At 58.0% G+C, this 88,494-nt stretch carries 89 protein-coding genes and 2 tRNA genes (1 of these 91 cut by a window edge); 31 read left to right on the top strand and 60 right to left on the bottom strand.

Annotated elements, in window-relative coordinates; translation table 11 throughout:
• Window positions 1-2,794, top strand: partial view of an amino acid adenylation domain-containing protein gene (locus QZQ97_RS13260; RefSeq protein ID WP_311993776.1) — the 3' portion only. The gene continues 299 nt to the left of window position 1, outside the view; the window shows 2,794 of its 3,093 coding nt (coding positions 300-3,093); its start codon lies off the left edge, out of view; the stop codon is at window positions 2,792-2,794.
• 44 nt (window positions 2,795-2,838) lie between these two features.
• Here QZQ97_RS13260 and QZQ97_RS13265 read toward each other — a convergent pair whose 3' ends face one another.
• The gene (locus tag QZQ97_RS13265; protein ID WP_311993777.1) at window positions 2,839-4,185 is read right to left on the bottom strand and encodes a condensation domain-containing protein; all 1,347 of its coding nucleotides are present in this window, start codon (window positions 4,183-4,185) and stop codon (window positions 2,839-2,841) included.
• A 341-nt stretch (window positions 4,186-4,526) separates the two neighbouring features.
• Here QZQ97_RS13265 and QZQ97_RS13270 point away from each other — a divergent pair, with 341 nt between their 5' ends.
• From QZQ97_RS13270 to QZQ97_RS13280, 3 genes are all read left to right on the top strand, one after another.
• A complete protein-coding gene (locus tag QZQ97_RS13270) occupies window positions 4,527-6,125 on the top strand; it encodes an ABC transporter substrate-binding protein (RefSeq protein ID WP_311993778.1) in 1,599 nt (532 codons plus the stop codon).
• A gap of 116 nt (window positions 6,126-6,241) precedes the next feature.
• Window positions 6,242-6,766 (top strand): cytochrome b561, encoded by a 525-nt coding sequence (gene cybB / locus QZQ97_RS13275; protein ID WP_311993933.1) that lies wholly within the window; start codon window positions 6,242-6,244, stop codon window positions 6,764-6,766.
• Window positions 6,767-7,140: 374 nt separating this feature from the next.
• A complete protein-coding gene (locus QZQ97_RS13280) occupies window positions 7,141-7,680 on the top strand; it encodes a hypothetical protein (protein ID WP_311993779.1) in 540 nt (179 codons plus the stop codon).
• A gap of 121 nt (window positions 7,681-7,801) precedes the next feature.
• Here the strand turns inward: QZQ97_RS13280 and QZQ97_RS24550 are convergent, their stop codons facing one another.
• Window positions 7,802-7,936: a helix-turn-helix domain-containing protein gene (locus QZQ97_RS24550; RefSeq protein WP_442995191.1), complete on the bottom strand. Its 135-nt coding sequence runs from the start codon at window positions 7,934-7,936 to the stop codon at window positions 7,802-7,804.
• A gap of 27 nt (window positions 7,937-7,963) precedes the next feature.
• On the opposite strand from QZQ97_RS24550, the gene QZQ97_RS13285 reads away from it, so the two are divergent.
• Window positions 7,964-8,212 carry a helix-turn-helix domain-containing protein gene (locus QZQ97_RS13285; RefSeq protein ID WP_311993780.1) on the top strand — a complete coding sequence of 83 codons (249 nt, stop codon included), beginning with the start codon at window positions 7,964-7,966 and terminating at the stop codon, window positions 8,210-8,212.
• Between the two features lie 537 nt (window positions 8,213-8,749).
• Here QZQ97_RS13285 and proA read toward each other — a convergent pair.
• The 5 genes from proA to gpt form a co-directional block, all read right to left on the bottom strand.
• A complete protein-coding gene (gene proA / locus QZQ97_RS13290) occupies window positions 8,750-10,003 on the bottom strand; it encodes a glutamate-5-semialdehyde dehydrogenase (RefSeq protein WP_311993781.1) in 1,254 nt (417 codons plus the stop codon).
• Between the two features lie 9 nt (window positions 10,004-10,012).
• On the bottom strand, window positions 10,013-11,116 hold the full coding sequence (proB, locus tag QZQ97_RS13295) for a glutamate 5-kinase (protein WP_311993934.1): 1,104 nt from the start codon (window positions 11,114-11,116) through the stop codon (window positions 10,013-10,015).
• Window positions 11,117-11,356: 240 nt separating this feature from the next.
• Window positions 11,357-11,758 (bottom strand): sigma factor-binding protein Crl, encoded by a 402-nt coding sequence (gene crl, locus QZQ97_RS13300; RefSeq protein ID WP_311993782.1) that lies wholly within the window; start codon window positions 11,756-11,758, stop codon window positions 11,357-11,359.
• A 60-nt stretch (window positions 11,759-11,818) separates the two neighbouring features.
• Entirely contained in the window at window positions 11,819-13,066 is a 1,248-nt protein-coding gene (gene frsA, locus QZQ97_RS13305; RefSeq protein WP_311993783.1) for an esterase FrsA, read from the bottom strand.
• A 141-nt stretch (window positions 13,067-13,207) separates the two neighbouring features.
• Window positions 13,208-13,666: a xanthine phosphoribosyltransferase gene (gpt, locus tag QZQ97_RS13310; RefSeq protein ID WP_004949082.1), complete on the bottom strand. Its 459-nt coding sequence runs from the start codon at window positions 13,664-13,666 to the stop codon at window positions 13,208-13,210.
• Between the two features lie 324 nt (window positions 13,667-13,990).
• Here gpt and pepD point away from each other — a divergent pair, with 324 nt between their 5' ends.
• Entirely contained in the window at window positions 13,991-15,451 is a 1,461-nt protein-coding gene (gene pepD, locus QZQ97_RS13315; protein ID WP_311993784.1) for a beta-Ala-His dipeptidase, read from the top strand.
• A gap of 68 nt (window positions 15,452-15,519) precedes the next feature.
• On the opposite strand, the gene dinB is transcribed toward pepD, so the two are convergent.
• Window positions 15,520-16,581: a DNA polymerase IV gene (dinB, locus tag QZQ97_RS13320; RefSeq protein ID WP_311993785.1), complete on the bottom strand. Its 1,062-nt coding sequence runs from the start codon at window positions 16,579-16,581 to the stop codon at window positions 15,520-15,522.
• Between the two features lie 240 nt (window positions 16,582-16,821).
• On the opposite strand from dinB, the gene QZQ97_RS13325 reads away from it, so the two are divergent.
• Window positions 16,822-17,718 (top strand): glycerophosphodiester phosphodiesterase family protein, encoded by an 897-nt coding sequence (locus QZQ97_RS13325; protein WP_311993786.1) that lies wholly within the window; start codon window positions 16,822-16,824, stop codon window positions 17,716-17,718.
• Window positions 17,719-17,746: 28 nt separating this feature from the next.
• Here QZQ97_RS13325 and nqrM read toward each other — a convergent pair whose 3' ends face one another.
• Genes nqrM through QZQ97_RS13365 form a run of 8 tightly spaced genes read right to left on the bottom strand, consistent with a single transcriptional unit; the run spans window position 17,747 to window position 24,856 of the window.
• Window positions 17,747-17,974: a (Na+)-NQR maturation NqrM gene (gene nqrM, locus QZQ97_RS13330; protein ID WP_311993787.1), complete on the bottom strand. Its 228-nt coding sequence runs from the start codon at window positions 17,972-17,974 to the stop codon at window positions 17,747-17,749.
• Window positions 17,975-17,981: 7 nt separating this feature from the next.
• The gene (locus QZQ97_RS13335) at window positions 17,982-19,013 is read right to left on the bottom strand and encodes an FAD:protein FMN transferase (RefSeq protein WP_311993788.1); all 1,032 of its coding nucleotides are present in this window, start codon (window positions 19,011-19,013) and stop codon (window positions 17,982-17,984) included.
• Window positions 19,014-20,237, bottom strand: a complete 1,224-nt coding sequence (gene nqrF / locus QZQ97_RS13340) for an NADH:ubiquinone reductase (Na(+)-transporting) subunit F (protein WP_311993789.1) — start codon at window positions 20,235-20,237, stop codon at window positions 19,014-19,016.
• Window positions 20,238-20,252: 15 nt separating this feature from the next.
• On the bottom strand, window positions 20,253-20,849 hold the full coding sequence (gene nqrE, locus QZQ97_RS13345; RefSeq protein ID WP_004949072.1) for an NADH:ubiquinone reductase (Na(+)-transporting) subunit E: 597 nt from the start codon (window positions 20,847-20,849) through the stop codon (window positions 20,253-20,255).
• A gap of 6 nt (window positions 20,850-20,855) precedes the next feature.
• Window positions 20,856-21,485, bottom strand: coding sequence for an NADH:ubiquinone reductase (Na(+)-transporting) subunit D (locus QZQ97_RS13350; protein ID WP_004949071.1), 630 nt, complete (start codon window positions 21,483-21,485; stop codon window positions 20,856-20,858).
• Entirely contained in the window at window positions 21,478-22,272 is a 795-nt protein-coding gene (locus tag QZQ97_RS13355) for a Na(+)-translocating NADH-quinone reductase subunit C (RefSeq protein WP_311993790.1), read from the bottom strand. The genes QZQ97_RS13350 and QZQ97_RS13355 overlap by 8 nt, the downstream gene beginning before the upstream one ends.
• A complete protein-coding gene (locus tag QZQ97_RS13360) occupies window positions 22,262-23,503 on the bottom strand; it encodes an NADH:ubiquinone reductase (Na(+)-transporting) subunit B (protein ID WP_311993791.1) in 1,242 nt (413 codons plus the stop codon). Before QZQ97_RS13360 ends, QZQ97_RS13355 begins: the two co-directional genes overlap by 11 nt.
• A gap of 3 nt (window positions 23,504-23,506) precedes the next feature.
• Entirely contained in the window at window positions 23,507-24,856 is a 1,350-nt protein-coding gene (locus QZQ97_RS13365) for a Na(+)-translocating NADH-quinone reductase subunit A (RefSeq protein ID WP_311993792.1), read from the bottom strand.
• Between the two features lie 594 nt (window positions 24,857-25,450).
• Here QZQ97_RS13365 and dpaA point away from each other — a divergent pair.
• Entirely contained in the window at window positions 25,451-26,218 is a 768-nt protein-coding gene (gene dpaA / locus QZQ97_RS13370) for a peptidoglycan meso-diaminopimelic acid protein amidase (RefSeq protein ID WP_311993793.1), read from the top strand.
• On the opposite strand, the gene QZQ97_RS13375 is transcribed toward dpaA, so the two are convergent.
• Complete coding sequence (locus QZQ97_RS13375) at window positions 26,153-26,956, bottom strand: class II glutamine amidotransferase (protein WP_311993794.1); 804 nt, start codon at window positions 26,954-26,956, stop codon at window positions 26,153-26,155. The two genes, dpaA and QZQ97_RS13375, sit on opposite strands and share 66 nt — an antisense overlap.
• Window positions 26,957-27,054: 98 nt before the next feature.
• Complete coding sequence (lpcA, locus tag QZQ97_RS13380) at window positions 27,055-27,636, bottom strand: D-sedoheptulose 7-phosphate isomerase (protein ID WP_004949058.1); 582 nt, start codon at window positions 27,634-27,636, stop codon at window positions 27,055-27,057.
• A 245-nt stretch (window positions 27,637-27,881) separates the two neighbouring features.
• On the opposite strand from lpcA, the gene fadE reads away from it, so the two are divergent.
• From fadE to QZQ97_RS13395, 3 genes are all read left to right on the top strand, one after another.
• Window positions 27,882-30,338, top strand: a complete 2,457-nt coding sequence (fadE, locus tag QZQ97_RS13385; protein WP_311993795.1) for an acyl-CoA dehydrogenase FadE — start codon at window positions 27,882-27,884, stop codon at window positions 30,336-30,338.
• Between the two features lie 289 nt (window positions 30,339-30,627).
• The gene (locus QZQ97_RS13390; RefSeq protein ID WP_311993796.1) at window positions 30,628-30,780 is read left to right on the top strand and encodes a Hok/Gef family protein; all 153 of its coding nucleotides are present in this window, start codon (window positions 30,628-30,630) and stop codon (window positions 30,778-30,780) included.
• 322 nt (window positions 30,781-31,102) lie between these two features.
• Complete coding sequence (locus tag QZQ97_RS13395; RefSeq protein ID WP_126527542.1) at window positions 31,103-31,255, top strand: Hok/Gef family protein; 153 nt, start codon at window positions 31,103-31,105, stop codon at window positions 31,253-31,255.
• 91 nt (window positions 31,256-31,346) lie between these two features.
• Here the strand turns inward: QZQ97_RS13395 and mtnK are convergent, their stop codons facing one another.
• Window positions 31,347-32,546 carry an S-methyl-5-thioribose kinase gene (mtnK, locus tag QZQ97_RS13400; protein ID WP_311993797.1) on the bottom strand — a complete coding sequence of 400 codons (1,200 nt, stop codon included), beginning with the start codon at window positions 32,544-32,546 and terminating at the stop codon, window positions 31,347-31,349.
• A gap of 144 nt (window positions 32,547-32,690) precedes the next feature.
• Here mtnK and mtnA point away from each other — a divergent pair, with 144 nt between their 5' ends.
• The gene (gene mtnA / locus QZQ97_RS13405; protein ID WP_311993798.1) at window positions 32,691-33,719 is read left to right on the top strand and encodes an S-methyl-5-thioribose-1-phosphate isomerase; all 1,029 of its coding nucleotides are present in this window, start codon (window positions 32,691-32,693) and stop codon (window positions 33,717-33,719) included.
• 32 nt (window positions 33,720-33,751) lie between these two features.
• Here mtnA and QZQ97_RS13410 read toward each other — a convergent pair whose 3' ends face one another.
• The 3 genes from QZQ97_RS13410 to QZQ97_RS13420 are packed head-to-tail and all read right to left on the bottom strand — an operon-like array spanning window position 33,752 to window position 35,591.
• Entirely contained in the window at window positions 33,752-34,294 is a 543-nt protein-coding gene (locus QZQ97_RS13410; protein ID WP_311993799.1) for a 1,2-dihydroxy-3-keto-5-methylthiopentene dioxygenase, read from the bottom strand.
• Window positions 34,291-34,980 (bottom strand): acireductone synthase, encoded by a 690-nt coding sequence (gene mtnC, locus QZQ97_RS13415; protein ID WP_311993800.1) that lies wholly within the window; start codon window positions 34,978-34,980, stop codon window positions 34,291-34,293. Before mtnC ends, QZQ97_RS13410 begins: the two co-directional genes overlap by 4 nt.
• Window positions 34,977-35,591: a methylthioribulose 1-phosphate dehydratase gene (locus QZQ97_RS13420; RefSeq protein ID WP_311993801.1), complete on the bottom strand. Its 615-nt coding sequence runs from the start codon at window positions 35,589-35,591 to the stop codon at window positions 34,977-34,979. Before QZQ97_RS13420 ends, mtnC begins: the two co-directional genes overlap by 4 nt.
• 162 nt (window positions 35,592-35,753) lie before the next feature.
• Between QZQ97_RS13420 and QZQ97_RS13425 the strand changes: the two genes are divergently transcribed.
• Together QZQ97_RS13425 and QZQ97_RS13430 are read left to right on the top strand one after the other, a co-directional pair.
• Window positions 35,754-36,914, top strand: a complete 1,161-nt coding sequence (locus QZQ97_RS13425; RefSeq protein WP_311993802.1) for a pyridoxal phosphate-dependent aminotransferase — start codon at window positions 35,754-35,756, stop codon at window positions 36,912-36,914.
• Complete coding sequence (locus QZQ97_RS13430; protein WP_311993803.1) at window positions 36,902-37,675, top strand: amidohydrolase; 774 nt, start codon at window positions 36,902-36,904, stop codon at window positions 37,673-37,675. The genes QZQ97_RS13425 and QZQ97_RS13430 overlap by 13 nt, the downstream gene beginning before the upstream one ends.
• Window positions 37,676-37,709: 34 nt before the next feature.
• Here QZQ97_RS13430 and QZQ97_RS13435 read toward each other — a convergent pair whose 3' ends face one another.
• The 10 genes from QZQ97_RS13435 to QZQ97_RS13480 all read right to left on the bottom strand — a co-directional run bounded on the left by QZQ97_RS13435 (window position 37,710) and on the right by QZQ97_RS13480 (window position 46,417).
• Window positions 37,710-39,062 carry a nucleobase:cation symporter-2 family protein gene (locus QZQ97_RS13435; RefSeq protein WP_311993804.1) on the bottom strand — a complete coding sequence of 451 codons (1,353 nt, stop codon included), beginning with the start codon at window positions 39,060-39,062 and terminating at the stop codon, window positions 37,710-37,712.
• A 74-nt stretch (window positions 39,063-39,136) separates the two neighbouring features.
• Complete coding sequence (gene uraH / locus QZQ97_RS13440; RefSeq protein WP_311993805.1) at window positions 39,137-39,472, bottom strand: hydroxyisourate hydrolase; 336 nt, start codon at window positions 39,470-39,472, stop codon at window positions 39,137-39,139.
• Window positions 39,465-39,965, bottom strand: coding sequence for a 2-oxo-4-hydroxy-4-carboxy-5-ureidoimidazoline decarboxylase (gene uraD / locus QZQ97_RS13445; RefSeq protein WP_311993806.1), 501 nt, complete (start codon window positions 39,963-39,965; stop codon window positions 39,465-39,467). Before uraD ends, uraH begins: the two co-directional genes overlap by 8 nt.
• On the bottom strand, window positions 39,965-41,221 hold the full coding sequence (gene hpxK / locus QZQ97_RS13450) for an allantoate amidohydrolase (protein ID WP_311993807.1): 1,257 nt from the start codon (window positions 41,219-41,221) through the stop codon (window positions 39,965-39,967). Before hpxK ends, uraD begins: the two co-directional genes overlap by 1 nt.
• On the bottom strand, window positions 41,221-42,462 hold the full coding sequence (locus QZQ97_RS13455) for a pyridoxal-phosphate-dependent aminotransferase family protein (RefSeq protein WP_311993808.1): 1,242 nt from the start codon (window positions 42,460-42,462) through the stop codon (window positions 41,221-41,223). The genes hpxK and QZQ97_RS13455 overlap by 1 nt, the downstream gene beginning before the upstream one ends.
• 46 nt (window positions 42,463-42,508) lie before the next feature.
• Window positions 42,509-43,252, bottom strand: coding sequence for an amino acid ABC transporter ATP-binding protein (locus tag QZQ97_RS13460; protein WP_311993809.1), 744 nt, complete (start codon window positions 43,250-43,252; stop codon window positions 42,509-42,511).
• Window positions 43,233-43,889: an amino acid ABC transporter permease gene (locus tag QZQ97_RS13465; protein ID WP_311993810.1), complete on the bottom strand. Its 657-nt coding sequence runs from the start codon at window positions 43,887-43,889 to the stop codon at window positions 43,233-43,235. The genes QZQ97_RS13460 and QZQ97_RS13465 overlap by 20 nt, the downstream gene beginning before the upstream one ends.
• Window positions 43,889-44,554: an amino acid ABC transporter permease gene (locus QZQ97_RS13470; protein WP_004949021.1), complete on the bottom strand. Its 666-nt coding sequence runs from the start codon at window positions 44,552-44,554 to the stop codon at window positions 43,889-43,891. Before QZQ97_RS13470 ends, QZQ97_RS13465 begins: the two co-directional genes overlap by 1 nt.
• Before the next feature lie 12 nt (window positions 44,555-44,566).
• Window positions 44,567-45,358: a transporter substrate-binding domain-containing protein gene (locus tag QZQ97_RS13475; protein WP_006322391.1), complete on the bottom strand. Its 792-nt coding sequence runs from the start codon at window positions 45,356-45,358 to the stop codon at window positions 44,567-44,569.
• Window positions 45,359-45,577: 219 nt separating this feature from the next.
• Window positions 45,578-46,417 (bottom strand): MurR/RpiR family transcriptional regulator, encoded by an 840-nt coding sequence (locus QZQ97_RS13480; protein WP_311993811.1) that lies wholly within the window; start codon window positions 46,415-46,417, stop codon window positions 45,578-45,580.
• Window positions 46,418-46,561: 144 nt separating this feature from the next.
• Here QZQ97_RS13480 and QZQ97_RS13485 point away from each other — a divergent pair, with 144 nt between their 5' ends.
• The 6 genes from QZQ97_RS13485 (at window position 46,562) to QZQ97_RS13510 (ending at window position 50,794) form a co-directional block, all read left to right on the top strand.
• Entirely contained in the window at window positions 46,562-48,148 is a 1,587-nt protein-coding gene (locus QZQ97_RS13485; protein WP_311993812.1) for a gamma-glutamyltransferase family protein, read from the top strand.
• A gap of 25 nt (window positions 48,149-48,173) precedes the next feature.
• The gene (gene hpxX / locus QZQ97_RS13490) at window positions 48,174-48,365 is read left to right on the top strand and encodes an oxalurate catabolism protein HpxX (RefSeq protein WP_311993813.1); all 192 of its coding nucleotides are present in this window, start codon (window positions 48,174-48,176) and stop codon (window positions 48,363-48,365) included.
• A complete protein-coding gene (locus QZQ97_RS13495) occupies window positions 48,362-49,762 on the top strand; it encodes an AtzE family amidohydrolase (protein ID WP_311993814.1) in 1,401 nt (466 codons plus the stop codon). The genes hpxX and QZQ97_RS13495 overlap by 4 nt, the downstream gene beginning before the upstream one ends.
• A 3-nt stretch (window positions 49,763-49,765) precedes the next feature.
• Window positions 49,766-50,152 (top strand): oxalurate catabolism protein HpxZ, encoded by a 387-nt coding sequence (hpxZ, locus tag QZQ97_RS13500; RefSeq protein ID WP_006322396.1) that lies wholly within the window; start codon window positions 49,766-49,768, stop codon window positions 50,150-50,152.
• Between the two features lie 85 nt (window positions 50,153-50,237).
• On the top strand, window positions 50,238-50,516 hold the full coding sequence (locus tag QZQ97_RS13505) for a CopG family ribbon-helix-helix protein (protein ID WP_311993815.1): 279 nt from the start codon (window positions 50,238-50,240) through the stop codon (window positions 50,514-50,516).
• Window positions 50,504-50,794, top strand: coding sequence for a type II toxin-antitoxin system RelE/ParE family toxin (locus QZQ97_RS13510; RefSeq protein WP_311993816.1), 291 nt, complete (start codon window positions 50,504-50,506; stop codon window positions 50,792-50,794). Before QZQ97_RS13505 ends, QZQ97_RS13510 begins: the two co-directional genes overlap by 13 nt.
• Before the next feature lie 9 nt (window positions 50,795-50,803).
• Here QZQ97_RS13510 and QZQ97_RS13515 read toward each other — a convergent pair whose 3' ends face one another.
• Together QZQ97_RS13515 and QZQ97_RS13520 are read right to left on the bottom strand one after the other, a co-directional pair.
• On the bottom strand, window positions 50,804-51,688 hold the full coding sequence (locus QZQ97_RS13515; RefSeq protein ID WP_311993817.1) for a siderophore-interacting protein: 885 nt from the start codon (window positions 51,686-51,688) through the stop codon (window positions 50,804-50,806).
• A gap of 5 nt (window positions 51,689-51,693) precedes the next feature.
• Entirely contained in the window at window positions 51,694-52,917 is a 1,224-nt protein-coding gene (locus QZQ97_RS13520) for an MFS transporter (protein WP_311993818.1), read from the bottom strand.
• A gap of 137 nt (window positions 52,918-53,054) precedes the next feature.
• Between QZQ97_RS13520 and QZQ97_RS13525 the strand changes: the two genes are divergently transcribed.
• From QZQ97_RS13525 to QZQ97_RS13545, 5 genes are read left to right on the top strand one after another with little or no spacing between them, the layout of a single operon-like run.
• The gene (locus QZQ97_RS13525) at window positions 53,055-54,800 is read left to right on the top strand and encodes an IucA/IucC family protein (protein WP_311993819.1); all 1,746 of its coding nucleotides are present in this window, start codon (window positions 53,055-53,057) and stop codon (window positions 54,798-54,800) included.
• Window positions 54,797-55,747 (top strand): GNAT family N-acetyltransferase, encoded by a 951-nt coding sequence (locus QZQ97_RS13530; RefSeq protein ID WP_311993820.1) that lies wholly within the window; start codon window positions 54,797-54,799, stop codon window positions 55,745-55,747. The genes QZQ97_RS13525 and QZQ97_RS13530 overlap by 4 nt, the downstream gene beginning before the upstream one ends.
• Window positions 55,744-57,492, top strand: a complete 1,749-nt coding sequence (gene iucC, locus QZQ97_RS13535; protein ID WP_311993821.1) for an aerobactin synthase IucC — start codon at window positions 55,744-55,746, stop codon at window positions 57,490-57,492. Before QZQ97_RS13530 ends, iucC begins: the two co-directional genes overlap by 4 nt.
• Window positions 57,489-58,817 carry a lysine N(6)-hydroxylase/L-ornithine N(5)-oxygenase family protein gene (locus tag QZQ97_RS13540; protein WP_311993822.1) on the top strand — a complete coding sequence of 443 codons (1,329 nt, stop codon included), beginning with the start codon at window positions 57,489-57,491 and terminating at the stop codon, window positions 58,815-58,817. The genes iucC and QZQ97_RS13540 overlap by 4 nt, the downstream gene beginning before the upstream one ends.
• A 36-nt stretch (window positions 58,818-58,853) precedes the next feature.
• Window positions 58,854-61,049 carry a TonB-dependent siderophore receptor gene (locus QZQ97_RS13545; RefSeq protein WP_311993823.1) on the top strand — a complete coding sequence of 732 codons (2,196 nt, stop codon included), beginning with the start codon at window positions 58,854-58,856 and terminating at the stop codon, window positions 61,047-61,049.
• 55 nt (window positions 61,050-61,104) lie between these two features.
• Here the strand turns inward: QZQ97_RS13545 and puuE are convergent, their stop codons facing one another.
• The 3 genes from puuE to QZQ97_RS13560 are packed head-to-tail and all read right to left on the bottom strand — an operon-like array spanning window position 61,105 to window position 63,552.
• Window positions 61,105-62,043 carry an allantoinase PuuE gene (puuE, locus tag QZQ97_RS13550; protein WP_311993824.1) on the bottom strand — a complete coding sequence of 313 codons (939 nt, stop codon included), beginning with the start codon at window positions 62,041-62,043 and terminating at the stop codon, window positions 61,105-61,107.
• A 19-nt stretch (window positions 62,044-62,062) separates the two neighbouring features.
• Window positions 62,063-62,806: an allantoin racemase gene (gene hpxA, locus QZQ97_RS13555; RefSeq protein WP_311993825.1), complete on the bottom strand. Its 744-nt coding sequence runs from the start codon at window positions 62,804-62,806 to the stop codon at window positions 62,063-62,065.
• Window positions 62,803-63,552, bottom strand: a complete 750-nt coding sequence (locus QZQ97_RS13560) for a GntR family transcriptional regulator (RefSeq protein WP_311993826.1) — start codon at window positions 63,550-63,552, stop codon at window positions 62,803-62,805. The genes hpxA and QZQ97_RS13560 overlap by 4 nt, the downstream gene beginning before the upstream one ends.
• 166 nt (window positions 63,553-63,718) lie before the next feature.
• On the opposite strand from QZQ97_RS13560, the gene QZQ97_RS13565 reads away from it, so the two are divergent.
• Window positions 63,719-65,179, top strand: a complete 1,461-nt coding sequence (locus tag QZQ97_RS13565; protein WP_311993827.1) for an NCS1 family nucleobase:cation symporter-1 — start codon at window positions 63,719-63,721, stop codon at window positions 65,177-65,179.
• Between the two features lie 46 nt (window positions 65,180-65,225).
• On the opposite strand, the gene QZQ97_RS13570 is transcribed toward QZQ97_RS13565, so the two are convergent.
• Window positions 65,226-65,302: transfer RNA gene (locus QZQ97_RS13570), tRNA-Asp, on the bottom strand.
• A 145-nt stretch (window positions 65,303-65,447) separates the two neighbouring features.
• A complete protein-coding gene (gene dnaQ / locus QZQ97_RS13575; RefSeq protein WP_006322410.1) occupies window positions 65,448-66,188 on the bottom strand; it encodes a DNA polymerase III subunit epsilon in 741 nt (246 codons plus the stop codon).
• A 72-nt stretch (window positions 66,189-66,260) separates the two neighbouring features.
• Here dnaQ and rnhA point away from each other — a divergent pair, with 72 nt between their 5' ends.
• A complete protein-coding gene (rnhA, locus tag QZQ97_RS13580; protein ID WP_013811596.1) occupies window positions 66,261-66,728 on the top strand; it encodes a ribonuclease HI in 468 nt (155 codons plus the stop codon).
• Here rnhA and QZQ97_RS13585 read toward each other — a convergent pair.
• Window positions 66,725-67,444 (bottom strand): class I SAM-dependent methyltransferase, encoded by a 720-nt coding sequence (locus QZQ97_RS13585; protein ID WP_006323760.1) that lies wholly within the window; start codon window positions 67,442-67,444, stop codon window positions 66,725-66,727. The two genes, rnhA and QZQ97_RS13585, sit on opposite strands and share 4 nt — an antisense overlap.
• A 44-nt stretch (window positions 67,445-67,488) precedes the next feature.
• On the opposite strand from QZQ97_RS13585, the gene gloB reads away from it, so the two are divergent.
• Window positions 67,489-68,244, top strand: coding sequence for a hydroxyacylglutathione hydrolase (gloB, locus tag QZQ97_RS13590; RefSeq protein WP_311993828.1), 756 nt, complete (start codon window positions 67,489-67,491; stop codon window positions 68,242-68,244).
• Between the two features lie 71 nt (window positions 68,245-68,315).
• The gene (gene mltD / locus QZQ97_RS13595; protein ID WP_311993935.1) at window positions 68,316-69,701 is read left to right on the top strand and encodes a murein transglycosylase D; all 1,386 of its coding nucleotides are present in this window, start codon (window positions 68,316-68,318) and stop codon (window positions 69,699-69,701) included.
• Between the two features lie 63 nt (window positions 69,702-69,764).
• Here the strand turns inward: mltD and QZQ97_RS13600 are convergent, their stop codons facing one another.
• Window positions 69,765-70,559 carry an endonuclease/exonuclease/phosphatase family protein gene (locus QZQ97_RS13600; protein ID WP_013811593.1) on the bottom strand — a complete coding sequence of 265 codons (795 nt, stop codon included), beginning with the start codon at window positions 70,557-70,559 and terminating at the stop codon, window positions 69,765-69,767.
• Between the two features lie 249 nt (window positions 70,560-70,808).
• Window positions 70,809-71,984 carry an MFS transporter gene (locus QZQ97_RS13605; protein WP_311993829.1) on the bottom strand — a complete coding sequence of 392 codons (1,176 nt, stop codon included), beginning with the start codon at window positions 71,982-71,984 and terminating at the stop codon, window positions 70,809-70,811.
• 107 nt (window positions 71,985-72,091) lie between these two features.
• Here QZQ97_RS13605 and yafC point away from each other — a divergent pair, with 107 nt between their 5' ends.
• Window positions 72,092-72,979 (top strand): DNA-binding transcriptional regulator YafC, encoded by an 888-nt coding sequence (yafC, locus tag QZQ97_RS13610; RefSeq protein ID WP_311993830.1) that lies wholly within the window; start codon window positions 72,092-72,094, stop codon window positions 72,977-72,979.
• 44 nt (window positions 72,980-73,023) lie between these two features.
• Here the strand turns inward: yafC and dkgB are convergent, their stop codons facing one another.
• The 17 genes from dkgB to QZQ97_RS13695 all read right to left on the bottom strand — a co-directional run bounded on the left by dkgB (window position 73,024) and on the right by QZQ97_RS13695 (window position 87,501).
• The gene (gene dkgB / locus QZQ97_RS13615; RefSeq protein ID WP_311993831.1) at window positions 73,024-73,827 is read right to left on the bottom strand and encodes a 2,5-didehydrogluconate reductase DkgB; all 804 of its coding nucleotides are present in this window, start codon (window positions 73,825-73,827) and stop codon (window positions 73,024-73,026) included.
• Window positions 73,828-73,968: 141 nt separating this feature from the next.
• Window positions 73,969-75,198: a beta-ketoacyl-ACP synthase gene (locus QZQ97_RS13620; RefSeq protein WP_311993832.1), complete on the bottom strand. Its 1,230-nt coding sequence runs from the start codon at window positions 75,196-75,198 to the stop codon at window positions 73,969-73,971.
• Window positions 75,195-75,926 carry a 3-ketoacyl-ACP reductase FabG2 gene (locus tag QZQ97_RS13625; RefSeq protein ID WP_311993833.1) on the bottom strand — a complete coding sequence of 244 codons (732 nt, stop codon included), beginning with the start codon at window positions 75,924-75,926 and terminating at the stop codon, window positions 75,195-75,197. Before QZQ97_RS13625 ends, QZQ97_RS13620 begins: the two co-directional genes overlap by 4 nt.
• Window positions 75,923-76,396, bottom strand: a complete 474-nt coding sequence (locus QZQ97_RS13630) for a hotdog family protein (RefSeq protein ID WP_311993834.1) — start codon at window positions 76,394-76,396, stop codon at window positions 75,923-75,925. The genes QZQ97_RS13625 and QZQ97_RS13630 overlap by 4 nt, the downstream gene beginning before the upstream one ends.
• Window positions 76,393-77,562 (bottom strand): beta-ketoacyl-[acyl-carrier-protein] synthase family protein, encoded by a 1,170-nt coding sequence (locus tag QZQ97_RS13635; RefSeq protein ID WP_311993835.1) that lies wholly within the window; start codon window positions 77,560-77,562, stop codon window positions 76,393-76,395. The genes QZQ97_RS13630 and QZQ97_RS13635 overlap by 4 nt, the downstream gene beginning before the upstream one ends.
• On the bottom strand, window positions 77,562-78,134 hold the full coding sequence (locus QZQ97_RS13640) for a DUF3261 domain-containing protein (RefSeq protein WP_311993836.1): 573 nt from the start codon (window positions 78,132-78,134) through the stop codon (window positions 77,562-77,564). The genes QZQ97_RS13635 and QZQ97_RS13640 overlap by 1 nt, the downstream gene beginning before the upstream one ends.
• On the bottom strand, window positions 78,134-80,455 hold the full coding sequence (locus QZQ97_RS13645) for an MMPL family transporter (protein WP_311993837.1): 2,322 nt from the start codon (window positions 80,453-80,455) through the stop codon (window positions 78,134-78,136). Before QZQ97_RS13645 ends, QZQ97_RS13640 begins: the two co-directional genes overlap by 1 nt.
• Complete coding sequence (locus QZQ97_RS13650; protein WP_311993838.1) at window positions 80,430-81,035, bottom strand: LolA family protein; 606 nt, start codon at window positions 81,033-81,035, stop codon at window positions 80,430-80,432. Before QZQ97_RS13650 ends, QZQ97_RS13645 begins: the two co-directional genes overlap by 26 nt.
• Complete coding sequence (locus QZQ97_RS13655; RefSeq protein ID WP_311993839.1) at window positions 81,032-81,460, bottom strand: acyl-CoA thioesterase; 429 nt, start codon at window positions 81,458-81,460, stop codon at window positions 81,032-81,034. The genes QZQ97_RS13650 and QZQ97_RS13655 overlap by 4 nt, the downstream gene beginning before the upstream one ends.
• Window positions 81,457-83,169 (bottom strand): glycosyltransferase family 2 protein, encoded by a 1,713-nt coding sequence (locus tag QZQ97_RS13660; RefSeq protein ID WP_311993840.1) that lies wholly within the window; start codon window positions 83,167-83,169, stop codon window positions 81,457-81,459. Before QZQ97_RS13660 ends, QZQ97_RS13655 begins: the two co-directional genes overlap by 4 nt.
• Window positions 83,160-83,504, bottom strand: coding sequence for an ApeI family dehydratase (locus tag QZQ97_RS13665; protein WP_311993841.1), 345 nt, complete (start codon window positions 83,502-83,504; stop codon window positions 83,160-83,162). Before QZQ97_RS13665 ends, QZQ97_RS13660 begins: the two co-directional genes overlap by 10 nt.
• On the bottom strand, window positions 83,501-84,874 hold the full coding sequence (locus QZQ97_RS13670) for an AMP-binding protein (protein WP_311993842.1): 1,374 nt from the start codon (window positions 84,872-84,874) through the stop codon (window positions 83,501-83,503). The genes QZQ97_RS13665 and QZQ97_RS13670 overlap by 4 nt, the downstream gene beginning before the upstream one ends.
• Window positions 84,841-85,425 (bottom strand): hypothetical protein, encoded by a 585-nt coding sequence (locus QZQ97_RS13675; protein WP_311993843.1) that lies wholly within the window; start codon window positions 85,423-85,425, stop codon window positions 84,841-84,843. Before QZQ97_RS13675 ends, QZQ97_RS13670 begins: the two co-directional genes overlap by 34 nt.
• A 15-nt stretch (window positions 85,426-85,440) precedes the next feature.
• Window positions 85,441-85,692, bottom strand: a complete 252-nt coding sequence (locus QZQ97_RS13680) for an acyl carrier protein (RefSeq protein ID WP_006322431.1) — start codon at window positions 85,690-85,692, stop codon at window positions 85,441-85,443.
• A gap of 9 nt (window positions 85,693-85,701) precedes the next feature.
• Complete coding sequence (locus tag QZQ97_RS13685) at window positions 85,702-85,962, bottom strand: phosphopantetheine-binding protein (RefSeq protein ID WP_006322432.1); 261 nt, start codon at window positions 85,960-85,962, stop codon at window positions 85,702-85,704.
• 4 nt (window positions 85,963-85,966) lie between these two features.
• The gene (locus QZQ97_RS13690; RefSeq protein WP_442995181.1) at window positions 85,967-86,785 is read right to left on the bottom strand and encodes a lysophospholipid acyltransferase family protein; all 819 of its coding nucleotides are present in this window, start codon (window positions 86,783-86,785) and stop codon (window positions 85,967-85,969) included.
• A complete protein-coding gene (locus tag QZQ97_RS13695; protein ID WP_311993845.1) occupies window positions 86,785-87,501 on the bottom strand; it encodes a beta-ketoacyl synthase chain length factor in 717 nt (238 codons plus the stop codon). The genes QZQ97_RS13690 and QZQ97_RS13695 overlap by 1 nt, the downstream gene beginning before the upstream one ends.
• Before the next feature lie 286 nt (window positions 87,502-87,787).
• Here QZQ97_RS13695 and QZQ97_RS13700 point away from each other — a divergent pair, with 286 nt between their 5' ends.
• Window positions 87,788-88,177: a hypothetical protein gene (locus QZQ97_RS13700; protein WP_311993846.1), complete on the top strand. Its 390-nt coding sequence runs from the start codon at window positions 87,788-87,790 to the stop codon at window positions 88,175-88,177.
• A 193-nt stretch (window positions 88,178-88,370) separates the two neighbouring features.
• Here the strand turns inward: QZQ97_RS13700 and QZQ97_RS13705 are convergent.
• Window positions 88,371-88,447 (bottom strand) — tRNA-Asp (locus QZQ97_RS13705).
• Between the last annotated feature and the right edge of the window lie 47 nt (window positions 88,448-88,494).

Here is an 88,494-nt window from a genome sequence, read left to right on the forward strand (position 1 = left end):
ACAGTATTCGCACCAGCGCCACGATCCCACGCAGCCGCTGTGGCGCATTGCCGCCATTCAGTTGCCGGAGATGCAGGACACTACCGGGCGCTACGACACCCTGATTTTCACCAGCTTCGACGCGCTGATCCTCGATGGTCAGGGGATTGCTACCCTGATCGCACGCTTGTTCGATGACGCTCCATTGCCGCCGATCGCACCACCCAACCCACCGGCTGCCGCATCGGCAGAACAGCGCCAGGCCGACGCCGCCTATTGGCAGACCAAACTTCAAGACGTCACTACGCCGTCGGCATTGCCGTGGCGCACCCCGCTGGCCAACATCAAAAGCTCTCGCTACCGGCGCGCCAGCCTGACCCTGCCGCGCGAAATGCTAAAAACCTTCTCACGCCTGGGATCTGCCCATTCGCTGCTGCGCAACAGCGCCCTTTCGGCGGTGATCCTCGATACGCTGGCGCAGTGGACCACCGACGGTGAGCTGTGCGTGGGCGTGCCGGTGGCGTTTCCTGCGGCGGGCGGTTCGCTCGGTAACGCCTCTACCTTTGTGGCCGTGCGTTATTCGCGCGAGGGCGGTACCTTTGTCAGCCGCGCGCAGGCATTGCAGAACGACATACTGGGCGCTCTCGACCACCTGGCGTTTTCCGGCGTCGATCTGGCGCGGCAGTTGCTGAACCGCAGCCAGGGCGCCCCGGCGCTGCCGGTCATTCTCACCAACTGCCTGAGCTGGGAGACGCTGCCGGCCGGCGAACCGGTACGCTACCACGACGGCCTGACCCAAACGCCGCAGGTCGCGATCGACATCCGTCTGACGCAGGACGCCGGCAAAAATCTGCAACTGTGCGTCGATTACGCCGAACAGGCGCTGGACGGCGAACAGGTGCAAGCAATGCTGGACGCCCTGCAACGCCGAGTGGAGCAAATGTGCCAGGACGGCGATCTGGAGATCGCCCCGGCGCGCTTTATCGATTATCGGCACTACCGCCATAACCACGGCGAAGCGGCATTCACCGCTTATCCCTATCTGGCGCAGCTGGCCGAACGGCTGTTCACCGATCCACAGCCGCGACCGGCGCTGATCTGCGATGAGCAGACCCTGTCTTATCCTGAATTGGGTCGCCAGGTCGGGGCCGTGATGGCCAATCTGCAACGGCGCAATCTGGGGCGCGGCAGCGTGCTGGCGCTGTATCTGGCGCGCAGCCCGGAACATGTGACTGTCTCCCTGGCCTGTGCTCTGCTGGGCATTATCTGGGTGCCGATCGACATCAACTCACCACCGGAACGCACCGCCTATCTGCTGAGCAACTGCCGGCCGGATCTGGTGGTGCATCAGGGCGAGCTGAATACCCCGCACGGGGTGACGCCGACAGAGTTGCTCGATCCGGCCGCGGGCACGCCTGAACTGCCGGGCAACCAGACGCTGACGGAACGCAGCGCAAGCACCGAGGCAAGCTATTATCTGTATACCTCCGGCACCACCGGCAAACCCAAATGCGTGGTGCTCAACAACCGCGCCACCGCCAACGTGGTTGGTCAGACTCTGCAACGCTGGGCGGTCACCGCCGATGATGTGTTTATCTCCGTGACGCCGCCGCACCACGATATGTCGATGTTTGACCTGTTCGGCTCGCTCAGCGCCGGTGCGACGCTGGTTCTGCCCGCGCCGCATCAGGAAAAAGACGCCATCAGTTGGAACCAGTTGGTGGAGCGTCACCGCGTCAGCCTGTGGTGCTCCGTGCCTGCGATCCTGGAAATGCTGCTCACCTGTAAAACGGCCGACAGCCTGCGTTCACTGCGGCTGGTGGCTCAGGGCGGCGATTACATCAAACCGGCGACGGTGCAGACGTTGCGTAGCCTGCGCCCGGACATCTGCCTGTTCTCACTCGGCGGCCCGACAGAAACCACCATCTGGAGCATCTGGCACCCGATCGCACCGCTGGACACCGGCACCGTGCCCTACGGCCAGCCATTGCCGGGCAACCAATACTTTATTTGCCATGACGACGGCACGCACTGCCCGGCCGGCGTGGTGGGCCGCATTCATACGGCGGGGGTGAATCTGGCGTTAGGCTATCTGGAAGACGGCGAAGTGAAGCAACATGACTTCGTCCCGTTGAATGGCCCCGACGGGCAACCGCTACGGGCCTTCCGCACCGGCGATCAGGGCTACTATCGCCCGGACGGCAATATCCTGTTCGCCAGCCGGGTGAACGGTTATGTGAAAATCCGCGGCGTGCGCGTTTCTCTGCCGGAGATCGAAGACGTGCTGCGCGGGCATGAGGAGATTCTGGACATTGTGGTCGTGGATTATCCGAGCGGGGAAAATGCCGAATCGACGCTGGGCGCGATGTACCTCACCCACAACGGCAAGCCGCTGTCGCTGGCGGATATTCGCGCCTTTTCGACCGGCTATCTGCCTTGTACTCATATCCCGACGCGCTTTATCCACGCCGAAGCGCTGCCGCTTTCCGGCAATGGCAAAACCGACCGTCACACTATCCGCAACGCGCTCGGGGCCGGGCGGGCAGCTCCCGGGTTGAATGCCTGTGCGGCACCTTTGCCGAGCGCGCCGCCGGCACAGAGCGGCAAAATTCTGACCATCTATCTGCAGGCCATCGGCACAGCGCCGCGTCCTGAGTGGGGGGAGGAAACCGCCTTTATTACCATGGGGCTAAAACTGCCGCACATCCGCCAGGTGGCTGCACAGCTTAATGACGCCTTTGGCACCCAACTGCCGCCAACGGTGCTGATCCCCTGCAAAAATGCACGGGAGGTCGCCGCGCTGCTGGCGCGCTAAGCGCCATTCCCCTCTGGGCAGGGTCATTACCCTGCCCGCTTTTTTCAGGCGGGCACCGCCACCAGATCACCGATCGCCATTTCCAACGCCTCTTCCCGTAAAGCGCACTGCAAAAAGCCCTGCAGGGCACTGCCGTAGTTGGCCGCCCCGGCGGTGGGGAACTGCTGCACAAAAACATCGATATCCAAATGCAGATCGCCGGCGTCAGTGCCGCCGCGGAAGATCAGATTAATCCCGTCGCCGGCACCGCCTGCCAGCACCCGGCGCGTACTGGTGCAGCCGCTGAAACCGGCCGGATCAAACGGCTGAACGTTGATAAACGGGGAAATAAACAAACGAGAGACGGGCGTCACGCCGCGATCGGCGGCAATCTTCCGCAGGCGATAACCGGCGTGGCTGCGCAGTTCACGCAGCGTCTGCGTCATGCCGGACAAGTAATGCTCCAGCGTCTCATCCGCACGCAGTGAAACCAGAAACGGCAGCGTATTGACCGCCAAAGCCGGCGTATTGGTCGCTTTGCTGCTGCGACGGTTCATCGCCGGCATCCACAGGGTGCGCGTATCCCCTTTTTCATGCGGTAAAGGCGGCAACGTAAAAAACAGCCAGGCGGCGGACAGAGCCAGTAGCAGATCGGGCCAGCCGATACCGCTGCGTTCGGACAGCAGACGCAGCCGCCGTGAAATATCTTCCGGCAGCGGGGTGCTGGTGCTCAGGCATTTCACCCCATATTCCCGGCCGCCTTTACGCACCGTCGGCAGCACCTGCGACGGCGGTAAATAACGCTGCCAGAACCGGCGATCCTTGTCGCAGCGTTCGGAAGCCCCGTAGGCCAACTCATGCTGCTGGAAGGCACTGAACGCGCCCAATGCCTGTCCCGCCGAGCCCTTGCCGAGAAAGTGCGCGTACAGCGTAGCGCAACGATGCTCGACCAGCGCCATGCCATAACCATCGATAATGATATGGTGAGCACGCAGGTACCAGATATAGCGCGTCGGCCCCAGAGCGAGCAGCCACACGGCCGCCATCGGTTGGCTGTGCAGATCCATCGGCTGCGCGGCATCGGCCTGCATCAACCGCATCGCGGCCTGATAAGGGTCTGGATGTTCCTGCAAATCAATACGCTTCAGGCAAGGAACCCGTTCGGGATCGTAGCGCTGCATTGGCCACCGATCGCCTCTGCGGGTGCCAAACCGCAGCGCAAACGCCTGCGTTTCTGCGACAGTGAGGGTTATCGCCCGACACAGCGCCGCCTCGTCCACCGCTCCGCGCAATTCGGTGACGTGAGCGACGGTGGAAAAGGGCTGCCCGGGGTGCAAGCTAAACTCCTCCCAGAAGTCTAACTGCGCCGGCGACAGCGGCAGCCATTCAGTAGCCAAAAGGGTTTCCGACATGTTACCTACCTTTGATATGCGACATGGAGACCAGGAAAATTGCGGCCGCAACGCGCTGAAAGTGTTTCAACATGGTTACAAATGAAAATGATAATAACACTTATTATCATTTTCATAAATATAGGACAACAGGTTAATGCGTGTCGGATAAGGGGACTGTCGAGGTAAAAAACGTTCGCCGGCGGCGGTGGAAATGTTGGCGATCAAGGCAGCGATCGGAAAGGAATCCGCCACAGCCAGTTCCCAGATCCGCAAAGCCTCATTATAGTTAAACCGGGGGGCTGCCTGAATGCCACAGCGGCGGCAGTGTCCTCCATCAACCTGAGGGAGCTATCACTTTCATGCTTTTAAAACAAACAACTGCAGGTCTGTTATTGGCGGGAACCAGCCTGTTGGCGGCGGGCAGCGCGCTGGCGGCTTCCGATACGCTGGTCTATTGCACGGTCGCCTCGCCGGAGTCTTTCAATCCGCAGCTCGCCAGCTCCGGGCCGACGTTTATCGCCACCTCGCAGGTGCTGTATAACCGCCTGCTGACGCTGCGCGAAAGCGATAAAACCCCTGCCCCCTCGCTGGCCACCGAGTGGACCATCAGCCCGGATGGCAAAACCTACACCTTTACGCTGCGCAAGGGCGTGAAATTCAACAGCAACAAATACTTCACGCCGACGCGCGACTTCAACGCCGAGGACGTGGTGTTCACCGTGATGCGCCAAAAAGACGCCAATCATCCGTACCACAAGGTGTCCGGCGGTAACTACGAGTACTTTACCGACACCGGGCTGGATAAGCTGATCACCCACGTCGAAGCGGTGGATAACGACCACGTGCGCTTTACGTTGAGCCAGCCCAACGCCGCGTTTTTGGCCGACTGGACGATGGATTTCGCCTCGATTCTTTCCGCAGAATACGCCGATGCCATGCTGAAGAAAGGCACGCCGGAGTACGTGGATAACTGGCCTATCGGCACCGGCCCGTTCGCGCTGCAGCAGTACAAGCAGGACTCGCTGATCCGTTACGTGGCCAACCCGCACTATTGGCAAGGCGAGGTAGCCAGCAAACACCTGATCTTCTCCATCACGCCGGATGCGCAGACCCGGGTGGCCAAGCTGAAAACCAATGAGTGCCAGATCATTCCCGCCCCGCTGCCGGAGCAGTTCGACGCCATCAAGAGCGACAAAAACCTGCAACTGCATAACATCAACGGCCTGAACGTCGGCTACCTGGCATTCAACACCCAGAAGAAACCTTTTGATAATGTGCTGGTTCGCCAGGCGCTGAGCTATGCGGTGGACAAGAAGGCGATTGTCGCGGCGGTGTTCAAAGACAGCGGTACAACGGCCAATTCGGTGCTGCCACCGGCGATGCTGGGATACAATCCGAAACTGCAAGACTATGCCTACGATCCGCAGAAGGCCCGTGATCTGCTGAAACAGGCCGGGCTGGAAAAAGGCTTTGAAACCGACATCTGGTCGATGCCGGTGGCGCGGCCATACAACCCTAATTCGCGGCGCATTGCCGAGATGATCCAGAGCGACTGGGCGAAAGTGGGCGTGAAGGCCAAAATCGTCACCTGGGAATGGGGCCAGTACCTGGCCGGGCTGCGCAAAGGGGAACAACAGAGCGCGCTGTATGGCTGGATGTCGGATAACGGCGACCCGGACAACTTCGCCACGTTGCTCGGCTGCGCCGGCGTACAAACCGGTGCCAACATAGCCCGCTGGTGCGACAAGGGTTATGATAAGTTGATCCAGCAGGCGATTCAGGTGAGCGCCCCGGCAGAACGCGCCAAGCTTTATCAGCAGGCGCAGGTGATTTTTGCCGAACAGGCCCCGCTGCTGCCGCTGGCTAACGGCAAGGTGTTCTACGCTACCCGCAGTAACGTCAGCGGCTATGTGGTTGACGTGAACGGCAGTGATTTCGCCAAGGCGAAAGTGAATTAAAACGAAGCGCCGGGATAAATTCAAACCCGGCGCTTTCTTCTCCTGTAACATTTCGTTACCCTCAACGCCTATCGGATCTCTCGTTAACAAGGCAAACCCCAGTGCAGAAAACATTTATGCCGATGCAGATCCGTCTGCACTGGCTGGTCGCTATCCTGTTGGTCATCACCTGCACCACGATTGAGCTGAGAGGCTTTGCCGAACCGGGCACGCCGCTGTGGTACCTGCTGGTGGTCACCCACTTCAGCTGTGGGGTGACGGTTTTCGTCTTGATGATCGTCCGCCTGATCCTGCGCTGGCGTCACGCCTCCCCCGCCATCAGCCCGATGCCGCCAAAATGGCAAACCGGCGCGGCACATCTGGTGCATACCCTGATTTACCTGCTGTTGCTGACGCTGCCGGTTCTGGGCGTTTATTCCCGCTATCTGGGCGGCAAGGAGTGGTTTTTATTCGGCCTGCCGATGCCGTTTGCCGAGATTGCCGACCGGCCGCAGGCGCGAACGATTATCGGCTGGCACAAGACGCTGGCCGCTTTCGGTTATTGGCTGATTGGCCTGCACGCCGCTGCGGCGCTGATCCATCATTATGCCTTTAAGGACAATACCTTGGTGAGAATGCTGCCGCTGTTTAAAAAGCGTTAACCCAGGGGCAACAAGATAATAATAAGCATGTATATATAAGCCAATGGAAATAATCCATTGGCTTATTAATTTCACTATAACTTCGATAAAATAAAAATTCCCTCCAGCGAGTTGTATCTATCCCGGATATTGACTAAGGTTATCCATACAGATCATATACCCTAAATTTAATAACGATAATCACACGCCAGTTTATTTAAAATTTATGTCTTCATCTTAAAAACGCCAGTTATTTTTCTGGGCGGCGATGTCATGCCATGTGTTTACACAAGGCGATGTAGCGCTGCCCATAATTTCATTAATTAAATTTCATCGACTACACATACGGGGAAGTCAATATGGCTTTCCCACTCATAAAAGTCTGGAGAAAAGTAATGAAAATAATGACTGGCGTTATTCTACCCACGGTTGCGGCCCTCGTTTTTTCCGGTATGGCGCAAGCGGCAGACAGTGCAAAACCCATGACCGGCAAAGCACAGGTGACGTTGGAACATGTGCACGCCGTGCAAGAAAATGGCAGCCCCGCGCCCCAGCACGATGCCGCCTGTATGAAACAACTCTCGACACCTGAATCCAGGTATGTCGGGATGACAGTGACCAGCGAATACACCATCGACACCGCTTCGTTAATGATGTCCGCAAAATCCATGCTGCCCTCCCCAAATACCCTGCAGCCGCTAGAACTTACGGTTGATTTGTCCCCGTTAGGCATTGCGGGTGTTTATGCGTTTGGCGCCTTCAAACCGAGTTCTTTGCCGCAGGATTATGTTTATTTCACTATCGACAAAGACTATAAGAACCCGGTCAGTACCTTTATGATCATCAATAAAGATGAGAAATATAACTGCGTAATTTCCAGCTCGAACAAGGCAATGAGCAAAGAACAGCGCAGCCACCTAGTTGTTAAGCAATAACCGCGACTATTCATTAGATAATAATGGGGGCTGCGGATAGTTAACTGCCCTGCCCCCATATTTGTATCTGCAGTTTTCATCCGCATTAAATAGTGCCGAATTCTGATGCAGAATGACCGCCCTACTCATCCTTATATACAGGCTCAGAGTATCTTGAAGGCCATATCTCTGTAGGGGGAAGATTCAAAGCTTCGGCTATCAGCTTGTTATCTGATGCGCTTACTACCCTATTTTGGGATAATGGCAGATATTCGATTTTGGGATATCACTCGCGGAAAACGCCATGACTTCAGTTTATTCAACCGAGTATCAATTAGTTATAAAAACACTTCGGGATGCTCGCATAGAAAAAGGCATAACTCAGACCAAACTGGCCGAGGCGCTGGGCCGCCCGCAGTCGTTTATCGCCAAGGTTGAGAACGGCGAGCGCAAGCTGGATGTGGTGGAGTTTGCTGTGATGGCACGGCTGCTTGGGGTGGATGCTGGGGCGGTTTTGGAAAAAATTGGTGGAAGAGTTGGGAAATTGGTGTAGGAGAACAGTTCAAATATTGGATGTTTCGTTTGTGTGGGATACTTACAGTAACGATCTCAAACACAGCAAAGAGGGCTGCTAGTGGATGATCTGCACGGATATGTCCAACAAACTGAGCTCGCGTCCCTCTGTCAATTCCCGCTTGTTTGAGTCTTGTAGAAGAGGTGTGGCGGAATGAATGGAAAGTTTTCTTGCTGCTCTTTTCATAACCTAGCTGCACTTTTCAGCCACGAGTGGTTAAACCATACCGAAGCCTTGTCGTCATATCCTTTTACTGCATGGTAAGGAAGTTCGGGGAACAAACGATCATGTGCAACCTTCCTGAATGCGTCACAATAGCAAATGAAACCAAGCTGAATTAACTTAGAATGCAACGGTATTTTCCGCCACGAATTAACAGTTTTTAGCGAGTTAAGCGCCGCTACGCCTTTTGGGTATTGGCATCTACCGGAAGCGAAAATCCCTTTTCCACACCCAGACGCAAAAAGGGCGCAGTTCAATGAACTGCGCCCTTAAATTTAAAACGCGAAAACTGACTCAGCTGCGCACCAAATCGTCGCCGTAGCCGATCCACTTATAGGTGGTCAGTGCGTCCAGCCCCATCGGGCCGCGTGCATGCAGCTTCTGGGTGCTGACCGCCACTTCTGCACCCAGGCCGAACTGGCCGCCGTCGGTGAAACGGGTGCTGGCGTTAACGTACACCGCCGAGGAATCCACCGCGCGCACGAAGTGCTCGGCGCTGCTCAGCGAACGGGTGAGGATCGCATCGGAGTGGTTGGTGCCGTGGGCGCGGATATGGTCGATGGCTTGATCGATATCGTCCACCACCAGCACGTTAAGATCCAACGACAGCCATTCGTCGTCGTAATCCCCTTCCGCCACGTCCACCACCGTCGCCGGGCCGTTTTGCAGCAGCGGCATGGCGTTCTGCGCCGCGTGCAGCGTCACGCCCGCCGCCGCCATCTTGGCGCTCAGCGCCGGCAGGAACTGTTCGGCAATGTTGCGGTTCACCAGCAGCGTCTCGAGCGAATTACAGGCGCTTGGGCGCTGGATTTTGGCGCTCTCGATGACCGTCAGCGCCTTGTCGAAATCAACGCTGTCGTCAACGTAAGTATGGCAAACACCAATGCCGCCGGTGATCACCGGAATGGTCGACTGTTCGCGGCACAGTTTGTGCAAACCGGCGCCGCCGCGTGGGATCAACATGTCTACGTAGCGATCCAGGCGCAACAGCTCATTCACCAGCGCGCGATCGGGACTGGCAATCGCCTGCACCGCCGCAGCCGGCAGGCCGCATTGTTCCAGCGCCTGCTGGATCACCTTCACCGTCGCCAGGTTGGTGTTGTGGGTTTCTTTACCGCCACGCAGGATCACCGCGTTGCCGGTCTTCAGGCACAGGCTGGCGACGTCGATGGTGACGTTCGGCCGTGCTTCATAAATCACACCGATCACGCCAAGCGGCACGCGGCGGCGTTCCAGCTTCAGCCCGCTGTCCAGCAGGCTGCCGTCCAAGACGTGGCCGACCGGATCGTTCAGGCGGCACACCTGGCGCACATCGTTGGCGATGGCCGCCAGCCGCGCCGGGGTCAACAGCAAACGATCGAGCAACGCTTCGGTCATCCCGGTTGTGCGCGCCTGCGCCATGTCTTGTTCGTTGGCCTGCAAAATCACTTCGCTGTTGGCTTCCAGCATGTCGGCCATCACCGACAACACCTGGTTTTTCTTCGCCGTGCTCAGCACCGCCAGTTGCCAGGAGGCCTGTTTGGCGGCCTTCCCCATTTGCTCTAGCATGCTCACTCCTTAGCTCACAATCATGTCGTCGCGGTGCACTGCCACCGGGCCGTATTCGTAACCGAGAATTTCGCTGATTTCCTGCGAGTGGTGGCCGGCAATCATGCGCATCGCGTCGCTGTTATAGCGGCTGACACCGTGCGCCAAATCGCGCCCCGCCAGGTTGCGGATGCGGATCACTTCGCCACGGGAGAAATCGCCCTTCACTTCGCGAACGCCCTTCGGCAGCAACGAACTGCCGCGTGCCATAATGGCCTCGACCGCGCCGTCGTCCACGGTGATTTCACCGGCCGGCGGAGCACCGAAGATCCAGCGTTTGCGGTTTTCCAGCGGGGTTTCCAGCGCGTGGAAACGGGTGCCTACCGGTTTGCCTTCAATCACGTCGCCCACCACGCCCGGCTTGCTGCCTGCAGCGATGATCACGTCGATACCGGCGCGGCAGGCCACGTCGGCCGCCTGCAATTTGGTGCCCATGCCGCCGGTGCCCAGCCCGGAAACGCTGTCGCCGGCGATGGCGCGCAGCGCGTCGTCAACGCCATGCACTTCACGGATCAGCTCCGCCTGCGGGTTGTTGCGCGGATCTGCGGTATACAGGCCTTGTTGATCGGTCAGCAGCAGCAGTTTGTCTGCCCCGGCCAGGATCGCCGCCAGTGCCGACAGGTTGTCGTTGTCGCCCACCTTGATTTCTGCGGTCGCAACCGCGTCATTCTCATTGATTACCGGCACGATACGGTTGTCCAGCAGCGCAGTCATGGTGTCACGCGCGTTGAGGAAGCGTTCGCGGTCTTCCAGATCGGCGCGCGTCAGCAACATCTGCCCGACGTGGATGCCGTAAATGGAGAACAGCTGCTCCCACAGTTGGATCAACCGGCTCTGGCCGACCGCCGCAAGCAGCTGCTTGGAGGCGATGGTGGCGGGGAGTTCGGGGTAGCCCAAATGTTCGCGCCCGGCGGCAATCGCGCCGGAGGTAACGATAACGATGCGGTGACCCGCTGCATGCTGTTGTGCGCACTGGCGTACCAGTTCGACAATATGGGCACGGTTAAGACGCAGCGATCCGCCGGTCAACACGCTGGTGCCCAATTTCACAACCAATGTCTGGCTGCCGTTCATAGTGTTTCTGCCGTGTAATATACCCGTCATCTTTCAAGCTGCAGCGTTGTTGGCTGCCCGCACTCACCCCAGCCACTTACCTCAGTAAGCTCTTGGGGATTCCTGCGCTTGCCGCCTAGCCGCAACTCGAAAGCTATAGGGTATGATGAGAATAAGAGTGCAAAGGACTTTGTAACAGGAGAGACGCGTTATGCCAACAGGCACAACGCGAAATCAGCACAATACTGTGGTCAAACGGGGTCAGGCGGAGAGTTTAATCAGTTTTTCTTTGAAATCATCGGCCGGTTCAAGCGCCAGCTCCATCGTCGCCAGCAACTCGCCCAAGCGGCGATGGAAATCACGCAGGGTGGTTTCCAGCTTGGTTTTTACTTCAGTATCTTTAATCTTTTCCGGCTTCCAGTTCCCGTCCTTATCAAACAGACCGAACTGATAGGCATAAGTGAAACGCGCCTCTTCAGCGTGCAGCTCGATCCACCATCCCCAAAACTCACGCTTCTCTGGGGCAGGTTTGACATTGACGCAAACGGCTAAACAATCAAAGAAAAAACGGTCGTTCTCGCACTGCCCTTCACGCAGGTACGGCCCCAAGCTGGCGAAACGTTTCATTAGTCGGCTTTTAGGGTGACCACTAGGTAACGTCATTCTTTAACCTCCTCAATGTAGACCACTCTTTTTAACAAATTGTTAAAATTTAGCAACAAATTAACGCATTTTATCTTTCATCCAGTGGGCCATTTGCAGCAAGGCCTTGTGGAAACTGCTATACACCGGCGCACGTGGAATAGCAATCAACTTGCCGTCCATCGAGGACGAAGCGATCAGTTGCGCCTCCTCTTTCGGGCTGAGCGGATCCTGATCCCAGTAGCCCGCCAGCATCGGCGTCGGGCAGCGGCGGCCCAGCAAACCCTGGGTTTTCAGCGAATAGCTGTTCAGTTCCACCCTCAACACGTTATCCGAGGCGTTGGCCATCCCCATCCGGCTGGCGAGCACGTCCATATACATGTCCGGCACGTGCCGCTGGCGGCCGGCGTCGCATAACAGGCTGTGGACCACCGGCCCCAGGCAGGCTACGCCACGCAGCCTCTGCGGCGCCAGGTAAGCCAGGCGCACCGCCACATTGGCACCGAAGCGGAAGCCAAATGCGGTCACGCGCTGATGGTCGATCCACGGCACCGAAGAGAGTTGGGCCAGCACTTGCTGATGCAGGAAGCTGGAATCCTGCGTCAACTTCCACTTATAAGAAGAACCGATGGAAGGCATATCGATGGTCAGCATGGCGATGCCGTGCGGTGCCAGGTACTCGCGGAACAGGCGGTGATAATCGGTCTGCAGGGTATCCAGGCTGCCGCACATCAACACCGTCGGGAACGGCGCCTCGCCTTTCTCCGGCAGGTGCAGGAAGCCGTTAATGCTGCTTCCCCCCTCAATGCGAAACTCCAGCACCTTGAGCTGATAAGGCAGCAGCAGCGCGGCCTCTTCGTAGGCGCGGGTGGCCAGCGTCTCGGCCTGCTCGGCCAGTTCGTCGCCTTTCAGGTGCGGGTAGCCGGCGATGCTGTAAAAGTTGACGGCGTTGAGCCAGTATTGGCCGCCGATCAGCGGATCTTGCTGTTCCAATGCCCGTTGCTGCCAGAGCATACCCTGATGCACCCACTCGTAGATCCAGTTGCCGTTGCGGTAACCGATCACAGTATCGAGCAGCTTTTCGTTGGTATGTTCCACATCGGCGACCGCTATGCGCGCCAGCACTTCGTTGATTTCGATCGGATCAACGCCGCGCCAGGCCCACAGCAGCGGGTTAAGCATGCGGTACCAGTTGCTGACGGTGTTGCCTTCCAGCGTGGAGTGCAAATCGGCACCGGTTTTGTTGCGCGCACGCAGCACCAACGTCGAGGTCTCAGGGTGTTTAAATGAGGGTTTGAACAGGATTTCAGAAAGGTTGGCTTGTGCCATGGTAACAACAGCCTCCGTAAATCTGGCCGTAGGCCGCAAACAGCCTACTTAACTGGAGGTAGTGTACCTAACTCTGGGGCGATAAACCAAAATAACGAAAACGCCCGGCATAACCGGGCGTTTTACTGGAGCGAACTGGGATTAGCGGCCGCCGATCGGTGGCACGAAGGTCACCGCCATGTCCCACGGCTGCTCAATCCAGGTGTCCTGCGGGATATCGACCACATAGTCGTCCACCAGCGGGCGCCCTGCCGGCTTGGCGAAAATAGTGACGAAATGCGCTTTCGGGTACATGTCGCGGATCGCTTTTGCGGTGCCGCCGGTATCCACCAGATCGTCAACCACGATAAAGCCTTCGCCGTCGCCTTCGGCGCGCTTGAGTACCTTCATTTCGCGTTGGTTGTCATGGTCATAGCTGGAAATGCAGACGGTATCCACGTGGCGGATGCCCAATTCGCGCGCCAGTAAGGCTGCCGGCACCAGGCCGCCGCGGCTTACGGCAATAATGCCCGTCCATTGGTCAGCAGGCAGCAGGCGGTGAGCCAGTTTGCGCGCTTGCATTTGCAGCATGTCCCAGGTAACAACGTATTTTTCGCTCATAGAATGGTGTCCCAGCCAGCAATGGTGTGGCTTACTCGTGATCAGGGGAAAAAAGGTTGCGCGAGATTATAGAGACTGGTTGAGCCGAATACCAGTTGTACTGTGGAAATCATAAGTATTTCGTCTGGTGATTGATCCTGCATAAATAAGCCACCGCACGGCAAATACGTGCGTTATCTCCCTTAAACAGTGCAATAGGGTACGCGCGCCCCCCTGAATAAAGTGATATTCTCTGGAGATCGTGCCAAAAACGCACCGATGCCAACCAACCCTAACCGAGCGGCATTCACGCCATGCTGAGAATGCTGTCACAGGAGACCTATAGTGTCTGAATTGTCTCAACTTTCGCCACAGCCGCTGTGGGATATTTTTGCCAAAATCTGCTCTATTCCGCATCCTTCTTATCATGAAGAAGCGCTGGCACAGCACATCCTCGAGTGGGCTAAAGAGAAAAACCTGCACGCCGAACGCGATCAGGTAGGCAATATCCTGCTGCGCAAGCCGGCCACCAAAGGTATGGAAAACCGCAAGCCGGTTGCCCTGCAGGCGCACCTGGACATGGTGCCGCAAAAAAATAATGACACCGTGCACGACTTCGCCAAGGATCCGATTCAGCCGTATATCGACGGCGAATGGATCAAGGCGCGCGGCACCACGCTGGGCGCCGACAACGGCATCGGCATGGCTTCTGCGTTGGCGGTGCTGGCTGACGACAGCGTCGAACACGGCCCACTGGAAGTGCTGCTGACCATGACCGAAGAAGCCGGCATGGACGGCGCATTCGGTCTACAGCCTAACTGGCTGCAGGCGGATATCCTGATCAACACCGACTCCGAAGAAGAAGGTGAGATCTACATGGGTTGCGCCGGTGGTATTGATTTCATCACTACTCTGCCGTTGCAGCGCGAAGCGGTACCGGCCGGCTATCAGACACTGAAGCTGACCCTCAAGGGCCTGAAAGGCGGCCACTCCGGCGCCGAGATCCACGTGGGCCTGGGCAATGCCAACAAGCTGCTGGCGCGCTTCCTGTTCGCCCATGCCGCAGATCTGAACCTGCGCGTACTGGATCTGAACGGCGGCACCCTGCGCAACGCCATCCCGCGTGAAGCCTCTGCGGTGGTTGCCGTGCCTGCGGCGAAAGCCGATGCGCTGAAAGCGCTGAGCCAGCAATACCTGGCGACCCTGCAGAACGAGCTGTCCGCCAAAGAGAAGAACATCACCGTGCTGCTGGAGCCGGTGACCAGCGCTTCTCTGGCGTTGACCGCCGACAGCCAGCAGCGTTTCCTGGCCCTGCTGAACGGCACGCCAAACGGCGTGATCCGCATGAGCGACGCGGTGAAAGGCGTGGTGGAAACCTCATTGAACGTTGGCGTGGTCACCACCAGCGAGAACGAAGCGGAAATCATCTGTCTGATCCGCTCGCTGATCGACAGCGGCAAAGATTACGTGGTCGAGATGCTGACCGCGCTGGGCCAGTTGGCCGGCGCCAAGGTGGCGCCGAAGGGCGGCTACCCGGGCTGGCAGCCGGACGCAGCCTCACCGGTGATGCAGCTGGTGCGCGAGATTTACCAGGATCTGTTCAACAAGACGCCGAACATCATGGTGATCCACGCCGGTCTGGAATGCGGCCTGTTCAAAAAGCCGTACCCGAACATGGATATGGTGTCGATTGGGCCAACCATCACCGGCCCGCACTCGCCGGATGAGCAGGTACATATCGAAAGCGTCGGCCTGTACTGGAAACTGCTGACCGCGCTGTTGAAAGCGATCCCCGAGCGCGCGTAACCGTATTGCGGGCTCAGTATGCTGAGCCCCTGCAGCAAGGGCGCAACAGGCTACTTATTGCGCCCTTGTTATTCCCACGGCAGCAGCAGTTGCCGCTCAAGCTGCGGATCCAGCAGCGTTACGTGCAAACCGACCAACCGCACGCCACGGCCTTCTCGCCGTTCACGCCATGCCTGGCGCGCCACGTTGAGCAAATCTTCTTTATTCAGCACCGGCCAGACGTGTTCCTGAGTGGTTTGCTGAAAATCCTGAAACTTCAGCTTCACGCCCTGCCGCGCAATATGCAGATCCGGTTTCACCTTGCGCAGCCGCATTTCCAGCTCGGGATAGAGCTTGTCGACGATCAGCGCCTCACAGTCTTCCCAATCATGAATATCTTCCGCCAGCGTGCGTTCCACCCCCACCGATTTACGCAGCCTTTCCGACGAGACTTCGCGCTGATCTATGCCCTGGCAGCGCTCCCACAGCACCCGGCCAAATTTGCCGAAGCGCTTGAGCAGCAGCGCCAGATCGTACTGCTGCACGTCGGCGCAGGTGATCAGCCCCACTTCTTCCAACCGTTTGGCGGTCACTTTGCCCACGCCGGGAATTTTACTCAGGGGCAGTTGCCGCAAAAAAGCCGGCACCTGCGCCGGCGTGATGACGTATTGTCCGTTCGGTTTGTTCAGCTCTGAGGCAATTTTGGCGAGGAACTTGATCGGCGCGATACCCGCAGAGGCGGTAAGACGGAGCTCTTCGGCAATCGCCTGGCGGATTTCCTGAGCGATCAGCGTCGCCGAGCCGTTGCACTGGGTGCAGTCGGTCACATCCAGATAGGCTTCGTCCAACGACAGCGGTTCAATCAGCGGGGTGTAGCGGGCAAAGATTTCGCGAATGTGCAGCGAGGCCTCCTTGTACGCCGCCATGCGGCCTGGCAACAACTTGAGGTGCGGGCACAGTTTAAAGGCCATCGCCGTCGACATTGCGCTGTGCACGCCATAGCGGCGTGCGGGGTAGTTGGCGGTGCTGATCACCCCGCGCCGGTCGGCACTGCCGCCAATCGCCAACGGGATATCGCGCAGGCTGGGATCGTCGCGCATTTCTACCGCCGCGAAGAAGCAGTCCATATCGACATGAATGATTTTACGCATCGCGCCTCCAATAACACTGTATAAGTATACAGCCAATAATCGAAAGCTCAAGACTCGGTGGGCATGGAGAAAGCGACGTTTCCGCCAGATATTTCCGCGTTGTTAAAAAAGCTTAATTTTTCAATAGTATGATTTCCGCTGACTCAGGCTCTCTCATCCTTATACCCTGTGGATTTCATGTGGCAGCGCCCAAGGCTGTCGCTTGCAAGACGGCGGGTATATCATACTAAGGTATCTCGCATGATCAGGTTTTCCCATTTGCTGTTGGCCTCCACGCTGTCGCTGGTTTCGTTGGCGGCGGGTGCCACTGTCGGCCATGCTCCCGCCATTATCGCCCACCGTGGCGGCACTGCAGACGCGCCGGAAAATACCCGTGTCGCCATTGAAACCGCACTGAAAAATGGCGCCGACGCCATTTGGATCACGCTGCAGCAATCCAAAGACGGCGCGATCGTGCTGTACCGCCCTTCCGATCTCAAAGCATTGACCAACGAGCAGGGGCCGGTCTCCGCCCATACTGCCGATCAACTGGCCAAAGTGGATGCCGGCTGGTCATTCTCAAAAGGTGAAACGCATCCGTTTCGCGGCAAAGGCATCGGGATCCCGCGCCTGGATGAGATCCTGGAGGCTTTCCCCCAGGTGACCTTCTATCTGGATATCAAATCGCCCGACGCCGATCCAACGCAATTTGGCAAAGCGCTGCTGGCGACGCTGGAGAAGGCCGACAGCCTGAACCGCACCCGGGTGTATTCTACCGATGCCAAATACCTGCAAGCGCTGCCACCGCAGGTCAAACACTTTGAAAGCCGCGACGAAACCCGCACCCTGCTGGCCAATATCACCATGGCGCACCTGTGCGAATTGAAAGCGGATAATCAGCAACCGCGCTGGTACGGACTGGAGCTGAAACGTGAAGTGGACGTGGTGGAGAAATACACTTTGGGCGAAGGGCGTTCGAAAGCGTTTCTGATCTGGGATAAAGAGTCGATCGACTGTTTCCGTTCGCAAGGCCCGGCGCACATCATTTTGTTTGGCGTCAATTCACCAGCGGAATACCAGCAGGCTCTGGCGCTGGGGGCCGACGGGGTGATGGTCAACTCACCGGCCGAAGCGAAAAACTTCCGCAAGGCCAAATGACAAAACCCGGCGCTAGCCGGGTTTTCAATTACAGAATGCGGTGTTTTTCCAACTGCCGCCGCCGCAGCGCCTCTTTGGCTTCGCGCTTCTTGCGTGCATCACAAGGCTCCGGGCAGTCGCAGACCTTTTCCATCCCCAACGAAGTGATGCCGCCGCAGCTGCCCTGCAGACTCTTGCGTTTGAACACATAGCCCAGCGACATGCCGCCGATAATCAGCAGAAACAGCACGAAGGTGGCGATAAATACCGTCAACATGGCGGCCTCATGAACTCTTTTTCAGGTAGGGTTTAAACGCCTCAGAGTAACGCTCTTCAAAGCCGGTGGCGGTTTTCACAATCATGAAAACCGGGATCCCCATCAGATTGGCCAACGCCATACCGCGTTCCGGCCCCAGCACGTTCAGCCCGGTCGACAGGCCGTCGGCGGCCATGCAGGTCGGACTCAGTACGGTGATCGAAACCAGATGATGATGGATCGGCCGGCCGGTAATCGGATCTATGGTGTGCGAGTAGCGCACGCCGTCTTGCTCAAAGTAGTTACGGTAATCCCCTGAGGTGGCGATTGACATCTCCCCCGGTTGGATCACCAACTGCGCTTTTTGCTCCACGCCGGCCGTCGGCCGCTCAATGGCGATACGCCAGGGTTTCTGCTCGCCGTTGTGGCCGCGGGTGCGCACCTCACCGCCGATATCCACCATGTAGTTTTTCACCTGCTGCGATTGCAGGTACTGGGCAATCACATCCACGCCATAGCCTTTGGCAATCGACGAGAGATCGACATACAGTTCCGGAATGTGTTTCACCAGCGCGTTGCCCTGTACCGACAGTTTGTCGATACCGGTCCAGGCGCGGCGCTGTTCCAGTGCGGCAGCGCTCGGCACCTTGTCCGGTCGCCCTTCCGGGCCGAAACCCCACAGATTGACCAGCGGCCCGACGGTGACGTCCAGCGCGCCGTCGGTCACGCGGTTGATGCGCAGCGCCTCCAGCACCACTTCGGTCGTCGCGGCCGATACCGGGAAGGGTTTGCCCACCTCGCGGCTGGCGTTGAAGCGGCTCAGCTCCGAACCCGGCCGGTAGGTGGACATTTGATCGTTCACCAACTCCAGGCGTTTGTCGATCTCCGCCTGTATTTTGGCCGCCGACGGCGTGTCGTCACCGGTGACATAACGGATCGAATAAGACGTCCCCATGGTTTTACCATCGAGATTCACCTGCTCCGGCCCGCAACCGGTCAATAACAGCATGGCGCCCAGCGCCACCGCCGTCATCCAGCCCTTCATTGCCCCAATGCGCATTTAGCCACCAAAGTCATCCAGCATGATATTTTCATCTTCGACCCCCAGATCTTTCAGCATCTTGATCACCGCAGCGTTCATCATCGGCGGGCCGCACATATAAAACTCGCAGTCTTCCGGCGCCGGGTGGTGCTTCAGGTAGTTCTCCAGCAGAACATTATGGATAAAGCCGGTGTAGCCGGTCCAGTTATCCTCGGGCTGGGGATCGGACAGCGCCACGTGCCAGGTGAAGTTTTCATTCTCCGCCTGCAACCGATTGAAATCATCTTCATAGAACATTTCACGCAGCGAACGCGCGCCGTACCAGAAGGTGATTTTGCGCGTCGAGTTCAGGCGATTGAGCTGATCGAAGATATGCGAGCGCATTGGCGCCATGCCGGCACCACCGCCGATAAAGATCATTTCGGCGTCGGTGTCTTTGGCGAAGAACTCGCCGAACGGCCCGGAGATGGTCACCTTGTCGCCGGCCTTCAGCGACCAGATATAGGAGGACATAATGCCAGGCGGCACGTCCGGCGCACGCGGCGGCGGCGTGGCGATACGCACGTTGAGCATGATGATGCCCTTTTCATCCGGGTAGTTCGCCATTGAGTAAGCGCGCACCGTGGTGTCATTCACCGCCGAGCGATAGCGGAACAGGTTGAACTTGTCCCAATCGCCGCGGTACTCCTCCGGCACGTCAAAATCGGCATAGCTGATGTCATGGAGCGGCGCCTCGATCTGGATAAACCCGCCGGCGCGGAACGGCACATCTTCGCCATCGGGGATTTTCAGCTTCAGCTCTTTGATAAAGGTGGCTTTGTTATCATTGGAGATAACCTCGCACTCCCACTTTTTCACGCCAAAGATCTCTTCCGGCAGCTCGATTTTCAGGTTCTGCTTCACGTTTACCTGGCAAGCCAGGCGGCAACCCTCTTTCGCTTCGCGTTTGTTGATGTGCGAAAGTTCGGTCGGCAGGATATCGCCGCCGCCCTCTTTAATCACCACGCGGCACTGCCCGCAGGAGCCGCCACCGCCGCAGGCCGAGGACACGAAGATCCCCTGGCTGGAGAGCATGTTCAACAGCTTGTCGCCCGCCGGGGCGTTAAAACTCTTGCCTTGATCGCCGTTAACTTCCACCGCAATGTCACCGGTGTTCACCAGCTTTGATTTGGCGAACAGGATCAGCAGTACCAGCACCATAACGATGCCGGTAAACATCGCGACGCCTAAAATAATTTCCATAGATTCTTCCCGCCTTTACAACTGAACACCGGAGAAGGACATAAAGCCCAACGCCATCAGCCCGGTGGTGATAAAGGTAATGCCCAGACCGCGCAGCCCTGCGGGGACGTTGGCATACTTGAGTTTTTCGCGGATCCCCGCCATCGCGACAATCGCCAGCATCCAGCCGGTACCGGAGCCGAAGCCATACACCACCGACTCTGCGAAGTTGTAGTCACGTTGCACCATGAAGGACACGCCGCCGAAAATGGCGCAGTTTACGGTGATCAACGGCAGGAAAATGCCGAGCGCGTTGTACAACGACGGGAAGAAGCGATCGAGGATCATCTCCAGAATCTGCACCAGCGCCGCGATCACGCCGATAAAGGTAATGAAGTTGAGGAAGCTCAGATCGACGCCTTCCATCAACGCGCCATCGCGCAGCACCAGGTTGTAGACCAGGTTGTTCGCCGGCACCGAGATGCCGAGCACGATGGTCACGGCGATGCCCAGACCAAAGGCGGTCGACACCTTCTTCGACACCGCCAGGAAGGTACACATCCCCAGGAAGAACGCCAACGCCATGTTCTCGACGAACACCGCGCGCACAAACAGGCTGATATAATGTTCCATCGGCCGTTACTCCTTTTCGATCTGTGCGGGCTTGAGGGTGCGCAGCACCCAAATCAGCAGGCCGATGATAAAGAACGCGCTCGGCGCCAGCAGGAACAGGCCGTTCGGCTGATACCAGCCGCCGTTCTGCACCGTATCCAGCACCGGAATGCCAAACAGCTTGCCCGAACCAATCAGCTCGCGCAGGAAACCGACCAGCACCAGGATCACCCCATAACCCAGCCCGTTGCCGATACCGTCCATAAAGCTTTCAATCGGCGGCGACTTCATGGCGTAGGCTTCAGCGCGCCCCATCACGATACAGTTGGTGATGATCAGGCCGACAAACACCGACAACTGCTTGGAAATCTCGAACGCATAAGCGCGCAGCAGTTGATCGACCACAATCACCAGCGAGGCGATAATCGCCATCTGCACGATGATGCGCACGCTGTTCGGAATATGGTGACGGATCAGGGAAATAAAGAAGCTGGAGAACGCCGTGACCAGGGTCACCGCGATGGTCATCACCACCGCCGTTTCCAGCTTGGTGGTCACCGCCAGCGCGGAACACACCCCGAGCACCTGCAAGGCTATCGGGTTGTTATCAAACAGCGGCCCGAGCAGGACCCGCTTAATCTCTTTGGAATCAGCCATTTTTCAGCGCTCCTTCACGGACTTTTTGCAGGAATGGGCCAAAACCTTGCTCGCCCAACCAGAAATCAAAAGTGTGCTGCACGCCGTTGGAGGTCAGCGTGGCACCGGACAAACCATCCACCCCGTGCTCATCCCCCTGACGCGCCCCGCCTTTCACCACGCGGATCGCCGGCTTGCCGTCGTTATCAAACAGCTTTTTGCCGATCCACTGCTGACGCCAACCGGCATTCTCAACTTCACCGCCCAGGCCCGGGGTTTCTCCCTGATCGTAATAGGTGATGCCTTTCACCGTGTTGCCGTCGCTCCCCAGCGCCACAAAGGCGTACATCATCGACCACAGACCGGTGCCGTAGACCGGCAGCACGATTTGGTTCACCGCCCCACCGTTATCGCGCACCAGATAGATCTCCGCCCGGTTGCTGCGGCGTTTGATACCGGCCGGATCTTCGTCCGCCGACAAGGCTACGCTTTTGGCATCGTCACGCAGCGCAGCGGCCAGATCGAACGCCGCGGCATTGCCCGCCACGAACTCGCCGCTGTTCAAATCCAGCAGGCGCGGTTCGATGCGCTGGGTGAACAGCGCCTTGACCTGCTCGCCTTCCATCTTCGGCTGCAACAGGCCGGCCACGTCGAGAATATTGCGCTGCTTGTCGAGCAGCTTTTGCTCTTGCTGTTTGGACTTCAGGCCGACGGCGGAACCCGCCACCACCACCGAACACACCAGACACAGCAGCAGCACCACCAGCAGCGTTTTACCGATAGTGTCGTTTTTAGATTCATTCGCCACGGGCTTTTCTCCGCTTGATGTTGGCCTGCACCACCAGATAATCGAACAGCGGCGCGAACAGGTTGGCGAACAGGATCGCCAGCATCATGCCTTCCGGGTAGGCCGGGTTGACCACCCGGATCAAGACGCACATCACGCCAATCAGGATGCCGTACCACCACTTTCCCTTATTGGTAAAGGCGGCGGAAACCGGGTCGGTGGCCATAAAAATCATGCCGAAGGCAAAGCCGCCCAACACCAGATGCCAGTACCACGGCATGGCGAACAGTGGGTTGGTGGCGGAGCCGATGCTGTTGAACAAGAAGGCGGTGGCCATCATGCCGAGCATCACGCCGGCGACAATGCGCCAGGAAGCTACGCGGCCAAACAGGATAATCGCACCGCCGATCAGGATCATCAGCGTGGAGACCTCACCCACCGAGCCGGGGATGTTGCCGAGGAAGGCGTCCATCCAACTGATCGACTGACCGGTGGCTACGTTGCTCAGGCTGTGCGCCCCGCCCACGCTCCACTGCGCCAGGGGCGTCGCACCGGAGAAGCCGTCGGCAGCGGTCCACACCAGGTCACCGGAGATCTGCGCCGGATAGGCGAAAAACAGGAAAGCGCGCCCCGCCAGCGCCGGGTTGAGGAAATTGCGCCCGGTGCCGCCGAAAATCTCTTTCGCCACCACCACGCCGAAGCTGATGCCGAGCGCCGCCTGCCACAGCGGCAGCGTTGGCGGCACAATCAGCGCAAACAAAATAGAGGTGACGAAGAAACCTTCGTTAATCTCATGCTTGCGGATGACCGCGAACAACACTTCCCAGAAACCGCCGACGATAAACACCACGGCATAGATCGGCACAAAGTAGCTGGCGCCCAGCACCATTTTGCTGATCCAGCCGGCATCCGCCGCCAGCGATGCCCCCAGCCATTGCGCCAATCGGTAATGCCAGTCGCCCGCCAGCACCTGCTGCAGTTGATCGCCGCTGTACAGATGGTGCAGCGCCGGAATGGCCTGCTGGCCGACGTTGTACATACCCCAGAACATCGCCGGGAACACCGCCAGCCACACCAGGATCATCATGCGTTTCAGATCGATGGCGTCGCGCACGTGCGAAGCGCCGCGCGTCACCAAACCGGGGGTGTAAAACACCGTGGTGGTCGCTTCGAACAGCGGATACCACTTTTCCAGCTTGCCGCCCGGCGTGAAGTGATGCTCTATCTTGTCAAAAAAGTTCTTCAGGCCCATCGGTTATCCTTCCTGCTCAATCTTGGTCAGCACGTCGCGCAGTACCGGCGCATATTCATACTTGCCCGGACAAACGAAAGTGCACAGCGCCAGATCTTCCTCGTCCAGTTCCAGACAACCCAGCGCCTGTGCGCTGTCGGTATCGCCCGCCAGCAGATCGCGCAGCAGCAGAGTCGGCAAAATGTCCAGCGGCATCACCCGTTCGTAGTTGCCGATCGGAACCATTGCGCGCTCGCCGCCGTGGGTGGTGGTCGAGAAGGCGAACAGTTTGTTTTTCAGGAAGTGGCCCAGCGTGGTGCGGGTAATGGAGAATTTGTCCGGTGAAGGCGCGATCCAACCGAACAGCTGCTTATCACGCCCTTCCTGCAGCACGCAAACCTGCGAGTGAAAACGGCCGAGATACGCATTCGGGCCGGCGACATGGGTGCCGCTCAGCACCGAACCGGAAATCACCCGGTTCTCACCGCTTTTAAGGCGGCCGGCGGTCAGTTGCTCAATGCTGGCGCCCAACCGGGTGCGCAGCAGCACCGGCTGCTCCACCTGCGGCCCGGCCAGCGCCACCACCCGACGGGTGTCGAGATGGCCGGTGGTGAACAGTGTGCCGATGGCGATGACGTCCTGATAGCCGATATGCCAGACGGTTTTTTTCAAACTGACCGGTTCGAGAAAGTGAATGTGGGTGCCCACCAGCCCGGCAGGATGCGGGCCGGCGAATTCGTTGTAGGTTACCTGCGCACCTGGCTGTTTGCCCAGATTCGCGCCTGCGGCGTGGCAAACGTGCAGCTTGCCGTCGGTCAGGCGTGCCAGCACCGCCAGCCCGGCGTTAAAGGCCTCCCGTTGCTCGGCTATGATCACCTGCGGATCGGCGGCCAACGGCTGGCTGTCCATGGCGGTCACGAAAATGGCGCGCGGAGTGGTGCCGGGACGCGGCGTTTTACTGAAGGGACGGGTGCGCAGCGCGGTCCACAGGCCGCTGGCGAGCAGCTCGCCTTCAACCTGCTCTCGCGGCAGCGCCGGCAATTCGGCTACCGGATAATGAGCGAACTCAAGTTGCTCATCTCCGCCGTTTTCTATCGCAATAACCACGGACTGCAACACGCGGCGCTCACCGCGGTTGATTGCCGCGATGCGACCGCTGGCGGGAGCCGTGAAGAAAACTCCGGGGTTCTTTTTATCTTCGAACAGCGCCTGGCCTTTCTTAACGGCATCGCCTTCCTGCACTAACATGGAAGGGCGCATGCCGACGTATTCTTCCCCAAGCAGGGCAACATGCTGAACTGGTGGGCCGTCCTGAATCGCCTGAACCGGAGCTCCGGCAATGGGCAGATCTAACCCTTTTCTGATTTTAATCATAGGATTTATACGATGTTGACTAGGTTTACACGTCTTACCGGCCCCAGAGGCTGGTGCTGACGGTGCCTGGATGATGAGACTGCATCAGCAGCCTCCGGGTTAAGCGCAACGGCATCACGCTCAACATGAATTCTTTCGCGCTGACAAAAAGGGGTTACGCACATTCCCTTGATTAACTCCCGCCTGCCTTGTTTTGCGCGACAAACCGTCTTGCACCACAAAAACGCTGTTAATACTTTGTTGCCACAGAGCTCATTTTATCGCCATGGATATAAGATCAAGGTCTGCTTCTGCATCGGCAACAACAGGTTAACCGGAGCCGGAATATTAACATTTTTCACCACTTTGTTCTGCTTTGAGCAGTGACCTGAGTCAAGCAAATGCAATTAAATACCTGCTGTTTTACACCACCGATCGTTAAAATCTGCCTGTCGATTCACTTTTATCGAAGTTTGTAGTTTTTTTATACACATCGCATATTGCTAAAAAAAAACACACTGGTAATCTGGCGGTGTTTTAAAGCAGTAAAACAATAATCAGTGGCATGTTGGCCGAGTACATTGAGCCAGCAGATAAATATAAGCAGGAATAATAATGAGCAAAATCGCGCTGTTGTTTGCGATGCTTTTTTCTATGCCGATGATCACGGCCTGCAGCGCCAGCGAACAGGTTCCCGAGGCACCGGTAGTTAAACAGCAATTGGTAGGTTCACCGGTCTATATTCAGATCTTCAAAGAAGAACGCACGCTGGAATTGTATGCCAAAATGGGTAACGAATTCCGTCTGGTGAACTCCTTTCGCATCTGTAATTTTTCCGGTGGACTCGGCCCGAAACGCCGTGAAGGTGACTTTAAAAGCCCGGAAGGTTTTTATAGCGTCGACTCACGCCATCTGAAACCCGACAGCAAATATTATCGCGCAATAAATATCGGTTTCCCGAACGATTACGACAAGTCGCAGGGTTATTCCGGCGCTTATCTGATGATCCACGGTGAATGTAAATCGATTGGTTGTTACGCGATGACCAACACCTATATGGATGAGATTTACCGTTACGTGGAGGCCGCATTCGCTTATGGCCAGAGCCGGATCGATATCAGCATCTATCCGTTCCGCATGACCGATCAGAACCTGAAGCGCCACCGCTCCTCCAGCGATATCGCCTTCTGGAACCAGCTGAAACCAGGCTATGACTACTTCGTCAAGAATCACCAGCCGCCGATGGTCAGCGTCGCCAATGGCCAGTACGTGCTGGGCCAGCCGGTAATGAGCAGCAGCCAGATGACGCAGTACGCGTCAACGGCTCCCGCTGCCAGCACCAACCCCTTCGCTCAAACCAAGCCGCTCACCGAAGTGAAATAATGCGAACTCGCCTGGCGCAATCTTGTGCCAGGTTTCATTCGCCGTCAGCGGCTGGGTAGCAATCACCGTGACCACATCGTTCGGTGTGGTCTGCTGCTGAAAATCAATTTCCACATCCTGATCGAGCAACGTGGCTTTGCCAAACGGCGCGCGGCGGGTGATCCAGTATAAATTGGTGGAGCAGTAGGCCATGACAAAACGCCCGTCCGACAGCAACATATTGAATACCCCTTTCTTGCGCAGTTGATCCGCCAGCAGTGCGATATAGCGGAATACCGGCTGCCAACGGCTCGGGGTACGCGGATATTTCAGGGAAAGTTGGTGCAGTAGCCAGCAGAAAGCATATTCGCTGTCAGTCTGGCCCACCGGGCGGAAGGTGCCGGTTTCCAACTGACGATAGCCTTTCAACTGACCATTGTGCGCATAGGTCCAGTTACGACCCCACAGCTCGCGGGTAAACGGGTGGGTATTTTCCAGCGCCACTTCGCCGCGATTGGCCTGGCGGATGTGCGATACCACCGCGCAGGATTTGATCGGGTATTCCTGCACCAGACGGGCGATCGGCGAATCGAAACTCGGTTGGGGATCCTTAAACGTACGACAGCCGTTCCCTTCATAGAAGGTAATGCCCCACCCATCTTTATGTGGCCCGGTACGGCCACCGCGCTGAACCAGCCCGGTAAAGCTAAAGCAGATATCGGTCGGTACGTTTGCGCTCATCCCGAGCAGTTCACACATCGCTTGCCACTCCTTACCCACACTGGCACTGTTCTATGCGGGCGCCGCATGCGGCGCCCTTGCAAAATGTCTAGGGGGCTGCATGCCCCCTGAAGCCATCAAGCCTTAACCATCTCTTTTTCAATCAGCTGAATCAAGATGTGAATCGCTTTGATATGGATCTCCTGAATGCGGTCGGCGTAACCGAAGTGCGGTACGCGGATTTCCACATCGGCGGAGCCGGCCATTTTACCGCCGTCTTTGCCGGTCAGAGTGATCACTTTCATCCCTTTGGCGCGCGCCGCTTCGATAGCTTTAATGATGTTGCCCGAATTGCCCGAAGTGGAAATGCCCAGCAACACGTCGCCTTCGCGGCCTACCGCTTCCACGTAACGTGAGAACACGTATTCGTAACCGAAATCGTTGCTGACGCAAGACAGGTGGCTGACATCGGAAATGGCAATCGCCGGGTAGCCCGGGCGGTTTTCGCGGTAGCGACCGGTCAGTTCTTCGGCAAAGTGCATGGCGTCACAGTGGGAGCCGCCGTTGCCACAGGAAATCACTTTCCCGCCAGCTTTAAAGGAATCGGCCAACAGCACTGCCGCGCGTTGAATGGCGTCGATATTGGCATCGTCATTGATAAATTTCGCCAGGGTATCGGCCGCTTCGTTCAGTTCACTGCGAATAAGGTCGTGGTACATGAGGAACCTCTTGTTATCGTCAATCTTCCGCTCCGCAGTGTACCGGATCGGGGAAAAACCGAGAAGCATTGTGAATCAAACAGCGCGCCGGTTGAGGTGCGTGTGAGGTTTTTGACTATTGATGCGCTCAGTTTGTGACTTAAGTTGTAATTAAACTGTAAATGCATTGATAAAAATATGGGGTTGTACTAAAACCTATTACATACATACAACAGGTCAGACCTCTTACTACTTCGGAGCTTCTTATGATGGTTCTTAGTATTGTTGTTTTACTCGCACTCATTGGTGTGGTGTTTTATCACCGAGTGAACCTCACCCTCAGTAGCCTTATTCTGCTGGCATATACCGCCGCCATGGGCGTTATCGGCCTGTGGAGCTTCTGGATGCTGCTGCCGCTGGCGATCGTCCTGCTGCCGCTGAATGTGACCTCCCTGCGCCGTTCGATGTTGTCCGCTCCGGCGCTGCGCGCGTTCCGCAAAGTCATGCCGCCGATGTCCACAACCGAGAAGGAAGCGATCGAAGCCGGTACCACCTGGTGGGAAGGCGATCTGTTCCGCGGCCAACCGGACTGGAACAAGCTGCATAACTACCCGAAACCACAGCTGACTGCCGAAGAACAAGCGTTTATCGACGGTCCGGTGGAAGAAGCCTGTCGCATGGCGAACGATTTCCAAATCACCCATGAACTGGCCGACTTGCCGCCGGAACTGTGGGCATACCTGAAAGAACACCGCTTCTTTGCGATGATCATCAAGAAAGAATACGGCGGCCTGGACTTCTCTCCTTATGCTCAGGCGCGCGTGCTGCAAAAACTGTCCGGCGTTTCCGGTATTCTGGCGATCACCGTTGGTGTACCGAACTCTCTCGGCCCAGGTGAACTGCTGCAGCACTACGGTACTGACGAACAGAAAAACCACTACCTGCCGGGCCTGGCGCGCGGCGACGAGATCCCTTGTTTCGCCCTGACCAGCCCGGAAGCGGGTTCAGACGCCGGCGCTATTCCGGATGTCGGCACCGTCTGCATGGGCGAGTGGCAAGGCGAACAGGTATTGGGCATGCGCCTGACCTGGAACAAACGCTATATCACGCTGGCGCCGGTCGCAACCGTGCTGGGCCTGGCGTTCAAACTGCATGACCCGAACCGCCTGCTGAGCGATAACGAATCACCGGGCATCACCTGTGCGCTGATCCCGACCACCACCCCTGGCGTTGAAATCGGCAACCGCCACTTCCCGCTGAACGTGCCGTTCCAGAATGGCCCAACTCGCGGCAGCGACGTGTTCGTTCCTATCGATTACATCATCGGCGGGCCAAAAATGGCCGGCCAGGGCTGGCGCATGCTGGTTGAGTGCCTGTCGGTAGGCCGCGGCATCACGCTGCCTTCCAACTCCACCGGCAGCGTGAAATCTATGGCGCTGGCCATTGGCGCTTACGCCCATATCCGCCGTCAGTTCAAGATCTCTATCGGCAAGATGGAAGGTATCGAAGAACCGTTGGCGCGTATCGCCGGTAACACCTATGTGATGGATGCGGCGGCAACGCTGATCACCAGCGGCCTGATGCTGGGCGAGAAGCCGGCGGTGCTGTCAGCTATCGTGAAATACCACTGTACCCACAGAGGCCAACAGGCAATCATTGATGCAATGGATATCGCCGGCGGCAAAGGCATTATGTTGGGCAAATCCAACTTCCTGGCCCGAGCCTACCAGGGCGCACCGATCGCCATCACGGTAGAAGGCGCCAATATCCTGACCCGCACCATGATGATCTTCGGCCAGGGCGCCATTCGCTGCCATCCCTACGTACTGGATGAAATGGCGGCGGCGCAGAGCAATGACCTGAACGCCTTCGACAAATCGCTGTTCGGCCATCTGGGCCACGTGGGCAGCAGCAAGGTACGCAGCTTCTGGCTGGGCCTGACCAATGGCCGCACCAGCAGCACGCCAACCAAAGATGCGACACGCCGTTACTACCAACAGTTGAACCGCCTGAGCGCGAACCTGGCACTGCTGTCGGACGTTTCCATGGGCGTGCTGGGCGGCAGCCTGAAACGCCGCGAGCGTATCTCTGCCCGCCTGGGGGATATCCTCAGCCAGATGTACCTGGCTTCCGCGACGCTGAAACGTTTTGAAGATGAAGGCCGTCAGAAAGAAGATTTGCCGCTGGTGCATTGGGGCGTGCAGGACAGTCTGCATCAGGCAGAACAGGCGTTGGACGATCTGCTGCGCAACTTCCCGAACCGCTTTATCGCCGGCGCGATGCGTTTCGTGATCTTCCCGTTCGGCCGCGTGCATACCGCACCTTCCGATCGTCTGGACCATCAGTTGGCCAAGATTATCCAGCAGCCGTCCGCAACCCGCAGCCGTTTGGGCCGCGGCCAGTACCTGACGCCAAGCGAGCATAACCCGGTTGGCCTGCTGGAAGCCGCGCTGGCTGACGTCATTGCCGCCGAGCCGATTCACCTGCGCCTGTGCAAGGAAAGCGGCAAAAACCTGCCGTTTACCCGTTTGGATCGCCTGGCGCAGCGTGCGCTGGAAGAGGGCAAGATCAGCGCCGATGAAGCGAAGATCCTGGTGAAAGCCGAAGAGAGCCGTCTGCGTTCCATCAACGTAGATGACTTCGAACCGGATGCGCTGGCGGCCAACAAGCCGGAAAAGCCGGTAGCGCCGTCTAAGCGTCAGCAACACACCGAAGCGGCATAACAGCGTTACACCTACCTACCCAGGGGCGATGATTATCGCCCCTTTTTCTTTTTGTGCCGCAGCAATATGCGCGGCGGCTCGCAGCCTTGCCAGAACGGCTAATTCAACGTCGGGAATAATCGGATAGACTGCGTAGCGGGTGCTCTGGATCTTTCTTTCCGGGGCATAAGCAACGGATAGAAAGAGAAAGGCCCCGAGTCGATATTATCAACCCGAGGCCACTCTGAATGTCTAAGCAACATCAGGTTAGCCTCTTACCCGCCGGAAGGCAAGGATAAGGAGGTCAGAAATGCAGCAAGAACGGGTCGTTCTGAGGCTGATGATTATCTGCATGACGCTGATTGCGTTCATGTGGATCACTCGCGGTTCGCTATGTGAACTGCGCATCAAACTGGGAGACACGGAGGTTGCGGCCATTTTGGCTTACGAATCCGAAGAGTAAGGCAACCCAACGGCGGGGTTCGCCCCGCCCGTTGGTTGTTAGACAGAGATCCATGAGCACCCTCTTCCTTCCCCAGCCCGCATTCAATCAAATATGCAAAATGCGCGGCGGCTCGCAGCCTTGCCAGAACGGCTAATTCAACGTCGGGAATAATCGGATAGACTGCGTAGCGGGTGCTCTGGATCTTTCTTTCCGGGGCATAAGCAACGGATAGAAAGAGAAAGGCCCCGAGTCGATATAATCAACCCGAGGCCACTCTGAATGTCTAGCAACATCAGGTTAGCCTCTTACCCGCCGGAAGGCAAGGATAAGGAGGTCAGAAATGCAGCAAGAACGGGTCGTTCTGAGGCTGATGATTATCTGCATGACGCTGATTGCGTTCATGTGGATCACTCGCGGTTCGCTATGTGAACTGCGCATCAAACTGGGAGACACGGAGGTTGCAGCCATTTTGGCTTACGAATCCGAAGGGTAAGGCAACCCAACGGCGGGGTTCGCCCCGCCCGTTGGTTGTTAGACAGAGATCCATGAGCACCCTCTTACTACCGGCAGCGCCCGAACAACGCCTAGCCGTTCTGGCGGATACGCGCCAACAGGGCGTCGATATGCTCAATCTGCGCCGCGTTGACGATCAGCGCACGGCCCAGGTTCAGGGCGCTGCGCTGGCATTCGGCGCGCATTTCGGCATCGCTGATGCTGTCCAGATCGGCGACGTGCGCCAGGCCGATAGTGCGGCGGATCAGCTCGCTGCCGCAGTAACCTATGGCATCAGTCCACACCTGCTGCAAGAACTGTTCGGCATAGCCCGGCACCGCCAGCGCTATCTCGCGGGTCTGTTGGTGGCACAGCGCCAGGAAGCGATCGGCAAAAATCAGCCAGAGTTCACGCACATCCTGCAAGCGCTGCTCCCGCCCGGCGGCGGCATCGCGCGGCCCCAACAGGCCCGGCAAACCGCAGTAATTCAGCAACAGGTTACCCAACGCGCTGCCGACGTCAAAACCAATCGGGCCATAGAAACCAAACTCGGCATCTATCGCCTTCAGCTTGCCTTCAGCAACAAAAATCGAGCCGCTGTGAATATCGCCGTGCAGCAACGCTTCCGCCTTGCTGAGGAAACGGTGCTTCAGCCCGGCCACCGCCAGCCTCAACGCGGTATCGTCACGCAGCGCTCGCACCTGCGGCAGCAACGCCTCGTCGAACTGGTTGCGTTCGTGATCGATATAGGGGTCGGTAAAGAACAGATCTTCGGTGATCTGGCACAGCTCAGGGTTGGTGAAGCGGCTGACCTCGGCCTTTTTTTCTTGCGCCGTCTGGTAAAAATCGGAGGTATGAAACAGGGTTTGCGCCAGATATTCCGCCAGTTGCCCGGCAGCCAACGGATAATAGTGGCCTTTGATCAGTTCGTTGCGCCAGATATGGTGATCGGAAAGATCCTCTTGCACCATCACCGCCAATTCAGGATCGTGATGCAGTACCTTCACCGTATGCCGTGGGCAAACGCCGCCGTGGATCAACAGGGTTTCCGCTTCAATGCGCGCCCGATCCAGGGTCAGCGGCCAGGATTCGCCCACGCAGCGTACGTACGGCAACGCCTGTTTGACGATCACCCGGCTTACGCCGTCGCGATCGCGGATTTTGAACACCAGGTTCAGGTTGCCGTCACCAATCTCGTCAGCGCTCACCAGCGCCTGCGGATCGGCCAACTGCCCGTATTGACGAGCATATTCAACGGCATCGGCAGCAGTAAAGGTACGATAAAGCGACATTCCCAACCCCTCTGATTTTTCTCACTGACGCAGCGATGTTATTTTTTTAGACGTAAAAGCATTTGGACGTCTATACATCCGTATGGCATGTTGGCAGAATACCTTTTCAGATGCAATAACAACGCAACAAGGATTTAACTGCCGATGCAATCGCTTAACACCACCAGTTTGACCCTGAGTGACAACCGACTTTGGATCCTCGACCAGCAGGCTTTGCCGCAGGAAAAACAGTGGCGCCAGTGCGACAGCGTGGAGGAGTTGGTCGATCACATCCTCACCTTGCGGGTACGGGGCGCGCCCCTGATCGGCCTGTCCGCCAGCCTGTTGCTGGCGCTGCTGGCGGAACGCGGTCTGTCGCGTGAAGAACTGGCGCAAGCCTTGGCCACCTTACGCGCCTCACGCCCGACGGCGGTTAATCTGATGAATAATCTGGACCGCATGAAGCAGGCTCTGGCGCAACCGCAGTGGGTGCCTGCAATGGTAGAAGAAGCGTTGCGACTGGTGGAAGAAGACCGTAAGTTGTGCGATCGGATCGCCGATCATGGCGCGGAGCTGGTGCAGCCCGGCAGCCGCCTGCTGACGCATTGCAATACCGGTGGCCTGGCGACCGCCGGTATTGGCACGGCTATCGGCGTGCTTTTGCGCGCCCATCAGCAAGGGAAAGTACAACAGGTGTGGGTCGATGAAACCCGTCCGTTGCTGCAGGGCGGTCGCCTTACCGCCTGGGAACTGGGTGAGCTCGGCATCCCCTACCGGTTGATTTGCGATTCGATGGCCGCCAGCCTGATGGCGCAGGGGCAGGTAGATGCCGTGTGGGTTGGCGCAGACCGCATCGCCGCCAACGGCGACGTCGCCAACAAGATTGGTACCTACAGCCTGGCGGTGCTGGCGCACTATCACCGTATTCCGTTCTACGTGGCCGCCCCGCACACCACCCACGATCCGCATTGCCCGAACGGCGCGGCCATCCCGATTGAGCAACGGGCCGCAACCGAAGTGACCGGCGTTTCCGGCAGTTTCGGATCATGCCAGTGGGCGCCTGCCGATGCCGCGGTTTATAACCCGGCGTTTGACGTAACGCCTGCGGCGCTGATTAGCGGTTGGGTGTTCGACAGCGGCGTGATTACGCCGCAGCAGGTCAACGACGGGATATTCCTGCGGGCGCTGGGGTAATCAATAATGGGGCGCGAAAGCCCCGTTAAATGTTAATCCAGGCGCGGATAGGCATCGGCGATCCTGTCGCCGGTGAAATGCGCAACCCAACCTTCCGGATTATCAAAAACGCGGATCGCGGTAAAGTTGGGTGCCGAGCCCATATCGAACCAGTGGCGGGTATCGGCCGGTACCGAGATCAGATCGTTCTTCTCGCACAGGATCTGGAAGATCTTGCCATCCAGATGCAGGCAGAACAGTCCCGCCCCAGCTACAAAGAAACGGACCTCATCTTCGCCGTGCGTATGTTCGGAAAGAAATTTGCTGCGCAAGGCTTCGCGCTGCTCATTGTCCGGACGCATGCTGATCACGTCCCAGCTTTGATACCCCTTCTCCGCCACCAGCCGATCAATCTCGTGCTGATAGGCGGCAATCACCGCCGCCGGCTCCGGATTTTCACCCAGTTCACGATCCGCCTGCCAGCGCTCGAAGCGCACGCCAATTTGCGCCAGTTGCCGTTGAATAGCCTCGGCATCCTGGCTCTGCCATAACGGTTGCTGCGGCTCTTTATCGCTGAAAATGGTCAATCCACTCATGAGGCAAACTCCCCTAAATCGATCTGATCAAAACGGTTAACCTGCGGGTGCCGGCTCTGCGCATCGGCGTCGTCGCGGATCAACTGGCAAGTACGCCAGCCTGCGGCGCGTGCGGCGTCCAACTCTTGATGAATGTCGGAAAGGAACAACAGTTCGTCGGGCGCAATACCAATTTCAGCGGCGATATTTCGGTACGAAGCGGTTTCACGCTTGGCGCCGACATGAGTATCGAAATAGCCGCTGAACAGCGGCTGCAAATCCCCCGCGTCACTGTAGCCGAACAGCAGCTTTTGCGCCTCTACCGAGCCGGAAGAGTAGACATACAGTTTCAGCCCTTGCTGCCGCCAGACGGCCAGTTGCCCGGCCACTTCCGGATACAGATGGCCGCGAAAATCGCCGTTCTGGTAGCCACTGCGCCAAATGATGCCCTGCAGCGCCTTCAGTGCGGTGGATTTGCGATCTTCATCCATAAAATGGTACAGCGCGGCAATCAGCTGCTCAATGTCCGCCTGCGGCTGGTCAATCTCCTGCCGCAGCGCGGCCAGCGGTGTGGCCACTTCGGCATCGGCAGCGTGCTGACGGAGAAACTCCGCCAGCCGTTCACGCGCATAGGGAAAAAGCACCTGGTGCACGAAGCGAATATCGCTGGTGGTGCCTTCAATATCGGTGACGATGGCGCGGATCATTTAGCCTCCAGTAAACGGCGTTGCAGTTCGCACTGGAACAGGAATTCCAGCCCTTCAAGATGACGACGGGCTTCCGCTACCTGGCGGCCCCAGCAATACAGACCGTGTCCACGAACCAGAAAACCGTACTGCAGTGGCGTCACTTCGGCATAAGCCGCCACGCGCGCCGCAAGCCGTGGAATATCCTGATCGTTATCGAAAACAGGAATAATCACGCTGTCCAGATGGCTGCTCTGGCCACCGAGCGATTTTTGCATTTCATAGCCCTGCAACACCAGCCCATCGCTGCGTTCAACGCGCGACAGTACGGTCGCATTCACCGAATGGGTGTGCAGCACCGCACCAATCTGCGGGTACAGCCGGTAAATCAGGGTATGCAGGCCGGTTTCCGCCGAAGGCGTGCGGCCGCTCGGCACATGATTGGTCGCCGTTTCCACCAGCAGGAAGTCCGCTTCGGTCAGGCTGCCCTTATCCTTGCCGGACTCGGTGACCAGGCAACGTCGCTCGTCGAGACGCAACGACATATTGCCGCCGGTCGCCGGGCACCAGCCCTTTTCGCCAATCCAGTGGCAAGCAGCCAATAGCGCTGTAAGTTGCGGATTTTCCGTCATTATCGTTTCCCGGTTTCTAAGGTTATCGGCATAGGGAGCTTAGGATGATTTGCTTATATAGTTAGATCTTTTCTTCATTTAGCCATCTAAGCGTCTTGATTGCCAAATACTAACATCGTGTTATATTGACGGCAACCTAAGCGCCAGGAGTATTAGCCTGCTATGAGCACATCAGCATTGATTCCCGACAGTAAATTGCCCGCTCTGGGCACCACCATTTTCACGCAGATGAGTGCGCTGGCGGCGCAGTATCAGGCGATCAACCTGTCGCAGGGCTTCCCCGATTTCGATGGCCCGGATTATCTGAAGGAGCGCCTGGCCTGGCACGTCAACCAGGGCGCCAACCAATATGCCCCCATGACCGGTGTTGCGCCATTGCGCGAAGCCATCGCCGAGAAAACCGCCGGGCTGTACGGTTGGCTGCCGGATGCCGCCAGCGAAGTCACTGTGACGGCAGGCGCCACAGAAGCGCTGTTCGCTGCCATCAGCGCGTTGGTCCGCCCCGGCGATGAAGTTGTCTGCTTCGATCCCAGTTACGACAGCTATGCGCCGGCGGTCACGCTGTCCGGCGGGACATTGAAGCGCATTGCGCTACAGCCGCCGACATTCAGCGTGGACTGGCAGCAGTTTGCCGAAGTGCTTTCGCCGCGCACCCGGCTGGTGATCCTCAATACGCCGCACAACCCGTCCGCCACCGCCTGGCAGGCGGAAGATATGCAACAACTGTGGCGCGCGATTAGCGATCACGAAATCTATGTGCTGAGCGACGAAGTGTATGAACATATTTGCTTCGCCAAGGGCGGCCATGCCAGCGTGCTGGCCCATCCGCAGCTGCGGCAACGAGCCATCGCGGTGTCCTCTTTCGGCAAAACCTTCCACATGACCGGTTGGAAAGTGGGTTACTGCGTGGCCCCCGCCGCACTGAGCGCTGAAGTACGTAAAGTGCATCAATACCTGACTTTCTCGGTCAATACCCCGGCACAGCTGGCGCTGGCGGATATGCTGCGCAGCGAACCGGAGCATTGGCAACAGTTGTCGGAGTTTTACCGCGCCAAGCGCGATCGCTTTGTGCAGGCATTGTCAAACAGCCGACTGGAAATTCTACCCTGTGAAGGTACATACTTCTTGCTGGCAGATTACAGCGCGGTCTCCGATTTGGACGACGTCGCTTTCTGTCATTGGTTAACCGAGCACGTGGGCGTGGCGGCAATTCCGCTGTCGGTCTTCTGTGCCGATCCTTTCCCTCATAAATTGATCCGGCTGTGCTTCGCTAAACAGGACGCCACGCTGGATGCGGCTGCGGAGCGGTTATGTCGACTTTAAAAATTACCCTGTTGCAGCAACCGCTGGTCTGGCGCGACGGTGAAGCCAACCTGCGCCATTTCGATGAACTGCTGGCACCGCTGACCGGCCGTGATCTGATCGTGCTGCCGGAAATGTTCACCACCGGCTTCGCCATGGACGCCGGAGAAAGCGCGCTGCCGGAGCAACAGGTAATCACCTGGCTGCACGGCTGGGCAAGCAAAAGCAACGCCCTGGTCGGTGGCAGCGTGGCGCTGAAAACTGCCGAGGGCGCGGTCAACCGTTTCCTGTTGGTCGAACCGAACGGCCGGGTGCATGCTTACGATAAGCGCCATCTGTTCCGCATGGCCGGCGAGCACCTGCATTACCGCGCCGGTAAAAAACGCGAGATTTTCGAATGGCGCGGCTGGCGCATTTTGCCGCAGATCTGTTACGACCTGCGCTTCCCGGTGTGGTCCCGCTATCAGCAGGATTACGATCTGGCGCTGTACGTCGCCAACTGGCCGGCGCCGCGCAGCAAACACTGGCAAACGCTGCTGGCCGCGCGCGCCATTGAGAATCAGGTCTACGTGGCCGGCTGCAACCGCGTCGGCGAAGACGGCAACGGGCTGAACTACAGCGGCGACAGCCTGATCCTCAGCCCGCAAGGTGAAACGCTGGCGCAGGCGGAACCAGGTGCCGCCGCACGGCTGGACGCCGAATTGTCGCTGGAAAACCTGCAGATCTACCGCAGCGCTTTCCCGGCCTGGCGCGATGCCGACAGCTTCCTTCGGCACGATTGATCCTACCGGGCGCAGCCCGCTGCGCCCGCATTTCTCAGGAAAGCTCCTCCCCCGCCCTATTTTTCTCCGCCGCCTCGATCGGGTTGAACAACAGATTCAGCAGCAACGCCACCAGACACGAAGCGCTGATGCCTGAATGCAACAAGGTGCGCACCCAATTCGGTAACTGATCGTAAAAAGTCGGCATCACAATCGGGATCATGCCAAAGGCAATCGCCGTCGCTACCACCACCAGATTCATGTTGTCCTTATACTCCACCTTCGCCAGAGTGCGAATGCCGCTGGCAGCCACCGAACCGAACAGCACCACGCCGGCGCCGCCCAATACCGGCGGCGGAATGCAGGCCACCAGCCGCCCGAGAACCGGCAACACGCCCAGCAGCACCAGAATGGCGCCCCCGGCACTGACCACAAAACGGCTTTTCACGCCGCTGATCGCCACCAGGCCGATATTTTGGGCAAACGAGCTTTGCGGGAATGAGTTAAATACCGGCGACAGCGCACTGGAGAGCATATCGGCGCGCAACCCCTTGGCGATACGACGCGAATTGACCGGCGAACCCACAATCTCCCCCACCGCCATCAGCCCGGCGGTGGTTTCCGTCAACAGCACCAGCACAATCAACAGCATGGAAAGGATCGCGCTCAGCTCGAAGGTGGGCCAGCCGTAGGCGAAAGGTTCGGGAAAGGCCAGCCACGGCCCGTTGCCCACGGCGGCAAAGCTCACTTTCCCCGCCAGCGCCGCCGCTACGCAGCCTACGGCCATCGCCAGCAGCACCGACAACCGCTTCAACGTCCGGGAACCGATCTTATTGAGCAACAAAATGACCGCCAGCGTGAAAGCGGCCAGGCCAATATTCCCGGTCGCCCCCCAATCCGCCGCACTGGCGTTGCCGCCCATCGCCCAGCGCACCGCCACCGGCATCAACGACAGGCCGATCACCGTCACCACGGTACCGGTCACCACCGGCGGGAAGAAGCGGATAATTTGCGCGAAAAACGGCGCGATCAACAGCCCTGCCAGCGAGGCGGCGATCACCGCACCGAATACCGCAGGCAACCCGCCGTCCCCGGTCACGATGGTAACCATGGTCGCCACCCCGGCGAAGGAAACGCCCTGCACCAGTGGCAGGCGTGAACCCAGACCAGGCAAGCCGAGGGTTTGCAGCAACGTCGCCAGCCCGCTGACAAACAGCGCCGCCGTCACCAACATGCCAATCTGCGGCGCGCCTAAACCCGCAGCCGAACCGATGATCAAGGGTGGCGCGATAATTCCCCCGTACATGGTCAAAATATGTTGCAGGCCGAAGGCAAAGGTTTTTCCCAGCGGCAGTTTTTCATCTTCCGGGCAGCACGAAGCCGCACCCTTATCCTGAGACAGAGCCATATTTCCCCCGTTTGCTGGGTGATTGAATCCGGGAGCACGGTACGCCACGCCCCAGGGTACGTCAGTGGATCAGATCAACTGCCGCGGTAGGTCGAATACGAATAGGGGCTGATTAACAGCGGTAAATGGTAATGCTGTGTCGCATCCCCGACGACAAAATCGATAATCGCCGTGGCGTACAGCGTGTCGCGCCGGCCGGCGGCAAAATAGCCGCCGAGATCGGCATACAAGCGGTAATGTCCGGCGGCCAGGCCATCCGGCGTCAGATTACGCGCGCGACCGTCGGCATCGGTATGGCTTTCGGCCTGCATCCGCCAGTGCCCGTCGTGCTCTCGTTCCAGCCACACCCGCACGTCAGCCGCAGGTTTGCCGAGTGAGGTGTCCAGAATATGGGTGCTGATATTACTCATCGCTCAGTAACTCCTTAAAACGCAGCATCACGATTTCACGCAGCTGTTCGGCGGTTTCCCGCTGTTCCTGCTCCGCATTGTTGCTCAACCGACGCTCCAGCTCACGCAATATGGCCTGACCGTCGCGACCGGCGGCGCGTATCAAGAACACCTGACCAAATTGCGCTTCATAACGCCGATTGCCTGCCAGCAGCGCCTCGGCCAGTGCTACATCCTGCGCGTCGACCGCCGCCTGCTCACGCCGGGAAAATTGCGCCTCGCGGCTTGGCCCGCCGGCACGCTCGCCGATGCGTGGGTGCTGCGCCAGCGCCCGATTGACGTCCTCCGCCTGCCAGCGCTGTGACGCCTGCCGGGCAAACGCCAGTGCGGCATCAATGCCGGCGAACGGCCGGGCAGCAATTACCGCACCGATCCAGGACGGAATATCCACGCAGGGGCACAGCAACCGCTCGGCCTCCGGCGGCGACAGCCGGTTAAACGCTTGCAAATCCATCAGGCTTCCTCCCAACTGGCCACCGTCTGACAGTAGGCCTGAATCGCCAACGCCACGTCGGCGTAAGTGACGGCCTCAGCCGGATGGTGGCTGATACCGCGATCGCAGCGTACAAACAGCATACCCACCGGCCAACAGGCCGCCACGGCTATCGCATCGTGCCCGGCGCCGCTCGGTAGCGCCATACTGCGGCCTTGTACCTGCACCACGCCGTCCTGCCAACGCCGTTGCAAATTTGCATCACAGGCTGTTGCATTTATGCGGTAAAACTCTTCGCTGGCAAAACTCAACCCCCGGCGTGCACAGATCGCCTCAGCCTGTTCCAGCAATTGCGCCAACAGCTCGGCCAGAGGGCCATCCTCCGGGCCGCGCACGTCGAGCGACAGTTTTACCTCGCCGGGGATGACGTTGACCGCTCCCGGCAGGCTTTCGATTCGGCCAACGGTGGCCACCAGATGCGGATCGCAAGCCGAGGTGATCGTCTCGACTGCCACCATCCATTCTGCCGCCGCCGCCAGCGCGTCCTTGCGTTGCCCCATCGGCACGGTGCCTGCATGACCCGCCTCGCCGGTAAAGGTGCAGTTGAGCCGGCGAGCGCCGTTGATTGCCGTCACAACCCCCAGCGCCAAATCGGCTGCTTCCAGGCAAGGCCCCTGCTCGATATGCAGCTCCAGATAGCCGCAGATATCACGTTGCGCACGCTTAGCCTCACCCACCGCCGCCGGATCCAGCCCAAACTCGCGCAGCGCCTGCGCCATGCTGATCCCCTCGGCGTCGGTCCGTACCAACCACTCGGCAGGCCACTGGCCGGTGATACCCCGGCTACCCAATAAGGCAACGCCAAAGCGGGTGCCCTCTTCATCGGCGAAGCCAATGACTTCCACCGCCACCGGCAAACGCCGCTGCTGCCGATGCAGGTGCGCCACCACTTCCAGTGCGGTCAGCACGCCGAGCATGCCGTCATAGCGGCCGGCATTGCGCACCGTATCCAGATGCGAACCGAGCAGCAACGCCGGGGCACCCGGCGTTTGGCCTTCGTAACGGCCGCAGATATTGCCGACGCTGTCCTGATGCACAGTCATGCCAAGGGTACGCATCCAGTCGCCCACCAGTTGGTTGGCGCGCCGATGTTCCGGCGACAGATAGACCCGCGTCAGCTGGCCCGGCGTGGCGCTGATCGCCGCCAACGCATCGCAGCGCGCCATCACTCTTTCAGCGGCCTGTGCCGCTTCCTCGGCGGTTAGCAGCGCCGTCATCAGCAGGCCCCGGCTTCGTAGGTATTCCAGGCCGCCTGCAACGCTTCGCCCTGTTGGCTGGCGAAGCCCAGCCGGTTCAGCACCGCCTCCAGCGCGGTCAGCGTCTGCAACACACAGTCTTTGCGGGCGTTATAACCCATGGTGCCGATACGCCATATCTTGCCCTGCAGCGGGCCGAACGAGGTGCCGATTTCGATGGCGAAATCATTCAGCATCATCTGACGCACCTGCTCGCCGTGAACCTGTTGCGGGATCACCACACCCAGCACGTTGTTCATGCGGTTATCGAGATCGCCGAACACCTCCAGCCCCATCCCCTGAATGCCGGCCAGCATCGCCGCGCCGTTCAGTTTGTGGCGGGCGATGGTATTTTCCAGCCCTTCTTCCAGGATCACCCGGGCGCACTCGCGTGCGGCGAACAGCATGCTGGTGGCTTCGGTATGGTGGTTCAGCCGCTCCGGGCCCCAGTAATCCATGATCATGCCGAGATCGAAATAGTTGGAGTAGATCATCTCGTCGTCGCCGTCGGCATGGTCAGCCGTGCGAATGCCCTGCTCCACACATTTACGGCGGCGGACGATCTCTTCAAACTGCGGGCTGAGGGTGACGGGCGAACTGCCGGACGGGCCGCCCAGGCATTTCTGCAGACCGGCGGATACCGCGTCCAGCCCCCAGGCGTCGGTTTCCAGCGGGTTGCCGGCGAAGGAGGCGGTGGCGTCGGTGTAGAACAGCACGCCGTGGCGGCGGCAGATGTCACCCAATGCTTCCAGCGGCTGCAACATGGTGGTGGACGTATCGCCCTGCACCGTCAACAGCAGGCGCGGGCGCACCTTCTTGATCGCGTCTTCAATCTGATCGGCGCTGAACACCTCGCCCCAGGGCACCTCGATGGTGTGTACCTCGGCACGGCAGCGGCGGGCAATCTCGCACAGCAGATGACCGAAACGGCCAAACACCGGCACCAGCACCTTGTCGCCGGGGCGAATCGAGGAGATCAGCATGGCTTCAATCCCGGATCGCGAGGTGCCGTCCACCAGCATGGTCCAGCGGTTTTCGGTGCGGAACAACGCGCGGTACAGTTCCATCACCTGGTTCATATAGCCGGTCATCGCCGGATCGTACTGCCCAATCAACTGGCTAGACATGGCGCGCAGCACGCGCGGATCGGCGTTGATCGGCCCCGGCCCCATCAACAGGCGAGCCGGTGGATTAATTTGATCGAACTGGGTGATATCTAACATGTTCATTCCTTACCAGCTTAATAAGTTATTATTCCCCTCGCCTCGGTCAGGCCTCTGTCAGCCCGCGAACCGAAGCGATAAACTGTTTTAATTCATTCGTTTGCGGATTAGCGAACAGCGTGCGGCTGTCGCCCTGCTCCCAAACCTTGCCCTGGTGCATAAACACCACCCGGTCGCCGACCTCGCGGGCAAAATTCATTTCATGGGTCACCAGAATCAGCGTCATGCCCTCTTTGGCCAGTTGCTCCAGCACCTTAAGCACCTCGCCCACCAGCTCAGGATCCAGCGCCGAGGTAATTTCGTCGCATAGCAGCACCTTCGGGTTCATCGCCAGCGCCCGGGCAATCGCCACGCGCTGCTGCTGGCCGCCGGAAAGGTTAGCCGGTGAATAGTGCATTCGCTCGCCCAGCCCGACCTTATTCAGCATCTCTTCCGCCAGTTCGCGGCATTCGGCGGGGCTTTTTTTCAGCACCCGACGCGGCGCCAGCATCACGTTCTCCAGCGCGGTCATGTGCGGGAACAAATTAAAGTTCTGAAATACCATGCCGATGGAGCGGCTGATTTCACGCGCCTGCGAATCGCGGTCGGTAATGGTCATCCCGCCCAATTTGATGCTGCCTTCCTGATACCCTTCCAGCCCGTTGATACAACGCAACAGCGTGCTCTTGCCGGAACCGCTGCGGCCGATAATCGAAATCACCTGGCCCATGTCGATATCCAGATCCACGCCCTTCAGCACATGGTTCTGGCCGTAATATTTCTGAACCTGATTAATTGTGATGAGCGGCATGGAATTTCTTCTCCAGATAATGGCTGTAACGCGACAGCGGATAACACATCAGGAAATAGCCCAGCGCGACCAGGCCAAACACTTTAAACGGCTGATAAGTGACGTTGTTCAGCATGGTGCCGGCCTTGGTCAGCTCGATAAAACCGATGATCGACGCCAGCGCGGTGCCCTTGATCACCTGCACCGAGAACCCGACGGTGGGCGCGATGGCGATACGCACCGCCTGCGGCACAATCACCCGCATCAGGGTCTGGCCAAAACCAAGCCCCAGGCAACGCGACGCTTCCCACTGCCCTTTCGGCAGGGCGGCGATACTGCCGGACCAGATATCCACCAGAAACGCGCTGGTAAACAGTGTCAGCGCCAGCGCGGCTGCGGTCCAGGGGCTGACGTCGATGCCGAACAGCGCCAGGCCGAAGAACGCCAGGAACAGCTGCATCAGCAGCGGCGTGCCCTGAAACAGTTCGGAATAGAAGCGGACAAAACGCATCGCCCACTTGCGCTTGCTCAGGCGCAGCAATAACAGCGGCAGCGTCACCAGAGTGCCGCCGAAGAACGCCGTCAGCGACAGCAGCAACGTCCAGCGCGCCGCCAGCAGCAGATTGCGTACAATGTCCCAGTCGGTAAAAGTCAGCATCAGCCCTGGCTCCCCAAAAAGCGCCGTCCGGCGGCCAGCAACAGCTGGCGCATCAATACCGATAACAGCAGATAAAACAGCGTCGTCACCAGATACACCTCAAAACTGAGGAAAGTGCGCGACTGGATCAGGTTGGCGGCGAAGGTCAACTCTTCGAAAGACACCTGCGACACCACCGATGACCCCAACATGACGATAATGCACTGGCTGACCAGCGCCGGATAAATCCGCTGCAACGACGGCGGCAGCACAATGCGCAGAAACGTCTGGCTGCGGCTGAACCCCAGCACTCGCCCGGCCTCCCACTGGCCTTTCGGTGTCACCTGAATGCCGGCGCGAATGATTTCGGTGCTGTAGGCGCCCAGATTGATCACCATCGCCAACAGCGCCGCCTGCCCGGCGGTCAGTTTCCAGCCCAGGCTCGGCAGACCGAACACAATGAAGAACAGCTGCACCACAAACGGCGTATTGCGCACTACCTCGACGTAAATGCCCCAAATATGGCTAAGCAGGTTAGCCTTGCCGCTGCGGATCGCCGCGCCGCAAATCCCCAACGCGACGCCCATCAGGGTAGCCAACGCCGTCAACTCGATGGTGGTCAGCAGACCGGCCAGCAGTTCGGGCATATAGGGCCACAGAGCGGGAAAATTCAGCTGATAGGTCATCAGGCGCTCCCGTTATGCACCAAGGTTGGCAGGCAGCGGCGCTTTCAGCCATTTTTCCGACAGACCGTTCAGGGTGTTGTCCTTCAACGCCTGTTCAATCAGCTCATCCACTTTCGCTTTCAACGCCGGTTCCCCCAGGCGCAGGCCAACGAAGCACGGCGAGTCTTTCAGCATAAACTTGGCGACCGGCGCCTTGGTCGGGTTCTGCCGAGCGATCGCGCTCACCACCAGATTGCCGGTGGCGATGTATTGCACCTGGCCGGACAGATAGGCCGACAGCGTGGTGTTGTTATCTTCATAGCGCTTGATCTGCGCGCCCTTCGGCGCGGTATCGCTCAGTACCATGTCTTCGACCGCACCGCGCGTCACGCCGACGGTTTTGCCGTCCAGCTGCGCGGCATCGCCCAGTGCCGCCTCTTTCGGCCCGAAGACCCCGAGGAAGAACGGCGCATAGGCGCGACTAAACGCAATGGTCTTCTCGCGCTCCGGGTTTTTGCCCAGGCTGGAGATCACCAGATCCACCTTGTTGGTTTGCAGATAAGGCACGCGGTTGGCGCTGGTGACCGGCACCAACTGCAACTTAAGTTTCATCTTGTCGGCCAGATAATGCGCCATGTCGATGTCATAACCCTGCGGCTGCAGATCGGTGCCCACCGAGCCAAACGGCGGGAAGTCCTGCGGTACCGCCACCCGCAGCACGCCGCGCTGCTGGATTTCCTGTAATTGATCCGCCATCGCCGAGGCGGCCTGCGCCATCAGCAAAACCGCACCCAATGTCGCTATCCCGATTTTCTTGAAGTTCATAGATTATCCCCGATGGTGAAGTGATGAAACAAAAGATTCTTTGATTATCACTTTGCAACTAATGTGCCAATCGGTCGTGCGGGGAACGTTCTGCTTTATTGCCCGTGAGTTAAGGCATCAGGAGGGGATTTCCGCTGCCGCGGCAGCGGCGGAGGAAAGGCATAAAGTGGGGAAAAAAGCGCACCATCAAAGTGCGAAAGCACCAAAATAGCGCTGAGATCAGCGCTGTTCCAGCTCGTCCAAATCGTTATACAGGTCGGCGATTTGATGAATGCGCTGCCGCCCTTGCGCCAGCGTCTCATGCAGCAAAGCGTTACTGAGCAGGTTAGCCAGGCTCATGGCGGCAGAGTAGCTGTCAAAAGCGGAAACGCTGTCGAGCGGCGCCGCCAGATGCCAGTTCGCCAGCGGGATCAGCGCCTGCGCCTGCGGTTCGCACACCAGCAGCGTCGGCACCTGCTGAACCTGCAATTGCGTCAACACTGCCCGCAACTGGCGCGGTCGACGGCGAAACGCCACCACTACCGCCACATCCTGCGTACTCAGATCGACCAGTTCTTCGGCCAGCGTCTGCCCAGGCTGTGGCATCAGCAATACATTTTCACGCACCTGCATCAGCTGCTGGCGCAAATGCATCGCCACCGGATAGCTGTTGCGAAACCCCATCAGCACCACCCGCCGCGCCTGGACCAGCGCGGCGATCACCGCGTTGAACTGGTTTGCATCAATATGGTTCACCCAGTGCGTGAGATTGGCCATTTCCTGCTTGTAGTGGCGGGCCAGCAGGGTGTTGCCCTGCACCGCATCGCGGTTATCGGTCAACGGCATGCCACTCTGGCGCAGGGTGCGCAGTTCGTCGCGCATTGTGCGGTAGCTTTGGTAGCCCAGCCGCTTGAACAAACGGCTGACGGTGGCCTTGGAAACGCCGCTCAGGCGTGCCAATTCGGCGCTGTTGTAGCTGATCAGATCATCGAAGTGATCGAAGATAAAATCGGCCACCCGCTGTTCCTGCGGCGTCAACTGCGGGTATTCACTGCGCAGGCGTTCATCAATCTGCTTCATCGCCACTCCGGCTGTAACGTTCGTTTCAGCGGAACATAGCACGGCCAATCCACCCGCTGGCAAGCAATTATTGTCCCAGAGGAAAATATGGAACGCCTCTTGCTTGTATTGAATCAGATGCTGACCTCAAAAAAGGGCCAAGAAATGATTAACAGCAACACCGCGCCATTGGGTATGGCGGTCACGCCGCATCACCTCGCCAGCGAAAGTGCGCTGGCGGTCCTGCGCGAAGGCGGCAACGCCATCGAGGCGATGGTCGCAGCGGCTGCCACTATCGCGGTGGTTTACCCGCACATGAACGGCCTGGGCGGCGACGGTTTCTGGCTGATTGTTCCGCCGCAGGGCGATCCGGTCGCGATTGACGCCAGCGGTGCCGCCGGTTCCCTGGCCACGCTGGATTTCTACGCCGGTGAAAGCCACATTCCGCACCGTGGGCCGAAAGCGGCGCTGACCGTAGCCGGCACCGTCGGCGGCTGGCAGGCCGCGCTGGATTACTCCGCCGAATTGGGCGGAACACAGTTACCACGACCACGCCTGTTGGCCGACGCCATTCGCTATGCGGCGGACGGCATTCCGGTCACCGCCTCGCAGGAAGCCGCCACCCGCAGCAAGTATCATGAACTGGCGGAGCTGGAACATTTTGCCCGCACTTACCTGCCGCACGGGGAGATCCCTCATGCCGGCCAACGTTTCTGCCAGCCGCAACTGGCGGATACCCTGATCGCGTTGGCCGAAGACGGGTTGGACAGCTTCTATCGCGGCCCGCTGGCGCACAGCATGGCGGCGGATATGGCCAGACTGGGCATGCCGCTCACCGCGCAGGATCTGGCGGATTACCGGCCGCGCCGCCGCACGCCGCTGCGGCTGGAGCATCAGAAAGGTGAAGTCTTCAACCTGACCCCGCCCACTCAGGGCCTGGTATCGCTGGCTATCCTCGGGCTGACCGATCGGCTGCCGCTCGCCGGCCAAAGCGAAGGCGCCGTAGTGCACGGTATTGTGGAGGCCACCAAGCTGGCTTTCGGCCTGCGCGATCAATTCATCACCGATCCCCGCCATATGACGCAGGATCCGCAGGCGCTGCTGGAAGCCGAGCATTTGAATGCGTTGGCCAAACGCATCGATCCCCACCAGGCCGCCGCCTGGGGGAAAGGCAAAGGCCCGGGCGACACCGTTTGGATGGGGGTGATGGACAGCAGCGGTCTGGCGGTGTCCTTTATTCAGAGCATTTATCACGAATTCGGCAGCGGCGTCGTTCTGCCGCACAGCGGCGTGCTGTGGCAAAACCGCGGCGCGTCATTCAGCCTGGATGCCGCCCACCTGCTGGCGCTGGCGCCAGGCAAACAGCCGTTCCACACCCTTAACCCGGCCGCCGCACGCCTGTATGACGGGCGTACCCTGGTCTATGGATCAATGGGCGGTGACGGCCAGCCGCAAACCCAGGCAGCGGTATTTGTCCGCCATGTAGTGCAAGGGCTGCCGCTGCAACAGGCCATCAGCGCACCGCGCTGGCTGCTCGGCCGCACCTGGGGCGAAAGCTCGGACTCTCTGAAGCTGGAGGGCCGTTTCAGCGCAGAAACCGTGGAATATCTGCGCCGGCGCGGCCATGAGGTGGAGTTGCTGCCCGATTTCAGCGAGGCGGTCGGCCATGCCGGCGCCATCGTTCGTCATACCAACGGCATGCTGGAAGGCGCTTTTGACCCGCGCAGCAACGGCAGCGCCGCCGGCTTTTAGTCACCATGTTAAACGGGGAATATCTATGAACAACCTGCCTGCCACCGACTGGGCGGCCTATATCAGCCAGATGGAGACGATATTGGCCCTGGAAATGGATGACGCGCGCCGTCAGGAACTGCTGACTCAGTTCAACCGCATCGCCGCGATGGCGGAACCGCTGATGGCCTTCCCGCTCGATCAACGCCTGGAGATTGCCGGGGTGTATCGCGCATGAATCCGTTAAGCGCACTATCGATCGCCGAAATCCGCGCCGCCCTTAAACAGGGGGCGATTTCCGCACGTGAGATAGCCCAGCAAACGCTGGAGAATATCGACACGCTCAACCCTTCACTGAACGCCTATACCCACATCACCCGCGAGCGGATGCTGAGTGAAGCCGATCATCTCGATCGCGCCCGTGCCAAGGGGCAAGCGTTGCCGAGCCTGGCGGCCATCCCCTACGCGGTGAAAAACCTGTTCGACGTCACCGGCGAAACCACCCTGGCCGGTGCCAGTCTGTTCAGCGACCGCGCGCCCGCCAAACAAGACGCCTGGGCAGTGGGCAAGCTGGCAGAGCAAGGCGCGCTGCTCTCCGGCATGCTGAACATGGATGCCTACGCCTACGGCTTTACCACCGAAAATAGCCACTACGGCGCAACCCGCAATCCGCACGACACCACGCGTATTGCCGGCGGATCGTCCGGCGGCTCGGCGGCCGCGGTCGCCGCCGGGCTGGTGACCTTCTCGCTCGGCAGCGACACCAACGGCTCGATCCGCGTGCCCTCGTCGCTGTGCGGCATTTACGGGCTGAAACCGACCTTCGGCCGCCTGTCGCGCAGCGGCAGCCAACCCTTTGTCGCCAGCCTGGATCATGTGGGGCCTTTCGCCCGCCGGGTGCGGGATCTGGCGGCAGTGTACGACGTGATGCAGGGCACCGATATCGAAGACCGCTTTCAGGCGGAAAAACCGATTACGCAAACCGAATCGCTGCTGCCACGCGGCCAGCAGGGATTGCGTTGCGCGGTGCTCGCAGGCTATTTCCAACAGTGGTGCAATGACGAGGCTAAAGCCGCCGTGCAACAGGTCGCGATGGCGCTGGAGGCCTGTGCCGAAGTTGAGCTGCCGCAGGTTGAACTGGCGCGTTCGGCGGCGTTTATTATCAGCGCCGCCGAGGGGGGCAACCACTATCTGCCGCAGTTGCGCAGCCAGCCGGAACGCTTTGAGCCGCTGTCGCGTGAGCGACTGTTGGCAGGCGCCATGCTGCCTGCGGCCTGGTATGTGCAGGCACAGCGCTTCCGCGCCCATTTCCAACAGCAAGTGCTGCCGCTGTTTGAACACTGGGATATTCTCATCGCCCCGGCAACGCCGTGCAGCGCCACCAGCCTTGGCCAGGAAACGATGCGCATCAACGGCGCCGATCTGCCGATCCGCGCCAGCATGGGCATGTTGACGCAGCCGATTTCGTTCCTCGGCCTGCCGGTGGTGACGGTGCCGCTGAAAACCGCCTCGGGGTTGCCCATCGGCCTGCAACTTATCGCCCCGCCGTGGCGTGAAGATCTGGCATTGCGTGCCGCCTATGCGCTCGAGCAACGCGGCGTGGCGAACTGTTCCTTACCGGCAAAACAGGATTAACGGATGAAAAGTGAATATATCGACCGGCCGGCGGTGCTGGCGGAGGTGAACGCCGCGTTTTATCGCTATGAACAGGCGCTGATCGGCAATGACATTGACGTGTTGGATGAGTTGTTCTGGCACGACGGGCGTACCGTTCGCTACGGCGCGACGGAAAACCTGTACGGCATCGATCAGATCCGCGATTTCCGCCGGCAACGGCCGTCGCAAGGGTTGGATCGCCTCCTGGAGAACACCGTCATTACCACCTACGGTGATGATATGGCGGTTGCCAGCACTGAGTTTCGCCGCCCGGGCAGCGAACGCGTCGGCCGCCAGATGCAAACCTGGGCCAAGCTGGCCTGCGGCTGGCGCATCGTGGCCGCGCATGTGAGTTTGATGGCGGAATAAGTCACTATGCGCAAAAATTGGACAGCCTGGTGCCATGAGCCGTATAGTAGTTAAAGGTATTACCTTTAACTCACTGAGGCTACTTATGGCTACTGCTACGTCGATAAAAATTGATGATGAGCTTAAGCAACGGGTGCAACACATTGCCGCTACCCACCAGCGCAGCGCACACTGGATAATGCGTGAAGCTATTCGTGAATATGTCGAGCGTGAAGAAAAACGCGAGGCTGTTCGCAACGATGCATTGCAGGCATGGGAAACCTATCAGGCCAATGGTAAACATTTGACTCAGGACGAGGCCGACGGCTGGCTCTCCGATCTGGAAAAAGGTGATGATACGGAGATACCCGGGTGCCACAACTGATATGGACACCAGCGGCGCTGCTGGATGTACAGCGGCTTTATCGATTTCTGGCTGAGAAGGATCTCAATTCGGCAAAGCGCGCTGTCGCCACTATTCGTAACAGCATCAAAATAATAGCGCACCAACCCAATATTGGCCGCCCCGCTAAAGATATGGCACCTGAATTCAGGGAGTGGCCTGTCGATTTCGGCAATAGCGGTTATCTTGTTCGGTATCGGTTTAACGGTGTAACCGCCGTTATTTTGGCTATTCGCCACCAAAGTGAAACCGGGTATTGATGCCGCGACTCAACACCAGTAAGCCATAAAGTTAACGGTGGAGCGGTCCAGATCTCGCTCGCCGATCAGGTAACGACGCAGCGCCTTCACCGCAGAAGACTCCGCCGCCACCCAGGCATAGAAACCCTCCGCGCCCTCTGCGCGCTCCCAGAGCAGTTCGCCGCCCAGGCTGTTTTCCGTCAACGACTGCGCTTGCACGCGCGCCGATTCAGGAATGGTCACCCGCTGACGCACCGACTCCACCAACAGCGTGCCGTGCATCTGCTGGTGCCCGACGTCACGCGGCAACCAATACACCTCGGCGAACGGGAAACGGTCCATATTCAGGCAATCGCTCGCCAGAGGCACCTCAAAGAACGCCTGCACCTGCGGAGGGTTGGCCTGCTGTGCCAGTTGTTCCAGAATGCCCATCGCCGCCGGCACCGCCGTTTCATCGGCAATCAACAACGCCTGCCGCAGATGCGCCGGCGGCGCCCACTCGTAACCACCGCTGTCGCCGTCAAAATCCGCATTGGGGGCTACCGCCTGCAGGGCATCCCCCGGCTTGGCATGCGTCGCCCAGGCGGAGGCCGGGCCATTCACGCCATGCAGCACAAACTCGACGTCCATCTGATTGTGTTCAGTGCGCAGTGCCCGCAGCGTGTAGGTTCGCATTATCGGGCGCTGCTCTTTCGGGATCGCCATATAGCGACGATACCAGTCGTCGCTGTTTTCCAGCCTTGGGATCTGGCCATCATCGGCCGGAAACAGCAGTTTGATGCGCTGATCCGGCGCCTCCAGTTTCATGCGGTGGACATCCGGGCCTTCGAAAACGCAGCGCAGCAAGGAAGGCGATACGTTTTCTTTTACTTTCAGTGTGATATCAAAAATTCGGTAACTTGATGCGCCGGACATATCTGTTACTCTCCCGCAGAATGTAGCTGGATACGCTGCCGGCACCATAGCCAGCCGCTGAGACCGCCCAGCAGGACGGCCATCATCAGAGCCGCTGCAATCAGCTGTGACTCGCCATAAAACCTTGCCACCACCGGCACCATCAACGCGCTCAGACCGTAACCCAGCGTATGGCTGGTGGCGATAGCCCCGGCGCCTTTGCCGGTGGATAATTTATCGTTCAGCATCAACTGATAGCCTGGCGTCGCCATTGCCGCCCCGAAGGAAGCCAGCGCGCAGCCGAGATAGAACAGCGCCAGCGGTTGGGTGCACATCAAACCGAATCCCGCCACCATCAATACCGCCGCAATCAACAGCAATTGCGGTGCGCTGAATCGCTGCGGACGCACTACCAGGAACTGCGCCAACAGCGTACAAGCCGCCGCTACGCTGAGCAACACGGCTACATGGTGACTGACGGTGGTGGCAGAGTGGTTGAACAAAGGGGTCAGATGCGGCGCCAGGCCGAGCTGCATCAGACTGACCGATGCCGCCAGCAACAGCGCGCAAAGCAGATAAGGCACCATAGTGAGACGCAGGCGATTTTGTTGCTGCGCCACCGGCGGTAACGGCGGATCGTTCTGCTGGCGGCACACCACCAGTAAAGCGATGAATGGCGCGATGGCCATCAGCCACAGCGGTGCCATCGGATGAAGAGACAATGCCAGCGCGGCGCACAGCGGGCCCAGCAACCGCCCGCAGCTCAGCCCGGAGCTGATGGTCGCCAGCGCCGACATGCGCTGTTCGTAGCCGGCGCGTTGCAATGCCCAGGTTTGGCTGGCGGGCACCATGCCGGATACCGTCAGCCCATAGATAACGCGCGCCACGATCAGGCCGCCCAACCCCACCATCGGTGAAAGCCAGCCGGCCGCCAGCCCCCAAACGGCCAACGCCAGTAAAGCAAAGCTGAACAAATAACCGGCAAGCGCCATCGTCACGACAAACTTGCAGCCGCGAATTTCAGACTGTCGCCCCCACCAGGGGGAGCCGACCAGAAACAGCATTGAGCCGAGCGTCAATAACCCGGCCCAAACGGAAAGCGACAAGTGGGTCATGCTGACCAACACCGGTAACGCCACCAGCAGGCCATTTTGCCCGATGCCCAACAGACCGGCACACAGCGCCAATGGCCAGTTTGAAGGAGACGTATTCCCAGCTGCGGGTGATTTAGCGGAAGGTGAAATACTCATCAAAAGTAAGGTTACCGTTAATGAAATTATATGGTTATGAAAAAATCATTGAAAAATTGTATCATAGGACGATTGATAACAATAAATATTATTGATATAAGAATCATTCTCAATTGATTCTTAGCGAAAATCGGATCATGACTCTCCAGTTTGAAACCGCGGCGACCGACGTGGCTGCCCAATGTTTTCTCAACGCACTGATGCGTGAAACCCGGGACTGGCAAATCGTTCCAGCCGCCAGCCACCAACAGTATCCGCAGCTCAATATTCCGCTTTCATCTACCCAGGCTATTCGTATTGCCTTACGCCATACCTCGCCCACGCAACATCATCAGTATCTTTTCCCAGCTCATCTGCATCGGCAGGACGATGGGGCTGGCGTGGCGCTGAGCATGGAGCAACTGGTCACCCTGCTGCTGGAGAAACCGGCGATAAAAGGTGAGCTGTCCGATGAAGTCGTGGCGCGTTTTCGCCAGCGCGTGCTGGAAAGTCATGATAATACCCGCCAGGCCATCGATGTCCGGCTGGACTGGCCTTCACTGCGCGACAAACCGCTGAACTTTGCCCAGGCGGAGCAGGGTCTGCTGGTCGGCCACGCCTTCCACCCGGCGCCGAAATCCCATGAACCCTTCAACGAGCAGCAAGCGCGTCGCTATCTGCCGGACTTTGCCGCCAGCTTCCCGCTGCGCTGGTTTGCCGTCGATAAGCGCTACCTGTGCGGCGACAGCCTGAACCTGACGCTGCAACAACGCCTGCAACGTTTTGCCGCCGAAAGCGCGCCGCAGCTGTTGGCGCACTTTACCGATGACGTCTGGCTGCTGCCGATGCATCCGTGGCAGGCCGATCATCTGCTGACGCAGACATGGTGCCAGGATCTGGCGGCGCAGGGATTGCTGAGCGACCTGGGCGAAGCCGGCGAGCGCTGGCTGCCAACCAGCTCCTCGCGCTCGCTGTACAGCGCCAGTAACCGCGACATGATCAAATTCTCCCTCAGCGTGCGCCTGACCAATTCGGTACGCACCCTGTCGGTTAAAGAAGTAAAACGCGGTATCCGCCTGGCCCGGCTGGCGCAAACGCCGCGCTGGCAAGAACTGCAGGCGCGTTATCCGACCTTCCGCGTGATGCAGGAAGACGGCTGGGCCGGCCTGCGCTCGGCGGACGGCGCCGTTCAGGAAGAAAGCCTGATGGCACTGCGCGATAACCTGTTGTTCGAGCAACCGCATAGCCAAACCAACGTGTTGGTGACGCTGACGCAGGCGGCACCGGATGGCGGTGACAGCCTGCTGGCCGCCGCAGTACGCCGTCTGGCCGCCCGCCTGAATCTGCCGCTGCAACAAGCCGCCCATGCCTGGTTGGACGCTTACTGCCAACAGGTGTTGCTGCCGCTGTTCAGCACGGAAGCCGATTACGGGCTGGTGCTGCTTGCCCACCAGCAAAACATTCTGGTGGAGATGCAGCAGGATCTGCCGATCGGCATGCTGTACCGCGACTGCCAAGGCAGTGGCTTTACCCGCGATGCCACGCCGTGGCTGGAAGAGATTGGCGAAGCCGACGCGGAAAACCGCTTCAGCGAACAGCAGTTGCTGCGCTATTTCCCTTACTACCTGCTGGTGAACTCCAGTCTGGCGGTAACCGCCGCGCTGGCTGCCGCCGGTTTCGACACGGAAGAAAGCCTGATGGCTCGGGTACGCGACGCGCTGAGCGGCCTGCGCGACACGGCCAAAAATACCCTGTGCCTGGACTACGTGCTCGACAGCAGCCACTGGAACTGCAAAGGCAACTTCTTCTGTTACCTGCACGACCACAACGAAAACACCATCGTCGATCCGGCGGTGATTTACTTTGATTTCGTCAATCCGCTGCGCCAGGGAGCCGCCCAATGATGCCGCACGCCAAACTGATGCATGCCGGCAGCGGCTTTCGCTGTGAACGGTTGGAAAAGGAGCTGCAACTCGGGCTGGGCCTGGACGGCAGCGCGGTGCTGCACTATCCCGGTTCACTGCCGCAAGGTTGGCTGGTGCAGGCGTTGGACCAGTTGCTGATAGCCGCACCGCAGTTGAGCGGTATCACGCTGCCCTATGCACAATGGCGCGAAGAGCCGCAGGCTCAGGCGCTGTTCGCACTGGCAAGCGGCGACTATCTGGCTCGCGAGACATTTTATCAGTTACCGCTGTGGCTGGGCGCAGAACGCAACCGCGTCTCCGCCCAGATGCAGTATGACGCCGAACGCAGCCTGTGGTACCCGCAACGCCCGATGCGGCCCACTGGCGAGGTCTATCGCCGTTATGATCCGCAGCTTAAGCAGACCCTGAGTTTCCGGCTGCCGGAAGTAGAACGCGATGCCGGGCAATTCACCCGTTGGATGAATTCGCCGCGCGTCGATGCCTTCTGGGAAATGAGCGGCCCGCTCGAGACACAGGCTGCCTACCTGCAACGCCAGCTGGATTCCAGTTACTGCTATCCATTGCTGGGGTGTTTCGACGATCGCCCGTTCGGTTATTTCGAAGTCTATTGGGCGCCTGAAGACCGCATTGGCCGCCACTACCGCTGGCAGCCGTTCGATCGCGGGCTGCACATGCTGGTCGGCGAAGAAGATCGCCGTGGCGCGCAATATATCCGCAGTTGGTTGCGCGGCCTGACTCATTACCTGTATCTGGATGAACCACGCACCACGCGGGTGGTTGCCGAGCCGCGCGCCGACAACCAGCGCCTGTTCCGCCACCTGCCGGCTGCCGGTTACCACACCGTGAAAGAGTTCGATTTTCCGCACAAGCGTTCGCGTCTGATCATGAATCAGCGCGATGAATTCTTCCGGGGGATTTGCTTATGATCACCGCTGATTACGCCAACTGGCAACGGGTTAACCGCCAGATGATCGCCAAGATCCTGGCCGAGCTGGAATACGAACGCACGCTATGCGCCGAACAACATGACGGCCAATGGCGCATCGCACTGGGCGACGCCAATTATACTTTCAGCGCCGAGCGCGGCATCTGGGGCTGGTTACACATCGACGCCGCAAGCCTGGCCTGCGATCGCCAGCCGTTGGCGGCCGACCAAACGCTGCGCCAGCTGGCGCAGGTGCTGAAGATGGACGACGCGCAGATCGCCGAACATCTGGAAGATCTGTACGCCACGCTGCGCGGTGATATGCAATTGCTGTCGGCCCGTCACGGCATGAGCGCGCAGGATCTGATTGCGCTCGACGCCGACGCGCTGCAATGCCTGCTGGCCGGTCATCCCAAGTTTATCTTCAACAAAGGCCGTCGCGGCTGGGGTCTGACCGCGCTGCAGCAATATGCGCCCGAATATCAAGGCCGCTTCCGGCTGCACTGGGTCGCGGCCAAACGGGGCAGCTTTGTCTGGTGTGCCGACGATAACTACCCGCTGGAAAACCTGCTCAACAGCGCCATGACAGGCGATGAACGCCAGCGCTTTGATCGCCGCTGGCGTGAACTGAAGCTGAACGATGACTGGATCCCGGTGCCGTTGCACCCGTGGCAGTGGCAGCAAAAGATCGCGTTGCACTTCCTGCCGCAACTAGCCGAAGGGGAACTGGTCGAGCTGGGCGAGTTTGGCGACAGCTATCTGGCGCAGCAATCATTGCGCACCCTGACCAACGTCAGCCGCCGTTCAGCGTTCGACATCAAACTGCCGCTGACCATTTACAACACCTCGTGTTACCGCGGCATTCCGGGCAAGTACATCAGCGCCGGGCCGGCCGCCTCCCGCTGGCTGCAACAGGTGTTTGCCGAAGACAGCACGCTGCGCGCCAGCGGTGCCGAGATCCTCGGCGAACCTGCCGCAGGCTATATGACGCACCAAACCTACGCGGCTCTGGCCAAAGCGCCCTATCGCTACCAGGAAATGCTGGGAGTGATTTGGCGCGAAAACCCTTCGTGCTATCTGCAGGACGGCGAGCAGGCCATTTTGATGGCGACGCTGATGGAAACAGATAACCACGGCCAGCCGCTGATCGGCGCCTACATCGCTCGCTCCGGCCTGAGCGCCGAGGCCTGGCTGCAACAGATGTTTAGCCGGGTGGTACTGCCGATGTACCACCTGATGTGCCGTTACGGCGTAGCCCTGATCGCCCACGGCCAAAATATCACGCTGGTAATGAAGGACCATGTGCCGCAACGGGTGCTGTTGAAAGACTTCCAGGGCGATATGCGCCTGGTGGATAAGGACTTCCCGGAAGCGGCCTCGCTGCCGAAGGTGGTGAAGGACGTTACCGTGCGCCTGTCCGCCGACTATCTGATCCATGATTTGCAAACCGGGCATTTCGTCACCGTGCTGCGTTTTATCTCGCCGCTGATGCAGGCCTGCGGGGTCAGTGAATCTCGTTTCTATCAACTGCTGGCGCAAGTGCTGGAGCGCTACATGGCGCAGCACCCGGACATGGCAGAACGCTTCGCCCTCTTTGATTTATTCAAACCACAAATTATTCGCGTGGTGCTCAACCCGGTGAAACTCACCTATTCGGAGCAGGATGGCGGCAGCCGCATGTTGCCAAACTATCTGCAAGATCTGGATAACCCTCTTTATTTGGTCACCAAGGAGTTTGCCCAATGAATCAGCCTCTGGATTTCATCGGCATCGGCATCGGCCCCTTCAACCTCAGCATCGCCGCGCTCGGCAGTGAAGTTGCCGGCTTTAACGGCAAATTCCTGGAGCGCAAACCGCACTTTTCCTGGCACCCCGGCATGATGGTGCCGGATTGCCATATGCAGACCAGCTTCCTGAAAGATTTGGTCAGCGCGGTGTCGCCCACCAATCCGTACAGCTTTCTTAACTATCTGGTGAAAAGGAAGAAATTCTACCGTTTCCTGACCACCGAGCTGCGTACGGTGTCGCGCGAAGAGTTCGCCGATTACCTCGACTGGGCCGCCAACGGGCTGAGTTCGCTCGAGTTTAGCCAGGATATTCAGAGCGTGGATTTTGACGACCGGCAGCGCCAGTTTGTCGTCACCACCCAGCGCGCCACCTACCGGGCGCGCCATGTCTGCCTGGGCATCGGCAAGCGCATCAAACTGCCGGACTGCGTTACCGAGCAAAACGACCGCTGCTTCCACGCCAGCGAGATGACCCTGCGCAACCCGGATTTGACCGGCAAACGCGTCACTGTCGTCGGCGGCGGCCAGAGCGGTGCCGATCTGTTCCTGAACATCTTCCGTGCCGAGTGGGGCCAACCGGCGCAGTTGAACTGGATCTCGCGCCGCAATAACTACAATGCGCTGGATGAAGCGGCGTTCGCCAACGAGTACTTCACACCGGACTACGTCGACAGCTTCTACGGCCTGAACGACAGCGCCAAGCAACGCATGCTGACCGAGCAGAAAATGACCTCCGACGGCATTACCAGCGACTCGCTGCTGGCCATCTACCGCGCGATGTATCACCAGTTTGAAGTGCTGCGCGAAAAACCCTGGGCGCACCTGCTGCCAAGCCGTTCTCTGGCCGCGATCCACGCTCAGGGTAACGGCTATCGGTTGGTGACCCATCACCACCTCGATCAGGGCAAAGAAACGTTCGATGCCGATGTGGTGATCTTCGCTACCGGTTATCAGCAGGATCGCCCGGCGTTCCTCGCTCCGCTGGCGGACCGCCTGCTGACCACGGCCGATGACCAATACCGCGTTGCCCCCGATTTCACCCTCGAGTGGCAAGGCCCGCAGGAAAACTGCCTGTTTGCCGTCAACGCCGGCATGCACAGCCACGGCATCGCCGAACCCCAGCTCAGCCTGATGGCCTGGCGGTCGGCACGTATTCTCAACCGGGCTTTAGGACGCGACCAGTTCGATTTAACGTCCACCCCGGCTGTGATCCAATGGCGCAGCCAGCAACCGGCCACCCCGGCCCACGCTGAACACGTCATGCTCAATTACACCGAGTTTTAACTACGCACCAACATGGGAACACTGGAAAAAATAACGATGAAACGCAGACACCTTTGGGTATTGAACCCTTGCATGCTGGCGATGCTTGCGCCGGCTGCCTGGGCAGAAGAACAAAAAAGCGAAGATCAAATGGTGGTATCCGCCAGCCGCTCGCATCGCAGCGTGGCGGAGATGGCGCAAACCACCTGGGTGATTGAAAGCCAGGAAATTGAGCAACAGGTTCAGGGCGGCAAGGAAATCAAAGATATCCTGGCGCAACTGATCCCAGGCATGGATGTCAGCAGCCAGGGCCGTACCAACTACGGCATGAACATGCGCGGCCGTTCGATGATGGTGATGATCGACGGCGTGCGTTTGAATTCTTCGCGCAGCGACAGCCGCCAGTTGGATTCCATCGATCCGTTCAACATCGAACACATTGAGGTGATTTCCGGCGCCACCTCGCTGTATGGCGGCGGCAGCACCGGTGGCCTGATCAATATCGTCACCAAGAAAGGGCAAAAAGAGAAACAGGTTGAGCTGCAGGTGGGCGGAAAAACCGGTTTCGGCGGCCATAACGATCACGACGAGAATGTGTCGGCGGCGGTCAGCGGCGGCAACGACAACGCTTCGGGCCGCCTGTCGGTCTCCTATCAGCGTTACGGCGGTTGGTACGACGGCAAGGGCAATGAGGTGTTGATTGATAACACCCAGACCGGGCTGCAATATTCCGATCGCATCGACGTGATGGGTACCGGCACCATTAACATTGACGATCACCAGCAGTTGCAGGTGACGACGCAGTATTTCAACAGTGAGTCAGACGGGAAGCACGGTCTGTATCTGGGGAAAGATTTCTCGGCCGTGACCGGTGCAGGCCAGGCCTCCAACGGCAGCAATCTGAACTCGGATCGCATCCCGGGCACCGAACGCCACCTGATTAACCTGCAGTATTCCAACACCGATTTCTGGGGCCAGGATTTGGTGGCTCAGGTCTATTATCGCGACGAGTCGTTGACCTTCTACCCATTCCCGACGCTGGCCGGCGGCAAGGTCACCAGCATCGGTGCTTCACAGCAAAAAACCGATTTTTACGGCGGCAAACTGACGCTGAACAGCAAACCGATTGACGCTCTGACGCTGACTTACGGCGTCGACGCCGAGCATGAAAGCTTCAACGCCAACCAGCAGTTCTTCAATCTGGCCAAGGCGCAGCAGTCCGGCGGTATGACGCTGGAAAATGCCTATAACGTCGGCCGCTATCCTGGCTATACCACCACCAACCTGGCGCCATTCCTGCAGGCCAGCTACGACATCGACCCGATGTTTACCCTCAGCGGCGGCGTACGTTATCAATACACCGAGAACAAGGTGGACGACTTTGTCGGCTATGCGCAGCAACAAGGGATCGCCAACGGTCTGGCGAACTCCGCCGATGCGGTGCCGGGCGGCAAAACCGACTACAACAACGTTTTGTTCAACGCCGGTTTACTGGCACACCTGACCGAACGTCAGCAGGCGTGGTTCAACTTCTCGCAAGGCTTTGAGATCCCGGATCTGGCGAAGTACTACGGTTCGGGCACCTATAAGCTGGTCGACGGGCATTATCAGTTGCAGAAAAGCGTCAACGTTAATGACTCCAAACTGGAAGGCATCAAGGTTAACTCTTACGAGTTGGGCTGGCGCTATACCGGCGATAACTTGCGTACTCAGGTCGCTGCCTACTACTCGCTGTCGGATAAGACCATCTCGATCAACAAAACCGACATGACCATCAACCTGGATTCGGATAAACGCCGGATTTACGGGGTGGAAGGTGCGGTGGATTACTTCTTCGATAACAGCGAATGGAGCACCGGCACCACCTTTAACGTGATCAAATCGGAAACCAAAACCGACGGCAAGTGGGAGAAGCTGACCGTCGACACCGCCAGCCCGTCGAAAGCCACCGCCTACGTCAATTGGGCGCCGGGCGACTGGAATCTTCGCATGCAGTCGCAGCAAACCTTCGACGTATCGGATGCCGACGGGAATAAAATCAACGGTTACAACACCCTCGATTTCCTCGGCAGCTACGCTTTGCCGGTGGGGAAAGTCAGTTTCAGCGTGGAAAACCTGCTGGACAAGAATTACACCACCGTCTGGGGCCAGCGCGCGCCGATCCTTTACAGCCCAACCTACGGCTCACCAGAGCTGTACAGCTATAAAGGCCGTGGCCGTACCTTTGGTCTGAACTACTCCGTGCTGTTCTGATCCTGATGAGGGCGCCTCTACGGCGCCCACATCAATCGACCCGTGCCGGCACGGGTTATTTTTTGAAAGGGTGCTGCGCCACCCAATGTTCGGCGATATCCTGCCGTCGGCATACCCAGACCCGATCATGCTGCTCGACATGATCCAGGAACCGCTGCAATGCGCGGAACTTGCCCGGGCGCCCCAGTAAGCGGCAGTGCATACCTATCGACAGCATCTTCGGCGACGCTTCCCCTTCGGCATACAACACGTCAAAACTGTCTTTCAGGTAGGTATAGAACTGCTCGCCGGTGTTAAAGCCCTGCGGCGAAGCAAAGCGCATATCGTTGGCTTCAAGCGTGTAGGGCACGATCAGGTGCGGTTTTTTGTCACCATTGGCGCACTGCACTTCGGTCCAGAACGGCAGATCGTCGCCATAATAGTCGCTGTCGTACAGCAAACCGCCCTGCTCCACCACCAGCCTGCGGGTATTCGGGCTGTCGCGACCGGTGTACCAGCCGAGCGGTGCCTTGCCGAACAGATCGCTCAGTACCGAGATCGCCCGCTGCATATGCTGCCGTTCGGTCGCTTCATCCATATTCTGGTAGTGGATCCAGCGCCAGCCGTGGCTGACCACATCATAATTGGCGTTTTTGATCGCCTCGACCACCAACGGATTGCGCGCCAGCGCCATCGCTACGCCAAACACCGTCAACGGCAGGCCGCGACGTTGGAATTCATTATGGATACGCCAGAACCCGGCGCGTGACCCGTACTCGTACAGCGACTCCATCGACATATGCCGTTCGGGGTAGCTGGCCGCACCAATGATATCGGACAGGAACTGTTCGGAACCGGCGTCGCCATGCAGCACACTGTTTTCCGCGCCCTCTTCGTAGTTGAGTACAAACTGGACCGCGATACGCGCCTGCCCCGGCCAGCGGGCGTGCGGCGGCCGGCCACCATAGCCAATCAAATCACGGGGATACTCTTTATTGAAATCAGACTCTTTCATCGCCGTTTCCCTCTGCTGATTACCCGTTAAAACTGCCAAACATGCCGGACAAGGGCTTGACCAGCGGGAAATCCAGATCGCCGTGCTTGCTGGTGCTCAAGCCCAGCGCATGCAGCGACTCGATCATTTTCACCGCAGCGCTGACGCCGTCGATCACCGGGATCCCCAATTCCTGCGTCAGTTCGCGGGCCAAATCGGCCATGCCGCCACAGCCAAGCACTATCGCCCCGCTGCCGTCGTGCCGTTTTGCTTTAATGCATTGTTCGCGTACTTTTTGCTGAGCCAGGCCGCTGCCATCTTCCAGTGCCAGCACCGGCAGATCGATAGCGTGCAGCGCGGCGCAGTGGCGCTCAAACCCATATTGATGCAGTAAGTGACGCGCAATGGTCAGCGTGCGCGGCAGCGTGGTGACGATAGAAAAGCGCGTCGCCACCAGCGTCGCCATATGCATGGCCGCCTCGGCGATGCCAACCACCGGCCGGCTTGCCAGCTCACGCGCAGCCAGCAGGCCCGGATCGCCAAAACAGGCAATGATATGGCCGCTGACGCCGGCCTCGCGCCCGAGTTTGACCTGTTGCAGCACACCGATCGCGGCAATCGCTTCGTCGAAATGGCCTTCTATCGACGGCGCCCCCTCTTGCGGACAAACCGCCAGGATCTCGGTACCCGGCGCGGCCACGGCGCGGGCAGCATCGGCAATGGTCGCCGTCATTGCCCGGCTGGTGTTCGGGTTGATAACCTGGATGATGCAATCGGCTGTCATAAAGGCTCCTGCAAACCGCTCTTGGCAAAAATACGGGCGAAATCAGGGATTTCATCCGCAACGTCATTAAATCTCAGGTTCGCCACAATATCGTCAAAATGGCGGGCCATGTGCTCCGCCAGCGCCGTGCAGTCCTTGCGGCGTAACAGCGCCAACAGATCGCTGTGATCATGGCAACGGCAGCCCTGTTGCCAGGGGGCACCGTAAACGGCAATCACCAGTGATGAGCGCAACGTGAGCTGCGAAACCATTTCGGTCAGTACGTTATTGCCGGCGATCGCCTGTAATTGAACGTGAAACGCGGCAGACAGACGAATGGCCGCCGCGCCGTCCTGATCGCGGTGCGCCTGCTGTTCCTGCGCCACGATGCCTTCCATCGCCAGCAGATGTTCTTCGCGACAGACGGCGACCACCTGCGGCAAATTGGCGCACTCCAGCATTTTGCGCGTCTGGAAAACGTTCGCCGCCTCATCCTGCCCCGGCGTTGTCACCTGTGCACCACGCTTGGGCAGGTGGGTAACCAGCTGCACTGCAGCAAGGCGCTGCAGCACCCGCCGGATCCCGGTGCGGCTGACGCCAAAGGTCTCCGCCAACGCCTCTTCCGGCAATTTGCTGCCGGGCAGCAGCCGGTGTTCGACAATCGCCTTCACCAGCTCGTTGTAAATATGATCGTCTTTATCTTCAGTGAAATAAGTGGCTTGTTGCCCAAGCCACACGGCGTTGGCGCCGATCGTCGTGCCGATCATTTTGCTGCTCCCTGTACCGTTAGAGAATCAAATCGTATACAAGATTAAGATATTTTGTATACAAAAAAGAGCAATATGGCCTGAATCCTGCAAAAGCCTTCTCAGCAATCTTTGCCAAAAAACAGATAACCACATCCGGGTGACGTTATTGAGAGGAGCACGATTTATGCCAAACCCTAATGAAAATTACAGCCCAAAGCTGTGTAACGACGATCTGGCGCCGACGCGCGATCAGAACTGGAACTGGTACAACATCTTTTCCTTCTGGATGTCGGATGTACACAGCATGGGCGGCTATGTGGTAGCCGCCAGCTTCTTCGCTCTCGGTCTGTCGAGCTGGCAGGTACTGATTTGCCTGCTGGTGGGGATCTGTATCGTGCAGTTTTGCGCCAACCTGGTCGCCAAACCCAGCCAACTCGGCGGTGTGCCTTACGCCGTGCTGAGCCGCCAGGCGTTTGGCGTGTTCGGCGCCAACATTCCGGCGGTGATCCGCGGGATGATCGCCTTCGCCTGGTACGGTATACAAACCTATCTGGCTTCCAATGCGCTGATGCTGACGTTGCTGAAATTCTTCCCGTCGCTGGAGCCGATGATCCAGCCGCATTTCCTCGGGCTATCGCAACTTGGCTGGGTTTGTTACATCACCATGTGGCTATTGCAGGCGATGGTGTTCTGGCACGGCATGGCGGCGATCAAGCGCTTTATCGATATCGCCGGACCGGCGGTGTATGTGGTGATGTTCGCTTTAGCCGGCTGGATTGTATACCGCGTCGGTTTCTCCAACCTTTCCCTCACGCTGGCGAGCAAAACCCTGAGCGCCGGTGAGCAGGGCTGGCTGATGCTGACCGCCACTGCGCTGGTGGTGTCTTACTTTTCCGGTCCGTTGCTGAATTTCGGCGACTTTACCCGCTACGGCAAAAGCTTTGCCGAGGTGCAACGCGGCAACCGCTGGGGCCTGCCGTTCAACTATCTGCTGTTCTCTCTGGTCACCGTGGTGATCGTTTCCGGCACCCTGCCGCTGTTCGGTCAGTTGATCACCGATCCGATCGAAACCGTCACCCGCCTCGACAGCGATATCGCCGTGGCCCTTGGCCTGCTGACCATGATTGTCGCCACCATCGGCATCAATATCGTGGCCAACTTTGTGTCCCCGGCGTTTGATTTCTCCAACTGTTCGCCGCAGAAAATCAGCTTCCGCACCGGCGGGATGATCGCCGCCGTAGGTTCTTTCCTGCTGACGCCATGGAATCTGTTCCAGTCACCCGAGCTGATCCACTATACGCTGGACGTGCTGGCGGCCTTTATTGGCCCGTTGTTCGGCATTTTGCTGGTGGATTTTTACATCATCAAACGCGGCAAGCTGCACGTCGACGATTTGTACAACGCTACGCCAGGGGGGCGTTACTGGTATAAGAACGGTTTTAACCCGAACGCCATCTGGGCGCTGGTACCCTCGGTGATTATCGGGCTGGCGATCAGCTTTACGCCCAGCCTGCATGAGGTGGCTAACTTTAGCTGGTTTATCGGCGTGGCACTGGGTGGGGGATGCTATCGGATCATTGCCCGTCGCGAATGGGCAGCCAATCAGTCGGTAACCTTTGCCAAAACGCAGTTGAGCAAAGATTAAAAACAACGAAGCCCTGAGTTATTGCTAACTCAGGGCTTCTTAATGTTGGCGGAACGGACGGGGCTCGAACCCGCGACCCCCTGCGTGACAGGCAGGTATTCTAACCAACTGAACTACCGCTCCGCGCCGTTCAACTCTTGCGAGAGGAACGAGGCGCATATTACGGTTGAGTTTCTATTGCGTCAATGCCTTTTCTTACGAAATTAACCGTTTGCGCAGTTTTTCAGCTAAGGCGCTTAAAAGACGCGTTTTCATGCCGGGAACGCCGTTATTCCGCTTCCGCTCGCCACAGGCAACTGCCACCCTTTTTCGCCACCAAATCCAGCCGTGCCTCATGGGCCACCACTTCTGCATCACTGGCATAGACCACTTTCATCGCCGTCGCCGGACGGACGATGCGCTGTATATCCTGCGTCGAGTCGTTATGTTGCGTGTCGCCTTCCATCTGAAACGCCATCGACGTCTGGCCGCCGGTCATTGCCAGATAAACTTCCGCCAGGATCTCGGCATCGAGCAATGCGCCGTGCAGCGTACGCTTGCTGTTGTCTATCTCATAACGGCCGCACAGGGCGTCGAGGTTGTTGCGCTTGCCCGGAAACAGGCGGCGCGCCATTAACAGGCTGTCGGTGATGGTGCAGAAGGTGTCGGTCTTCGGGAGCCCCTTTTGCAACATGCGGAATTCGTGATCCATAAAGCCGATGTCGAACGACGCATTATGAATGACTAATTCACCGCCGCGGATGAATTCGATGAACTCATCGGCAATTTGGTCGAACGTGGGTTTATCCGCCAGAAACTCATCGCTGATACCGTGAACCCCGTAGGCCTCCGGATCTACCAGCCGGTCCGGTTTGACGTAAACGTGGTAGTGGCGACCGGTCAGGCGGCGGTTAATCACTTCCACTGCACCAATTTCAATGATGCGGTGGCCTTCGTAATGCACCCCGAGTTTGTTCATACCGGTGGTTTCGGTATCGAGGACAATCTGTCTGGTGGTTGTAGAGATCATATTGCAGTGCTCACAGCGCTCGTTTATGTCAGACTTGGCTTTTATAAAACTGATAGGAAGAGTCTACCAGAGATGCTCAAACAGGTAGAAATTTTCACCGACGGCTCCTGCCTTGGCAACCCGGGCCCCGGTGGCTATGGCGCAATACTGCGCTATAAACAAGTTGAGAAAACCTTCAGTGCGGGCTACCGCCTGACGACCAACAATCGCATGGAGCTGATGGCGGCGATTGTCGCACTCGAAGCCCTGACCACCCCCTGCGAAGTGACGCTGAGCACCGACAGCCAATATGTGCGTCAGGGCATCACCAGTTGGATCCATAACTGGAAAAAGCGTGGCTGGAAAACCGCCGATAAAAAACCGGTCAAAAATGTCGATCTTTGGCAGCGGTTGGACCTGGCTATTCAGACCCACACCATCAAGTGGGAGTGGGTCAAAGGCCACGCCGGCCACCCGGAGAACGAACGCTGCGACGTGCTGGCACGCGATGCGGCGGGCAACCCCACCCAGGATGACGTGGGTTACAAACCGGAAAGTTAAGGCAGCTTGCGGTAACTCTTGGTCGCGCCGACGGCGCGGCTGAGAGCCGGTTTTCTGGCCCCGACCTTCATCGGCGTTGGGGTCAGCGGCAAGGTGCGTTTACGCGCGACGATCACGCTCATGCACCCCAGCGCCGGCAAATGCGTACTTAAAAACGTCCCGCCTTTGCGCTGCCACGGCAGAACATGAAAACGCGCCTGATGCAGCACTTCATAATTCAACAGGCTGAGCCAGTCCAACAGACGCATTTGGGTAAACATGCGGCTGACATAAGGTTGACGATGGCGTAATCCGGGCACCAGCTTGCCCAATCCCAACAGGCTGAACGGGTTGAAGCTGCTGATCACCAGCCAGCCGTCATCAATCAACACGCGATCGACTTCGCGCAGCATACGGTGCGGATCGTCGGCATAAGACAGCGTATGCGCCAGCAGGCAGGCATCCACCGATTTGGCGGCGAAAGGCAATTGGTAGGCATCCGCCAGCACCTGCAGGTTTTCACCTTTCAGGCTCACATTCACCTGATGCGAAATGGCGCACTTGTCGGTCGCCAGGCTGGCGCTGAGGTTACCGAGTTTCAGCAGGTGAAAACCGAACAGCTTCGACCACCAGGGTTGCAACTGGCGCTCGAGCGCCTCACGATAGTATTCCCCCCACGGCATCTCTGCCCAAGACTGTGGGCCGGCGAGCTTTTCTAAAGTATGGGCTGGTTTCATGATTTATTATCTTCTTTCAAGCCGTTGCCAACATGAGGTCCAACATGAATCTTATCAGCATTCCCGCCTTCCAGGACAATTACATTTGGTTATTGGATAACCAACAAGGGCATTGCGTCCTGGTCGATCCCGGCGAAGCGCAGCCGGCGCTTGACGCGTTGGAGCGCCTGAATCTGACGCCTGATGCCATTCTGCTGACCCACCATCATCACGATCACGTTGGCGGCGTAGCGCAAATTGCGGCACGCTATCCTGGGTTGAAGGTCTATGGCCCGCAGGAAACGGCCGACAAAGGAACAAATCACATCGTTCATGACGGTGAAACGATCGAAATCAACGGCCGCCAATACGCCGTTATCGCGGTTCCCGGACATACGCTGGGCCATGTGGCATTCTATAGCGCACCTTATCTGTTCTGCGGAGACACGATTTTTTCTGCCGGCTGCGGCAGGCTGTTTGAAGGGTCGGCCGAGCAAATGTACAACGCATTTCAACAACTCGCGCAACTTCCCGATAACACCTTAATTTGCTGCGCGCATGAATATACTCTTTCAAATCTTAAGTTTGCGCGGGCTATTTTGCCGGAAGATCGAGAGATTGAAACATATCAACAACAAGTCGAAGCGTTAAGGGCAAAAGGTTACCCCAGCATCCCTACAAAACTACAAACAGAGCGTAAAATTAACCTATTTTTACGATGCCATGACACTGATTTACAAAAGAAATTAGGCTTTCATACGCCACCAGACCACCTTCATTCGGTTTTTTCCGAATTACGCCTGCGGAAAGATAACTTCTGAGCTTTTAGTTGTGTTATTTGACGAAGCAAAGTATGATTGCTCGTCTTTTAAGCAACTATATTGACACACACATGAAGGCTAAAGCGATATTTCTCGCCTCAGTCTTGCTAGTGGGGTGCCAGTCATCCAGGCAGGATGCACCGGCCCCAGAACAGCATGCACAGAGTTTGTCTTCGGCAGGTCAAGAAGGTGAAGCAGGAGAGTACACAGCGAATGGTCGAGCGAGCTCGGCGCGGTGGCTAGATAACAATAGTGGTGCCGCGCAACAGAACCTGTGGAACTTCATTAGCGACGAGCTGAAGATGGAGGTTCCGGAAAATTCCCGGATCCGTGATCAAAAAAGAAAGTACCTAAAAAGTAAGAGCTATCTCCACGATGTAACATTACGGGCAGAGCCGTACATGTACTGGATAGTCGGGCAGATTAAGAAACGTAATATGCCGATGGAACTGGTACTGCTACCCATAGTGGAGAGCGCTTTTGACCCACACGCCACGTCAAGTGCCAACGCCGCAGGGCTATGGCAAATCGTGCCGCAAACGGGTCGCAATTATGGTTTGAAAAACAACCAGTGGTATGACGGGCGACGCGATGTCGTGGCCTCGACGACTGCTGCGCTTGATATGATGCAGTACTTGAACCGCATGTTTAACGGCGACTGGTTATTGACCGTTGCCGCTTATAACAGTGGTGAAGGCCGGGTCATGCAAGCAGTTAAGGCAAATAAACGCCAGGGTAAGCCAACCAATTTCTGGGCATTGTCGCTTCCGCGTGAAACGTCAATCTATGTCCCGAAAATGCTGGCGCTGAGCGACATCATTAAAAACAGCAAGAAGTACGGCGTCAGTCTGCCCAAGACTGATAATACCCGTGCACTGGCTCGTATTGATGTCGGGCAGCAAATACAGTTAACTCAGGCGGCTGAGATGGCTGGGCTTTCGCTTACCAAGATGAAAGCTTATAACCCGGGCTACAAAAAAGGCGTTACGGCACCCAACGGGCCCCATTACATTATGGTTCCCAAAGGCAATGCCGATCAGCTGAAAGACTCGTTGGCCGATGGCCAAATCGCGGTAACTCAGCCAACTACACAGTTGGCGAAGAACAGCGGCTTGTCTGGTGGCAGCTCGTATAAAGTGCGCTCCGGCGACACGGTATCGGGCATTGCCAAGCGGTTGAATGTTAAAACCAGCGATTTGCAGAGTTGGAACAACTTACGTGCCAAGAGCGCTTTAAAAGTTGGGCAAACCCTGCAAGTGGCCAGCAACACTGACAGTAACGGCAGTATCACCTATCAGGTTCGTAAAGGTGATTCGCTTGCCAGTATTGCACGTCGTCATCGCGTCGATATTACCGACGTGATGCGTTGGAATTCAACGCTCGGCAAAGGCAGCAGCCTGCAACCCGGTTTGAAACTGACCTTGTTTGTAAGCAACAAAATGTCGCCGGATACCTAAATTTTCGGCACAAAAAAAGCACCCTCCGGGGTGCTTTTTTATTGTCTGAATCCTGTGCGCTCATTACCAATGCGGCTTGTCTGCCTCGGGATGAAACTCCACCAGCAGAGGATTATGATCCGACGCGCTGGTCACCAGTACAGAGGCCTCCGCGACCCCCATATTGCGATAGAACACAAAGTCCAATGGGCGTCCAAAGGCTTTACGGCGGTGATCATCGGTGAAATTCACCTCACGCAGCGCCATATCGCTGGCGAACTGATACAGCGCATTGATTCGTTTGCGGCTCCAGGCATTAAAATCCCCGGCCATGATCACCGGCCCATGGTGATTGGCAATTTGCTCACCGATCGGCCCCAGTTGCTTACTGTATACGTCCACGCCCAGGCTAAAATTCACCGCATGGATGTTTACTACCATCAGCAGTTGGCCGTTAAACAGCGGGTAGACGGTGATCAAAGCCGACTTGGCTAACCGCAGCAGCGGTTCGCGCTCACGCAACGGGCAGCAGTAAACCGGGTGCGCCGCCGCCAACGTCATCACGCCTGACGGATGTTGAGGCAGCGCAAATGCCGGCACCTGATCGGCCGCCAGGTAGTTGGCAGTGGCGAAGCTCACCAGTTCAGGCGTGGTTTGCGCTTCTTGCAGCAGCACCAGCTGTGCATCCTTGCCATAGTTTTTCAGCACCGAGAGCCAGTCTGCCCGTTGCTGTTTGAAGATATTCCACACCATGACTCGCAACGCGCCCGCCGTGGGCAATGCGGCCCCGGGCGGCAGCGGCTGATTAATGGCGCCAGGGAAAATTCGCTCAACTGGCTGGCCTGCAACATACCTCATTGCATAAGTTCGTTTCGGCACGCTATTCGCCTATTTCCCATGAGGATGAAACTGACGGTGACATTCCCGCCAACAATGAATCGATTATACGCCTGCCCTCACCTGACGGCATGGCTTTTACGGGGTATATCCTTTTCAGTTATAGGGGCGAGAAACAAGGAGTTCAATGTTCTGACAGTATATGTATGTAAAGGTTAGCGGCGATGAGTGATAAATGCGAAAAGGCCCGCAAAATGAAATGCGGGCCTGAAAAGCGGGAGTGCCTGGGTATCAGGCTGGCTGCTGCTGGTACTTCTTATCCAGACGCCCACTGAGGCCAACCAGCAACAGGGCCACCAGCACGATCAGTGCGCCAATCCACGGAGTTTGCGCCAAACCCAGGGTAGCTACGGTCTGGCCGCCAATCACCGACCCCAGCGCAATACCCACGTTAAATGCCGCAATATTCAGGCCGGAAGCCACATCCACCGCGTTCGGCGTGTACTGCTCGGCTTTTTGCACCACATACACCTGCAAACCAGGAACGTTACCAAAGGCAAACACCCCCATGACGATCACCGTTATCAACGCGGCAATGCTGTGGCCGGCAGTGAACTGGAATACCAGCAGCAGAGCGGCCAATGCGGCAAAGATAAAGCTCAGCGCACGCACGGCGCCATGACGATCCGCCAGTTTCCCTCCCCAGATGTTACCAATCGCCACCGCAATGCCATAGGCCAGCAGGATCCAGCTTACCGCCGGGGCGGAGAAACCCGCCAGTTCCTGCATCATTGGCGCCAGGAAGGTAAAAGTGGTGAATACGCCGCCGTAACCGAGGGCAGTGATGGCGTAAATAAGCAACAAGCGCGGATGGGTCAGCACTTTAAGCTGCTCGCCGATACTGGCGCTGGCCTGATTCTTGATATTGTTCGGTACCAGAATGATGCTGGCCACGGTGGCAATAGCGCCAATCAGTGATACCGCCAGGAAGGTTTCGCGCCAGCCGAAGTGCTGACCGATAAAGGTCCCCAACGGCACCCCGGTCACCAGCGCCACGGTCAGGCCGCCGAACATGATGGCGATCGCCGAGGCTGCCTTCTCTTTCGCCACCAGGCCGGTCGCGATAGTAGATCCGATTGAGAAGAATACACCGTGCGCCAGGCCGGTCAGCAGGCGGGCAACCACCAGCGACTCATAGCCTGGTGCCTGCCAGGCCAGCAGGTTGCCGAGAGTGAACAGCACCATGAGGCCGATCAGCAGCAGCTTGCGCGGCACGCGGCCGGTTAAGGCTGTCAGCACCGGTGCGCCGATCGCCACGCCGATAGCATAAATGGTTACCAGCAGCCCTGCAGAGGGCACTGTCACGCCAAGTTGCTCTGCGATGGTCGGGATCAAACCGACTATCACAAACTCCGTGGTGCCGATAGCAAAGGCACTGATGGTCAATGCAAGTAATGCGAGAGGCATGTTTATTTACTCCAAATAGCGTTCAGGTTGATGACGGCTATTATCTGCTCATGCTTAAATGATAAAAATGCTCAAAATTTCAAATTAATTTTGCCAATGGAGCAACAATGAAGGCCAATTCTGATGAGCTGATCACTTTTGTCACCGTGGTGGAAAGCGGCAGTTTCAGCCGGGCGGCCGAGCGGTTGGAACAGGCCAACTCGGTAGTCAGCCGCACGGTCAAGAAACTGGAATCCAAGCTGGGTGTGACACTGCTAAATCGCACTACGCGGCAAATCAGCCTGACGCAGGAAGGGGAAAACTATTTCCGTCAGGTGCAGAAGGTACTGAGCGATATGGCGGCGGCAGAAAATGCGCTGATGGAAAGCCGCCAGCGCCCGCAGGGGCTGCTGCGTATCGATGCCGCTACGCCGGTGGTGCTGCACGTATTGACGCCGCTGGTAGGGGAGTTCAGGGCTCGTTACCCGGAGATGTCGCTTTCCCTGGTGTCGTCAGAGAACTTTATCAACCTGATTGAACGTAAGGTAGATATCGCCATCCGCGTGGGTGAACTGAGCGACTCCAGCCTGAAGGCGCGTAAGCTGATGACCAGCTATCGGCGCGTGCTGGCCTCCCCCGCCTATCTGGCGCAGTACGGCACGCCGCAGACGGTAGAGGCACTGGAACAGCATTGCTGTATCGGTTTTAACGATCTGCCCAGCCTGAACCGCTGGCCGCTGGCCTGTGCCGACGGCCGTCAACTGGACATCACGCCAGGGTTGACCACCAACAGCGGCGAAACCCAGCGTCACCTGTGCCTGCACGGTAACGGCATTGCCTGCCTGTCGGATTTTATGATCGATGCAGATATCGAACGCGGCAATCTGGTGCCGATTCTGGTGAAAGAGACCCTGCCGGTAGCGATGCCGGTCAATGCGGTGTATTACAGCGACAGTGCGGTCAGCAATCGCCTGCGCAGCTTTATCGACTTTGTCAGCGAACGCCTGGCGCAATAAAAAAGGCGCCCCCTTGGGCGCCCTGATGCAAATGTTCCGGAACATTAATCCCAGTTCGGCGCCAGGCCTTCCGGGCTAACCAAACGGCCATTGCTTTCCAGCGTGGCGATCTCTGCCATCTCTTCTGCAGTCAGCGTCAATTGCTGCGCCAGCAGATTGCTCGCCAGATTTTCACGCCGGGTGGAAGAAGGGATCACCGCGTAACCCAGTTGCAGCGCCCAGGCCAGGATAACCTGCGCCGGGGTCGCGTTGCGCCGTGCCGCGATAGCCTTGATGGTTTCATCCTGCAGCGCTTTGCCATAGGCCAGCGTCATGTAGGAAGTGATGGCAATGCCGTGCTGCTGAGCAAACTCAACCACCTGACGGTTCTGCAGATACGGGGACAGCTCAATTTGGTTAGTCGCGATCTGCTCTGCGCCCACGGCATCGATCGCCTGCTGCATCAGGTCCAGGGTGAAGTTGGACACCCCGATTTGGCGCGTCAGCCCCAGTTTTTTGGCTTCCAGCAGCTCAGCCATAAACTCGGCCACCGGGACTTCGTCATTGGGTGACGGCCAGTGGATCAGCGTCAAATCAACGTAGGCCGTTTGCAGTTTGCTCAGGCTCTCTTGCAGGCTCGGGATCAACTTGCCCTTCGCCAGATTGGCGATCCAAATCTTGGTGGTGATGAACAACTCGTCACGCGGTATGCCGCTGGCGGCAATTGCCTGGCCCACCGCAGCTTCGTTTTCGTAGATCTGCGCAGTATCAATCACGCGATACCCCAATTCCAGCGCAGTGCTGACCGAGTCGATCACGACCTGATCCTGAAGACGGAACGTGCCTAAACCAAATGCAGGGATGCTCATAATTTTATTCTCTCATTAGGATGTTGATACGATATGGGAGGATTATGGCAACTGTTTTGTTGATCAAAAACGCCCTATTACGCATAAGACTTTTGATTAAACGGCAATAATAACCGGAGCGAACGCCCCGGTTTGAAGGAATTACGCCCAGCGGCGCAGGATCAACGAGGTGTTAATGCCACCGAACGCGAAGTTGTTCGATTGCACAAACTCGGTATCAATTTGCCGATATTCGCCCATGATGTAATCCAGATCGCCGCAGGCAGTGTCCGGCTCGCTGAGGTTGATGGTCGGCGCAAATCGGCCTTCACGCATCATCTCCAGCGTCATCCAGGCTTCCAGCGCACCGCAGGCACCCAACGTATGGCCAAAATAGCTTTTCAGCGAGGAAATGGGCGTGCGGTTGCCAAAAATCGCCGCCGTTGCCTGGCTTTCCGCAATATCGCCACGATCGGTCGCCGTACCGTGAGCGCTGATGTAGCCGATATCGCCGCTCGCCAGCCCGGAAGCCTTCAGCGCCTGCTGCATGCAAATCTGCATGGTTTCCTGCTGCGGCTGGGTAATATGCGCCGCATCGCAGTTGGTCGCAAAACTGATAATCTCGCCGTAAATCGTGGCGCCGCGCGCCTGCGCATGCTCCAGCGACTCAAGGATCAAGGTTCCCGCCCCTTCGCCAATCACCAGGCCGTCGCGCTGACGATCAAACGGGCGTGGCGACAGATCCGGGCGATCGTTTTGCTGGCTGGTGGCAAACAGCGTATCGAACACCGCCGCCTCCGAAGGACACAGTTCCTCGGCTCCGCCCGCCACCATCACCGTCTGATAACCGTGGCGGATGCTCTCGTAAGCGTAGCCAATCGCCTGGCTGCCTGAGGTACAGGCGCTGGAGGTCGGGATAACCCGCCCCCTCAGGCCGAAAAACAGGCCGGTATTCACCGCTGCGGTGTGCGGCATCATCTGCACATAGGTGGTGCCGGTGATATTGTTGGTGTGTTTTTCCGTCAGCATGGTAGCGAACTCGCTGACCGGTTTGGTGCTGCCGGTAGATGAGCCGTAGGCGATACCCGTCTCGCCGTTGGTCAACACCGCCTCACCCAGCAACCCGGCCTGCTCAAGCGCCAGTTCGGTCGCACGGGTAGCCAGCAGTGAAACACGCCCCATCGAACGGATGCGCTTGCGCGTATAATGCTCCGGCAGCACGAAATCATCGATCGGCGCGCCAAGGTGGGTGTTCAACCCCTGATATTCTTCCCATGGCGCCATATAGCGCACTGCATTCTTCCCCTGCTTCAGGCGGTCGGACACGTCCGCCCAGTTATTGCCGAAAGCGGTAACACCCGCCATGCCGGTCACAACCACTCGCTGTGTCATACCATTCCTCCGTTAATGGAAATGACTTGCCGCGTTACATAGCCGGCAATATCTGACATCAAATAGCTGGCCAACCCGGCCACCTCTTCCGCCGAGCCCATGCGTTTGAGCGGGATCGCGCGCATCGCTTCAATCAGCGCCGCCGGCTCCATGTCAATCATGCCGGTGTCAATCAGGCCCGGGGCGATGCAGTTAACGGTTATTTTGCGTTTCGCCAACTCGATCGCCAGTGCCTTGCAGGCACCGATGACGCCGGCCTTGGCCGCGCTGTAGTTGACCTGTCCACGGTTACCCATTACGCCGGAAACCGACGACAGCGCAATGATTCGCCCGCCTTTGCGCAGGCCAATCATAGGCATGACGCAGGGATGAAGCACATTGTAGAAGCTGTCGAGGTTGGTGTGGATCACCCCGTCCCAGTCCTCTTCGCTCAGTGCCGGGAAAGCGCCATCGCGGGTAATACCCGCATTGTTCACCACGCCATAATAGGCGCCGTGAACCTCAATATCCTGCTCAAGCTGCTCGCGGCACTGAGTGCGGTTGCTGATATCAAACTGAATCAAACGCCCTTGCCCGCCGGCGGCGACAATTTGTTGCAGCGTGTATTCTGCCCCGGTTTTATCGCGGTGGTAGTGAACGACGATCAAAAAGCCATCCGCAGCCAGGCGGCAGGCAATGGCCTGACCGATCCCTTTACTGGCGCCGGTGACTAAAACGGAACGCATCATGCGTTTCCCCCTAAGGTAATCAATTGGATTATTTCTTGTTGATCAGGCTGATAAGTGTTCAGCCTGCCCTGTGCGACCCGCACATTATCGATACTGATTTCACATTCGAAGCTGGCCAGTTTTTCGTCTTTCAGCAGTTGCTGCACACTAACCCGCAGTTCGCTGCCGGCAGGAAATACCGGCTGTTCGCAGTGGATGGCGCGCCCACCGAGCAGCATGCCAAGCCGCGGCTGTTGGGCTGCCTGCCTGCCATGCCAGCCGCTCCAGACGCCGATAGCCTGCGCCATCAGCTCAATGCCGTACCAGCCCGGCAACGCGCCCTGCGCGTCAAGAAATGGCGCCAATATACCGACAGGGCTGACCGTCACCGCGCACTGAGCGTGCTCCTCGCCCACCTCAAGCACCCGTTCCAGCAGCACCATCGGCGATGCATGGGGCAAATAGTATTCCGCAGTGTGATAACGGCTCATGGCACATCCCCCAACAGCAGGCAGGCATTATTGCCGCCGAACGCAAATGAATTGGACAGGATAGCGCGCTGACGCAACGGTTGCTGCCGGCAAACCAGACCGAGCGGTGCCAGCTCACCATCGCAGGGCGCAGCGCTGAAATCCTGCTGCGGCAATGGCAATGGCTGGGTCAATAACAACCAGCTCAGCGCCGCTTCTACTGCACCGGCAGCACCCAGCGTGTGGCCGGTGAGGTGCTTGGTGGAGCTGCACGGCGTCTGCGCGCCAAACAGGCGATTCACCACCTGAGCTTCTACCCGATCGTTAAGCCGCGTCGCGGTGCCGTGAAGATTGATATAACCGATCTGTTCGGCGCTCAAACCCGCCTGCCGCAGTGCCATCTCGATAGCCCGTTCTGCACCGGCACCTTCTGGATGCGGTGCCGACATATGCCAGGCATCGGAAGACTCCCCTACGCCCAGCAACGCTACGGGTGCCGGCTCACGCGTCAACAGCATCAGCGCAGCGGCCTCGCCAATATTGATGCCGCTACGCCCGACGGCGAACGGCGTGCAACGCTCCGCCGACAGCGATTCCAGGCTGTTGAAGCCGTTGATCGGCATTTGGCACAGGCTATCGGCACCGCCCACAATCGCCGCGTCCACCAGCCCGGCGTCAATCAGGCGTTTACCGCTGATGATGGCACGCGCACTGGAGGAACAGGCGGTAGACAGGGTATAGGCCGGGCCACGGGTAGCGAGAAAAGCGCTGAGGAACTGGCCTGGATCGCCCAGTTCCTGTTGTTGATAATCATAGCCCTGCGGCCACTGCCCCGCCTGATGCTGTTGCAACGCCAGCTCACCTTCACGAATGCCGGAAGTGCTGGTGCCCATAATCACCGCAACGCGATCGGCGCCGTAGCGGGCGATGGCCTCGCGCACCGGCACCTCGATTTGCGCCAATGCGGCCAACAGCAGACGGTTGTTGCGAGAGTTATGGCGTTTGAGTGGCTCAGGAACGGCAGGCAGCTCGCCCTGTACGTTACCGAACCAGGATGGCGCACCGCCGAGCAGCCACTGCGTCTGCCTCTGCATGCCAGGCGACACGCCGCGAGCCAAATTTTCCGCGATCTGCGGCAGACTGTCGCCCAGCGCGTTCACCATACCTACGGCAGAGAAATAGATCATTATTCGCTCCCCAGATTCTGAATGGTGATGCGGTAATGGAAAGCGGATTGGGTTATCGACAGCGGATTGCGTTGGCCATTGGCTTGCTGATAACGGATTTCACTGATCGTCGCGCCGCGATCGTCATACAGACGGCGCACCTCCGGCCGATCCTCCAACCGCCACCCTGCCGGCAGCAAGGGCTGCCAGTCGGCCGCTGGCCAATAGCTCAGCATGATATCGGCCAGCACCTGGCTGGCTGGCGGCAGTTCACCCACTTTGATCAACTGCTCGGTGTGGATCCCCTGACGATCGTAGGTCAGGTTGAACAAGCGGATGCCCAGCGGCGACATACCCACCAGTTGCAGGCGTCGGCCGTCGGCATTGAGCAGCACCAGCATCGAATGCCGTTGTCCCTTCACTTCGGCGGTCAACAACTGCTGTTGGCTAATCGGTTGCTCCAACGCAGGCGACGGCAATGTCACCCGAGTCCCGGGTTTCAACCACGCCTGCGGCAAGGTAGGATCCTGCGAGCCGGCACAGCCGGCCAGCAGGGTTGCCAGCATTAACAGCATCATTCGTAAGCCGCGCATCAGGCTTTTCCTCTTTTTCTTTTCGTTGCCAACGTCAGCGGTGCCAACAGAAATGCCACGGCGATACCGCTGCTTAATACAATGCCAAAACTGCTGATGGCCTGAGTATGGCTCAGCACGAGCATGCCAAAGGTCAACTGGGTGGTGAAGACCGCCATAAAGATGGCGAACATCGAGGTGGTTGGCGTGCCCCGGGGATTGGTGAAGAACAGCGTATAGTTAATGCCGATCCCCAAGACCAGTATCAGCGCCAACAACGAAAACAGATTCAGCGTATGCCCGCTTAGCGCCAGCACGGCAATGCCGCAGCCCAGCGACAGCAACGTCGGCACCATGCAGCGCAGGCCGTGCCCCAACCCAAAACGCCACAGGTAGATCAGCGCGATCGCCGCCACCGACAGCGCCAACAGATACGACAGATACAACCGGTACTGGCCAAACAGTTCGCTGAATTCTGTTTTCCGGTCGATCCAACCGGCGCCCGGCACCTGCCCAGCCAACGCCTGCATCGCCGCGCTGTTTTGCACGCCGTTGACCGGTATCAGCGCCGCACTGCGGCCATCAGGCAACGTCAGCCACAGTAGCCGCCAGCCCTCGCTGACCACGCTGCCCAGCCACTGTTGCGGCGTCACCCAGTCAGCGGTCAAGTCCGGCGCATTCAGCGTCAGCTCCGCTTGCTGCAACTGCGCCATCACCTGTGGCGCCAGGCGTTGCAACAGGGCGGCGTTTTCCTGCTGGCGCTGATGCGAAGGCAGCGGCAGCAGGCGATAATCCGCCAGCACGCCTTGCCGTTTGGCCTGTGCCAGCTTGGGTTGCAATAACTCCAGCCGCTGCAGCAATTGTTCGCCATTGGCACCGTACACCACCAACCATTTCTGATCGTTATGCTGGCCGGTCAAAGCGGCGATACGCTGTTCCTGCTGTTGCAGCTCCGTCGGCAACGCCTGCAGTTGACCGATGTCGTCATCCACTTTCAGTTGACTGAAGCCGGCAATAATCACCAGCAACGCCGCACCGGGCAGCCCATAGCGCAGCAAAGGCCGATGGCGCCAGGCGTGTAGCCAACGCAGAATCAGCGCCAGCCCCGGTGCCGAACGCACCGGCAGACGACGCGACAGCTGCGGATACCAGGAAATCACGGTAATGCAGGCGGCGCTCAGCCCGGCGGCGGCAAATACCGCCAACTGCTGCAAGCCCGGGAACGGCGCAATCAACAGCGCCAGATAGGCGACAACCGTGGTCAGCAGCGCCATCGACAGTGCCGGCAGCAGTTTTTGCAAACTGGCCAGCGGCGTCGATTGTTGCCCATGCACCATACGTTCGGTCAGGAAATAGAGTGCATAATCCGCCGAAATACCGACGATGCTGATGCTCAGCACCAGCGTCATCACATGAATTTCACCAAAAGCCAGCAGCGTGGCGACGGTGCCCGCCAAGGCGCCGATACCCACCGACAGCGCACACAGCAACAGCGGCAATGGTGAGCGGAACATCAACAACACCAGTAGGAAGACTCCCGCCACCGAGGCCAGACCAATAGTCGAAATATCCCGCTCGGCCTGCTGGCTGGCGTAGTTGCTGTAATAGAGCGTGCCGCGGTTCAACACCTCTGCGCCCGGCCAACGTTGTTGCAGTTGTTGCTGTAGCGCCGTCAGTTTATCTACCGTGCTTCGTGCGCTGCCTATGTCATAAGAGGAAGCGCTAAGCTCGGCGTGCAGCAGATACCAGTTGCGCCCCTGCGGGTCACGCGCCACCAGCCAGCCGTTGGACAGGCTCAGTGAACCGCCGCTACGCTGCTGCGCCAGTTGTGAGCCGCGCACCAACATCAGCGGATCGTTGGCCAGTTCCTTGCCGCTGACGCCGGCAAAGGCCGAGTAAAGCTGGCCGAGGATCCACTGGCTCTGCGCATCCGGTCCCCGCATCAGCCGTTGTCGGGTGGCATCGTCCAGCAACACGTTGCGATGCTGATAAAAAAACCGCCCCCACTGCTGCTGGCGTTGCGCGTCCATCGGGCCACCAACCTGCTGCAATTCCGGCATCTGCCGCAATTGCTGCCACCACCAGCTCACTGCGGCGCTGTCCGCACCTGGTGGTGGGCTCACCAGCCACATCAATTGGCGATCGAGCCGGTGGCTGAAGCCGTCGGTCAGTTCATCCGGCACGCCCACCAGTTGCTGCTTCGGCAATAACGCCAGCACACTGCTGTTGATCTGGCTGCGGGGCAGCAACCAGCACAGCGCCGCGAGCAATATCAGACAAATCGCCAACCAGCCAAAGGCCAGCCGCCGATGCTGCTCAGGACGCAAAGCGCTGTTGCTCATCAACGGTCAATGCCTGCGGTGTCGTACGTTGATTAAAGAAGCGGATGTGCGTGGCATCGCCTTGCATATCGTCGATATCAATGGTTTCCAGGAATTGCTCTCCGTTGAGCGTAATGCGTTTGAACAAACGATCGAGCGGCGTGGTTTTTGGCGTCAGTACCAGCCGCCATTTGTTGTGCCCGAGATCGCTGAACTGCAAGGCAAAGTTTTGCTCAAGCGCCTGGCTATCGGCATGGAACAACGCGGTCAGCAGGTGGTTAAACTGGAACATCTGCGGGTTGTTATCCGCAGTCACCACCTGCGGGGGCTGGCCTGCCAAGGTTTGCACCATGCGTTTATCATCCAGCAGCAAGGTCAGCGGGAAAGGTTTTTGCTGCGCCCACCACAGCCCTTTTTGCTGAGAAATCAGCAATTCACCGCTCGATTTCAGCGGTTTCTCCATGCCGCTGATACTGCGCTGTTGCTCGAACTCGGCACGCAATATCGGCTGTTGGCTGAAGCGCTGCTGCAACTCCGCCAGCGTGACCGCCTGGGCGCTCAGGCTGAACAGGGCAACGACCATCAATAACCAACCTTTCATTGCTTACTCCCGATGTTATCCAACAGTATTTGCGGCGAAACAAAGCACATCTCTTCGCTTTCAGCATCCACCGCCACCTGGATAGTGTGCCCACGGGTGGTGGTTTTGCCGCTTTGCGCATCGAGGATGCGGTAACCAATGCGCAGGCGGTTCTCATACTCCTCCAGTTCAGCGCAGACGATGATCCGTTGCTCAAACAGCACCGGCGCAATGTATTTCACCCGCGTATCCACGATCGGCCAAACATAACCCGAAGCCTGCATCTGGCGATAACCGTAATTGAACTGCTTCAGCAGGGCTTCGCGCGCGATCTCAAAATAGCGAAAGTAGTTACCGTGCCACACCACGCCCATGGCGTCGGTATCATGGAACGGGATAGTCATCTCAATCCGGGTGGAAAAACGCGGATCCTCTGTTAGCTTCATGTCTCAGGCTCCTGTTGCGCCGGCGGGTGTGTCGCCAACTGCCAGAAATCGAAAAAATTGAACCAGTCGAGCGGTGCCAGCAGGCAATAGTGCTCGAGGCGCGCGGCATAATTATCTACCGCCTGCTGCAATGCCTGTCGGCGCTGAGCGCGGGGTAATAACAGCGGATCGGCAAAAGGTTCGAAATAAACGTTCAGCCGCCCCTGTTGCTTGAGGCCGAACATCAGAAATACCGGGCAGCGCAGCGCGGCGGCCAAGACGAACGGCCCCTGAGGAAAAGGTGCCGGCTTGCCGAGGAAATGGCTCCATACCACGCGCGGCTGTTCGCCACGCTGATGCTTTCCGGCAGAGGTGCGATCGCCGACAATCGCCACCCATTCACCGGCGTTTAGCTTGTCTTGCAGGTGCATGGCCGTTTCCGGCCCCAGCGAAGTGACCTGAATCAGATTCAGATTGGCGCGCGGGTTCACCTCTTTCATCACCTTGTTGAAGCGCTCGGCATGTTCGGTAAACACCAAAGCATTGACCTTAACGCCAGAATCCAACTCACCCAGCGCACGACACGATTCAATATCCCCCAGGTGTGAAGCCAGGATCAGCGTGCCTTTGCCGGAAGCGATCTGCCGTTCGCAGCCGGCGCGATCCACCAACCGAATGTCATGCAATTCCCCACGCCAGCTTGCCAGCTTATCGAGCATCGCATCGCCGAAGCGCATAAAGTGACGGAAGCTGTTAAGCGGTGCGGGCAAGGTTTGTTGTCTGCCCTGTGCAAATTCCCGCAGGCGCTGCAGATAGTCGCGTGATGCCTTGCGCGGGGCGCGGCCGGTCAGCCAGAAATAGCCAATCACCGGGTACAGCAGCAGTTGAAATGCACGGCGGCCAAATAGCCGGTAAACCTGCAGCATTAGCCGGATGCCCCACAGGCCATGGCGTTCTTCGGTTGCCGACCAGTGCAATGAATTAACCGGCTTGCGGCGCAGCAGACGTGGAATACGCGGCAGCATGCCGAAAAACAGCCGGGTGTGCATCCAGGAAATACGCAAGTTGTCGCGCAACGCGTCAAAATGGGAAACGCCGTCGGCCGGATAGGTGACGCACGTCGGCAGAAAGCGGCTCGGCACGCCTTGCCAGTACAGCCTGACCATCACCTCGGTATCGAAATCCATGCGCTTGCCAAGCGGATGACTCGCCACCAGCGCCAACGTCGGTTCCACCGGGTAGACACGAAAACCGCACATGCTGTCTTTAAGCGACAACGACAGGGTTTCTATCCACACCCAAACATGAGTGACATAGCGGCCATACAGCCGTGACTTCGGCACTGAGCTGTCGTAAACCGGTTGACCGGAAATCAAACAATCGGGGTAAGCGCGCGCTTCGGCGATCATGTCCGGAATATCGCTCAGTTGATGCTGGCCGTCGGCATCCACCTGCAAAGCATGACTGTAGCCCTGGCTGTGCGCCAATTGCAGCCCGGCGATCACCGCCGCACCTTTGCCCTGATTTTGCTCCAGTCGCAGCAGTTGAACCCAAGGTAACCCGGCAGCCAACCGTTGCAATTCATCGGCGGTGCCGGCAGCGCTGCCATCATCCACCACCAGGCACGGCAGGCCATAACCGGCCAGCGAGGCCAGCACATCGGCCATCATCTGCCCATGATTGAAACAAGGGATAACAATGCAGGGGGAGAACGACATGGTCACTGGCATAACGAAATCTTACCGCTGCTGGCGGTCGCCTCGCCGAGGCGATAGCTGAACAACAACTTGTGGCGCGCCGGTTGCCATTCAAGCAGCAGCAATACGGTCTGCTCCGGTAACAAGGGTTGTTGAAACTTGACGACCTCGATGCCTTTGAACGCCGTCTTGATGCCCAGTAGCTGATGCGCATACTGCATCACCCAGTTTACTTGGGTCACACCGGGCAGGATCGGCTGCTCAGGAAAATGGCCGCGAAACCAAAACAGCCCGGCCGGCAGACGCAACAGCAGGCTGGCGTGGGTCGTATCGCTCACCTGCTGTTGCAGTACCTCAGGTTGCATCATAAAAACAGCTCCTGTAGTTCGGCATAGGCGCGTTTGCCTTGTGGATTAAGCGGGATGGCATCAATAATGCGCCAACTGCGCGGCAACGCCACCGGCTCCAACCAGCTACGCAGCGCCTGGCGGAGTTCTCGGGTGAATGCCCCTTCTGACATGCTTTGTCGGCGAGTTTCACCGTGCGGGGAAAGCACTATCGCCGCAGCCAGTAAGGTACGCCCTCTCTGCTGGAGTGGCAGCACGGCTGCATCGGCGATCTCCGGCAAGGCTTTCAGGCGTCGCTCAATTTCCGTCAGTGACAGACGTTTCTCTTCTACCTTGATAATCCGATCGGCACGGCCATTCAGCTGAAATAACCGGCCATTCGGCACGAGCTGAATAATATCGCTCAGCGCCGCTTCACCGCTATCAGGTATCAGCGGTGAAGCGGCGCTGACACTATTATCCGAATTAACCCTTAGCTCAATGGAAGCAAACAGCTGCCATAACGCAGCCTCCTCGGTTTGCTTACGCCATGCCAGCATGCCGGTTTCGGTGGTGCCGTAAATCTCCAGCGGTAACGCCTTCAGCATTTGCCGGGCAAGCTGCGCTTCGGCAAAGGCTAACGGACCACCGGCGGAAAACACCTGGACACAGTCTGAAAGCGCCAACCGGTTATCCAAACGTTTAAGCCACGCCGGACTGCTGACAAAAATCAAACGCCGTCCCTGATGTCTGGCAATCAGTTGCTCATGATATTCCGTCAGTTGCGCATCAAAAGGCAGGCCGAGCGCCAGAGGCAAAAACAGACGGAAGCTCAGGCCATACATATGCTGATGAGAGACCGATGCCGCCACGCTGCAGCCCTGAAAGACGTCGCCCCATTCGGCTGCCAACAACTCGCTCTCGCGATCCATGCAGGCGACAGATTTGATGACCGCCTGCGGCTGGCCGGTCGAACCGGAGGTATAAAGAATAAATCGGGGATCCCGAGGCCAGGTGGGCAGAGGGGTATCCACAATAGATCCCTCTGCCACGCTCAGAACCGGCGTACCGGGATCGAGGGGGAAATCAGTCAACAAAGCGTCGTAATCCGCCCGCTGCTCTTTGAGGATAGCTTCACGTTGGTGCCCGAAGATCACCGGCAACCTGGCGGCATAAAGCGATGCCAGCCAGGCAACGGCAAAACGATAACTATCATCAAAACACAGCGCCCAGCGTCGTTCTTCCCTGACGGCCAACCTTGCGGCCAGAGCGGCGACATCGCGACGGAATTGGCCAAGACGCATTGCCTGCGGGCCACGCCAGGCAATAAGCAGGGAATCGTCCCGCTCGGCACTAAGCCACTGGCGCATCGGCAAACTCAGGCGCGCCTGATCCTTTTCCTGACTATCCATTCAATACCCATTAATGCCCCCATCAGCAGATAACTGATGCCGCCGTTATACAGCGTCCAGAGCGCTATATCGCCTGACAGGCAGGTTGCCAGCGCTATTGCGCCATTAACAATAAAGAACACGCACCAGACCTGGGTCACCCGTCGGGTATAAGCCACGCCGGCAGCATCCAATTGCGGTTCGGTAATTCGAGCCAGCCGCTCAACCACCGTAGGGGGAGCAAACAGGGAGTAGGCAAACAGCAAGAGCAGTAAAACGTTGACCAACACCGGATAATACAGCAGCCAGTGAGTCTGCTTCAGCCCCCAGCTGGTGAGCGCAAGCAGGATGCCAACCCCGGCTAACGCCTTGCCCAGCCACATCTGTTGACGCAGTTTTCCGCGCAACATCAGCAGGCGCAAGGTAAAGACCGTCACCAGCAACGGCGCCAGGATTGTGATTCCCCAACGCGTCAGGCCAACCCAAACCGCCAGCGGGTATAACAGCAGTACCAGCCATGTCACGGCCTGAAGCAACCGCAACACCGGATTCAACCAACGGGAGGGCGTCACCTTAGCGCCGTGGTCTTAGCTGTCTGATTTCAGCAGTTCATCGATAGCGTCAACCACGTCCTGCACGGTGCGTACCGACTTGAACATTTCCGGCTTAATCTTCTTGCCGGTCGTTTTCTGCAGATGCACCACCAGATCTACCGCATCAATACTATCCAGTTCCAGCTCTTCGTAAAGGCGGGACTCCGGCTTGATATCATCAGCATCCAGTTCAAACAGCTTGACCAACAGCGCCTGAATTTGCAGGTAAATATCTTGTTTATCCATGAAAACCTCTTATTTGCTACGCAGTGCAGAAACAAACTTCGCCAGCGTTTCCACGGAATAAAAATGTTGGCGCATGTCTTCGCTTTCAGCTGACAGCACCACGCCATAACGGTTCTTCAATGCCAGACCCAATTCCAACGCATCAATCGAGTCCAGGCCCAGCCCATCACCAAAAAGCGGTGCTTCGGCGTCAATCTCCTCCGGCGTCATACCTTCAAGATTGAGCGTATCAATGATCAATTGCTTGATTTCGGTGCTCAATAAATTCATTCCACTATTTCTCATTATTTATAGAATCTGACTGTAACGCGTCAGTTAAATGCTGGGTTAATCTTCTTGCCGCAAGGGCCGGAGAAACGTCATCCACACGAATAAAGTTGCGGGTTTCGATCTTATCCTGAACGGTGATATGGAACTGAGGTTTTATCGGCGGAATGTTATACCATTTCCCCTGCTTCGTCAGCATGGGCGGGCGACAGTGAATTTGCACCACCCGAATATCGCACTGGCTGCGCAGTGCAATATTGGCCGCCCCGCGCTGCAATGCGAGCGCCTTGCCTGGCGTAGTGCGAGTCCCCTCAGGAAAAATAAGAATAGTACCGCCGCTAACCAAGCGTTGCCGGCATTGTTCCAGCAAACGATCCGACTCCGCATTGGCCAGGTAGCCCGCCGCCTTTATCACGCCACTGACAAACACATTATTCAGCAAGGCCTCTTTAACGATACAATCGCAGCGCGGCATGCGCGAAGCCAGCAGCACATAATCCAGCAGGCTGGGATGGTTGGCGATCACCAGACAACCGCGATCCTCTTTGAGGCGCTCGGCACCGTCGAAACGATAATCCAGTACGCCAAAAAACCGGGTAGTCGCCAGAAAAAAGCGAAAGCTGTTCCGGATCGAATTCTGCGTCAGCCGACTGCGGCGCACAGGATCGCGCACCGCCAGGCGCATCAGGTTAAACCAGATGCCGGATAGCAACAGTCCGCCGAGACCAAAAAGCGAAAAACATAAACCGGTGGCGATAACCCGCCAACAACGGTTCAACCATGAGGATGGCTTGGCGGTTTGTTCAGCAAGCATAACCCTGACCATCAGCGCACCCACATCCAGCCATGCTGCTGGCCCGGCACCGTGAATTCGTTATCAGGGCCAAGCCAGCCACGCAAAAACGACAGGCTCTGCGGTTCCTTACGAAGATCCGGCCCAGGCGCTACCGCACGGCAATTCAATGAACCAGCATTTTCAAGTAGCAGCGCGACGGCGTAGGGGAAGGGATTAGCCGGGATGAAGGGTTGGTAAACCTCCGGCACAATACCGTCAAAATCAACTAATAGCACCCGCTCGGCACTGCCGGTGGCCAACACTGCCTGGGCTTCAATCATTCCCTGTTGAAAGCTGTCTTCACCGGCCGCCAGTGAGGTGGTGGGTAAAGTATTATTCGCCACAATGGTCAACCACCCCGCTGCGGTGTTGTGCACCGACATGGCGAAATCTGTGGGTGACAATGGCTGTTCCTGATGCAGATGCCGCAGAATTTTTTGCGTACGCTCCAGCTCACCGTGACGGCTGGTAAAGATAGCCATATCCGCCTGATGGTCGCTTAACAAGATTAGACCGCTCTCTACGGCCAACCGCGTTCCAATACTCATCCGGCGTAGCGACATCATGGGGATATGAGAACAGTCGGGTAATGCCCCCTGATATTCAGCAGCCAGATGCTTATCTGTAGCCCACTGGCGCCATGCTTCACGCGTTCCACGATCGGGAGCCATTGCCCACCAACTGAGTATATTCATGCCGCCCGCCATTAGTGCTATTACAGGTCAGAAAAATTCCGTGCGTAAATTTATTATATTTGACCACAGAATGCATGCGCAAAATTCCTATTTTCGCTCGGAATATTCGATTAAATCATTAGGCTTAGTTACAGACATAACGTGGAGAGACTTGAGCTGTGTGAAAATTATCGCGATGAAAAGCATGAATATTTGTCGAGAAAGGTTCTTGGGAGTATCTTAATGAAGGAGGGGCCGTACATAACACCATGCGTATGGCTAATATATTTCTTATCTACTATCACTCAGGGAAAAGAGTATGAAACCGTTAAAACTCATTTTAACTGGCGTATTCGTCGCCGTTCTGGTTAGCGGCTGTGCAGGTACCGCTCCAGTGCAAAACATCAACCAAACTGTTGCTGGCAACCACAGCGAAGTTCAGGTACGTCAGGCTATTCTCTATGCCGGGCTTAACCGTGGCTGGATCATGAACCCGACCAGTGAAGGCATGATCGATGGCAAAATATTGCTGCGCGGTCACAGTGCCGACATCCACATTACTTACAATGCAAATAGTTACCAGATTAAGTATGTTGGCAGCAGCAATATGGATGCCAAAGAGGGTAAAATTCATTCAAACTATAATCGCTGGATAGCTAATTTGAATAAGGATATTCAGTTAGAATTAGCGCGTCAGAATATTAAATAATACTCGGCAAGTACATAACCCGGCAAAAATAATGATGCCGGGTATATTATTCTTTATATTGGCATTAAATTCAGACAATTATTTATAATATAGTCGTCTTTCACCGCAGTAAATCACACGGCGATATGCTCAGCCATAGCAAATTTTCAATATGAAAAAGCCCTGAGTCAGAAACTCAGGGCTTATCAATAAGTGGCGGAACGGACGGGGCTCGAACCCGCGACCCCCTGCGTGACAGGCAGGTATTCTAACCAACTGAACTACCGCTCCACCGATTCTTTTACGTTGCATCTTTCGATGCAGGCAAAACCGCGCTT

It is taken from the genome of Serratia sp. root2 (genome assembly GCF_031931805.1).
Lineage (GTDB): Bacteria > Pseudomonadota > Gammaproteobacteria > Enterobacterales > Enterobacteriaceae > Serratia > Serratia inhibens.

Bases quoted from the DNA above. Each gene is read 5' to 3' on its own strand.
- QZQ97_RS13265 (WP_311993777.1), bottom strand. From the start codon at position 4,185: ATGTCGGAAACCCTTTTGGCTACTGAATGGCTGCCGCTGTCGCCGGCG.
- QZQ97_RS13270 (WP_311993778.1), top strand. From the start codon at position 4,527: ATGCTTTTAAAACAAACAACTGCAGGTCTGTTATTGGCGGGAACCAGC.
- cybB (WP_311993933.1), top strand. From the start codon at position 6,242: ATGCCGATGCAGATCCGTCTGCACTGGCTGGTCGCTATCCTGTTGGTC.
- QZQ97_RS13280 (WP_311993779.1), top strand. From the start codon at position 7,141: ATGAAAATAATGACTGGCGTTATTCTACCCACGGTTGCGGCCCTCGTT.
- QZQ97_RS13285 (WP_311993780.1), top strand. From the start codon at position 7,964: ATGACTTCAGTTTATTCAACCGAGTATCAATTAGTTATAAAAACACTT.
- proA (WP_311993781.1), bottom strand. From the start codon at position 10,003: ATGCTAGAGCAAATGGGGAAGGCCGCCAAACAGGCCTCCTGGCAACTG.
- proB (WP_311993934.1), bottom strand. From the start codon at position 11,116: ATGAACGGCAGCCAGACATTGGTTGTGAAATTGGGCACCAGCGTGTTG.
- crl (WP_311993782.1), bottom strand. From the start codon at position 11,758: ATGACGTTACCTAGTGGTCACCCTAAAAGCCGACTAATGAAACGTTTC.
- frsA (WP_311993783.1), bottom strand. From the start codon at position 13,066: ATGGCACAAGCCAACCTTTCTGAAATCCTGTTCAAACCCTCATTTAAA.
- gpt (WP_004949082.1), bottom strand. From the start codon at position 13,666: ATGAGCGAAAAATACGTTGTTACCTGGGACATGCTGCAAATGCAAGCG.
- dinB (WP_311993785.1), bottom strand. From the start codon at position 16,581: ATGCGTAAAATCATTCATGTCGATATGGACTGCTTCTTCGCGGCGGTA.
- QZQ97_RS13325 (WP_311993786.1), top strand. From the start codon at position 16,822: ATGATCAGGTTTTCCCATTTGCTGTTGGCCTCCACGCTGTCGCTGGTT.
- nqrM (WP_311993787.1), bottom strand. From the start codon at position 17,974: ATGTTGACGGTATTTATCGCCACCTTCGTGCTGTTTCTGCTGATTATC.
- QZQ97_RS13335 (WP_311993788.1), bottom strand. From the start codon at position 19,013: ATGCGCATTGGGGCAATGAAGGGCTGGATGACGGCGGTGGCGCTGGGC.
- nqrF (WP_311993789.1), bottom strand. From the start codon at position 20,237: ATGGAAATTATTTTAGGCGTCGCGATGTTTACCGGCATCGTTATGGTG.
- nqrE (WP_004949072.1), bottom strand. From the start codon at position 20,849: ATGGAACATTATATCAGCCTGTTTGTGCGCGCGGTGTTCGTCGAGAAC.
- QZQ97_RS13350 (WP_004949071.1), bottom strand. From the start codon at position 21,485: ATGGCTGATTCCAAAGAGATTAAGCGGGTCCTGCTCGGGCCGCTGTTT.
- QZQ97_RS13360 (WP_311993791.1), bottom strand. From the start codon at position 23,503: ATGGGCCTGAAGAACTTTTTTGACAAGATAGAGCATCACTTCACGCCG.
- QZQ97_RS13365 (WP_311993792.1), bottom strand. From the start codon at position 24,856: ATGATTAAAATCAGAAAAGGGTTAGATCTGCCCATTGCCGGAGCTCCG.
- dpaA (WP_311993793.1), top strand. From the start codon at position 25,451: ATGAGCAAAATCGCGCTGTTGTTTGCGATGCTTTTTTCTATGCCGATG.
- QZQ97_RS13375 (WP_311993794.1), bottom strand. From the start codon at position 26,956: ATGTGTGAACTGCTCGGGATGAGCGCAAACGTACCGACCGATATCTGC.
- lpcA (WP_004949058.1), bottom strand. From the start codon at position 27,636: ATGTACCACGACCTTATTCGCAGTGAACTGAACGAAGCGGCCGATACC.
- fadE (WP_311993795.1), top strand. From the start codon at position 27,882: ATGATGGTTCTTAGTATTGTTGTTTTACTCGCACTCATTGGTGTGGTG.
- QZQ97_RS13390 (WP_311993796.1), top strand. From the start codon at position 30,628: ATGCAGCAAGAACGGGTCGTTCTGAGGCTGATGATTATCTGCATGACG.
- QZQ97_RS13395 (WP_126527542.1), top strand. From the start codon at position 31,103: ATGCAGCAAGAACGGGTCGTTCTGAGGCTGATGATTATCTGCATGACG.
- mtnK (WP_311993797.1), bottom strand. From the start codon at position 32,546: ATGTCGCTTTATCGTACCTTTACTGCTGCCGATGCCGTTGAATATGCT.
- mtnA (WP_311993798.1), top strand. From the start codon at position 32,691: ATGCAATCGCTTAACACCACCAGTTTGACCCTGAGTGACAACCGACTT.
- QZQ97_RS13410 (WP_311993799.1), bottom strand. From the start codon at position 34,294: ATGAGTGGATTGACCATTTTCAGCGATAAAGAGCCGCAGCAACCGTTA.
- mtnC (WP_311993800.1), bottom strand. From the start codon at position 34,980: ATGATCCGCGCCATCGTCACCGATATTGAAGGCACCACCAGCGATATT.
- QZQ97_RS13420 (WP_311993801.1), bottom strand. From the start codon at position 35,591: ATGACGGAAAATCCGCAACTTACAGCGCTATTGGCTGCTTGCCACTGG.
- QZQ97_RS13425 (WP_311993802.1), top strand. From the start codon at position 35,754: ATGAGCACATCAGCATTGATTCCCGACAGTAAATTGCCCGCTCTGGGC.
- QZQ97_RS13430 (WP_311993803.1), top strand. From the start codon at position 36,902: ATGTCGACTTTAAAAATTACCCTGTTGCAGCAACCGCTGGTCTGGCGC.
- QZQ97_RS13435 (WP_311993804.1), bottom strand. From the start codon at position 39,062: ATGGCTCTGTCTCAGGATAAGGGTGCGGCTTCGTGCTGCCCGGAAGAT.
- uraH (WP_311993805.1), bottom strand. From the start codon at position 39,472: ATGAGTAATATCAGCACCCATATTCTGGACACCTCACTCGGCAAACCT.
- uraD (WP_311993806.1), bottom strand. From the start codon at position 39,965: ATGGATTTGCAAGCGTTTAACCGGCTGTCGCCGCCGGAGGCCGAGCGG.
- hpxK (WP_311993807.1), bottom strand. From the start codon at position 41,221: ATGACGGCGCTGCTAACCGCCGAGGAAGCGGCACAGGCCGCTGAAAGA.
- QZQ97_RS13455 (WP_311993808.1), bottom strand. From the start codon at position 42,462: ATGTTAGATATCACCCAGTTCGATCAAATTAATCCACCGGCTCGCCTG.
- QZQ97_RS13460 (WP_311993809.1), bottom strand. From the start codon at position 43,252: ATGCCGCTCATCACAATTAATCAGGTTCAGAAATATTACGGCCAGAAC.
- QZQ97_RS13465 (WP_311993810.1), bottom strand. From the start codon at position 43,889: ATGCTGACTTTTACCGACTGGGACATTGTACGCAATCTGCTGCTGGCG.
- QZQ97_RS13470 (WP_004949021.1), bottom strand. From the start codon at position 44,554: ATGACCTATCAGCTGAATTTTCCCGCTCTGTGGCCCTATATGCCCGAA.
- QZQ97_RS13475 (WP_006322391.1), bottom strand. From the start codon at position 45,358: ATGAACTTCAAGAAAATCGGGATAGCGACATTGGGTGCGGTTTTGCTG.
- QZQ97_RS13480 (WP_311993811.1), bottom strand. From the start codon at position 46,417: ATGAAGCAGATTGATGAACGCCTGCGCAGTGAATACCCGCAGTTGACG.
- QZQ97_RS13485 (WP_311993812.1), top strand. From the start codon at position 46,562: ATGATTAACAGCAACACCGCGCCATTGGGTATGGCGGTCACGCCGCAT.
- hpxX (WP_311993813.1), top strand. From the start codon at position 48,174: ATGAACAACCTGCCTGCCACCGACTGGGCGGCCTATATCAGCCAGATG.
- QZQ97_RS13495 (WP_311993814.1), top strand. From the start codon at position 48,362: ATGAATCCGTTAAGCGCACTATCGATCGCCGAAATCCGCGCCGCCCTT.
- hpxZ (WP_006322396.1), top strand. From the start codon at position 49,766: ATGAAAAGTGAATATATCGACCGGCCGGCGGTGCTGGCGGAGGTGAAC.
- QZQ97_RS13505 (WP_311993815.1), top strand. From the start codon at position 50,238: ATGGCTACTGCTACGTCGATAAAAATTGATGATGAGCTTAAGCAACGG.
- QZQ97_RS13515 (WP_311993817.1), bottom strand. From the start codon at position 51,688: ATGTCCGGCGCATCAAGTTACCGAATTTTTGATATCACACTGAAAGTA.
- QZQ97_RS13520 (WP_311993818.1), bottom strand. From the start codon at position 52,917: ATGAGTATTTCACCTTCCGCTAAATCACCCGCAGCTGGGAATACGTCT.
- QZQ97_RS13525 (WP_311993819.1), top strand. From the start codon at position 53,055: ATGACTCTCCAGTTTGAAACCGCGGCGACCGACGTGGCTGCCCAATGT.
- QZQ97_RS13530 (WP_311993820.1), top strand. From the start codon at position 54,797: ATGATGCCGCACGCCAAACTGATGCATGCCGGCAGCGGCTTTCGCTGT.
- iucC (WP_311993821.1), top strand. From the start codon at position 55,744: ATGATCACCGCTGATTACGCCAACTGGCAACGGGTTAACCGCCAGATG.
- QZQ97_RS13540 (WP_311993822.1), top strand. From the start codon at position 57,489: ATGAATCAGCCTCTGGATTTCATCGGCATCGGCATCGGCCCCTTCAAC.
- QZQ97_RS13545 (WP_311993823.1), top strand. From the start codon at position 58,854: ATGAAACGCAGACACCTTTGGGTATTGAACCCTTGCATGCTGGCGATG.
- puuE (WP_311993824.1), bottom strand. From the start codon at position 62,043: ATGAAAGAGTCTGATTTCAATAAAGAGTATCCCCGTGATTTGATTGGC.
- hpxA (WP_311993825.1), bottom strand. From the start codon at position 62,806: ATGACAGCCGATTGCATCATCCAGGTTATCAACCCGAACACCAGCCGG.
- QZQ97_RS13560 (WP_311993826.1), bottom strand. From the start codon at position 63,552: ATGATCGGCACGACGATCGGCGCCAACGCCGTGTGGCTTGGGCAACAA.
- QZQ97_RS13565 (WP_311993827.1), top strand. From the start codon at position 63,719: ATGCCAAACCCTAATGAAAATTACAGCCCAAAGCTGTGTAACGACGAT.
- dnaQ (WP_006322410.1), bottom strand. From the start codon at position 66,188: ATGATCTCTACAACCACCAGACAGATTGTCCTCGATACCGAAACCACC.
- rnhA (WP_013811596.1), top strand. From the start codon at position 66,261: ATGCTCAAACAGGTAGAAATTTTCACCGACGGCTCCTGCCTTGGCAAC.
- QZQ97_RS13585 (WP_006323760.1), bottom strand. From the start codon at position 67,444: ATGAAACCAGCCCATACTTTAGAAAAGCTCGCCGGCCCACAGTCTTGG.
- gloB (WP_311993828.1), top strand. From the start codon at position 67,489: ATGAATCTTATCAGCATTCCCGCCTTCCAGGACAATTACATTTGGTTA.
- mltD (WP_311993935.1), top strand. From the start codon at position 68,316: ATGAAGGCTAAAGCGATATTTCTCGCCTCAGTCTTGCTAGTGGGGTGC.
- QZQ97_RS13605 (WP_311993829.1), bottom strand. From the start codon at position 71,984: ATGCCTCTCGCATTACTTGCATTGACCATCAGTGCCTTTGCTATCGGC.
- yafC (WP_311993830.1), top strand. From the start codon at position 72,092: ATGAAGGCCAATTCTGATGAGCTGATCACTTTTGTCACCGTGGTGGAA.
- dkgB (WP_311993831.1), bottom strand. From the start codon at position 73,827: ATGAGCATCCCTGCATTTGGTTTAGGCACGTTCCGTCTTCAGGATCAG.
- QZQ97_RS13620 (WP_311993832.1), bottom strand. From the start codon at position 75,198: ATGACACAGCGAGTGGTTGTGACCGGCATGGCGGGTGTTACCGCTTTC.
- QZQ97_RS13625 (WP_311993833.1), bottom strand. From the start codon at position 75,926: ATGATGCGTTCCGTTTTAGTCACCGGCGCCAGTAAAGGGATCGGTCAG.
- QZQ97_RS13630 (WP_311993834.1), bottom strand. From the start codon at position 76,396: ATGAGCCGTTATCACACTGCGGAATACTATTTGCCCCATGCATCGCCG.
- QZQ97_RS13635 (WP_311993835.1), bottom strand. From the start codon at position 77,562: ATGATCTATTTCTCTGCCGTAGGTATGGTGAACGCGCTGGGCGACAGT.
- QZQ97_RS13640 (WP_311993836.1), bottom strand. From the start codon at position 78,134: ATGCGCGGCTTACGAATGATGCTGTTAATGCTGGCAACCCTGCTGGCC.
- QZQ97_RS13645 (WP_311993837.1), bottom strand. From the start codon at position 80,455: ATGAGCAACAGCGCTTTGCGTCCTGAGCAGCATCGGCGGCTGGCCTTT.
- QZQ97_RS13650 (WP_311993838.1), bottom strand. From the start codon at position 81,035: ATGAAAGGTTGGTTATTGATGGTCGTTGCCCTGTTCAGCCTGAGCGCC.
- QZQ97_RS13655 (WP_311993839.1), bottom strand. From the start codon at position 81,460: ATGAAGCTAACAGAGGATCCGCGTTTTTCCACCCGGATTGAGATGACT.
- QZQ97_RS13660 (WP_311993840.1), bottom strand. From the start codon at position 83,169: ATGCCAGTGACCATGTCGTTCTCCCCCTGCATTGTTATCCCTTGTTTC.
- QZQ97_RS13665 (WP_311993841.1), bottom strand. From the start codon at position 83,504: ATGATGCAACCTGAGGTACTGCAACAGCAGGTGAGCGATACGACCCAC.
- QZQ97_RS13670 (WP_311993842.1), bottom strand. From the start codon at position 84,874: ATGGATAGTCAGGAAAAGGATCAGGCGCGCCTGAGTTTGCCGATGCGC.
- QZQ97_RS13680 (WP_006322431.1), bottom strand. From the start codon at position 85,692: ATGGATAAACAAGATATTTACCTGCAAATTCAGGCGCTGTTGGTCAAG.
- QZQ97_RS13685 (WP_006322432.1), bottom strand. From the start codon at position 85,962: ATGAATTTATTGAGCACCGAAATCAAGCAATTGATCATTGATACGCTC.
- QZQ97_RS13690 (WP_442995181.1), bottom strand. From the start codon at position 86,785: ATGGTCAGGGTTATGCTTGCTGAACAAACCGCCAAGCCATCCTCATGG.
- QZQ97_RS13695 (WP_311993845.1), bottom strand. From the start codon at position 87,501: ATGGCGGGCGGCATGAATATACTCAGTTGGTGGGCAATGGCTCCCGAT.
- QZQ97_RS13700 (WP_311993846.1), top strand. From the start codon at position 87,788: ATGAAACCGTTAAAACTCATTTTAACTGGCGTATTCGTCGCCGTTCTG.